This is a genomic window from Xanthobacter dioxanivorans (genome assembly GCF_016807805.1).
In the GTDB taxonomy this organism is placed as follows: domain Bacteria; phylum Pseudomonadota; class Alphaproteobacteria; order Rhizobiales; family Xanthobacteraceae; genus Xanthobacter; species Xanthobacter dioxanivorans.
Genome location: NZ_CP063363.1, coordinates 1 through 115,343, shown reverse-complemented (window position 1 = coordinate 115,343; position 115,343 = coordinate 1). Strand labels below are relative to the sequence as shown.

The 115,343-nt window shown below is 62.8% G+C and carries 95 protein-coding genes and 11 pseudogenes (1 of these 106 running past the window's edge); 62 read left to right on the top strand and 44 right to left on the bottom strand.

Annotated features, from left to right (window positions below):
- A protein-coding gene (locus EZH22_RS29970; protein ID WP_333473744.1) for a TniQ family protein crosses the window boundary here: on the top strand, positions 1 to 969 show its 3' portion. 261 nt of this gene lie to the left of the window's left edge; 969 of the gene's 1,230 nt are visible here — the last part of the coding sequence; its start codon lies beyond the left edge, outside the window; it ends in the stop codon at positions 967 to 969.
- A 124-nt stretch (positions 970 to 1,093) separates the two neighbouring features.
- Here the strand turns inward: EZH22_RS29970 and EZH22_RS29965 are convergent.
- Positions 1,094 to 1,351, bottom strand: a pseudogene (locus tag EZH22_RS29965) (recombinase family protein); the annotation flags it as partial.
- Positions 1,352 to 1,794: 443 nt separating this feature from the next.
- Between EZH22_RS29965 and EZH22_RS29960 the strand changes: the two are divergent.
- From EZH22_RS29960 to EZH22_RS29930, 7 genes are all read left to right on the top strand, one after another.
- Positions 1,795 to 3,504: a Mu transposase C-terminal domain-containing protein gene (locus EZH22_RS29960; RefSeq protein ID WP_231711618.1), complete on the top strand. Its 1,710-nt coding sequence runs from the start codon at positions 1,795 to 1,797 to the stop codon at positions 3,502 to 3,504.
- Positions 3,495 to 4,424: a TniB family NTP-binding protein gene (locus tag EZH22_RS29955; RefSeq protein ID WP_203196863.1), complete on the top strand. Its 930-nt coding sequence runs from the start codon at positions 3,495 to 3,497 to the stop codon at positions 4,422 to 4,424. Before EZH22_RS29960 ends, EZH22_RS29955 begins: the two co-directional genes overlap by 10 nt.
- A gap of 5 nt (positions 4,425 to 4,429) precedes the next feature.
- Positions 4,430 to 5,536, top strand: a complete 1,107-nt coding sequence (locus EZH22_RS29950; RefSeq protein ID WP_203196862.1) for a TniQ family protein — start codon at positions 4,430 to 4,432, stop codon at positions 5,534 to 5,536.
- Positions 5,537 to 5,800: 264 nt separating this feature from the next.
- A protein-coding gene (locus EZH22_RS29945) for an IS3 family transposase (protein ID WP_203196861.1) occupies positions 5,801 to 6,948 on the top strand; the annotation gives its coding sequence in 2 pieces (ribosomal slippage) (positions 5,801 to 6,050 and positions 6,050 to 6,948; 1,149 coding nt in all).
- A 566-nt stretch (positions 6,949 to 7,514) separates the two neighbouring features.
- Positions 7,515 to 8,387 carry a DUF1403 family protein gene (locus EZH22_RS29940; protein WP_333473743.1) on the top strand — a complete coding sequence of 291 codons (873 nt, stop codon included), beginning with the start codon at positions 7,515 to 7,517 and terminating at the stop codon, positions 8,385 to 8,387.
- 2 nt (positions 8,388 to 8,389) lie between these two features.
- Positions 8,390 to 9,073, top strand: coding sequence for an SMC-Scp complex subunit ScpB (scpB, locus tag EZH22_RS29935; protein ID WP_203196859.1), 684 nt, complete (start codon positions 8,390 to 8,392; stop codon positions 9,071 to 9,073).
- A gap of 7 nt (positions 9,074 to 9,080) precedes the next feature.
- Entirely contained in the window at positions 9,081 to 9,929 is an 849-nt protein-coding gene (locus EZH22_RS29930; protein WP_203196858.1) for a hypothetical protein, read from the top strand.
- Positions 9,930 to 9,931: 2 nt separating this feature from the next.
- On the opposite strand, the gene EZH22_RS29925 is transcribed toward EZH22_RS29930, so the two are convergent.
- The 5 genes from EZH22_RS29925 to EZH22_RS29905 all read right to left on the bottom strand — a co-directional run bounded on the left by EZH22_RS29925 (position 9,932) and on the right by EZH22_RS29905 (position 16,744).
- On the bottom strand, positions 9,932 to 10,825 hold the full coding sequence (locus EZH22_RS29925) for a hypothetical protein (protein ID WP_203196857.1): 894 nt from the start codon (positions 10,823 to 10,825) through the stop codon (positions 9,932 to 9,934).
- An 18-nt stretch (positions 10,826 to 10,843) separates the two neighbouring features.
- A complete protein-coding gene (locus EZH22_RS29920) occupies positions 10,844 to 11,686 on the bottom strand; it encodes a hypothetical protein (RefSeq protein WP_203196856.1) in 843 nt (280 codons plus the stop codon).
- The gene (locus EZH22_RS29915; protein ID WP_203196855.1) at positions 11,683 to 12,813 is read right to left on the bottom strand and encodes a nucleotidyl transferase AbiEii/AbiGii toxin family protein; all 1,131 of its coding nucleotides are present in this window, start codon (positions 12,811 to 12,813) and stop codon (positions 11,683 to 11,685) included. Before EZH22_RS29915 ends, EZH22_RS29920 begins: the two co-directional genes overlap by 4 nt.
- Complete coding sequence (locus EZH22_RS29910) at positions 12,794 to 13,537, bottom strand: DUF6088 family protein (protein WP_203196854.1); 744 nt, start codon at positions 13,535 to 13,537, stop codon at positions 12,794 to 12,796. Before EZH22_RS29910 ends, EZH22_RS29915 begins: the two co-directional genes overlap by 20 nt.
- Positions 13,538 to 13,768: 231 nt before the next feature.
- On the bottom strand, positions 13,769 to 16,744 hold the full coding sequence (locus tag EZH22_RS29905; RefSeq protein WP_203196853.1) for a Tn3 family transposase: 2,976 nt from the start codon (positions 16,742 to 16,744) through the stop codon (positions 13,769 to 13,771).
- Between the two features lie 131 nt (positions 16,745 to 16,875).
- Between EZH22_RS29905 and EZH22_RS29900 the strand changes: the two genes are divergently transcribed.
- From EZH22_RS29900 to EZH22_RS29880, 5 genes are all read left to right on the top strand, one after another.
- A complete protein-coding gene (locus EZH22_RS29900; RefSeq protein WP_231711629.1) occupies positions 16,876 to 17,592 on the top strand; it encodes a helix-turn-helix domain-containing protein in 717 nt (238 codons plus the stop codon).
- A 243-nt stretch (positions 17,593 to 17,835) separates the two neighbouring features.
- Complete coding sequence (locus EZH22_RS29895; protein WP_030092365.1) at positions 17,836 to 18,459, top strand: nucleotide-binding protein; 624 nt, start codon at positions 17,836 to 17,838, stop codon at positions 18,457 to 18,459.
- A gap of 72 nt (positions 18,460 to 18,531) precedes the next feature.
- Entirely contained in the window at positions 18,532 to 18,813 is a 282-nt protein-coding gene (locus tag EZH22_RS29890; RefSeq protein ID WP_037506114.1) for a ribbon-helix-helix domain-containing protein, read from the top strand.
- Positions 18,814 to 18,891: 78 nt separating this feature from the next.
- Positions 18,892 to 19,281: a type II toxin-antitoxin system RelE/ParE family toxin gene (locus EZH22_RS29885; RefSeq protein WP_019200205.1), complete on the top strand. Its 390-nt coding sequence runs from the start codon at positions 18,892 to 18,894 to the stop codon at positions 19,279 to 19,281.
- Positions 19,259 to 19,576: a helix-turn-helix domain-containing protein gene (locus tag EZH22_RS29880; protein ID WP_024899700.1), complete on the top strand. Its 318-nt coding sequence runs from the start codon at positions 19,259 to 19,261 to the stop codon at positions 19,574 to 19,576. The genes EZH22_RS29885 and EZH22_RS29880 overlap by 23 nt, the downstream gene beginning before the upstream one ends.
- 226 nt (positions 19,577 to 19,802) lie before the next feature.
- Here EZH22_RS29880 and EZH22_RS29875 read toward each other — a convergent pair whose 3' ends face one another.
- The 4 genes and pseudogenes from EZH22_RS29875 to EZH22_RS29860 form a co-directional block, all read right to left on the bottom strand.
- A complete protein-coding gene (locus tag EZH22_RS29875) occupies positions 19,803 to 20,192 on the bottom strand; it encodes a hypothetical protein (protein ID WP_030092366.1) in 390 nt (129 codons plus the stop codon).
- A gap of 11 nt (positions 20,193 to 20,203) precedes the next feature.
- Positions 20,204 to 21,868 (bottom strand): type IV secretory system conjugative DNA transfer family protein, encoded by a 1,665-nt coding sequence (locus tag EZH22_RS29870; RefSeq protein ID WP_030092367.1) that lies wholly within the window; start codon positions 21,866 to 21,868, stop codon positions 20,204 to 20,206.
- Positions 21,865 to 22,175 (bottom strand): annotated as a pseudogene (locus EZH22_RS29865) (mobilization protein). The gene EZH22_RS29870 and the pseudogene EZH22_RS29865 overlap by 4 nt, the downstream one beginning before the upstream one ends.
- Positions 22,176 to 22,188: 13 nt before the next feature.
- Positions 22,189 to 22,965, bottom strand: coding sequence for an NYN domain-containing protein (locus tag EZH22_RS29860; RefSeq protein WP_030092369.1), 777 nt, complete (start codon positions 22,963 to 22,965; stop codon positions 22,189 to 22,191).
- A 267-nt stretch (positions 22,966 to 23,232) separates the two neighbouring features.
- Between EZH22_RS29860 and traA the strand changes: the two genes are divergently transcribed.
- Positions 23,233 to 26,838, top strand: a complete 3,606-nt coding sequence (gene traA, locus EZH22_RS29855; protein ID WP_061979513.1) for a Ti-type conjugative transfer relaxase TraA — start codon at positions 23,233 to 23,235, stop codon at positions 26,836 to 26,838.
- Positions 26,839 to 26,849: 11 nt separating this feature from the next.
- On the top strand, positions 26,850 to 27,599 hold the full coding sequence (locus tag EZH22_RS29850; RefSeq protein WP_030093147.1) for a DUF6118 family protein: 750 nt from the start codon (positions 26,850 to 26,852) through the stop codon (positions 27,597 to 27,599).
- Here the strand turns inward: EZH22_RS29850 and EZH22_RS29845 are convergent.
- On the bottom strand, positions 27,560 to 29,944 hold the full coding sequence (locus EZH22_RS29845) for a DEAD/DEAH box helicase (RefSeq protein WP_231711617.1): 2,385 nt from the start codon (positions 29,942 to 29,944) through the stop codon (positions 27,560 to 27,562). The two genes, EZH22_RS29850 and EZH22_RS29845, sit on opposite strands and share 40 nt — an antisense overlap.
- A gap of 521 nt (positions 29,945 to 30,465) precedes the next feature.
- Between EZH22_RS29845 and EZH22_RS29840 the strand changes: the two are divergent.
- A pseudogene (locus EZH22_RS29840) lies at positions 30,466 to 30,612 on the top strand (IS481 family transposase); the annotation flags it as partial.
- 213 nt (positions 30,613 to 30,825) lie between these two features.
- Here the strand turns inward: EZH22_RS29840 and EZH22_RS29835 are convergent.
- The 7 genes from EZH22_RS29835 to EZH22_RS29805 form a co-directional block, all read right to left on the bottom strand.
- Positions 30,826 to 31,719 (bottom strand): SMP-30/gluconolactonase/LRE family protein, encoded by an 894-nt coding sequence (locus EZH22_RS29835; RefSeq protein ID WP_203196852.1) that lies wholly within the window; start codon positions 31,717 to 31,719, stop codon positions 30,826 to 30,828.
- A gap of 125 nt (positions 31,720 to 31,844) precedes the next feature.
- Positions 31,845 to 32,888 carry a zinc-dependent alcohol dehydrogenase family protein gene (locus EZH22_RS29830; RefSeq protein WP_203196851.1) on the bottom strand — a complete coding sequence of 348 codons (1,044 nt, stop codon included), beginning with the start codon at positions 32,886 to 32,888 and terminating at the stop codon, positions 31,845 to 31,847.
- 241 nt (positions 32,889 to 33,129) lie between these two features.
- On the bottom strand, positions 33,130 to 34,485 hold the full coding sequence (locus tag EZH22_RS29825) for an IS1380-like element ISPme1 family transposase (RefSeq protein WP_012112698.1): 1,356 nt from the start codon (positions 34,483 to 34,485) through the stop codon (positions 33,130 to 33,132).
- Between the two features lie 54 nt (positions 34,486 to 34,539).
- On the bottom strand, positions 34,540 to 35,160 hold the full coding sequence (locus EZH22_RS29820; protein ID WP_231711616.1) for a DEAD/DEAH box helicase family protein: 621 nt from the start codon (positions 35,158 to 35,160) through the stop codon (positions 34,540 to 34,542).
- On the bottom strand, positions 35,157 to 37,061 hold the full coding sequence (locus EZH22_RS29815; protein ID WP_203196850.1) for a site-specific DNA-methyltransferase: 1,905 nt from the start codon (positions 37,059 to 37,061) through the stop codon (positions 35,157 to 35,159). The genes EZH22_RS29820 and EZH22_RS29815 overlap by 4 nt, the downstream gene beginning before the upstream one ends.
- 54 nt (positions 37,062 to 37,115) lie before the next feature.
- Complete coding sequence (locus tag EZH22_RS29810; RefSeq protein WP_030092363.1) at positions 37,116 to 37,448, bottom strand: HigA family addiction module antitoxin; 333 nt, start codon at positions 37,446 to 37,448, stop codon at positions 37,116 to 37,118.
- Between the two features lie 9 nt (positions 37,449 to 37,457).
- On the bottom strand, positions 37,458 to 37,748 hold the full coding sequence (locus EZH22_RS29805; RefSeq protein WP_025091540.1) for a type II toxin-antitoxin system RelE/ParE family toxin: 291 nt from the start codon (positions 37,746 to 37,748) through the stop codon (positions 37,458 to 37,460).
- Positions 37,749 to 37,922: 174 nt separating this feature from the next.
- On the opposite strand from EZH22_RS29805, the gene EZH22_RS29800 reads away from it, so the two are divergent.
- The gene (locus EZH22_RS29800; RefSeq protein ID WP_304945439.1) at positions 37,923 to 38,534 is read left to right on the top strand and encodes a recombinase family protein; all 612 of its coding nucleotides are present in this window, start codon (positions 37,923 to 37,925) and stop codon (positions 38,532 to 38,534) included.
- 109 nt (positions 38,535 to 38,643) lie between these two features.
- Positions 38,644 to 38,853: a ribbon-helix-helix protein, CopG family gene (locus EZH22_RS29795; protein ID WP_024899703.1), complete on the top strand. Its 210-nt coding sequence runs from the start codon at positions 38,644 to 38,646 to the stop codon at positions 38,851 to 38,853.
- 474 nt (positions 38,854 to 39,327) lie between these two features.
- Here EZH22_RS29795 and EZH22_RS29790 read toward each other — a convergent pair whose 3' ends face one another.
- Positions 39,328 to 42,303, bottom strand: coding sequence for a Tn3 family transposase (locus EZH22_RS29790; protein WP_203196853.1), 2,976 nt, complete (start codon positions 42,301 to 42,303; stop codon positions 39,328 to 39,330).
- A 341-nt stretch (positions 42,304 to 42,644) separates the two neighbouring features.
- On the opposite strand from EZH22_RS29790, the gene EZH22_RS29785 reads away from it, so the two are divergent.
- The gene (locus EZH22_RS29785; RefSeq protein WP_203196928.1) at positions 42,645 to 44,783 is read left to right on the top strand and encodes a ParB/RepB/Spo0J family partition protein; all 2,139 of its coding nucleotides are present in this window, start codon (positions 42,645 to 42,647) and stop codon (positions 44,781 to 44,783) included.
- Between the two features lie 77 nt (positions 44,784 to 44,860).
- On the opposite strand, the gene EZH22_RS33095 is transcribed toward EZH22_RS29785, so the two are convergent.
- Positions 44,861 to 45,067, bottom strand: coding sequence for a hypothetical protein (locus EZH22_RS33095; protein ID WP_170971377.1), 207 nt, complete (start codon positions 45,065 to 45,067; stop codon positions 44,861 to 44,863).
- 114 nt (positions 45,068 to 45,181) lie between these two features.
- On the opposite strand from EZH22_RS33095, the gene EZH22_RS33090 reads away from it, so the two are divergent.
- Positions 45,182 to 45,685 (top strand): creatininase family protein, encoded by a 504-nt coding sequence (locus tag EZH22_RS33090; RefSeq protein ID WP_203196927.1) that lies wholly within the window; start codon positions 45,182 to 45,184, stop codon positions 45,683 to 45,685.
- A gap of 134 nt (positions 45,686 to 45,819) precedes the next feature.
- On the opposite strand, the pseudogene EZH22_RS29770 reads toward EZH22_RS33090, so the two are convergent.
- Positions 45,820 to 46,496: pseudogene (locus tag EZH22_RS29770) on the bottom strand (IS6 family transposase).
- A gap of 246 nt (positions 46,497 to 46,742) precedes the next feature.
- On the opposite strand from EZH22_RS29770, the gene EZH22_RS29765 reads away from it, so the two are divergent.
- On the top strand, positions 46,743 to 47,534 hold the full coding sequence (locus EZH22_RS29765; protein WP_408647764.1) for a FadR/GntR family transcriptional regulator: 792 nt from the start codon (positions 46,743 to 46,745) through the stop codon (positions 47,532 to 47,534).
- A gap of 250 nt (positions 47,535 to 47,784) precedes the next feature.
- On the opposite strand, the pseudogene EZH22_RS29760 reads toward EZH22_RS29765, so the two are convergent.
- The 3 genes and pseudogenes from EZH22_RS29760 to EZH22_RS29750 form a co-directional block, all read right to left on the bottom strand.
- A pseudogene (locus tag EZH22_RS29760) lies at positions 47,785 to 47,944 on the bottom strand (IS5/IS1182 family transposase); the annotation flags it as partial.
- A 68-nt stretch (positions 47,945 to 48,012) separates the two neighbouring features.
- Positions 48,013 to 48,773, bottom strand: a protein-coding gene (locus EZH22_RS29755; protein WP_203196925.1) for an IS5 family transposase whose coding sequence is annotated in 2 segments (ribosomal slippage) — positions 48,013 to 48,446 and positions 48,446 to 48,773 — 762 coding nt in all. Because the reading frame shifts where the segments join, the coding sequence is not laid out codon by codon here.
- A 186-nt stretch (positions 48,774 to 48,959) separates the two neighbouring features.
- The gene (locus EZH22_RS29750; RefSeq protein ID WP_203196924.1) at positions 48,960 to 50,222 is read right to left on the bottom strand and encodes a CaiB/BaiF CoA transferase family protein; all 1,263 of its coding nucleotides are present in this window, start codon (positions 50,220 to 50,222) and stop codon (positions 48,960 to 48,962) included.
- Positions 50,223 to 50,458: 236 nt separating this feature from the next.
- Between EZH22_RS29750 and EZH22_RS29745 the strand changes: the two genes are divergently transcribed.
- The 14 genes from EZH22_RS29745 to glcF all read left to right on the top strand — a co-directional run bounded on the left by EZH22_RS29745 (position 50,459) and on the right by glcF (position 69,410).
- On the top strand, positions 50,459 to 51,541 hold the full coding sequence (locus EZH22_RS29745) for an ABC transporter ATP-binding protein (RefSeq protein WP_203196923.1): 1,083 nt from the start codon (positions 50,459 to 50,461) through the stop codon (positions 51,539 to 51,541).
- Positions 51,542 to 51,573: 32 nt separating this feature from the next.
- Entirely contained in the window at positions 51,574 to 52,920 is a 1,347-nt protein-coding gene (locus EZH22_RS29740; protein ID WP_203196922.1) for an ABC transporter substrate-binding protein, read from the top strand.
- 65 nt (positions 52,921 to 52,985) lie between these two features.
- Positions 52,986 to 53,858 carry a carbohydrate ABC transporter permease gene (locus EZH22_RS29735; protein ID WP_137113693.1) on the top strand — a complete coding sequence of 291 codons (873 nt, stop codon included), beginning with the start codon at positions 52,986 to 52,988 and terminating at the stop codon, positions 53,856 to 53,858.
- 2 nt (positions 53,859 to 53,860) lie between these two features.
- Entirely contained in the window at positions 53,861 to 54,781 is a 921-nt protein-coding gene (locus EZH22_RS29730) for a carbohydrate ABC transporter permease (RefSeq protein ID WP_137113694.1), read from the top strand.
- An 83-nt stretch (positions 54,782 to 54,864) separates the two neighbouring features.
- Complete coding sequence (locus EZH22_RS29725) at positions 54,865 to 56,451, top strand: GMC family oxidoreductase (RefSeq protein ID WP_231711627.1); 1,587 nt, start codon at positions 54,865 to 54,867, stop codon at positions 56,449 to 56,451.
- A gap of 147 nt (positions 56,452 to 56,598) precedes the next feature.
- Positions 56,599 to 58,029 (top strand): aldehyde dehydrogenase family protein, encoded by a 1,431-nt coding sequence (locus EZH22_RS29720; RefSeq protein ID WP_137113779.1) that lies wholly within the window; start codon positions 56,599 to 56,601, stop codon positions 58,027 to 58,029.
- Between the two features lie 41 nt (positions 58,030 to 58,070).
- Positions 58,071 to 59,465 carry a glutathione-disulfide reductase gene (gene gor / locus EZH22_RS29715; RefSeq protein ID WP_137113695.1) on the top strand — a complete coding sequence of 465 codons (1,395 nt, stop codon included), beginning with the start codon at positions 58,071 to 58,073 and terminating at the stop codon, positions 59,463 to 59,465.
- 137 nt (positions 59,466 to 59,602) lie between these two features.
- Complete coding sequence (locus tag EZH22_RS29710; RefSeq protein ID WP_203196921.1) at positions 59,603 to 61,144, top strand: class I adenylate-forming enzyme family protein; 1,542 nt, start codon at positions 59,603 to 59,605, stop codon at positions 61,142 to 61,144.
- A gap of 99 nt (positions 61,145 to 61,243) precedes the next feature.
- Positions 61,244 to 62,683, top strand: coding sequence for an aldehyde dehydrogenase family protein (locus EZH22_RS29705; protein ID WP_137113697.1), 1,440 nt, complete (start codon positions 61,244 to 61,246; stop codon positions 62,681 to 62,683).
- Between the two features lie 255 nt (positions 62,684 to 62,938).
- Entirely contained in the window at positions 62,939 to 64,606 is a 1,668-nt protein-coding gene (locus tag EZH22_RS29700; protein ID WP_137113698.1) for an FAD-binding oxidoreductase, read from the top strand.
- A 7-nt stretch (positions 64,607 to 64,613) separates the two neighbouring features.
- A complete protein-coding gene (locus EZH22_RS29695) occupies positions 64,614 to 65,294 on the top strand; it encodes a glutathione S-transferase N-terminal domain-containing protein (protein WP_137113699.1) in 681 nt (226 codons plus the stop codon).
- 95 nt (positions 65,295 to 65,389) lie between these two features.
- Positions 65,390 to 66,871 carry an FAD-linked oxidase C-terminal domain-containing protein gene (locus tag EZH22_RS29690; protein ID WP_203196932.1) on the top strand — a complete coding sequence of 494 codons (1,482 nt, stop codon included), beginning with the start codon at positions 65,390 to 65,392 and terminating at the stop codon, positions 66,869 to 66,871.
- The gene (locus tag EZH22_RS29685) at positions 66,871 to 68,076 is read left to right on the top strand and encodes an FAD-binding protein (protein WP_203196920.1); all 1,206 of its coding nucleotides are present in this window, start codon (positions 66,871 to 66,873) and stop codon (positions 68,074 to 68,076) included. Before EZH22_RS29690 ends, EZH22_RS29685 begins: the two co-directional genes overlap by 1 nt.
- Positions 68,077 to 68,078: 2 nt before the next feature.
- Positions 68,079 to 69,410: a glycolate oxidase subunit GlcF gene (gene glcF, locus EZH22_RS29680; protein WP_137113780.1), complete on the top strand. Its 1,332-nt coding sequence runs from the start codon at positions 68,079 to 68,081 to the stop codon at positions 69,408 to 69,410.
- Between the two features lie 145 nt (positions 69,411 to 69,555).
- Here the strand turns inward: glcF and EZH22_RS29675 are convergent, their stop codons facing one another.
- Entirely contained in the window at positions 69,556 to 72,441 is a 2,886-nt protein-coding gene (locus EZH22_RS29675) for a Tn3 family transposase (protein WP_113946498.1), read from the bottom strand.
- Between the two features lie 126 nt (positions 72,442 to 72,567).
- Between EZH22_RS29675 and EZH22_RS29670 the strand changes: the two genes are divergently transcribed.
- The gene (locus EZH22_RS29670; RefSeq protein WP_113946499.1) at positions 72,568 to 73,182 is read left to right on the top strand and encodes a recombinase family protein; all 615 of its coding nucleotides are present in this window, start codon (positions 72,568 to 72,570) and stop codon (positions 73,180 to 73,182) included.
- Positions 73,183 to 73,468: 286 nt separating this feature from the next.
- On the opposite strand, the gene EZH22_RS29665 is transcribed toward EZH22_RS29670, so the two are convergent.
- The 3 genes from EZH22_RS29665 to EZH22_RS29655 all read right to left on the bottom strand — a co-directional run bounded on the left by EZH22_RS29665 (position 73,469) and on the right by EZH22_RS29655 (position 75,555).
- Positions 73,469 to 74,029, bottom strand: coding sequence for an RES family NAD+ phosphorylase (locus EZH22_RS29665; RefSeq protein ID WP_229644194.1), 561 nt, complete (start codon positions 74,027 to 74,029; stop codon positions 73,469 to 73,471).
- 26 nt (positions 74,030 to 74,055) lie between these two features.
- Entirely contained in the window at positions 74,056 to 74,772 is a 717-nt protein-coding gene (locus EZH22_RS29660) for an antitoxin Xre/MbcA/ParS-like domain-containing protein (RefSeq protein WP_203196918.1), read from the bottom strand.
- Positions 74,773 to 74,952: 180 nt separating this feature from the next.
- Positions 74,953 to 75,555 carry a hypothetical protein gene (locus EZH22_RS29655; protein ID WP_210352043.1) on the bottom strand — a complete coding sequence of 201 codons (603 nt, stop codon included), beginning with the start codon at positions 75,553 to 75,555 and terminating at the stop codon, positions 74,953 to 74,955.
- Positions 75,556 to 75,863: 308 nt separating this feature from the next.
- Between EZH22_RS29655 and EZH22_RS32265 the strand changes: the two genes are divergently transcribed.
- Entirely contained in the window at positions 75,864 to 76,688 is an 825-nt protein-coding gene (locus EZH22_RS32265; protein ID WP_229644195.1) for a cation transporter dimerization domain-containing protein, read from the top strand.
- Here the strand turns inward: EZH22_RS32265 and merBA are convergent.
- The 4 genes from merBA to EZH22_RS29630 are packed head-to-tail and all read right to left on the bottom strand — an operon-like array spanning position 76,609 to position 79,830.
- Complete coding sequence (gene merBA / locus EZH22_RS29645) at positions 76,609 to 78,849, bottom strand: mercury(II) reductase (protein ID WP_203196916.1); 2,241 nt, start codon at positions 78,847 to 78,849, stop codon at positions 76,609 to 76,611. The genes EZH22_RS32265 and merBA overlap by 80 nt on opposite strands.
- Positions 78,846 to 79,094, bottom strand: a complete 249-nt coding sequence (locus EZH22_RS29640; protein WP_203196915.1) for a mercury transport protein — start codon at positions 79,092 to 79,094, stop codon at positions 78,846 to 78,848. The genes merBA and EZH22_RS29640 overlap by 4 nt, the downstream gene beginning before the upstream one ends.
- Before the next feature lies 1 nt (position 79,095).
- Entirely contained in the window at positions 79,096 to 79,383 is a 288-nt protein-coding gene (locus EZH22_RS29635) for a heavy-metal-associated domain-containing protein (RefSeq protein ID WP_203196914.1), read from the bottom strand.
- Between the two features lie 21 nt (positions 79,384 to 79,404).
- Positions 79,405 to 79,830, bottom strand: coding sequence for a mercuric transporter MerT family protein (locus tag EZH22_RS29630; RefSeq protein WP_203196913.1), 426 nt, complete (start codon positions 79,828 to 79,830; stop codon positions 79,405 to 79,407).
- An 85-nt stretch (positions 79,831 to 79,915) separates the two neighbouring features.
- On the opposite strand from EZH22_RS29630, the gene EZH22_RS29625 reads away from it, so the two are divergent.
- The 8 genes and pseudogenes from EZH22_RS29625 to traR all read left to right on the top strand — a co-directional run bounded on the left by EZH22_RS29625 (position 79,916) and on the right by traR (position 86,467).
- Positions 79,916 to 80,338 (top strand): MerR family transcriptional regulator, encoded by a 423-nt coding sequence (locus tag EZH22_RS29625; protein WP_203196931.1) that lies wholly within the window; start codon positions 79,916 to 79,918, stop codon positions 80,336 to 80,338.
- A 68-nt stretch (positions 80,339 to 80,406) separates the two neighbouring features.
- Positions 80,407 to 80,640, top strand: a pseudogene (locus EZH22_RS29620) (efflux RND transporter permease subunit); the annotation flags it as partial.
- Between the two features lie 747 nt (positions 80,641 to 81,387).
- Entirely contained in the window at positions 81,388 to 82,809 is a 1,422-nt protein-coding gene (locus EZH22_RS29615; protein ID WP_203196930.1) for a multicopper oxidase family protein, read from the top strand.
- A gap of 27 nt (positions 82,810 to 82,836) precedes the next feature.
- Positions 82,837 to 83,280: a DUF411 domain-containing protein gene (locus tag EZH22_RS29610; RefSeq protein WP_203196912.1), complete on the top strand. Its 444-nt coding sequence runs from the start codon at positions 82,837 to 82,839 to the stop codon at positions 83,278 to 83,280.
- A gap of 22 nt (positions 83,281 to 83,302) precedes the next feature.
- Complete coding sequence (locus EZH22_RS29605) at positions 83,303 to 83,920, top strand: DsbE family thiol:disulfide interchange protein (RefSeq protein WP_203196911.1); 618 nt, start codon at positions 83,303 to 83,305, stop codon at positions 83,918 to 83,920.
- Positions 83,917 to 84,207: pseudogene (locus tag EZH22_RS29600) on the top strand (TlpA family protein disulfide reductase); the annotation flags it as partial. The gene EZH22_RS29605 and the pseudogene EZH22_RS29600, both read left to right, overlap by 4 nt.
- A 111-nt stretch (positions 84,208 to 84,318) precedes the next feature.
- Positions 84,319 to 85,670, top strand: a protein-coding gene (locus EZH22_RS29595) for an IS3 family transposase (protein ID WP_203196929.1) whose coding sequence is annotated in 2 segments (ribosomal slippage) — positions 84,319 to 84,655 and positions 84,655 to 85,670 — 1,353 coding nt in all. Because the reading frame shifts where the segments join, the coding sequence is not laid out codon by codon here.
- Positions 85,671 to 85,765: 95 nt separating this feature from the next.
- On the top strand, positions 85,766 to 86,467 hold the full coding sequence (traR, locus tag EZH22_RS29590) for an autoinducer-binding transcriptional regulator TraR (RefSeq protein WP_126280947.1): 702 nt from the start codon (positions 85,766 to 85,768) through the stop codon (positions 86,465 to 86,467).
- 575 nt (positions 86,468 to 87,042) lie between these two features.
- Here traR and EZH22_RS29585 read toward each other — a convergent pair.
- The 3 genes and pseudogenes from EZH22_RS29585 to EZH22_RS32735 all read right to left on the bottom strand — a co-directional run bounded on the left by EZH22_RS29585 (position 87,043) and on the right by EZH22_RS32735 (position 89,731).
- A complete protein-coding gene (locus EZH22_RS29585; protein WP_126280948.1) occupies positions 87,043 to 88,155 on the bottom strand; it encodes a nucleotidyl transferase AbiEii/AbiGii toxin family protein in 1,113 nt (370 codons plus the stop codon).
- Positions 88,136 to 88,876 carry a DUF6088 family protein gene (locus EZH22_RS29580; RefSeq protein ID WP_126280949.1) on the bottom strand — a complete coding sequence of 247 codons (741 nt, stop codon included), beginning with the start codon at positions 88,874 to 88,876 and terminating at the stop codon, positions 88,136 to 88,138. The genes EZH22_RS29585 and EZH22_RS29580 overlap by 20 nt, the downstream gene beginning before the upstream one ends.
- 285 nt (positions 88,877 to 89,161) lie before the next feature.
- Positions 89,162 to 89,731: pseudogene (locus EZH22_RS32735) on the bottom strand (DinB/UmuC family translesion DNA polymerase).
- Between the two features lie 16 nt (positions 89,732 to 89,747).
- Here EZH22_RS32735 and EZH22_RS29570 point away from each other — a divergent pair.
- From EZH22_RS29570 to EZH22_RS29555, 4 genes are all read left to right on the top strand, one after another.
- Positions 89,748 to 90,917 carry a DUF3991 and toprim domain-containing protein gene (locus EZH22_RS29570; RefSeq protein ID WP_408647763.1) on the top strand — a complete coding sequence of 390 codons (1,170 nt, stop codon included), beginning with the start codon at positions 89,748 to 89,750 and terminating at the stop codon, positions 90,915 to 90,917.
- Between the two features lie 144 nt (positions 90,918 to 91,061).
- Positions 91,062 to 91,664 (top strand): DUF1419 domain-containing protein, encoded by a 603-nt coding sequence (locus EZH22_RS29565; RefSeq protein WP_126280951.1) that lies wholly within the window; start codon positions 91,062 to 91,064, stop codon positions 91,662 to 91,664.
- Positions 91,665 to 91,672: 8 nt separating this feature from the next.
- Positions 91,673 to 92,071, top strand: a complete 399-nt coding sequence (locus EZH22_RS29560) for a DUF3085 domain-containing protein (protein ID WP_126280952.1) — start codon at positions 91,673 to 91,675, stop codon at positions 92,069 to 92,071.
- 110 nt (positions 92,072 to 92,181) lie between these two features.
- Positions 92,182 to 97,281 carry a DEAD/DEAH box helicase family protein gene (locus EZH22_RS29555; protein WP_203196909.1) on the top strand — a complete coding sequence of 1,700 codons (5,100 nt, stop codon included), beginning with the start codon at positions 92,182 to 92,184 and terminating at the stop codon, positions 97,279 to 97,281.
- 5 nt (positions 97,282 to 97,286) lie between these two features.
- Here the strand turns inward: EZH22_RS29555 and EZH22_RS29550 are convergent, their stop codons facing one another.
- On the bottom strand, positions 97,287 to 97,784 hold the full coding sequence (locus EZH22_RS29550; RefSeq protein WP_203196908.1) for an RES family NAD+ phosphorylase: 498 nt from the start codon (positions 97,782 to 97,784) through the stop codon (positions 97,287 to 97,289).
- 6 nt (positions 97,785 to 97,790) lie between these two features.
- Entirely contained in the window at positions 97,791 to 98,141 is a 351-nt protein-coding gene (locus EZH22_RS29545; protein WP_203196907.1) for an MbcA/ParS/Xre antitoxin family protein, read from the bottom strand.
- A 335-nt stretch (positions 98,142 to 98,476) separates the two neighbouring features.
- Here EZH22_RS29545 and EZH22_RS29540 point away from each other — a divergent pair.
- The 6 genes and pseudogenes from EZH22_RS29540 (at position 98,477) to EZH22_RS29515 (ending at position 103,271) form a co-directional block, all read left to right on the top strand.
- Positions 98,477 to 100,149, top strand: a pseudogene (locus EZH22_RS29540) (ParB/RepB/Spo0J family partition protein).
- Between the two features lie 89 nt (positions 100,150 to 100,238).
- A complete protein-coding gene (locus tag EZH22_RS29535) occupies positions 100,239 to 100,715 on the top strand; it encodes a hypothetical protein (protein WP_203196906.1) in 477 nt (158 codons plus the stop codon).
- Positions 100,712 to 101,599 (top strand): DUF7007 domain-containing protein, encoded by an 888-nt coding sequence (locus EZH22_RS29530; protein ID WP_203196905.1) that lies wholly within the window; start codon positions 100,712 to 100,714, stop codon positions 101,597 to 101,599. The genes EZH22_RS29535 and EZH22_RS29530 overlap by 4 nt, the downstream gene beginning before the upstream one ends.
- Positions 101,596 to 102,000: a hypothetical protein gene (locus EZH22_RS29525; protein WP_231711626.1), complete on the top strand. Its 405-nt coding sequence runs from the start codon at positions 101,596 to 101,598 to the stop codon at positions 101,998 to 102,000. Before EZH22_RS29530 ends, EZH22_RS29525 begins: the two co-directional genes overlap by 4 nt.
- Positions 101,993 to 102,295 (top strand): DUF7673 family protein, encoded by a 303-nt coding sequence (locus tag EZH22_RS29520; protein ID WP_203196904.1) that lies wholly within the window; start codon positions 101,993 to 101,995, stop codon positions 102,293 to 102,295. Before EZH22_RS29525 ends, EZH22_RS29520 begins: the two co-directional genes overlap by 8 nt.
- Positions 102,296 to 102,686: 391 nt before the next feature.
- Positions 102,687 to 103,271, top strand: a complete 585-nt coding sequence (locus tag EZH22_RS29515; RefSeq protein ID WP_203196903.1) for a hypothetical protein — start codon at positions 102,687 to 102,689, stop codon at positions 103,269 to 103,271.
- A gap of 84 nt (positions 103,272 to 103,355) precedes the next feature.
- Here the strand turns inward: EZH22_RS29515 and EZH22_RS29510 are convergent, their stop codons facing one another.
- Both EZH22_RS29510 and EZH22_RS29505 read right to left on the bottom strand, forming a co-directional pair.
- Positions 103,356 to 103,829 (bottom strand): type II toxin-antitoxin system VapC family toxin, encoded by a 474-nt coding sequence (locus EZH22_RS29510; protein WP_203196902.1) that lies wholly within the window; start codon positions 103,827 to 103,829, stop codon positions 103,356 to 103,358.
- Complete coding sequence (locus EZH22_RS29505) at positions 103,826 to 104,131, bottom strand: type II toxin-antitoxin system Phd/YefM family antitoxin (protein ID WP_203196901.1); 306 nt, start codon at positions 104,129 to 104,131, stop codon at positions 103,826 to 103,828. Before EZH22_RS29505 ends, EZH22_RS29510 begins: the two co-directional genes overlap by 4 nt.
- A gap of 303 nt (positions 104,132 to 104,434) precedes the next feature.
- Here EZH22_RS29505 and EZH22_RS29500 point away from each other — a divergent pair, with 303 nt between their 5' ends.
- From EZH22_RS29500 to EZH22_RS29475, 6 genes are all read left to right on the top strand, one after another.
- Entirely contained in the window at positions 104,435 to 105,364 is a 930-nt protein-coding gene (locus EZH22_RS29500) for an ArdC family protein (protein WP_203196900.1), read from the top strand.
- A 102-nt stretch (positions 105,365 to 105,466) separates the two neighbouring features.
- Positions 105,467 to 106,579: an arginase family protein gene (locus EZH22_RS29495; protein ID WP_203196899.1), complete on the top strand. Its 1,113-nt coding sequence runs from the start codon at positions 105,467 to 105,469 to the stop codon at positions 106,577 to 106,579.
- Between the two features lie 551 nt (positions 106,580 to 107,130).
- A complete protein-coding gene (locus tag EZH22_RS29490; protein WP_203196898.1) occupies positions 107,131 to 107,895 on the top strand; it encodes a DUF4037 domain-containing protein in 765 nt (254 codons plus the stop codon).
- Positions 107,896 to 108,144: 249 nt separating this feature from the next.
- Positions 108,145 to 108,303, top strand: a complete 159-nt coding sequence (locus EZH22_RS29485; RefSeq protein ID WP_203196897.1) for a hypothetical protein — start codon at positions 108,145 to 108,147, stop codon at positions 108,301 to 108,303.
- 719 nt (positions 108,304 to 109,022) lie between these two features.
- The gene (locus tag EZH22_RS29480; protein WP_203196896.1) at positions 109,023 to 109,337 is read left to right on the top strand and encodes a DUF736 domain-containing protein; all 315 of its coding nucleotides are present in this window, start codon (positions 109,023 to 109,025) and stop codon (positions 109,335 to 109,337) included.
- A 120-nt stretch (positions 109,338 to 109,457) separates the two neighbouring features.
- Positions 109,458 to 109,601: a hypothetical protein gene (locus tag EZH22_RS29475; RefSeq protein ID WP_203196895.1), complete on the top strand. Its 144-nt coding sequence runs from the start codon at positions 109,458 to 109,460 to the stop codon at positions 109,599 to 109,601.
- 38 nt (positions 109,602 to 109,639) lie between these two features.
- On the opposite strand, the gene EZH22_RS29470 is transcribed toward EZH22_RS29475, so the two are convergent.
- Positions 109,640 to 109,900, bottom strand: coding sequence for a WGR domain-containing protein (locus EZH22_RS29470; RefSeq protein WP_231711625.1), 261 nt, complete (start codon positions 109,898 to 109,900; stop codon positions 109,640 to 109,642).
- Positions 109,901 to 109,984: 84 nt separating this feature from the next.
- Positions 109,985 to 110,446, bottom strand: coding sequence for a thermonuclease family protein (locus EZH22_RS29465; RefSeq protein ID WP_203196893.1), 462 nt, complete (start codon positions 110,444 to 110,446; stop codon positions 109,985 to 109,987).
- A 420-nt stretch (positions 110,447 to 110,866) separates the two neighbouring features.
- On the opposite strand from EZH22_RS29465, the gene EZH22_RS29460 reads away from it, so the two are divergent.
- Positions 110,867 to 111,553 (top strand): hypothetical protein, encoded by a 687-nt coding sequence (locus tag EZH22_RS29460; protein ID WP_203196892.1) that lies wholly within the window; start codon positions 110,867 to 110,869, stop codon positions 111,551 to 111,553.
- Positions 111,554 to 111,615: 62 nt separating this feature from the next.
- Here the strand turns inward: EZH22_RS29460 and EZH22_RS33085 are convergent.
- The 3 genes and pseudogenes from EZH22_RS33085 to traD all read right to left on the bottom strand — a co-directional run bounded on the left by EZH22_RS33085 (position 111,616) and on the right by traD (position 115,240).
- Positions 111,616 to 112,905: pseudogene (locus tag EZH22_RS33085) on the bottom strand (DUF1173 domain-containing protein).
- A pseudogene (traG, locus tag EZH22_RS29450) lies at positions 112,806 to 114,729 on the bottom strand (Ti-type conjugative transfer system protein TraG). Before traG ends, EZH22_RS33085 begins: the two co-directional pseudogenes overlap by 100 nt.
- Positions 114,722 to 115,240, bottom strand: a complete 519-nt coding sequence (traD, locus tag EZH22_RS32730) for a conjugal transfer protein TraD (RefSeq protein WP_333473745.1) — start codon at positions 115,238 to 115,240, stop codon at positions 114,722 to 114,724. The pseudogene traG and the gene traD overlap by 8 nt, the downstream one beginning before the upstream one ends.
- Positions 115,241 to 115,343: the final 103 nt, after the last annotated feature.

The following is a 115,343-nucleotide window of genomic DNA, read 5'->3' as shown; positions in this document are numbered from 1 at the left end:
CGGGACTTCGCGCCCTCGGCCGAGATGGGGCAGGCTTGGGCGGCGGCATGCCGGCTTCCGGAAGAGCGCGTGCAGGCCTTCGCGCTCTCCTCACGGCTACGGTCGCGCAGCTGGTATGTCTGGGGGGAGGGGAGAGTGGCCGGTGCTTTCCGGCGGCCGGTCTGTTTGGCCTGTCTTGATGACGATGCCGCCGCCGGCCGTGACCATCATATCCGCCGGACATGGGCCTTGGTCGAGACCATGGTCTGCGAGTACCATTGTCGCGTTCTCGACGAAGCCTGTCCGCACTGTCTCGACAGCTCCGGTTTTCGCTTCGTTGTCCACGAGATGGCGGCCCGGCTCGCCTGTATCCGATGCGGCAGGATCGCCCGAACGGTGCCGCAGAAGCAGCGCGCCGGCTCCGCGGAGTTCTTTGCCACCGTGTCGGCGCTCGTGGCGGCGGCGCTCGACGATCAGTCTGCGGTCCGGGATCGGGTGATCTATGTCGCCCGGGTGCTGTGGAAGTCACCGCGGCCGCGTACCGGGCGTCGCACACCGTTCGTGGCAGATGTCGTGCCGGATCTTCGTCTGACGCCGACGGCACAAGCGCGGGTCGATCCCACCGAGCCGCTGGCAACGGCGCCGATCGGCTGGCGGATGGTGACGCTGCTCGGCGTCGCGGCATTGCTGGACCTCGGGCGATCCTCAGTGAGAGGTCGCTTGGCCTTCACACTGGACCAGATGGTGGCTTGGACCGGGGAGCCGCGCCCGCGGGTGAAGGAGCGATCCGCGCCGGTGGCGGTTTCCTCGTGCGCGAAAACCCCGGGCCAATCGGATGCGGACTATCTGGCGCTCGCCCAGGCCATCCTGACCAGCAAGGAATGGTTCGCTGTTCATGATCAACATCTGCAAGTGCAGCGCCGTACGCTGCGCGCGCTGATGGATAGAGCGTTGGCGAGGAAGTGGAACCCAGAGGGGATCTCATCCTAGCGTCAGGCCAGTCACTCCGACGCGGCCAATCTTTCTATCGGCGTTCGTCCCATTTTCCGAACGAATGCATCAAATCCTCGATGGGCTCCTCCGCAACGCCTCCAAGCGCAGGCGCTCCAAAATGGAGCAGACTGACCGAGCGGGCGAGACGGTCGAGCCGCACCACCACCAGTACGTCGCCGGCGCCGATCTCGCGCATCAGCCTGGCCAGCACCGGCCGGGCCCGCGAGGCACCGGAACCGTGCTCCTGGTGGATGATCTGGCAGCCGGCCGCGCGCAGCTCGTCGACCTGGGCATCGGTCGCCTGCTCGTCGGTCGAGACCCGCGCATAGCCGATCAGGCGACGAGCCGGCCGGGGAGGGGAGAAGGCGGGGCGGGCCATGGCGTTTCCAGGGGCGATTCCAGGCCCTTTGTACAATCAATGCAGATTTGAGCAAACGAACCTTTGCAGACGTGTTTTATCGACCTCGCCAGACGGCCATAGAGACCGATTGGGCATCGTAGATGGGTCCGAGTGCCAAGAGGGGCCGGAACGACCGCCTGTGGAGCTCTGAGCGGAAAACAGGTGATTTCAGGGGTTTTGGGACGCCGGCGCGGTGCCCCTTTGGCACGAGGAGGCTGATTTTGCGTCCGGCGCGCGCCTTCACGGCTTCGGCAGCGGCAATGATCCGTCGATCCAGGCGGAGCGGTCCACTCAATTAGGGCGAGGAATCCGCCGATCCGGGAAGAGGGGAGGCGAAAAACGACGGGTGACCGGGCCTTTCCAGCCATCTCGGCCGAGCGACAGCGCGTGTCGTTCGCATTTCATTGGCGGCCGGCAAATCATTGATCTGGCACGAATCGCGTTCTCGGGCGGACGAACTTCGCAGCGAGGTCGCTGTGGTTCCTACGCCGGACAAGAACACGGTCGACGACGCTGCCTGGAGCGAGGCGGTTGCTCGGGAGGCCGTGATCCGGCGATTGGTATCGCTCGACCGTCCCGGCCGGTCCGACTTCCTCCGCGCCTGCCATGAGCTCGGCGTCAGAAGAACCCGCCTCTATGAGTTGATCAGGGCCTATCGCGAGCTTCCCGTCGCGAGCTCGCTGCTGCCGCGCCCCGCGGGCACGCGACAAGGCAGCCGCCGACTGCCGGATGAGACCGAAACGGTGGTCGCCGAGGCGCTGCAGGACTTCTACAAGACGCGCCAGAAGCCGAGCATCAATCAGCTGCACAAGGAAATCTGCAGGCTCTGCCGTGTACGCGGCCTGCGGGCGCCGTCCTGGCATACCGTCAACGCACGGATCACTGTGCTCGATCCTGCCGAACTCACCATCGCGCGGGAGGGCCCGAAGGCGGCGCGGGACCGCTTTCGGCCGGTTCCTGGGCAATACGAAGCCGGGCAAGCATTTGCGGTGGTCCAGATCGATCATACGCTGGTCGACGTCATCGTCGTTGATCGTGAGCACCGACGGCCCTTGCAAAGGCCGTGGTTGACGCTCGCCAAAGACGTTGCGAGCCGCATGGTCGCGGGCTTCTATCTGACGCTCGAAGCGCCGTCAGCGGTCTCGGTCGCGCTCGCAATTCAGCACCTCGTGCAGCCGAAAGAGCCATGGCTTGCTGGACTGGGCATCGATGCGGATTGGCCGACCTGCGGTTTCCCGGATGCGATCCATGTCGATAACGCCAAGGAGTTTCGGTCGCTCGCCCTGCGGCGCGGCGCTGAGGAATATGGCATCGACCTCATCCACCGACCGGTCGCGACGCCCCATTACGGCGGCCATATCGAACGGCTCATCGGCACGATGATGGGTGCCGTCCACCTTCTGCCGGGCACGACCTTCAGCGATATCGACGAGCGCGGCGACTATGACTCAGCCGCCAATGCGATGATGACGCTGGATGAGCTCGAGCAGTGGATGGCGCTTGAGATCACGCGCTACCATGCTGATCGGCATGGAGGCTTGGGAATTCCGCCGCTGGCGGCCTGGTGTGAAACCTTGGGCCGCCGTGTCAGGCCCGTGCGTCAGCCCCATGACCTCGCCGGTTTCATGATCGATTTCCTGCCTTCCGTTGACCGGCAGGTCCGACGCGACGGCATCCATCTGTTCGGCCTCCGCTACTGGGATGACATCCTGAGCATCTGGGCCGGGCGGCTCGATCGGCCCTTGCGCGTGGCTTACGATCCACGCGATCTCTCGCAAATCTTCGCAAGAGCTCCGGATGGCACGCGCTGGCCGATCCGCTTTGCCGATTTGCGACGACCGCCGATTACGCTGGGCGAGCACCGCCGCGCCCGGACCGCCCTGCGGGAGCGCGGTCTTGCGCTTGTCGACGAGCAATTGATCTTCGAGACCATCGAGGCTCAACGAGCATTGGTTGATGAGGCCGCCAGGCGCACCAAAGCGGCACGTCAGCTGGCCGAAAAGCGCGACCGCGCGCTCGGCGCCGCTGCAACGCGCACCTCCCCGGCGCCGGCCGAGCCAGGGCAAGCCGAGGACGATCGACCGATCGACTGGAGCAAGGTGCCCATCTTTCCCGTTGAGGAATGGTCGTGAGAGGGGAGGGGGCCTACGAGCACCTCGACGCTCGCTACCGCCGCTATGCCGCGCTCCCCGATGAAGAGCGTATCGCCTGGATTAAGGCCGATCGCTGGATTGGCTTCGACCAAGCGGCCGCAGTGCTGGCCCGTCTGGAGGCCTTGCTGGCCTATCCGCCGCGCGACCGCATGCCGTGCCTGCTGATCTACGGCGACACCGGCATGGGCAAAACCAAGATCGTTCGCAAGTTCGAACGCGCAAATCCGGCGACCTTGTGTCAGTCGACCGGCGTCACCAACCGGCCGGTCGTCGTGGCGCAGGTGCCCTCGGAACCGGTCGAGCGGGATCTCTACCGCGAATTGCTGGCCAGCCTGCAGGCTCCTGCGCTCGTGGGCGGGGCGCTTGCCCGGGAAAAGGACATCTGCCGCTCGCTGCTGCGCACGGTCGGCGCCAAGTTGATCGTGCTCGATGAGGTGAACGGCATGCTGGCGGGGACCTATCGGCAACAACGGATTTTTCTGAATGCGTTGCGGTTTCTCGCAAACGACCTGAGAGTGCCGCTTGTCTGCGCCGGTACGGATCTGGCGCGTCAGGCCTTGCTCACCGACGCCCAGCTCGCCGAGCGCTTCGAAGCGTTCCATCTCAAGCCCTGGAAGAATGATCACGCCTTTGCACGGCTCTTGAAGAGCCTGGCCGGCATCCTGCCGCTGCGAGCTCCGTCGGATCTCGAAAGCGACGCGGTCCGAGCACGGATCCACATGCTTACCAGCGGTGTTACGGCTCGGATTTTCAGGCTGATCGAGACGGCGGCCGAGGAGGCCGTCCGATCGGGACGGGAACGGCTCGATCTGCTGAGCTTCGGTGATGATTTGGTGCTGCCGCTGGTGTCGATGACGCAATCGGCGCGCCGGCGGGCGCCGCAGGCGGCGACACGGTGAGGGTGGTGAGCCGTTTGCCGGTCGCACCACGGCCTTTTCGCGACGAATTGCTGTCATCATGGCTCGCGCGGGTGGCGTGCCGTTATGGTCTTTCGGCCGAGGAACTGGCAGGCCATTTCAATGCAGGGCAAACTCCGTCACTGCCTTTGCCGATCGATGACTGTGCGCCAGCGGCAGATCGAACAGGGGAGTGGGCAGCGGCCTGCGGTGTCGATCCGGACCGCCTGCGGCGCCTGTCCTTGAACCAACGCTATCCGCGGCGCCCTCGACCCTGGTACGCGAGCCAGGGGCCAGAGTGGGCGCCGTCGCTCGGATCGCCGCCGGTTTGTGCCGCGTGCTTCGATGACGATCATGCCGCCGGGCGGGACGCCTATCTGCGAGCCCACTGGCAGCTTGCTGAACTCTGCGTTTGCCCTCGGCATGGCCGGCTGTTTCACGATCGCTGCACGTGCTGCCATCAGCCTCTGTCCCTGGGCTTCCGCATGCGCGCGGGTTACGCCCGGCCCGTCTGCAATCATTGCGAAGGGGCCCTCACCGAGCGGGGAGGCGAGGGCGGGCGGTCTCCGGATTCTGCGCTTGTCGGTGTCGCGCTCGTCCTCCAGGAGCGGATCACGGTAGGTGTCGACCGGGACGATCATGATCGGGAGCGGTACGAAAGGGCGTTCGCGACGCTCTGGGCGCCTCTCGACGATCCGGCTGCTGCGCGCCCCGCGCTGGCGCTCTGGCTCGGAGCCGCCGGCTGGCGGTGTCCCTATGACGCCAGTCATGCCGTCGGTGCGGAAGCTCCGCTTGGCCGGTTGCCGATACGGTGGCGGTTCATCACCTTGCTGGCTCTGGACGATGTTTTCGGCATCGAGCCGCGCAAGGATGGCACGCTGTCGGAATTGGCTGCCCGCCTGAGCCGGCGTGCTGCGCCGCGACATAGGCAGATTCCAAGCCGATCGCCGCCTATTCAGGCGCAGCAGCGTTCCTCGGCCGAGTACGAGCGCCTGGCCCGTCAAATTCTGGCTCATCCAGCTTGGATCGCAGCAGAAGTGTTGCCCCGCCGAAAGCAGGAGCGCCTGCGTGCGCGTCTGATCGATGCTGCGCTGTCCGTGGAGGCAGCCCTCTAAGCGAGCGTGCCGTCGGCGCCATCGAAAGCCAGCCTGGGGGTTCAGATATCGTGAGACAGCGTGCTCTTGGCGGCCCGTCTCATCAAATCAGATTCATCGCGCTGCACGGAAGACGCTGGAATTCAATCATGATCGCGCCGGGACGGGAGGGAAGGGCGGGAGAAGGGCGATGGAGGCTTGATTTGCCGCTAGAGCCCTTAAAATGGCCTGCTGCCGGTTTCGTGGACACCGAGATAAGGTGTTTGACGGAACTGGAGAGTTGGAATGCAGAGACGGAAGTTCAGCCGCGAGTTCAAGCTTGAGGCGGTGAGGCTGATAAAGGATCGGGGTGTTTCGGTGGCTCAAGCCGCTCGCGATCTGGACCTCCATGAGAACGTGTTGCGCAAGTGGGTTCGGGAGGCTAGCGGCGATCCGCAGCATGCGTTTCCTGGCCACGGACAGATGAAGCCTGAGCAGCAGGAGATCGACCGGCTGCGCAAGGAAGTGGCGAAGCTGAAGGCGGAGCGCGACATCCTAAAAAAGGCCGCAGCCTTCTTCGCGAGAGAAGCGATATGAGGTTCGCTTTCATCGCGAGGCACCGGAGCATCTGGCCGGTGGCATGGCTGTGCGACGCGCTGGATGTTTCTCGCTCGGGCTTCCATGCCTGGCTCAACCGCAGCCCCGGCGCTCGCTCCCGGCACGACGAGGTGCTCGTTGCCCGGATCGACCGAAGCTTCAAGAGCAGCGACCGCACCTATGGCGCCCGCCGCGTCTGGCACGACGTATTGGCGGAGGGGCTCTCCTGTGGCTTGCATCGCGTCGAGAGGCTCATGCGGGAGAACGGTCTGCGAGCCCGGCCGCGACGTCGTGGACTGCCGAAGGACACCGGCGAGCGAGCGGCAGTGTCGGACAACCTTCTCGATCGCGCCTTCGAGGCATCGGCCCCGAACCAGAAGTGGATCGCCGACTTCACCTACATCTGGACCGCCGAAGGTTGGCTCTACGTTGCCGCCGTCGTCGACCTGTTCTCCAGGCGCGTCGTTGGCTGGGCGATGAAGGCGGAGATGACGGCACAGCTCGTCACCGACGCCCTCATCATGGCGATCTGGCGTAGAGGCAAGCCTGACAGCCTGCTGCATCACTCGGACCAAGGCAGCCAATATACGAGCGAACAGTTCCAGCGCCTGATGGCGGATCACGGCATCACCTGCTCGATGAGCCGGTCGGGCAACGTCTGGGACAATGCTGCGATGGAGAGCTTCTTCTCGTCGCTGAAAACCGAGCGGACAGCCCGCAAGGTCTACAGGACGAGGGATGACGCCAGGGCCGATGTGTTCGATTACATCGAGCGCTTCTACAATCCCCGGCGACGGCACTCGACACTGGGCTATATGAGCCCCGCCGAGTTCGAGGAGAAAGCTATGCTAGCTTAACCTGGTGTCCGAAAAACCGGCAGCAGGCCAAAAACGCCGGAATCCTCTCAAAGCCACTCAGGAGCCCGTAGGCGGCAATTTGCCGTTTTCCGATCTTTGCCCTGTCGGCGACGTCCGATCGGCCTCTACGGTCTTCTGGCGAGGTCGATAAAACGCGAACGCGACGAGCTATCGGCCTTGTTGGAGCGGGGTGAGTTAATAGGGCGCGTCCTGGCTCTGTCAGGGTGCGCGCTAGAGCTGGCAATCCCCGCCATGGTCCGGAAATCAAGCGCGAACCCAGTCCGCTCAATGAACGCGAAAAACGACGCCTGCGGCGCCTTTTGCGGGCTGTCCGGCGGTGAAATGCGAGCGACAGCGCGCATTCTCTATATAATGTCAAAAACGACCGATAATGCAAGATTATCGGATGTTCTTATTTGGCGACAGGTGGTGCGGTTTCAATCGGAAAATATGGAATAAAGCGCACCGCTCGGTTATCCTTCCGGCCGATGTCCGCGACCGATTCAACGTCCTTGCCCGCATATGCGCCTCCGACCGTGCCGGGGTGGGCGATCCCGCGCGCGCCCGTGGAGGACCCGGTCGAGGCCGCCTACATGGCCGGCGCAGCATTGAATTCATTGGATAATCTGGTCCGCGCCGATCCGCCCTGGGCGGGTGCCTGGCGCCAGCGCGTGGCCCTGAACGCGGCGGCGAGCGTCGCCCGCCTGCTCGGCCATCGCGAGGACGCGGGGGCGCTGCGCGACGCCTGGCATCTGCGCCCGCCTGGCGCCGATCCTGGGCCCGCGGGCAACTTGCTGGCGGCGTGGCGACGGCTCGCCTCCCGCTCCCCGATGCTCGACGTGGACGGGCTGCGCTCGCTCGCCACTCTGCTCGGTCTGGCCTGGGCGCCGGCGCTTGAGGCCCTGCCGGAGGCGGTCGAGACGGCCGCCACCTCCAGTCGGCTGGCGCCGCTCGCCACCGCGTCGGCCGTCGGCACAGTCAGTGCGGCCGCACCCGGAACCGAAGCACTCGCCTGGTGGATTGCGGACCTGACGCTGGCGCGACGGATGCGCTGGCCGATCCCGGTGCCGGTGCTCGCCACCCAGATCCACGCGCGCGTGCTGCGATCCGCTCCGGGTGGTCGCCGCTATCGGCCGGGAGGGGAGGGGGGCGAGGCGGCGCTTTGTCTTGCCGCGGCCGCCGGCGCCGCGGAGGCCTGCCGGCTCGCCGGCGAGATCGCCCGCCGCGCCGAGCGGCTCGGGGCCGTGGCGCCAAAGCTGCGCGCCAAGGGGGCAGGGGAGGCTATCGCCTTGCTGCTGGACGATGACGCGGTGTCGGGCGCGCTGACGACGGCGGCGCTGTCGCGCTGGGCGTCGCGCCGACTGTTCGAGCGGCTCGCAGCGCTCGACGCCGTGCGCGAGCTCTCGGGCCGTTCCACTTTCCGGCTCTACGGGCTCTAGCCATGGCCCGCCGGCGCCGCGCGGACGCAACCCTCGACACCGAGCTCGCCGAGCTGCCGCCGGAGCTGCGCTGGCGGGAATGGGTCGCGCGGGTCGAGGCGGTGATCTTCGCCGCGCCAGGTCCTGTCGATCGGGAGCTGCTCGGCCGCGTCGTCGGATGGGGCTGCAGCATCGAGCTCGTCATCGAGGACATCCGGGACGCGTTGCGTGAGCGTCCCTACGAGCTGGTGTCTGTCGCCGGCGGCTGGCAGCTGCGCACCCGTGCGCGCCACGCCGAGGCGATCCACGCGGCGTTCGGCTCGGCGCCAGCGCCGGTTCCGCTCTCCGAGGCCGGCATGCTCGTGCTCGCCTGCATCGCCTACCATCAGCCGGTGACCCGGGGCGCCCTGAGCGAGATGATCGGCAAGGCGGTCAGCCGCGACACCATCGCCGAGCTGCGTGCGCGCGACTTCATCGTTGCCGGGCCCAGGAGCCCGCAGGCGGGCGCGCCCTACACTTATGTGACCACCCGGGCATTCCTCGTCCATTTTGGCCTCGACACGCTGCGCGACCTGCCCGACATCGAGGCGCTCGAGGACGCCGGGCTGCTCGAGGCCGCGCAATTGCATGCCGGCGGGTTTCCGTCGCCAGCGGCCGACGACGATGATCTCGGGCCCGAGGATGGGGAAGACGAGGAGGGGGGTTGAAGCCGCTATGAGAGCCCAGCCGTTTACCCGGCCGACGATTGTCGCCGCCAATGAGCTTCTGGCCGAGGCCATCAGGTCGCACACTCAGATCAACAAGATGGTGCTTCGCCTGGGCCTGGAAGCGGAGATCCCGGACGACACTTCGCTCGGCATCGAAAAGAAGTGCGATCGGCTTGGTCGAACCATCCTCGACCGCGCCTTGGTGCCGGTGGAAACCCTCGATGGGAGATTTTCGCTGGCCGAAGCCTTTGTCCGCGAGGCGGTGAGCCTCGCCGAGCAATCATCGTCGAGCATCCGCCAGAGGGACCTGCTCCGGGGCCTGGCGCGCGACGGGTACGTCGTGGTCTGGGGCGAATGGCGCGCGCCGCCCAAGCTGCGGGCCGCCTTGCCCGAGGAAGTTGATCTGCCGGCGGCCGACGACGAGGTCCGGGAATTGCTGAAGCGATTCGGGTTCACGGTGCCGCTGCGACACCTGGATCAGGCGATCGAGGCGCACACGCGGGGCGACTGGGAGGCGGCGAACGCGCAACTGCGGACGTTCCTCGAAGGGCTGTTCAACGACATCGCCCGCTCTATCGACCCGTCGAGAGCGGCCCGGCTGCAGGAGGGCATCAACATGCGGCAGATGCTGGCGGACAACTCCATCGAGTTCCTGGCGATCGACCGGAAGGAATGGACCGCCGATGGCAGGAGCTATATCGAAGGCCTCTTCAAGATGCTCCACACCGATGGATCGCACCCCGGCCTGTCCGACGAGGATCACTGCACGTTCCGGCTCCACGTCGTGCTGGTGACCGCGCGGACGTTCCTTCGACGCCTACAGCAGGGGCGGCTGTCCTCGCTCCCGCCTGGCTAAGCTTACGGCTGAGGCGCGCAGGTGACCGGCACGGTCGTCTCAAACGGCGTGCCCGCAATGGCGGACAGCACGTCTCTCCTCTGTGCAGCGGGACCGCACTGGATCTCGAGAAGCCGGATGCCGCAGAAATCGTTGTGTTGGCCAATCGGCAGCGGCCAGTATCGATTCTGGCCGTCAAATTCGGTCTCGTCTCGGCCTCCCGGGTATCGCTTTATGAGTAGCCGGACCTCATCTTCCCGATGAAGCGTCGACGGCAGATAGAAGGCGCCGATCTTCGACACCGTCCACGGTACAAAGGGTGGCTCACCCTCGGCTGCAAGCGTGCTGTTCAGTTCCATCAGAAGCGTGCCCGCGGGTGGTTCATACTGAATCTTCCGCAGTTCGGCGCGCGAGGGGTTCACCAAGAGCCTCAACCGCACTCTGGTGCCGCCCAGCGCAAAGGCGCGCCATAGTTCGAATTCGTCACCGCAACCCGGACATGTCAGCGAAATGTAGAAGAGGTCCTTGGACAAGGTCTTGAAATAGGGCTCACTCTCCGATGAATCGAGGTAACCTTTCAGCCGATGCTTGATGGCGAAGGGTTCGAGCTCACCCTGATCAATGCGCTTGTGGACCCAATGGAGGCGCAGGAGCCCGGTTTTTGCAATACCCTTCAGTGAATCGATGCTGGTGTAGTGAAAAAGTTCCGCTGGCTGTGGTGCGTGCGGAAACATGTGGTTGAGGATCGCGTCAGAAAGCACCTTGCTATGCGTAGGCTCTACGATCACTTCCGGTCGGAGGGTGAATTCGACGTCTTTGACCTGATCCCAAACACCGCAGGGCTCCAATACGGATTGGAAGATCCGCCGGACCTTTGCTTGTCGCTCTATCTCAAGGAAGATGGGTGGTTGGTTCATTGCGAGGGGAATCTCGTCTCAAGGGAGAAGGCTGGCCGCCCATGCGGATTGCAATTCGGCTTCCGAGCACTGCAGGCGTTCGAAGCCGGTCCGGCTCGGTTCCATGCGGGTCAAGACGCGCTGCTCCATCTCGTAGGCCTCGATGGAGGTCTTCCAGGGTTGGGTCAGGAAAATCGCCCATTGCTCGTTGAGCACCTCGACGGGGATGTGCTGGTTCACGGCGGCGAGACGTACCTTCACATCCTCGGCGTGGCCGATCTTGAAGATGTTCCTCTTGCCGAACCGCAAAGCGTAGGTCGCGGCGGCGTTCTGAGCGGAGCGTTGCACGCCGTACGTTGTGTCGTGGGGTCTCGGGCCGGTGGTCGGCCGAAGAAGCTCGTTCAGTTGTCGCATCCGCTGGAGCGAGGCAAGCTCGGGCAGCACGAGCGGCTCGGCAGCGAGGGCCAGGACGCGCCTTACATCATCCTCCTCAAGCTCCTCCACGCCCGGCGTCGCGAGCATGGTCAGCTGGGCGGACAGCGTGTCCGTCACCACCGGCTGCGGCACAAAGCGCCATGCCCGGGTCAGTGCGACCGCATGAGGAAATTTGTAGTTGCCGCGCTCGTCGAAGTCGCGGGGATCGAGGTCGGCGTGGGTGGCGATCTCGAGCGTGCGTAGCGGTTCGAAACCAATCTCCGCCATTCCCAGCAATCGCCCTTGGAGGGAGTCTGGTGTGCGCTCCGTCTTCGTGCCCACGAACAGCAGGCGGTCACCGCGTTCGGCAAGCCTGAGGAGACGGTTGAGGTGGCCTGCCGATCCGAAGGTCGCGATCGGCAGACGTTCAAATCCCAGGCCCCAGACGCGGGTTGCGAACATCCTCATGGCGCTGTCGAGCCCAGCTGATCGGGATGCGACACCGAGGGCGAGTTGAGGTGTCGTTCGAGCGTTTCGATGCTCGCCATCACCTCCTCGAAGGAGGGCGGTGTCCCGAAGATCATTGCGGACATGCGCGCATAGTCGGCTGCCAGCTTTGCGCGCATTTCCGGGGTGGGGACAAGACGATAGGTCCCCGGCACCGCCCGGTCGTACCGATGATCCGGCGCGCGAAACATCAGCATCTTGTGTTGGCGGGAGGCTTCGGCGAGGTCGAGCATCGAGGCGGTCGCGACGCCATAGTCTGGATGGGTCCAGATCTGATGGACGTCGTAATAGTGGCGCGAGTAGCGATCGAGATTGGGTTCCGGGCGGTCCGGCCTGGCGTCGAGACGGCGCTTCACGGTCATCTCGGTCATGGCGTGCAGGATCAGCACCTTTTCCCAAAAGGTCCGCTCGGGTTTGACCGTCATGATGCTTCCGACGGTGAGATCGCGGTCCTCGGGCATTTCCGAGGCGACATAGGGAACGATCGTTCGCGGCTCCGCGGGCACGGGATCGGGCCGCGCGCCGCCCTCGATGCGGACCGCCGCCTGGACGTAGTCGTCGCCGGCGTCGAAGGCGCTCCTGTAGCCGACCACCAGGATGTCGAGGGCCTCCCTGTTCCGGTAGGGATCGAAGCCGAAGCTGAGGGAAAAATGTCCCTTCTGCCCGGCCTCCCTTTCGACGACGGTGATCTCCTCGCTCAGCAGGGTTCTGAGCGGGCCGGAAATATACTGCCGCGCCGCTTCGTCGACCCGGTCGGTCAGTGCCTTCTGCTGCTGGGTCGGCGAGGGCAGGGCGGCGATGTCGGCTTCCAGCGGCACCTTCAGGTCGGCCTTGTAGATGCCGATGTCGATGTCTTCGGAGAAGCGGCGGATCAGTCCATAGGCCTTGCTGAGGCTGGTGCCACCCTTGAAATAGAGTCCGATGGGATCGTGTGGCCGGCGGTTGAACAGGAAGTCGAGCACCCAGCAGACATAGAGGTCCTTCTCGACGTTCTCCGCGCGGGTCTCGAGCCCGGCGGCGACGGTCGAAAAGAGGGCGCGGCGATCGTCGACGCTCGCGCGGAGGATTTCAATGAACGTCTCTTGCATGCTCCCCCTTCGGCCGCTCGGGATCGGGTTCATCAGCCCCGCCTTCCTGGCCAAGTAGCTTGCGCGCGATCGTCTCCGCCAGGGGGTACATCCATGCTGGCACCGCCTGGATGTTGTCGCGCAGGTCCTGCGCGACCTGCCCTCGGTTGGGGGCCTGCGACAGATGCCGCACGATGCCGTTGACGGCCGCATCGAGGCTCGATTTTTCGTCCCGATACCACGTCAGGGCCTGGACCACGCGCATGGCCGGCCGGCCGGCCCAGAATGCGGTCTTGGCCGAAATGCGCTTGAAGTCCAGCCTGTAAATGACCGGCTGCGCGGCCTTGGGATCGCCGGCGTTGGCCTCGATCTCGATCGTCCGCGGATAGGTGTCCGCATGGATCGTCGACCGGGCCGGAACGGCGGTGGTCAGGCCGAGATCGTTCGCCGCCGTCATGCCGTCGACCAGCACACGCAGCTTGTCGCGCCGGGCGATGGCGTCGATGAACGCGGCGCGCGGCGGAAACACCATCTTGCCGGTCAGCTTGCTGGTTGTGGGCTTGTCGTAGAGGCCACGGTGAGGGCGGCGGATGTCGCCCCGCCGGGTCAGCCTCTGCAGCGCTTTCTCCACGGCATTGGGCGTCCCGATATCGAGGAAGTCGGCGCGGGACCACACCCCGGCCGGTGCCGCCTTGGCGATCCGGTCATGGATGCGGTCGAGGGTATCGGACGTAGGATCCGGCATCAGGCATCCGTTTGTGTCCGAAAATTATATCCAGAAATTGGTCAGTGGCAATGACGGCGCGACCAAAAATTATATCCAAAAATTGGTCACTGCAGCGAAGAAGGGCGGGGTGCGACCTGGGCTCCGCCACCTGCTGCTGGCTGGCGCCTGGAGCGATTGGCCGATGCGCATGTGGGGGTCAGAACAAGAGCTGCTCAAAATCGTACGCTAAGGCCGAACGAATCATGAACATCATGCTACTCGCCGGACTGGGGCTTGCAAGCGAAGCGATCGGAAGCCTTCGGGCATCTGGTGCTCAGTATCCCAGGTGTAGATGCCGGTCAGGTTGATGTGTTCCCAACTGAGCGGCGAGACGTGCTTGAGCAGCGTGTCGGGAATGTTTCTGCCGTCTCGCTTCAGATGAGTGACAGCGCGGTCGAGATAGACGGTGTTCCAGTGCACGATGGCGCTGACGACAAGATTGAGGCCAGACGCGCGGAATGCTTGGCTCTCGAATGAACGGTCACGGATTTCGCCGCGCTCGTGGAAGAACACCGCGCGTTTGAGCTTATGCGCTGCCTCACCCTTGTTGAGGCCGGCTTGGCACCGTCGGCGCAAGGCTGGGCTCGAATACCATTCGATCATGAACAGCGAGCGCTCAATCCGGCCGAGTTCCCGCAGCGCCTTTGCCAGCTGGCTTTCCATCGGAGACGCCGAGAGCTTTTTGAGGATGGTCGAGGGGACGACGGAGCGCGTCGTGATCGAGGCTGCCAGATGGAGCAGATCGTCCCAACGATCGAGAATCAACGCGGTGTTAATCGGAGCCCCGATGTGGTTCGTCAGCGCCGGGTAGGCATCGCCCTTCTCGAATGTGTGGAACTTTCGATCTTTGAGATTGCGCAATCGAGGCGCGAAGCGTTTGCCGATCAGGGCGAACAGCCCGAAGACGTGATCGCTCGCGCCACCAGTGTCAGTAAAATGCTCCTGGATATCCAGGATCGTATCTTGGTCAAACAGGCCATCGAGCACATAGGCCGCTTCGCTTTCCGTGGGGCTGATCGGCAAAATGCTGAAATAGCCGTACTGGTCCGACAGGTGGCTGTAGAATTTCGATCCCGGCTCGCTGCCATAGTGCAGGTTGACGTCGCCGCGTTTTGCCGCTCGGTCGCTCACACGGAAGAACTGTCCGTCGGACGACGCGGTCGTTCCGTTGCCCCACAGACGGGAATGCGGGTGACCGGTATGGGCGTCGGTGATGCAGGCCTGAGCGGCGCGATAGGTTTCTGATCGGGCATGGAAGGTGCGCATCCAGCCAATCTGATGGGCGCTGATGCCCTTGGAGGCGCCGGCCATCCGCTTCGGACCAAGATTGGTTGCATCGGCCAAGATGCCGGCCAGCATGGCGGAGACATTCCGTGGGGCGTCACCCGTGCGGACATGTGTGAAGTGATCGGCAAAGCCCGTCCAATCATGCACTTCCCTAAGGAGATCAGGAACTTCGACAAGCGGATACATCTCGCTGATCTCTGCGTTCAGTTCTTCGGCTGCCGCAGGAACGTCGCCGACGGTCGGCGTCACGATCAGCGTTCCCGCTTCGAGACGAACACCCTTGAGCTTACCAGCGCGAGCGCGATAGGCCAGGCGCTTCAGATTGAAGTCCAGCACCTGCATTACTTCGTTCAGCCAAGCGGCGCCGTCACTGCCCACACCAAGGCCAAGCCGATCCTCTTCCTTCATCGCGGTGAACGTAGATCGCGGCATGAGGTGGTCGTCGATCGGGCGGAACGAGCGGCTGCCCTCCACCCAGATATCCGCCGAGCGAAGGCGCTCGCGCAATGCGGCGAGCGTGGCTATCTCATAGAGCCGACGATCGGGCTTCTGCTGCCCAAAGATCAGTTTCCGATCGGTTGGACTGAGATGGCTGGTCGGAACACGCTCGGGCAGTGTGCGCCGTCCCTCCGAATGAAGCCTTCGGAGCATCGCAATAGCTGTGAGCAGAGAATCGTGGCGGCGCGCTGAACGGAACGTAAAGGTTGCCAGGAACGCCGTCGCGTATTTGAGGACGCCACCATACTGCTCGGCCGCCAGGACCAGCGGGGATGCCTCGTTGTCCTCGACCATTGCTGCAAGCTCAGGCTTCATTCGAAGCAGCCGGTGCCAACCGACCTTTTGGTCAAGAACCTCAAGCGCGTCCTGACCCCGATCGTTGGCCGATTGCAGCGCTGTTATCGTATCGAGGAACATACGCAGGGCCTTGGAGGTGTCTGTCCGTTGGTCCATGTGCCGCCGTTTCTTGCGACTGTGCGCCTGGGAGAACAGCCGCCCGATCAGCTTGATGAACATCGTAACGGCATCATCGGTTAGCTTCTCGCCGAGCTTGATCACCTGCGCGACAATCAGGGCGTGGCGACGGCTGGCATTGAAGTCGTTGGCCAGCCACGCCGGTGTGGCATTGCCCTCACGGACCATTTGGTCCCACCGCCCGGATGCCACGCGCGCCCGCAAACCGGGATCGATCCCGAGCGTGCGCAGGAAGGCAATTCGTTCAGTCAGTCCTACCAGATTTGAAGCTGCGGGCGCTTCCGGCGCGGACCGCAACCAATGGAAGCGAGTCTGGCCGACCGCCGCATCAACCTCGAGCAGCTTGTCGAGAGCCAGCAGCTTCTCAGGTGTGAGACCGTCGATAAGCGCTGTCTCCGCGCGACGGCGAGCTATGGCGCGGGCCGCAAGCGCCATTCGCTCGATGATCTCCACCGCGGGCAACAGGGCTCCGCGTTCTCGCATCGTGGCGACAATGGCATTCACAATCGAAGCGCCGCTGTCGGACATCGTGGCCGCCTCAATTGCCGACAACAGCCCCGCGCGACGATCCTGAGCTGTCGCGCTTCTGACGCCGAGATAGATCATCAGGCGCGCAATGTGATCGCGGCGCGTCTCTTCCCGGCGGGCATAGATTGTAAACGCAGTGGGATCGGCGCCGATCTGGTCGGCCACATATTTCAGCATCGCACGCGGCGGAATTTCGCCTGCGGCCAGCACCCGGCCCGGATGTCGCATCACGCAAAGCTGAACAGCGAAGCCGAGCTTATTGTGCTCGCGCCTGCGAAGGTCAATTTCGAGGCGATCCGACGCGGACAATGAATAGTGTCGGATTAGACTGTCCTCATCAGCCGGAATATCGAAAAGCTCCCGACGATCCTGAGCTTTGAGAATCTTGCGCCTGGCCACTGCTCAACTCCGCACACACCAACTCCCGCTCAATGTTGCCGAGCTGACTGGATGTGGAAACAGCAGCTATCCTACTGCCACGGTTTTCCACTGGGATCAGACGGCGCGCCTGGAAATCGCGAGACACAAGAATCTCGGTTCACGCTTCGTTCGACCTTAGCGTACGATTCTGCACAGCTCTTGTTCTGATCCCAGTTCGCCGGCATAGTCATATCCGGGGCCGATCGGAGGGCCGGATATGGCGGCCGACGACGCGCAAGGACGTTCAGGCAATCTTGAAGGCGGCCGAAATCTACAATGAGGCCGGCTTGCACGAGAAGGGCGAGCGAAGCGGCCCGCTAGGATCGGTGGCGCTCGACGTGCTGCGGCTGTTCGTCAATCTCATAGACTTCCGCACCGGCCGGTTAGAGCCGTCAATCACCACGATCATGGATCGGCTAGGCCGGTCGCGCGATACGATCGTGCGGGCGCTGAAGAACCTGCGGGCGCATGGTTTCATCGACTGGCTGCGGCGCTACGAGCCGACCGGCAACGAGGGGCGCGGCCCACAGGTCCAGCAGACGAGCAACGCCTATCGCCTGTCCTTGCCGGAAAAGGCCCGTCAGTTTCTCGGCAGGTTCGGCAAGGCCCCGCCCCCGCCTGCTGATCATGGACAGGATCAGCAGGCATGGAGCGAGGCAATCGACGCCTACAAGACCACCCTGCCCCTCGATGAGCGGACGCAGCTCGACACCGGCGATAGCCCGCTCGGTAAGGCCCTCGTGATGCTGGCAAAGAGTGTGATGAAACGTGAGTCCGATAACCAGACTGAATCCCCATCTGATCTTTATCTAAGAGGGCAAACATAAGCGGTCGCCGCTGTTCGGGCTGCTTGCGCAGCCCTGCGGCGGTTCCGATCCGCGTATAAGGCGGATCGGGAGGCGGCACCCTCACAGCAAAACCGCCACGTTCGCGCCGGCGGCAACCGTCCTACGGGCTTTCGAGAGGGAGCGAGGGGCAAGGGCGGGGCTTAATATTTGCTGTATTGCCAGCAATAAGGCATTTAAGCAAAAATTCTTGCCGTCAATGCGGTTTGCTGCTATGCCAGCAATATGAAAACAATCGCCATAGTCAGCCAAAAAGGCGGGGCTGGAAAAACCACCCTCGCCTTGCACCTTGCTACGGCCGCCGAGGCGGCCGGGCTTCCCGCCGCTATCATCGACCTTGACCCCCAGGCAAGCGCCGCCGGATGGGGCGATAGCCGACAAGGTGAGGCCCCGGTTGTCGTCGCGCTTCCTCACACTCGTTTGCCGCAAGGCTTGCAGGCCGCGACCGATGGCGGGGCCGAGCTGGTCGTGATCGACACCGCGCCGCACTCGGAAGCGGCCGCAATGGCGGCAACGCGATCGTCCGACATGGTGTTGATCCCGTGCCGAGCCGGAATCCTCGATCTTCGCGCGATCGGAAGCACGGCCGAGCTGGTGAAACTCGCCCAAAAGCCGGCCTTTGTCGTTTTGAACGCCGTGCCGCCGCGTGCCACGCAGCTTCTGGCCGATGCGCGGGAAGCCGTTCAGGTTCACGGCTTGGAGGTTGCCCCCGTCGCCTTCCAGCAGCGGGCGGCTTTCGGACATGCGCTCACGGCCGGCAAAACCGCTCCGGAGTATGAGCCGGCCGGCAAAGCCAGCGAGGAAGTGTCCGAATTGCTGACCTGGCTTAGAGGCCAATTGCTGATTTGACGGCAAGCTGTATTGCCAGCAATAAGGCATAATGGTATTGCTGGCAAACTGGCAGTTTGATGGGATAAAACCATGTCGAAAAGACCGAGTTTAGCCGCGAGCATGAAGGCCGTGGGCGCGCAGACCACGCCGCCTGTTGCGCCTATCGCGGAATCCGCCCCCGCGCCGACCCCGGATCGTGCCGAGGGTAAGCGTTACCATGCCGCCACGCGGGCCGGAATGAAGCGGGTGACAGTCGTGGTCGAGCCGGAGGAACATCGCCGTGTTAAGCGGCTGTCAGCCGACACCGACCGCTCCATTGAAGACCTCATGCGCGAGGCGCTTGCTGACTTGCTGGCAAAACATAGTGCTTGATTGCCAGCAAAGCGGCGATGCGGTAAGGGCCTTGAAGTGTAACGCTATGTGTCATACATTCAGGGGCGAGGAAGTCGCGTGAGGGTTTTCAAAAACAGCCGGTTTCACAAGTTTGCCCGAAAGGAGAAAATCTCTGACGCGATGCTTTGTGAGGCTGTAGAGCGGGCTGAGCGCGGCCAGATCGACGCCGATCTAGGGGCCGGCCTTATCAAGCAACGAGTAGCGCGGCCCGGCGCTGGAAAGTCTGGCGGCTTCCGAACGCTGGTTTTCTTCCGCGCGGAGACGAGGGCGGTTTTCGCGTTCGGGTTTGCCAAGAGCGATATGGCGAACCTTGATGATGCGGAAGAAGCCTACTTGAAGAAGGCCGCAAAGCTGGTCTTGGGGTTTGCAGATGCGCAGATGGACGCGGAAGTTGCTGCGGGTCGAATGTTCGAGGTGAATTGCGATGAGCAAGACTTACAAGAGTGAAGCTCTGGCGGCCGTCCATGAGATGATGGAAGGCTTCTATGAGTCCGGCGCGATCGACAAGCAGACGATGCGCGAATTTGACGAGGGGTGTCTGACAACCGTTGAGCCGCTGACCCCCGAGGAAATCCGTTCTATTCGTGAGCGTGAGCGTATCTCGCAGCCTGTCTTTGCCCGCTATCTCAACGTGAGTAAGGGGCTGGTGTCAGATTGGGAACGTGGGGTGAAGAAGCCCGGCGGCCCGGCGCTGCGGCTGCTGACCGTTATTCAGAAAAGGGGCCTTGAGGCGATTGCCTGATTGCTGGCAAGTTGGCAAACAAGCAATTTGGCAAGTTGTCTGCCTGCATCCCGCCCCCGGCCGTCCCTACGGCCCTAGATGATGAGAGCGGGACGGCCGGGGGCTAGCGTCGCGGGTGTGGCCTGGTTGAGCGATGCCGGCGAGCAGCCGGCCCCGGCCCGGAGGGAACGCGCTCCCACATAGCGCCGAAGTGACCGGAGGGCCGCAAGAGAGAAGCCCCGGTGCGTCAGCGCCGGGACCGCTTTTCCCATCTGGCCGGCTCGGGCAGGGGGGCTTCGCGCTTTTCGCGCAGTAGGGCTTTCATTTCTTCCATCGAAATACCCGGTCGGGAATCATCGGCCGCCACCTGTATGCGGCGCTTGAGTAGTTCCCGGCGCAGATCGGCATGGGGTGCCAGCTCCTTATGCTCGCCCAGGATCACGAACACGGCTTCGGACGGATCAAGGAACGTGTCCTGTTCGATCAGATCGAGCAGCCACAGGGCCAGCGACGGCGGCAGATAGGCTTCAAACCGCAAGCCGCCCTTGGCGGCCTGGTCACGGAGCTGCTTGGCCTGTTCAACGGCATGGGCCTTGTCGGCGGGATCGGGCCATTCGGGCGCATCGGTGTCGGTCATGGTTTCATCCTTTATGCTTGGTCGAACAGCCCCCGGAATTCTGCATCGGCGTAATAGGCGAGCTTGCCGGCGACGATCGGCCGTTGCCCGGCGAGGAACAGCAATTCGACATGCTGCGGCAGGTTGCGGACCTCATCGGGGGTCAGCAGCGGCCGGGCCGTGTGTTGCTCGCCATAGGAGAGGCCGGATTTTTCGGAATCGAGCGCCCGGCTCATGGTCTGGAACACCACGGTTTCCTGCCCGAGCAGATCGGAGACGAGGCGGGCGCTGTCGTGATCGTTGACACCGAACACCTGTAGGACGCCGGCGTTTGACAGGAAGGTTCCGGCGCGTTGCCCGTAGGTGGCGCGGAGCTGGTGAACGTCTTGCAGGATCGGCCAGAGCTGGACGCCATAGCCGGCCATGAGGCCCATTGCGCGCTCGACGGGGGCGAGGTGGCCGAGGGCGGCGAACTCATCCAGCAGGTAGAGGACCGGCACGGCCGGCTTGGCGGGGTCGCGCGCCATGTCGGTCAGGCTTTGCGCGACGAGCAGACGCAGCCAGCGGGAATAGGTGGCGAGGCGATCGGGCGGCAGGACGAGGAACACCGAGGCGTTGCGGCGCTTGAGATTGGCAAAGCGGAAATCGGATCGGCCGAGGACCGCGACCATGCGGGGGCTGTCGAGGAAATGGGTATGGCGCTGCGCGGCCGAGAGGACGCCGGCCGCTTCCCGGTCGGATTTGCCGAGGTGGCGGTTTGCGGCGCGGGCGATCAGGCCGCCGGCGGCCGTTGACGCCTGCATGTCCTTCAGGAGCGCCGCGAAGGCTTCAGGGGCGAGGGTGAGAGCTTCGCGCAGGGTAGCGAGGTTTCGCCTGTCGCGCGGCTCGCTGGCGGCAATATGGAGGATCAGGCCGGCAATGAGCGCCTTGGCTTCCTCGTTCCAATGCGCCTCGCCGGCCATGCCCGGTTCATCGAACACGAGGGCGTCGGCCAAGGTGCTTGCATCTTCCGCGACATCGAGGCCGGCCGGGTCGAGCTGGTCGAGAGGATTGAAGGCGGCCGAGGGCTGGCCGGTGACGCCGAAGGGGTCGAGGACGTGGACCGGGCCGAAGGTCTGGCGGGCGTGGCCGGCGATCTTGGCATTTTCGCCCTTGGGGTCGATGCAGATCACGGAGCGGTCGGCCGTGAGCAGGTTAGGGATGATGGTTCCCACCCCTTTGCCGGTGCGCGTCGGGGCCATCGTCAGCAGGTGGGCCGGGCCGTCATAGCGCAGGAGCTTTCCCGTTTTGCCGTCGCGGCCGATCAGCAGGCCGGAATCGGCGCGGGCAAGGGCGGCGGTTTCCTTGTCGGTGGCGAAGCGGGCCGAGCCGTGGGTTTCGCCGTCCATATCCCCGAAATGGATAATCAGCGGATTGGTGACGAGCCGGAAGGTGATCGCGGCCAGCACCAGCAGCGTGACGAGATCGAGCGCGATGAAGGGAACCGAGCCGGGGCCGAAGCCCATTTGTTCGAGGAAGAACCGGCCGCCGAAGCCGACCACGAACAGGGTTATGATGAGGATGAACAGAAGCCCGAGAAGCGGTTTCCAGATGCGGAAGGGCAGGGCGAGCAGGGATAGGAACGCCCATAGCGGATCACGCGCAGCCTGCCGCATCATGTTCTTGAACGCGGCCCAGGCTAACGTCGCCTGATTCATGAGGCGGCCCCCCCGGCGCTGTCTGTTGTCTCCCTGGCCGGCGCGTTGGCGATCAGATCGGCAAAGAGTTCCTTATCGCCAGGGCGCGTCAGGAAGTCGGGCAGCTCGCGCTTGAGCCATTCGCGGAGGCGTCGGGAAAATTCCTCATCCTTGCCGCTTTCGAGGCGATGCAGAACGAGCGCGCCGAGCAGCACCTTGCGGCGGGTATCGTTGGCGCGCTCCTGTTTGCCGAGCCGAGCCGGGCCTTGAGCGTGGCGCGCTGCGCATCCAGCTCGGCCAACCGCTGTTCGATCGTCTTGCGCGCCATGTGTCGTTTCCTTCTATCTAGCGGGGCGAGGGGTTGGCCCGCCCTTGAGGCGAACCATGATAATTTTCGGATTTTCGCCAATGCGCTCGACCTCGACAATGCCCGACGCCTCGACCAGATCGGAGAGGCGGGGAAAGCCATAGTTACGGGCGTCGAAATCCGGCGATTGTTTCGCCAGGTGCGCGCCGACGCGGGCCAGATTAGCGCGGCCGTCTTCGTCGGCCGAGGCGGTGACAGCTTTCGCCAGCATGTCGAGGGCAGCGCGATCGAGTGCCGCTTTCGCCGGTGCAGGCTTGGCGGCGGCCGCTTTAGGCGCGGTGACGGCTTCCGCTTCCTTCTGTTCCCCGGCCGTGTTGAGCACGTCGAAATAGACGAACTTGTCGCAAGCGGTGATGAAGGGGCGGGGCGTCTTGCGCTCCCCGAACCCATAGACGATGACGCCTTGCTCACGGATGCGCGCGGCCAGGCGGGCAAAGTCGCTATCACTTGAGACGATGCAGAAACCGGAGAAGCGGCCGGTATAGAGCAAGTCCATCGCGTCGATAATCATCGCGCCGTCCGTTGCGTTCTTCCCGGTCGTATAGGCGAATTGCTGGACCGGCTGAATCGAGTGTTCCAGCAGGCACTCTTTCCAGCCGTTGAGGTTCGGCTTGGTCCAATCGCCATAGATGCGCTTGACGCTGGCGGTGCCATAGTTGGCGATCTCAGCCAGCAGCCCGGTTATGATTTTCGGGGTGGCATTATCGCCGTCGATCAGCAACGCAAGTGTTCCGGCGCTGTCTATTGCCATCGGTCTGCACTCCCATTTGAGCCGAAGTCTATCCGATGCAAGCAGCGTCACCAAACACGATTATGCGCTACCTTGAATTTTTGGCGGCTTTGCAGCACAATCAGGGCCTCAGTTCATCGCATCGACCTTGCCGCAAGCGCCACACCGAGCGACGAAATAGCGTAGCGATTGAGTTGAGAAGGGCGCACTTACGAGTTGCTATGCAACTCAGCGCGCCGCCAGCTTGGAGGCTGGCGGGAAAGGCGGAAACTAGATCGAGGCAACGGGTTGGCGATCTACCATTTGAGCATGAAGCCAGTTTCGCGGGCGGGCGGCCGTAGCGCCGTCGCCTCAATGGCTTATCGTGCCGGGGAGAAGCTGACCAACGAACGCGACGGGATCACGCATGATTTCAGCCGCAAGCAGGGCGTTGAACATGCCGAGATCGTCTTGCCCGAAGGCGTTTCAGCCGATTGGGCGCGGGATCGGTCGGACTTGTGGAACGCCGCCGAGTTTGCCGAGAAGCGCAAGGATGCCCGCGTTGCGCGGGAGTTCGAGATTGCCTTGCCGCATGAGCTATCGGCCGAGCAGCGGCTAGAGGCGGCGCGGGAGATGGCGCAGGAGCTGGCCGACCGCTACGGCGCGGCCGTGGACTTCGCCATTCATGCGCCGCACGAGGCGAGCGACGTTCGCAATCACCATGCCCACATTCTTATGACCACGCGGCAGGTGACGGAGGACGGGCTAGGCGACAAGACCTATCTTGAGCGCGAAAACAAATGGCTGTTGGCGCACGACCTGCCGACGACAGATATGCAGCTCCGCGACCTTCGCCAGCGATGGGAGGGGATCGCCAACGAGCGGCTTGCGATGGCCGGGCTAGATATTCGCATCGACCATCGTTCGCATATGGAGCGCGGGCTAGAGATCGCGCCAACCGAACATATGGGCGTCCATGCCACGCAGATGGAGCGGCGCGGCCTCGACGTATCGCGGGCGCGGCTGGACGAGGAAGCGGCCCGGCGCAATGCCGAGTTGATCCGGGAGAAGCCCGAGCAGGTTCTAACCCTCATCACCGGGGAAAAGAGCGTGTTCGACCGGCACGACGTTGCGCGGGCGCTGCATCGCTACATCAACGACGATCCGCAGGAGTTTCAGAGCGCGTTCGCCAAGGTGATGGCCTCGCCGGCGCTGGTCGAGCTTCAGCCCGAGCGGGCCGACCCGGCAACGGGCGAGATCGAGCTTGCCCGCTATTCGACCCGCGAAATGGTCGAGATCGAATCCGGCATGATCGAGAGCGCGCAGCGGATGCACGGCGCGCATGGTCATGGCGTCGATCGCCGGCATGTCGAGCGCGCCATAGAGCGGCAGGACGCCGCCATTCAGCGCAGCGCCGGCGATGCTTCCGCCCGGTTGTCCGACGAGCAGCGCCGGGCGATCGAGCATATCACCGGGCCGGAGCGGATCGCGGCCGTTGTCGGCTATGCCGGCGCTGGCAAGTCCACCATGCTCGCGGCGGCGCGCGAGGCATGGGAGGCCGAGGGCTATCAGGTCCACGGTGCGGCCTTGTCGGGGAAGGCGGCCGAGGGCTTGGAGGAAAGTTCCGGCATCCAGAGCCGCACCCTCGCGTCATGGTCCCGCGGTTGGGAGAACGACCGCGGCACGATCGGCCGCGGCGACGTGTTCGTGATCGACGAGGCCGGCATGGTCGGGAGCCGCCAGCTCGCCCGCTTCGTTGGCGAGGCCGAGGCGCGCGGGGCGAAGATCGTCCTTGTAGGCGACCATGAGCAGCTACAGGCGATCGGGGCCGGCGCACCGTTCCGGGCGATCACGGAGGAAATCGGCCATGCCGAGCTGTCCGAGATACGCCGGCAGCGCGTGGACTGGCAGCGGGAGGCGTCGGTTGACTTCGCCACGCACCGGACGGCCGAGGGGCTGGCAGCCTATCGGGATCATGGCAATATCAGCTTTGCCGAGACGGGCGAGGACGCGCGCGGCCAGATCGTGCGGGATTATCTTGCCGACCGCGACGAGCGCCCGGACGGCACCCGCGTAGCGATGGCGCATCGCCGGGCCGATGTTCGGGCGATCAATGACGCGATCAGGACCGAGCTACAGGACCGGGGCGAGCTGGCGCAGGGCGAGGACGCCGGCGCGCTGACCTTCCAGACCAATGACGGAAAGCGGGAGTTCGCGCCCGGCGACCGCATCGTGTTCTTGGAGAACAACCGCGACCTTGGCGTGAAAAACGGGATGCTTGGCACGGTCGAGCATGTCGAGGAAGGCCGGATCATCGCCACGCTGGACGGCGGCCGGGAGCGTAGCGTTTCCGTGCCGATGGGCGACTATCAGGCGATCGACCACGGCTATGCGACGACGATTCACAAAAATCAGGGTGCGACGGTCGATCGGTCCTATGTGATGGCGTCGGGGACGATGGACCGGCACCTAACCTATGTCGCCATGACCCGGCATCGTGATGGTATGCAGCTCTACGCCGCACAGGACGAGTTCACCAATGCCGGCCGGCTGGTCGAGCATGGGGCCGCCCCGTTCGAGCATGACCCGCAGAAATCCGGCAGCTATTTCGTGACGCTGGAAAACGACAAGGGCGAGCAGCGCACCCTATGGGGCGTCGATCTTGAGCGCGCCATGAAGGAGGCCGCGCCGGAGATCGGGGAGAAGATCGGCCTACAGCATGAGGGTTCCACCCCCGTCACCTTGCCGGATGGGACGCAGACGCACCGGAACGCATGGAAGGTTCAGGACGCCGGCGAGCTGGCCTATAGCCAGCTAGAGCGCCGCCTTTCCCGGTCGGGCGTCAAGGAAACGACGCTCGATTATACCCGCGACTTTGCCGAGCGGCGCGGGATCGCGGAGCAAATGGGCATCCGCAGCGAGATCGAGATTCCGGCCGAGCGCGCGGCCGGGCTACGTGCGGAGCGGGAGTCGACGGCCGGGGATCATGCGCTTGATCGCAGATCCTCGCAAAAAGTTGGCGCGGATCTCGCGCAGGATCTCCGTGCAGATCCGCGCGAGGATCTCGCCGGCGATCGACAGCAGCGCCGCAATCCGTTCGAGGGCCTGAAACTCGGGCGCGGCGCGGCGGCCGAGAGCCGCGAGCCAGACCGCGCCGGCGAGGACGGCCCACAGATCGACCAGAACAGGCCGCAGCAGGCCGAGAAGCAGCGGCGCGGTATGTTCGCCGGCCTCAAGCTCAATGCGCGTCCTGCCGCCTCTCAGGAGCGCAGCGAGCGGCCGGAAAGGGAAGGGAGCTTGCGGCCGGCGCCGGCGCCCGACCGGCTGGCCGAGCGGGCGCGGGGGCCGTCGCCGCTTGAGACGGCCGTTGACCGATATTCGCGGGCCTATCAGTCGATCGACCAGCACCGGCGCGAGGGCCTGCCCGTTCTCGACATGCAGCGGCAGGAAATGCGCGATGCCGGCCAGCAGCTCGACCAGGTGCGCGGCGGCATGAAAGATTTGATGCGCTCGACGCTGGAAAACGACCCGGCGACGGCGCGCGCCATGACCGAGCTTTCCGGCCGGGAGCGTGTCGCCCATGTTATCGACGGGATGAAGCGCGAAAACGCCGCGCTGCAAGACCCGAATATCAGGGCCGAGCGGTTCGTTGAACGCTGGCAGGAGCTACAGGGGCAGCGCCGGGAGCTTCGCGGCTGGCAGCACGACGACGCCCGCGCCAAGGTCGAAAGCCACATGAACGGCATGACCAAGAGCCTTGAGCGTGACCCGCAGGTAGATTCCATCCTGCGCAATCGCCGGCAGGAACTTGGAATCGGTCAGGAGCTTCGCCGCGAGCAGACCATTGCCCGCGCGCTGCAAGACGAAATGACACGCGGCCACCGGCTTAGCCGGGGCATCGGCATGGAAAGGTAGGCACGGAGAACATGGCGGAGCTGGACGACGACAGGGAAGGAATCGAGCCGGAAGCACTGGACGAGGACGCCGGCGACCCGGCCGCCGCGTTCGACGCGCTACGGCGCACGATCGAGACGCAGGGCGCGCAGATCGGCGCGGAAATGACCGTGATGCGGCGCGGGCTGGAAGCGGCTTTCGACCAGCTCGAAAAGATCGAGCCGGCGCAGGACTACAAGCCCCAGCTCGCCCAGCTCGTGCAGGCGCTCGACAATGTTGCGGAGCGGATGCACGGCGTAGAGCAGTCACCCATTCTCCGGCAGGGCGCGCAGCACTATGCGGCGGTCCTCGAGCGCAGCGGCGAGGCCCTTATACGCACCGCCGCGCAGCAGCTCGAGCGGCAGGCGTCCGACCTCGAGCGCGCCGGCCGCAATCTTTCGGCGCACGTCGCCAGCGCGCGGGAGCGCGATCGGCAAAATTGGTGGCTTGTCGTCGCCTTCGCTGTCGGCCTGCTCGCCGGCGCGCTGGTGATGCTGTTCCTTCCGCGCCTGTTGCCGTTCTCGGCCGCGCCGCGTGTCGCCAGCGTCGTCATGGGCGAAAGGCCGTGGCAGGCCGGCATGAGCCTCATGGCGTTCGGCAGCCCGGAAGCATGGCAGCGGGTGGCGTCGGCCGATCAGCTTGTTGAGGCGAACAGGGAGGCGGTAGCGGCTTGTTGGGAGGCCGCGCGCACGGCCGGCGAGGATCAGCGTTGCACCATCACCGTGAAAGCGCCGGGGCAATAGATTGCTGCCCCGGCGTGAAGTTCAGAAGGCGAACTTGGCCTGGCCTTTGTCTTCGACAGGGCGCAGCCGGGCATAGGCAAGAAGATCAGCGATCGAGCCGCCCTTGTCCCGCCAGCCATAGAAGGTGTCTTCCCGAGAAGGACATAGTGCCATTCGGAATCGCTACGCTGTTCCGGAGGAAGGGCGTTGATCCGGTCGCACCATGAAACGGCGGCCTTGCGCTTGCGCAGCACGTTCGGGCTGGTGAGCTGGCCTTGTGCCTTTGTTTCCACCAGATAAATCGCTCCGCCTGCTCTCACGAAGAAATCCGGCGAATAGAACGCCGGAAGCCCATCTTCCTTGATGTATCGCAGGCGCGCGAAGGTGTGTTTCTGCTCGTTGATCTTGCAGAAGGCTTCAACGCTGGCGTCACGCTCGCAGGTTTCCATAAATGCCAGTTCAAGGCCGCCGTTCCGCGAGGGATAGGGAAGGCGCAGATAGATAGCTTTCTCGACGGCCAGCGATGATCCTTCCCGCATGGCGAGCTTGGGCACTTCCGAAAGACGCCGATGCGCGACCTCGGCATTGGCGACAATCACGCTGTCTTCCGCTTCGAGAATGGCGCGCGCCCACACCTTGATAATGTGCTCCGTCACCGGGTCGATCAGCAGGACGCGCCAGTTCTCATCCGTGAGAGGGTCCAGCTCCTGGCCGAACAGGTGCCGACGAATGAAGGTGTCGATGCCCTCGGCCATCTCGGCCCGGTTTATCTGGATGTAGGGGAACTTGCTGGCGTTGGCGAAAGCCTTCGAGCTGTTTGTGGTATCCGTCAGGGTGACGGCTTCCGTGATCCGGCGCGTGATCCGGGCCAGGTAGTCATTATATCCCGTCGCGGTCATCACGCCGCCATGCACGCGATAGTCGCCAAAGCGCGTTTTCGCCTGCACGTCTTCGGAATGGAACTTCTCGCCCTGGCCGATCTGCCCCTTGAGTTGTTGGAGCGAAAACGATCCGAACGGCGCGAGGCTCGAAGGGTCGATATGGGTATCTTCCAGCGCCTCGACCTGTTCCCGCAGGATGAAGGGTATGGCGAAATCGTATTCCTCGAAGCCCGGCCGGAGGCCAACCGAGATCAGGTCGCCGGTCGAGCTGCCATTCGCCTCGTCGTCGTTGTCATCTGCTTCAGCCGCCAAGCCTTCCTGAATCAGCTCGTCATAGAAGCCCTGGAACGCCGGATGCTCCACGATCGAAAGAATGTCGATCATGTTGGAGGGTGTCTTTCCGCCGCGAATGAGCTGGCGGTTCTCCCGCTTTATGTCGTCGTATTCATTGCCGCGCCACATCAGACGCAAGCCGCGCCCGATCGTCTGTTCCAGCAAGATGCCGGCGCTCGATGCGCGCAGCGGGACAATGACGCAGATGTTATTCACGTCGAAGCCTTCGCGCAGCATGAGCACGCTCACTATGACGCGCGGGGATTTGTGACGGTCCACGTCGAACAGGCGTTCGCGCAGCACCTTCCATTCGTCGGGCTTCAGCTCGCCCTTGCGGTTGGAATCGACGCGCAAAACCTCGTCATCGGCCAGCCCTTCGAGCTGCATGAAATCAGCGACGAGCGGCGTAACCGTGGTGTCTTCGCAGACCACCAGCATTTTCGGATGCTTGTCCGGATCGAGGGCGGCAAAATCGGCTTCCAGCTTCCGGAGCTTGGTCAGGCCGGCGCGCAACATAATGCGCTGCCCCTCTGACAGCATCGGGTTGCCGTTCTCATCCCGATCGGCCTTGAAATCCAATTCCTCATGGCTCAGCGCCCCGATTTCGGAGCGTTTGTCGAGAACAAGGGATTTGACCAGGCCGGTGCGCATGGCCGTCTTCAGGTCGAAATCAACGGCGATGTGCGGGAAGTAGGATTTCCGGCTGTTCCGGCCAGTCCCGACCTCGTTATAGGGCGTGGCCGAAAAGTCCACTTGGACGAAGCGGCGGCCCTTGGGTTCTGCGATCAGGTTGAGGCTCTTTTGCCATTCAACTTCCGTCACCTCGCCTTCCCGCTTGAACTCGTGAATATGGTGGGCTTCGTCATTGAAGACCATGAGCGCGGGCAGGTCTTTCAGGTAGGAGAGGATGCCGCCGCGCTCATAGCGACGGTTCAGCACGTTCAAATCGTTGCCTTGGCTGGTGCCGGGCGTCAGGGGAAGGACGCTCTGCACAACGATTTTCGGATCGGCGGATTCCCCCGGCGCGGTGATTTCCTCATCCTCAAGCGGCTCGCCTTCTTCCGACAGCACATGCCAGTTGGAAATGGCGATGATGCCGCCGGCCGTGACCTTGCGGCCAATGTCTTCTTTCGGGCAGACCGCCCCTTGCACGAACCGGAAAACCTCGTCCCGGTAGGAATCGGGAATGAACTTGGATTCGGAGCTGAAACGCTTTGCCCAAGGCGGTAATGATTTTCTGTCATACTCATAAGCGTTCCTCCAAGGATGCGGATTATTTACGAGTTGGAAACAATAGAAGGGTTATCAGATGAAACACGAGCAGGGCGATACCAATGCCACCGAAGATAAAAGTCATTCTACCGAGAAATATACTTAGTTGGGTTTCTTTTTCAGTATCGATAAAATGCCATACAACAGAACCTCCGCATAATGCGATCAAGATGAACCAGGTCAGTATATCGAGAAACTTCTTCATTTTCAGCAGCGCCACGTTAAATGGGATGCAGCAGAAAGCGAGTTCAATATTCTTACGGCGAACATAGAGGCCGAGAAGTTCATTGCTATACTGGACGCCAAGTCCTCAGAAGCGGCAAAGCTGAACAAACCTGCTCTGGATATTTGTGAAGAATATTGGGGGCGGAAATAATGCGTATCGTTGACTATATAACGGGGATTTCATCGCAGCCTACAACTTTGCGCGCAGGCTGAAGACCCTAGGCGGCCTCACACCCTACGAATACATCTGCAAGATCTGGACAGCAGAGCCCAACAGATTCATCCTGAACCCGATCCAACAGATGCCGGGACTGAACAACTAAGCATTTCCGGCGCTGACTTGCGCTTGGTCGTTCACCGTTTGACGACGTCTTCCAATGGTCTACTCATCGCTACGTTTTACTTCTTGTAGCATGAGCAGATTTCCACTGGGTCGATACGGTGGACTTGCCCCACGTAGCAAGGGGCAAGTCCAAGGATATATTATCGCGCAGCTGCAAAATAGAATGGCACGCATTCCTTCACGCAACAAACCGTTACGTGGCAGCGGGCACGTCCACTTTCGTGGCCATCAAAACGGCTTCGCGGGCCGCAGAACGCTTGTCCTCGAAGAAATCCGGTGCTGTGCAGAGGTAAAGCGTCTTGCCGTCGGCGCCGCCGAGACCGCAGGCAAAGACGCCTGTTCCCGGGTCGATTTCTTCGGTGACCTCACCGCCCTCCAACACGCGCAAGACGCGACCGTTCATCGCATCCGCGATCCACAAGCCGCCTTCTGCGTCCAAACAACTGCCATCCGGGCCACAAGGGTATTGCCCGGCGTCGATACCATCCGCGACGTACGTCTCGGTCGGAAGTTCGGCGAATTTGAACCATTCCCTCCGGTTGGTCAGGCTACCATCCTCGGCAATGTCAAAAGCGGTGGCGCGGTTGCCCATCGTTTCGTTCACGATCAGCACACCCTCAGGCGTGATGACCGAGCCGTTCGGGAACCACAGGTCATCGGCCACTTCATGCACCGAACCATCCAGATCGACACGCAACAGCACGGTCGGCGATACCGGGGCACCACCCATAAGATCGAAGCCGAAATTGCCGACATAGATGCGGCCCTTGTTGTCCACGACCATATCATTCGGATGCCCCGTGACATGATCCGACAAGTCGGCATGGACGACGACTTCGCCATTAGGTGTGCGGCGCAGAATCTTTCGGTCGCGCATCGAGACGGCCACCAGACTGCCATCAGGCAGCCAGCCGATACCTGATGGCTGATTTGGCACCTCCAGTTCAACGCGCTGGTCGCTGCCATCCTCATTCACCGAATAGACGCGGTGGGTGTAGAAGTCCGAAAACCACATACGCCCGTCGTGCCAGCGCGGACCTTCCATATACGACATGCCGGTAACGACCGGCTTCAACTCTCTCGGCATTAGGCTCCTCCCTCAGAACCAACCAACTGTTCCCGCATCCCAAAAGGCAACGCGATCTATGCGCCCACAGTCCAGCTAACGTGGTTTTGCCCGCCCAAGACCAGAGCGAAGGGCGGGCATCCGGCTCAGGCCGACAGGATCAGCTTTAGCGCCTTGTTCTTGGCGGCTGCGCCAAAGACGCGGTAGGCCTCCTCAATATCGTCCAGAGCAAAATGATGGGTCACGAACTCCTCGGGACGGATCTTGCCCGAGGCGACGGTCTTCATCAGCATCTGCGTCGAATTGGTGGTGACATAGCCCGTGGAGATCACGATGTTCGCGTTCCACAGGTCCTGCAGATGTAGATCGACCGCTGTGCCATGCACGCCGATATTGGCGATGTTGCCGCCCTTCGCGACCAGTTTCTGGCACATGTCAAAGGTTTCAGGGATACCGACGCATTCAATCACCGTATCGGCGCCATATCCGTCCGTCAGTTCTTTGACCACGGCGGCATAGTCTTCTTTCGAGGGGTTGATCGTGCGGGTCGCCCCAAGGCGTTCGGCCGCCTCAAGTCGTGGATCGTCCGTGTCGATCACGATGATCGAAGCGGGCGAATAGAACTGCGCCGTGACCAGCGCCGCCAGACCCACAGGTCCGGCACCGACAATCACCACATTGCTGCCTGGCTGCACATTTCCAGCCAATACGCCGACCTCGAAGCCTGTGGGCAGAATGTCGGACAGCATTACCGCGGCCTCTTCATCGACACCGTCGGGAATGACGTGCAAGCCGTTATCGGCATGTGGGACGCGGGTATAGTGCGCCTGCGTGCCGTTCAACAGATTGCCCAGCACCCAACCGCCATCCTTCGCCTCGCAATGGCACCCCAGGCCCTTCTTGCATTGATAGCAACTGCCGCAGGACGAGATGGCCGAGATCACAACCCGGTCGCCCGGCTTTATGCGGGTGACCGAACTGCCGACTTCTTCGACGACGCCGACGCCTTCATGGCCCAGCACCCGGCCTTCGGTTACGCTGGGCACGTCTCCCCTGAGGATATGCAGGTCGGTTCCGCACACTGTCGTCTTGGTGATGCGCACTATGGCATCTGTGGGATCTTCAATCTTGGGTTTTGGCACTTCTTTCCATTCAATGCCTCCCTTGGCATCATAGACGGCACCTTTCATAGCGGGCTCCTCTCCCTTAACCGACATTCCCCAAGTGGCCTGCCGCTTGACTTCAAGATCGCCTGATTTTGCTCGCTGGGCAAGCGTTTTTCGCCCCGAGCGGTGTCTGTCGTCGCGCAAACGGCCGAAGTCGGGTGGATCAAGCCTCGAACCCGCAGCATTCTGGCCCGGCAGAGCCGCTTTTCCGCGCGGCAGACGGACCTGTCCTGCCGCTTTCGTTCAGCTTGGGCATGGATCGTGGTCATGCGCATGACGGAGGCGTTCGAAGACGGCGGATGGCGGCAAGGACGGCCCGCACCATCGGGCCGGTGACGGCGACCTCGGCCAACTGGAAGGTAATGGCGCGGGCGTGGCGGACGACGCGGGCGCCGATCTTGATCAGCTTGAGTTGCAGGCTGGTCAACGACCAGTCCGCCATGGCCTCGGGCAGTTCGATGCAGCGCAGGAAGGTTGCCAGGTTGTAGGCCAGCGCGTGCAGTTGCAGCCGCACCTCGTTGTGCCGGAACTTCCGGCATGACAGCCGCGTCCAGCGAAAGGCATATTTGCCTTCCTTGATGTGCTGCTCTGCGGTGCCGCGCTGGTTGTAGAACCTCACCACCCAGTCTGGCTCCATCGGCAGGTTGGTGACGATGAAGCCGACTTTGGGGAACAGCTCGCCCGGATGCCATTCGATCTTGGCGATGACGCGGCGCGGCTTGTCCCAGGACGCCGCCTGATACTCGAAGTCCTCGAAGAACCGTTTGACCTTGGTCAGCGAAGGCCGTCCCACGGGCCGTGTCAGCCGATGCGCGATCTTCTCGCGCAAGACGGCGTTGGCGGGCAGACGGATGGCGTAGAAGAACCTGGCTTCTTCCAGCCGCATATAGATCGCGGGGATCGCGTAGGCAGCGTCGGCCCGGAAGAAGCGTCCACCAAGGTCGCGGCCAGCATATCGGGCAATGACGGGATCAAGGACATCCCGCCAGCCATCGGCGCTGTGGACATTGCCGTTACGCAGGGCGCAGCGCTCCAGCATGCCAAACTGGTTGAACAAGAAGATGGGGTGATAGCAGGTGCAGTCGAAATGCCCGTTCCAGGCAGCACCTTCCTGATCGCCGTGGGTGGGGCTGACCGAGCTGTCCATGTCCAGCACGATGTATTTCAACCCGTTGCGGTCATGAAACCGGTCGATCCATTGGCCGTTCAGATCGGCCAGCGCCGCCCGGTTCGCGGCCAGAGCCAGCGTCTCGGTCTCGAACCGTCCCATCTGCGATGCCGAAGCAGCTTGCGCCTCGACGGCCCTGCCGCCAACGACCTGACGCATCACGGGATCGAGGGCCAAGCGGTCGGCATCGTTCACATCCTCGTATCCGGCCAGTCGTCCGAACACCGATTGCCGGAACAATCCGTCAAGCCGATGGAGCGTGTTCTTCCCGGTGCGGCTGTCTCGCAGCGCCTCCGACGCCAGATTGGACAGGCCGAGCACGTCATCAAGCTCGCGCATCACCAGCAGGCCACCGTCTGAACTGATCTGCGCACCACGGAACTCCAGACGCACACGGCGGTCGAAATCAACCCGATCTCCCCGCGCCAAGCCCGCACCCTCCAGGTGATCCATGAAACGCGCCCCTCGCAGCCGTCAACGCCATGATTTATATGCGAAATATCACGATTACGACAGCGAAATCAGCGACTTACTTGGAGAATGTGGGATGAACAGTTCCTGGAATATCGACAGGTCAGAAATCGTGAAATCGCGCTTGCCGTCTCGTTCCTTCCCCATGAAGGCGTCAAGCAGCCGATCGTAAACGATGAGGCCGGGGGCAACGACGAGGAAGTTTTTGGTGTAGCGGTCGCTATCCGGCGCGCGGTTCGCGTTGAGAATCTGCCAGACCATGAGGGCTTGCAGAACCCAGGTCTTTCCCGTTCCGGTCGCCATTTTCAGGCAGTATTTCGGATAGGCATTTTTCGGCGCGCGGATGATCTCGGAATCCCGCGTGCTTGTCAGCATCACGTCAGGGGCGGCGATTTGGTAGAGGTCTTGCAGGGACGCAATGCCCAAAACCTCATGGGCATAGATCACGTTCAGCAGGGCTTGCCGCTGGCCGGGATGGAAATTGAAGGTGCGGGCGTCCTGAAATTCAGTCTGGAACCACCATTTCAACAGTTCGGCCGTGATCTCCGAGACATGATCTAGGATCGGTGCTTCGCCGCTTTCCAAGCCGGCGCAGGCGTCTTCGACCTGGGTCGTCAAACCCTTGGCAAGCGAAAGATCGTTGATGCTCGCCATCATACCACCTCGACAGTTGCTTCGGCCTCGAAGCCGAACACATCAACCACGCGCACGCAGACGCGGCGGGGGCCATCTTTCTTAGAAAGGCCGGTGAGCCGTGCCGTAGTGATGACACGATAAGCGTCGGCATCGTTCTCGGTGTTTCCGCGATAGTCCTGCCAGACGGAGCGGAACACCTCGCCGTCATAGTCAGGATCGACGCTCCAATATTCGATCAGCGCCAAAGGATCGGAATTGATGACCTTTTGCAGTTTTTCGCGGTTAGCTTCGTCGAGATTCAACGCCTCCGGAGACAGCAACACATAATTGGCGATCTCTACGGACAAGGCTTCCCCCTCCCCGTCCTGTTTGCGGGAAACCGCGCCCAGCTTGAGATATTGCAGCGACGAAAAGCGCACCTCGTCGGCCTTGAGCTTGTGGCCTTTCTTCTTCAGCCGGTCGAGCAGATCGGGCGGGATCACGAGCACTTCCAGCCGGTCCCCCTGCCCCAGTGCCTCAATGTCATGGCCGATCGTAGGTGAGAAATTCCATCCCAGGATAACGACCTTATCCCACCCGCCCATGAGGTTGTCGCGGATTTCGATTGCACGGCGCAGCGTGGCGAGGCCGGTCATCTTGTTGGGGCTGTCCGCGAGGACGAGCGTTTTGCTCCCCTGAAGCCTGCCCATGTTCTTGTTCGGGTTTTCCTCTACGGGCAGCGGCAGCGCGCCATAGAGGCCGAGCACGATTTCGGCCAGATCGCCGATGCGGAACCGACTTCCCATCGTGGAGCGCATTTGTTCAACCTGGTAGTCGCCAATGTGCTGGTAGAGGAACGGCTTGGCGTCCTGGTCGATCAGACGCTTGCGTGTAATCATGCACGCGGGCTTCCCGAGATCGGACACGATCCAGCGACGGCCGAGCCGTTCGGCCACAGCAGCCGTTGTGCCAGAACCTGCAAAAAAGTCAGCAATCGAACCGCCAGGAGGACATGACGATTCAATGATCCGCTCTACCAATTTCTCCGGTTTCTGCGTGGCATAATCCACCCGCTCTTTCGCAACCGGATTAACTGGCGGAATGTCATCCCAAACCGAGTCAATAATATCGCCCTCAACTTCATCGAGGTATATTCTTCTGGTGCCGCCGCCCGTCGGGTTAACGTCAGATCGGCAGAGCCGTCCCGTTTCGTCCGGTTTGAATCTTTTCAAGTATTCTGCGCTATGCGGCTTGTATTGTGTTTTCCAATAATAATCCTCATTCTTAAAATAGGAATATATTGTGTCGTGTTTTTGCGGGAACTTTCTTGTAGTTGATCGCTTAAATCCAAAATATGTCCATATAATTTCATTTCTAAAATTTTGCTTCCCAAAAACCTCGTCCAGAATTGCTCGAACATAACCATTTACGTGCCAGTCTAGGTGGACGTATATTGATCCTCTTTCAGATAAAAGTTCGCGCATCAAAACAAGGCGGGGAACAAGCATAGATAAATATGATGCTGTTCCCTCTACCCATGTGTCAGAGTATGCAAACTGCTCAATAGTTGTTGGGCGCTGTTCAATTTGAGATTCGGACAGGCTGATTTTAGTCCGATAGTCCGCCTTGCTGTCATAAGGCGGGTCTATATAGATCAGATCAACCTTGCTGCGCAGGGATTGTGCACTATCACTGCCGGCTAGCAAAGCTGCCATTGCCAGTAGGTTATCACCATAAATCAGTGTATTTGGATCGGAGGCGGGAGCTGCCGATTGCGGCTTTTGTCGAAACATATCTTGCCAATTGCTGTCCCTCGACGGAACCACCAGCTCCCGCGTCTGTAACCCGAGGCGATAATTGCTCTCGGCCCGTTCCATCACACGTTCAGCCTCTTTTTTGCCCTCTGCGACGATAGACGGAAGTTGTTCCAGCAAGCTTTTCATTCAAATCCCCCTGCCCCGTGTCCCGCACGCGGCACCATTCCAGTTGTCTTTGTTTCAGATCAGCGCCGCTTGCGGATCGAGCGGCTTTCCCTTGAAGGGTGCGACGTTGATCTCCCCTTCCCGCTTGCGGGCCTGGGCAATGTCGTAGCTGTTCTGCATCCGCATGAGCGTATCCATTGACACGCCGAAAGCCTTTTCGACCCGGAGCGCCATTTCCGGCGAAAGATGTGCGCGCTCGTTCAGCACGGCCGACAATGCCGCCCTCGTAACACCTAGAACTTGCGCCGCGCTCGTGACCGAAAGGCCAAGAGGCTCGATGATCTCGCTTTTGACGAAGCCGCCGGGGTGGGCGGGGTTTTTCATACGGATGCCCTGCATCGCACTCATAGCCACCTCCTAGTGGTAATCTTCATAGTCGAGGTCGATGATCTCGATTTCGGTTTGGTCGATCCGGAACGTGATCCGCCAGTTCTTGGTGACGAACAGGCTCCAGGTGCCTTTTCGATCGCCGGTGAGCTGATGAGCCTTCCAGCTCGGGACCGTGCGCAGCTCGTCTTCCCGCTCCATATCTTGCAGGAAGGTGACGATGCGACGGACTTTCGGCACTACGGCCGCCTGCAAGCCGGTGGCGTCATCATCTTCGATGAAGCGGCGCAACCCCTTATGGACCACGTTTCGGATTCTCATGTGCCGTCACTATCAAGCTAAACGTATAGTGTCAAGCTACGCTATACAATCCCGGCGCTTCATAGCCTTGTCGCGCAAGTTGTAAAACCTGCAACAGATCGGCCGCCCCCGGAAAATCAGGGCTTTTCGTGTCGCATGTCTTTGTCGCAAGTGGTAGAAAACTTGCGACATGATTTGCGACAGGGGGAAGCCGTGAGCAGCCGACCAGATTCCGACGCCGGCCGCGTGTTCATCGGCTATGCCCGCGTTTCGACTCGCGGCCAGGACCTCGATGCGCAGCGGGCCGCCCTGGGTGCGGCCGGCTGCGTCCGCATCTTCGAGGAAAAGGCTTCCGGGGCGAAGCGGGATCGGCCCGAGCTGGCGCGGATGCTCGACCATCTGCGTGCCGGCGACGTGGTGACGATCACCAGGCTAGACCGCCTCGCCCGATCGACCGGCGACCTTCTGGCGATCGCGGAGCGGATCAAGGAGGCCGGCGCTGGCCTGCGTTCGCTGGCCGAGCCGTGGGCCGATACCACGACGCCGGCGGGGCGCATGGTGTTGACCGTGTTCGCCGGCATCGCGGATTTCGAGCGCAGCTTGATCGTGGAGCGCACGAGCGCCGGCCGGATCGCGGCGAAAGCCCGAGGCGTGAAGTTCGGCCCCTCCCCTGCCCTGTCGGCCGAGCAGATCGCCCATGCCCGCCAGCTTATCCATGACGACAAGAAGCCGGTGGCGGAAGTCGCCCGGCTCTTGGGCGTGCATCGTGCCACGCTCTACCGGGCGCTTGAGAACGCATTGACGTGAATACGCATTGACGTAACCACGTTTAGTTGCCGGCCCTAGAAGTAGTGCCTTTCGCGGTTCCTTCCGCAAGGGATTGCAGAATCGGGCGAGTTCGTCCTTACTGCTAAGAATGAAGCGCGACTCGGAAAGGATTCGGAAGGACGTTGCCGCCCATCGGGCGCGGCAGCTTGCGGCCGGCCGTATCGCGCTGACCACGTATGTTCCGACTGATCTTCTCGCCCAAATCGACAAGATCAAGGAGCAGCGGGGCGTGCTTGGCCGCGCGCCGATCATCGAGGAAGCATTGAGGCTCTATATCGAAGCGAAGCAAGGGACATAACGGCAAAACGCCCGACCGCGCCAACGGTCGAGCGTTTTTGTAGGCCGTCAGACACACCGTAGAGACGGGGCCAAAGCTCTCCCCTTATCTACGCTACAGCACTCCAATCCGCAAGATTGATTCTTGCGGAAACAGGAAAGCCGTGCCTGCCGTCCGCGCCGTCATGTCCTTCAAATGGAAGGACGACAGGCATGTTGAGGATGCAGATCGCGGCCGCGATCGGCTGCGCGCGCGCAAGCGCGCTTGATGAGATCATGCGGGAGGTATGGACGCGCTACAGCGCCGGCCAGCTCACCGAGGAAGACGCCGGGCAGCTCTCCACGCTCGCCCATGAGCGCCGCGAGGCGTGGCGGGGATCGGGACAGGCCGGGCTTGGCCTGGTCATGCCCCCGGCCGAGCGATGCCCGACGCCAGTTCGGGGTCAGAACAAGAGCTGCTCAAAATCGTACGCTAAGGCCGAACGAATCATGAACATCATGCTACTCGCCGGACTGGGGCTTGCAAGCGAAGCGATCGGAAGCCTTCGGGCATCTGGTGCTCAGTATCCCAGGTGTAGATGCCGGTCAGGTTGATGTGTTCCCAACTGAGCGGCGAGACGTGCTTGAGCAGCGTGTCGGGAATGTTTCTGCCGTCTCGCTTCAGATGAGTGACAGCGCGGTCGAGATAGACGGTGTTCCAGTGCACGATGGCGCTGACGACAAGATTGAGGCCAGACGCGCGGAATGCTTGGCTCTCGAATGAACGGTCACGGATTTCGCCGCGCTCGTGGAAGAACACCGCGCGTTTGAGCTTATGCGCTGCCTCACCCTTGTTGAGGCCGGCTTGGCACCGTCGGCGCAAGGCTGGGCTCGAATACCATTCGATCATGAACAGCGAGCGCTCAATCCGGCCGAGTTCCCGCAGCGCCTTTGCCAGCTGGCTTTCCATCGGAGACGCCGAGAGCTTTTTGAGGATGGTCGAGGGGACGACGGAGCGCGTCGTGATCGAGGCTGCCAGATGGAGCAGATCGTCCCAACGATCGAGAATCAACGCGGTGTTAATCGGAGCCCCGATGTGGTTCGTCAGCGCCGGGTAGGCATCGCCCTTCTCGAATGTGTGGAACTTTCGATCTTTGAGATTGCGCAATCGAGGCGCGAAGCGTTTGCCGATCAGGGCGAACAGCCCGAAGACGTGATCGCTCGCGCCACCAGTGTCAGTAAAATGCTCCTGGATATCCAGGATCGTATCTTGGTCAAACAGGCCATCGAGCACATAGGCCGCTTCGCTTTCCGTGGGGCTGATCGGCAAAATGCTGAAATAGCCGTACTGGTCCGACAGGTGGCTGTAGAATTTCGATCCCGGCTCGCTGCCATAGTGCAGGTTGACGTCGCCGCGTTTTGCCGCTCGGTCGCTCACACGGAAGAACTGTCCGTCGGACGACGCGGTCGTTCCGTTGCCCCACAGACGGGAATGCGGGTGACCGGTATGGGCGTCGGTGATGCAGGCCTGAGCGGCGCGATAGGTTTCTGATCGGGCATGGAAGGTGCGCATCCAGCCAATCTGATGGGCGCTGATGCCCTTGGAGGCGCCGGCCATCCGCTTCGGACCAAGATTGGTTGCATCGGCCAAGATGCCGGCCAGCATGGCGGAGACATTCCGTGGGGCGTCACCCGTGCGGACATGTGTGAAGTGATCGGCAAAGCCCGTCCAATCATGCACTTCCCTAAGGAGATCAGGAACTTCGACAAGCGGATACATCTCGCTGATCTCTGCGTTCAGTTCTTCGGCTGCCGCAGGAACGTCGCCGACGGTCGGCGTCACGATCAGCGTTCCCGCTTCGAGACGAACACCCTTGAGCTTACCAGCGCGAGCGCGATAGGCCAGGCGCTTCAGATTGAAGTCCAGCACCTGCATTACTTCGTTCAGCCAAGCGGCGCCGTCACTGCCCACACCAAGGCCAAGCCGATCCTCTTCCTTCATCGCGGTGAACGTAGATCGCGGCATGAGGTGGTCGTCGATCGGGCGGAACGAGCGGCTGCCCTCCACCCAGATATCCGCCGAGCGAAGGCGCTCGCGCAATGCGGCGAGCGTGGCTATCTCATAGAGCCGACGATCGGGCTTCTGCTGCCCAAAGATCAGTTTCCGATCGGTTGGACTGAGATGGCTGGTCGGAACACGCTCGGGCAGTGTGCGCCGTCCCTCCGAATGAAGCCTTCGGAGCATCGCAATAGCTGTGAGCAGAGAATCGTGGCGGCGCGCTGAACGGAACGTAAAGGTTGCCAGGAACGCCGTCGCGTATTTGAGGACGCCACCATACTGCTCGGCCGCCAGGACCAGCGGGGATGCCTCGTTGTCCTCGACCATTGCTGCAAGCTCAGGCTTCATTCGAAGCAGCCGGTGCCAACCGACCTTTTGGTCAAGAACCTCAAGCGCGTCCTGACCCCGATCGTTGGCCGATTGCAGCGCTGTTATCGTATCGAGGAACATACGCAGGGCCTTGGAGGTGTCTGTCCGTTGGTCCATGTGCCGCCGTTTCTTGCGACTGTGCGCCTGGGAGAACAGCCGCCCGATCAGCTTGATGAACATCGTAACGGCATCATCGGTTAGCTTCTCGCCGAGCTTGATCACCTGCGCGACAATCAGGGCGTGGCGACGGCTGGCATTGAAGTCGTTGGCCAGCCACGCCGGTGTGGCATTGCCCTCACGGACCATTTGGTCCCACCGCCCGGATGCCACGCGCGCCCGCAAACCGGGATCGATCCCGAGCGTGCGCAGGAAGGCAATTCGTTCAGTCAGTCCTACCAGATTTGAAGCTGCGGGCGCTTCCGGCGCGGACCGCAACCAATGGAAGCGAGTCTGGCCGACCGCCGCATCAACCTCGAGCAGCTTGTCGAGAGCCAGCAGCTTCTCAGGTGTGAGACCGTCGATAAGCGCTGTCTCCGCGCGACGGCGAGCTATGGCGCGGGCCGCAAGCGCCATTCGCTCGATGATCTCCACCGCGGGCAACAGGGCTCCGCGTTCTCGCATCGTGGCGACAATGGCATTCACAATCGAAGCGCCGCTGTCGGACATCGTGGCCGCCTCAATTGCCGACAACAGCCCCGCGCGACGATCCTGAGCTGTCGCGCTTCTGACGCCGAGATAGATCATCAGGCGCGCAATGTGATCGCGGCGCGTCTCTTCCCGGCGGGCATAGATTGTAAACGCAGTGGGATCGGCGCCGATCTGGTCGGCCACATATTTCAGCATCGCACGCGGCGGAATTTCGCCTGCGGCCAGCACCCGGCCCGGATGTCGCATCACGCAAAGCTGAACAGCGAAGCCGAGCTTATTGTGCTCGCGCCTGCGAAGGTCAATTTCGAGGCGATCCGACGCGGACAATGAATAGTGTCGGATTAGACTGTCCTCATCAGCCGGAATATCGAAAAGCTCCCGACGATCCTGAGCTTTGAGAATCTTGCGCCTGGCCACTGCTCAACTCCGCACACACCAACTCCCGCTCAATGTTGCCGAGCTGACTGGATGTGGAAACAGCAGCTATCCTACTGCCACGGTTTTCCACTGGGATCAGACGGCGCGCCTGGAAATCGCGAGACACAAGAATCTCGGTTCACGCTTCGTTCGACCTTAGCGTACGATTCTGCACAGCTCTTGTTCTGATCCCTATACAGAAAACCGGAGTGCCTGATTTCCGGGTTTCAGGTTCTGCGGCTGGCGTCGCTCTCTTCAGAGGAAGAGGGCGGCGCTTCGCTTCGTGACGGGCTGATAGCCGGAGAGAGAGGCTCACCGGCGTCCGTCATGGAGTAACTGACATGGCCACTGCCGTTCAGAAGATCACCCTGTCGTCCTCGCGCGACATTCCCTTCAACAAGCTGGTGCTCAGCCAGTCCAACGTCCGGCGTGTCAAGGCCGGGATCTCAGTCGAGGAACTGGCCGAGTCCGTCGCTCGGCGTGGGCTGATTCAGTCCCTGCATGTCCGCCCGGTCGTGGATGCCGATGGCAAGGAAACCGGCATGTTCGAGGTGCCCGCCGGCGGCCGCCGGTTCCGCGCGCTGGAACTGCTGGTCAAGCAGAAGCGCCTCGCAAAAATCGCGCCGGTTCCGTGCGTCGTGTCGGAGGCCAGCGACGATGTGCTGATCGACGAGGTTTCGCTCGCCGAGAACATCGAGCGCGCACCGCTGCATCCGCTCGACCAGTTCCGCGCCTTCCAGGCCATGCGCGAAAAGGGCATGACTGAAGAAGCCATCGCCGCCGCCTTCTTCGTGGATACCAAGGTGGTGAAGCAGCGCCTGCGTCTGGTTTCCGTCTCACCGGCATTGCTCGACGTCTATGCCGAGGACGGCATGACGCTGGAGCAGCTCATGGCCTTCAGCGTCAGTTCTGACCATGCCCGGCAGGAGCAGGTCTGGGAAGCGATCAAGGATGGCTGGCAGAAAGAACCCTACCACATCCGGCGCCTGCTGACCGAAACCACGGTTCGCGCCGCCGACAAGCGGGCGGTCTTCGTCGGCATCGACACCTATGAGGAGGCTGGCGGCTGCGTGCTGCGCGATCTCTTCCAGCAGGACGATGGTGGCTGGCTGCAAGATCCGGTGCTGCTCGACCGGCTGGTCGGCGAAAAACTCAAGTCCGAGGCCGAAGCCATCGCCGCCGAGGGCTGGAAGTGGATCGAGGTCGCCATCACCTTTCCCTATGGTCACGATCATGGCCTTCGCCAGATTGTCGGCGCCACGATCGATCTGAGCGAAGAGGAGCGCGCCGCCCGCGAGGCATTGCGCGACGAATATGACAGGCTCGAAGCCGAATATGGCGAGGCTGACGAACTCCCCGACGAGATCGACGCCCGCCTCGGTGAGATCGAACAGGCGCTGGAAACCTTCGAGCGCCGCCCGATGACCTTCGAGCCGGACCATATCAGCAAGGCGGGTGTCTTCATCAGCATCGATGCCGATGGCGAATTGCTGATCGAACGCGGCTATGTTCGCGCCGAGGATGAAACGCCTGCGGAACCGGAGGCGGAGATCGTTGACCCGGAAACCGGCGAGGTTATCCAGCGCGCAGAATCGGAGGTGAGCCACATGCGTGCAGTCATCACGCTGGGCGCCCAGTCGGTCGAAACGGAGGAGGAAGACGAGGCCGACACCATCAAGCCGCTGCCCGATCGTCTGGTCAGCGAGCTGACCGCGCATCGCACGCTGGCACTGCGGGATGCGGTGGCCGTGAACCCGCATGTCGCCATGACGGCACTGCTGCACCGGCTGGTCATGGATTGCTTCATGCCGCATTCCAGTCGCGGTTGCTTGGAAGCACAGGTCCGGGAGGTTCATTTGCCCGCACAGGCCGAAGATCTGCGCGATAGCACGTCCGCCAAGGCCATTGCAGACCGGCACGAACGCTGGGGCGATCATGTCCCGGCAGACGATGCCGCTCTCTGGGATTGGCTGACCGATCTGGACTATGGGTCGCGCATGGATCTGCTCGCCCATTGCGTCAGCTTCGGTGTCAACGCGCTCTATGAGAAGCCGAATCCCTACAGCGGCACGGGCGTCAGTCAGCACGGGCTGCACATCCGCCTGTCGCAGGCTGACCGGCTCGCGCGTTCGACCGGCCTCGACATGGTGGCAGTGGGCTGGCGGCCGACAGTTGGCAATTATCTCGGCCGCGTGACCAAGTCGCGTATCCTTGAAGCCGTGCGCGAAGGAGCTGGAGACCGGGCAGCCGATCTGATCGGACACCTCAAGAAGGGCGACATGGCGAAGGAAGCCGAACGCCTGTTGGCCGAGTCCGGCTGGCTGCCTGAGCCGCTGCGCATGGTGGACGAAGGTATCGACGTTGATCCGGCATCGGCCGCTGCGGCGGAAGCCGACGATCTTCCCGATTTCCTCTCAGGCGATGGCGAGGACGACCCGGCTGACGAGGAGGAAGAACAGCATATGGTCGCTGCTGAATAGCACTGATGTGTTTCGGCGCGCAATTTTGACTCTGTTTCAGGGGTAATAGGCATTCAATTTTGGATGCCGATAGAGGATCAAGGTTCAACGCCGATTGACATCTGGACGGTGCTGCGGTGAGGCGGGGACATGCCTTCGGTGAGGCAGACTGCCCGGATACGCCGCAGCAGCGCAGCAAGGCTTGTCTTCTCCTTCTTGAGCCAGAACCTATCCACCTGCTCTGCAATGATGCGCTCGGTCCTCAGGGCGAGCGTCAACGCGCCTTCGTGCGTGCCACGTTTCATGGGGCGCAAACCTGATGCGAGTTGTGTCTTTCTGAGCCGCGCAGCCAGCCGAAACAGTGTTGATCGCGGGATGCCGAACCTTTCACGCACGGTCGAAACAACACTCTGTCGCTTGTGATCCGTGACATCATCGCGGGCTTGGGTCGCCATGGCATCAAGCGCGTCGTCGTGGTCGTCGGACACTTCGAGAATATGTGGGCAGCGATCGAAGGCATTGACTTGGCTCTTCGGGAACTTCGCCGCGATGGCGTGCACGACATGACCGTTGTCCGGCTTGAGTACTGGGACTTGGTGCATCAGGAAACGTCGGACAAGATTTTTCCAGGAGGGTTTCCCCGGACCGAACTCGAGCATGCAGCCCTGCTTGAGACCTCGATGATGTTGGTCGCTCGACCAGATATGGTGGACCTGACTAAGGTGCCGTCTGACGGGCCGGCGAAAGTGCCTTCCTGTGATCGCTACCCGGTTGGTGCGGGCAAAATCCCAACGTCTGGCGTTCTGGCTCGCGCCGAGCGATCAAGTGCCCAGATTAGACATTGGCTGTTTCAAGATCATGTCGCTTTAGTCGAAGCGGCGGTTCGCGAAGCATTGGTTCTTGACGCTGACGGGCGAGATTGAGGGTTTCGGTAGCCGGATGTGGTGGAGGGACGATGTCATGCCTGGATGGCGCTCGTTTGCCAATTTGCTTTTTGATGACGTTTGTGCCTAGCGGGGGTAGGTGCAGTCATGCCTCCGGCCTTTGACGCGGTGCTTCATGATCGTTGGCCCTGATGTTTTACGCTGAACCTAGTCCGCCTCACTTTATCGCGCTTGGCTGACGCAAGACAACACCACCGGTTTACAAGTTCGGCGGTCCACATCCGCTTTGAGTGTTGCAGCGCCCCTTGCGATCGGAAGCACTGCATCATCCGCTGCCGTTTTCGCAGCGACACATGCGAATTCTCCGCCCGGTTATTAAATCCCTTGTGCGAACGGTGTTCTACATTCGGCATGAGCTGCCGCTGAGCGGTCCCTTAGGAACATAACTTGTCGGTGATCATCCGCTTTGGTATGATGCCTTGCTTGGTCAGCAATCGCTTGGCCGCCTTGGTATTGCGCGCTCTGGACGATCTCGTCGAGCACATAGCCGTCTTGATCGACGGCCTGCCACAGCCCGTGCTTCTTGCCGGCGATGGTGATAGCCACCTCGTCCAGATGCCACACGTCGCCCCGGCTGGGCTGCTCGCGTTGGAGGTGACGGGCGTAGTCCGGGCCGAACTTCTTTGCCCAACGGCGGATCGTTTCGCAGGAAACGACAATGCCGCGTTCCATCAGCACTTCATTCGACAAGACACAGGTTCAGCGGAAACCGAAAGTAGAGCCAAACAGCATGGGCGATGATCTGCGGTGGGAAACGATGGCGCTTGTAGCTAATCGGCGAGGTGCTCATCCACCTGCCTCTATCGCAATGTCTCTGACAACCCGTTACCGTGACGTCGCCCTCGGCGGAAATCAACAACCTCTCGCCCGCAGCGGCACTGAATGATCCAACCCTCGCGAAAGCCAGCGCATTTTCAGCAGTCTCCTAACGGGTATTGCTGCGTTAAGCATTGAGCTTTTCTGACCCAAGCTGCACAATATCGTGATTTGGGGGCTTATAGAGCGCCTCTCGGGGTAGAGACAGAAGGCCTGAACGATGGACAAAGCGGCAATGAAAAGTCGAACCGAAGATCTGGCCACGTCTCCGAACACTGTTCAGAAGATTCTGTCGTTCATCTATCAGCGTCGCTATGAACCCAACGAGAGGCTCCCCTCCGAGCGGGATTTTGCGGAGCGATTCGGGACCAGCCGAGCTGCCGTGCGCGAAGCCCTTGCCTCCCTTGAAACGATGCGGGTGATTGAAAGACGACCCAATTCCGGGATCTTTCTGCGGAATTCCGACGAGAGCAGCATCGAAGCGTTGGTGCTTCATGCTGCGTCCGGGTTGCCGTTTTCCCCGGAGGAAGCGACCAACGTTTTCGAAGTGCGGCGAATTCTTGAAGTTCAGGCTGTCAAGCTTGCCTGTGATAACAGAACCGCTGAAGACATTGAGAATATGCGTAACATTCTCAAAGAGACGAAAAAGCTCCTCGAAAAGCAGAAATCCATACAGAAAGAGGATGAGGAATTTCATATGGCCATCGTTTCGGCCACGAAGAACAGGATACTTGTCCGAATTGTAAAGTCGTTCTACGAGCTCTCCAGGGCCCGCCGTGAGATATATTTCTCAGATCATGAGAGAAGCAAGCGCGCCTATGAAGACCATACTGGCATACTCGAGTCGATCGAGGCACGCCGCGCGTCCGATGCCGGGAAAAGAATGACACAACATCTGTCACAGGCCCTGGCGACCTGGCAGATCCTGCTTAGCGAGACTAGTCCCCGAAAGGATGATCGAGGGCCGCTCGCGCTTGTTGTAACTCAGCTGCCAACTGGACAACCGCGTTAACCTCGCGAGATTGCGGATTTAATGATTCTCACGTCCGTCACAATTTGGAGACGGGACAATGGATCGGCGGACGCTATTCGGACTTTCGGAACAACTGGACGGTTTCGAAGAACGGCGTTTGGCGAGCGGGATAGTTTAGTTTCGCGGTTTGCGCGGTTCTGAAGCTGTTTTCGGGTTTTGCGCCGAGGCTGTGATGACGCCTGCGGCGGCTGATGCTACGGTCATGCGGCGTTGATACGCCACAGGTAATAATGCGGCGGAATTTGTAGACGAGGTTGGCCATGCCGATCTTCATCTGCGCACGTTTGATGCCGACGGTGCGAATGAAGAGCGGCGAAGACATGCTCGACGCGGGAGCGGATGACCGACTTTCCGGCATTGGCGCGACGGGTCGGCGCAGGCATGTCGGGCGCGGCGGCTTCTTGCGGTGTGTGGCATGAATCTGCCCGAAACAGCCTAGGCTGTAGTGACGATTTAACTATCTGAGCCAGATTGCTATTGCGGCGATGAGCACGAAGCCTCGGAAGTTTGCGAGGAGCTTGTCGTATCTGGTGGCGACGCGTCGGAACTGCTTGAGCTTGGCAAAGAAGCGCTCGATGAGGTTGCGCTCCTTGTAGAGGCGCCAGTCGCAGGCATGAGGGCGCCGCCGTTCGGGCCGTGGCGGAATGACGGGAGTAGCTCCGGCGTCGAGAATGGTGTCGTGGAAGTGCTCGGCGTCGTAGGCCCTGTCGGCGATGACGTGGCGGGGTTTGAGGCCATCCAGCAGGTCCTTGCCGTAGATCACGTCGCCGCGATGGCCCGGTGCGAGCACAAAGCGCACCGGCAGGCCCAGCGCATCGACGGCGGCATGTATCTTGGTTCCTAACCCGCCGCGTGAGCGGCCAAGGCCTTGGGCGTCCGCTCCCCCCTTTTTCGCCGCGCTCCAGCGGCTTGCGACTGAGCGCGGATGGAGGTGGAATCGATCGCCACCCAATCGAGGTCTGCTTCCTTGGCCAGCGCCTCGAACAGTCTTTCGAGCACGCCCATCTCGATCCAGCGGTAGTAGCGCCGCTTGGCGGTCTGATAGTTGCCATAGCGCTCGGGCAGATCGCGCCAGCGCCCGCCCGAGCGCGCCATCCAGATCAAGGCATCGACAAAGCGCCGGTTGTTGGTGCGCGGACCGCGACGTCCTTTGCGACCGCCCGGCACAAAAGGCTCAATCCGGGTCCACTGCTCATCGTTCAGCGCATCCATGTCCATGACTGACCTCCAAAAGCCAGTCTTGAATCACGAAGCTCCCAAAAACGGAATCCCTAAATCGTCACTACAGCTTAGACCGGCCTTCAAAGGCCGGAACCAAGGCGACCCAATCCCCGCCAGCTGCCAAAATCCCACATTCTCAGCGAATACCGGCCAAAATCGAATCGCTTAATCCGGGTTGTCCAGCTATCCGCCGACAGCTTCATTCTGCGTCGCTCCGACCGCCTCAGCGTTCCACGAATATATGACGCCTCGCTGACGCAATCGGTGGATCTCCTCAATGCTGAGGTTCAGAGCATCCGTGAGCACTTGATCAGTGTGCTCGCCAAGCATGGGAGGCGCGGAGGAATACTCGATCTTGGTGCGCGAGAATTTGATAGGATTGGCGACCAGCGGCGCTGAATTGCCGCTCGCATGCTGCAAATCGATTCGAAGCCCACGATGAACCACCTGAGGATGGGCGAAAGCCTGGTCAAGCTTGTTAATAGGCGCGCAGGGCACGCCGATCGGCTCAAGCAGAGAAATCCAGTGTTCTGACGTGGCGTGCTTGAGGTGGTCAGACACCAATGGAATGAGCGCCTCGCGATGCCGGAGCCTGTCTGTATTGGTCTTGAAGCGCTCGTCCGCGGCCAAATCCGACAGACCGGCGGCCATGCAGAACTTCCTGAACTGCTGGTCATTTCCCACAGCGAGAACAAAAGCCCCGTCCGAAGTCTCGAAAACCTGGTAGGGAACAATATTGGGGTGGGCGTTGCCGTAGCGCCTGGGCGGATTGCCCGTGGTGAGGAAATTCAAGTTCTGGTTGGCCAGCGAGGCGACTTGGACGTCGAGCAACGCCATATCAATGTTCTGGCCTTCGCCTGTTCGTTCACGGTGGAGCAATGCGGAGATCACCGCAGTTGCGCTATAGATGCCTGTCAACAGGTCGGAGATTGGCACTCCCACTTTCTGCGGGCCGCCACCCGGCCGGCCATCGGCCTCTCCGGTAATGCTCATCAAGCCGGAGATGGCCTGGATCGCCATGTCGTAACCGGCCACATTTTTCATCGGGCCGGTCTGACCATAGCCGGTGATCGAGCAGTAGATGATGTCCGGCTTGATTAATCGCAGGGTCTCGTAATCGAGGCCGTAGCGCTTCATGTCGCCAAACTTGTAGTTCTCGATCACGATATCGGCTTGCTGCGCCAGCGAGCGTACGAGGTCAGCCCCCTCTTCAGTGGCGAGGTCGATACAGATCGACTGCTTGCCGCGATTGGCGCTGAGGAAATATGCGCTTTCTTGCGTGCCTTTGAGGTAAGGAGGCCCCCAATGGCGGGTGTCGTCTCCGGTATGGGGCTTTTCAATTTTCCAGACGTCGGCGCCGAGATCTGAAAGTATCTGCCCGAGCCATGGGCCGGCAAGGATTCGGGAAAGGTCCAGAACGCGATATCCAACCAAGGGGCCAGCCATAGTTCCTCCAATAGCACTCGCGCCTTGTCCGCCCCGGCGCGGTTAAGAATCACTTATATGGTTATACCAAATTGGTCAATCCAAATGTGTGTACCAGAACTACTTGTTGAGCCAAATCCAATTGACTCGGCTTCCAAGCTGGTCTACCCAATTTGGCCTACAATAAGGCCATCTGGAGGAGATGGCGCGCGCTACGACCCGCTGGTCGATAGCGCAATCAGGGAGGCGGTAACTTTATGGCGCGAATAACGCTCCAGAACGTATCGAAGTCATTCGGCGGTGACGCCGGACCATGGGCCGTACGGGACTTCTCGTTGGATATTGACGATGGTGAACTGGTCGTATTCGTTGGCCCTTCGGGTTGCGGAAAGTCCACCACTTTACGTATGCTCGCCGGGTTAGATGAGGCGACATCGGGAACGATTTCGATTGGCGGCAGGGATGTGACCCAACTGCCTCCGAAGGACCGGAACATTGCGATGGTGTTCCAGAACTACGCGCTCTACCCACAAAAGACAGTCTACCATAATATGGCTTTCGGCCTTCGCGTTCGCGGCGAGGGTAAGGCCGAAATTGATCGGCGTGTGCGCGCTGCCGCCGCAAGTCTCGATCTAGGCCACCTGCTTGAACGAAAGCCGCGGCAACTTTCCGGCGGTCAGATGCAGCGCGTTGCGCTGGGGCGAGCCCTGGTGCGCAACCTGGATGCATTTCTGCTCGATGAGCCGCTCTCAAATCTCGATGCAAAATTGCGCGTCAAGATGCGCGAGGAAATCGCGACCCTTCACGCGCGCCTGAACGCGACGATGATTTTCGTCACCCATGATCAGGTCGAGGCGATGACGCTGGGGGACCGGATCGTTATCATGCGCGACGGGTTGATCCAGCAGGCCGGCAAGCCGCTTGAGCTCTACGACCGGCCTGCCAATACGTTTGTCGCCGCCTTTATCGGTTCGCCCGAAATGAACCTCGTGGAAGGGCAGCTTGTTCGCGAGAGCGGCAAACTCTCCGTCCGTGCGGGCGGGTTAAATCTTCAGCTACCCGAAAAGGCATTTTCCGAATCCGAGCAGGATGTCGTGCTCGGTATCAGGCCGGAGCACATCTCCATTGCGGACAGTTCTCCTGTGCTCATGAACGTCAACCTGGTCGAACAGATTGGTGCGCAGACCTACGTGCTCGGAACCATTTCCGGCCACAAGTTCCGCGCAGTGCTGAGCCGCAAGGACGACGTAGTGCCCGGGCAGACCATTCCCGTCATGCTGCCAAAAGAACGAATTCATCTCTTTACACGGTCAACGGGGCGGACTTTGCGACTGGCGTAATCGATTGGATACAACCAAGGGAGGAGTTATCCGTGAGTGAGAATAAGCCAAGTCACTGGAATGCAGGTATTCTGAATTTCGGGGTCAACCGAAGAAGTTTCCTGAAGGGATCGGCGGCCTTCGCCGGAGCGACGATCGCGGCGCCTGCCGTATTCGCTCAATCCGGCGTGACGTTGCGGTTCCTGAGTTTCGAGACGTCCGCAGGCAGCATGGCCGTTCTCAAAAAGGCGTGCAAACTCTACGAAAGCAAAACCGGCGTCAAGACCATCATAGACTCTTCGCCAATCAGCGGGTCGAGCCAGAAGATCCTGGCTGCGGTCAATGCGGGGACGCCCTACGACCTGGCGACACAGTGCTACATCGCCGACATCCTTCAGTATGTCCAGGCGGATGTCCTGGTTCCGCTGACCGATCTGGTGGGCAAATATGAATGGGGCAACAGGGCGGCCTGGCAGTACAACGGCGAGAATTGGTACTACCCCTATGACTACAATCTCGTCGCAACCTATTATCGCAAGGATCTCTACGAACAAAAGGGTCTGAAGGTCCCTGAGACGAGAGATCAGTATCTGGAGAACTGCCGCGCGCTTGCGGTGACCAACCGCGGATCAGTGGATGTTGGCGGTTGCGTCCTGCCTCTTGCCAGCGACAGTGCGACCAACTGGGCAAGTTTTGGCAGCCTGTTTGCAGACGTACCACGATTCTACGACGATTCCTGGAACGTCATTCTCGACCAGGGCGAGACCGCGCAGCAGGTTGCAAGCTTCCTTGATTTCTATGCGGAAGCCTACAAGACGATGCCACCCGGCATGGCGACGGTCAGCTATGCCGAGTTGATGAGCCTCTTCGTCACTGGCAAGGCTGCGCACACCAACTATTCAGGCCGTCTCGTCGAAACGATTGAGGCGACGAATCCCGAACTGGCCGACAAGTACGACATCTTCCCGTCTCCCGGAAACTCCGGGAAGAAGGCGCTGTCCTATGCGTTCGACGGGTTCGTCGTCTTCAAGTCTCCACAGAGCGAAGAGGCGCTGAAGTTCCTCAAGTGGTTCATCGATGACTTTTACATCGAATGGCTCCACTCGGCCTGGATGAATTTCCAGCCGGCCCGGCTGGACATCTACGAGGACCCGCGTTGGAACAGCCATCCGATGATCAAGAAGCATTGGAACACGATGATGAAGATGAAGTCCTACATTGAAGACAAGGACATGCAGCTAATCGCCGTCGATACGACGGGGCCGTCTATCGACATAAGGCCGTGTAAGATTTTCAACGCCAACATCATGCCTGAGATGCTTCAGAATCGGGTGCTCAATGGCGCTTCTTCTGCTGACTGCGTCAAGGCGGCAGCGGAACGAATTCGCTCTTTGGGTTGATTGCCAAATCTCATTCTCGCTGAGGCGTTGGCAGCAACGCCTCAGCTCAATCTAAGGCAGGCGGTATGAAACAAGACAAACGGATCATTGCCCTATTTGTCGGCAGCGTGCTGATCCTAGGCATCATCATAGGTGGGCCGCTCCTCTATTCGATCAATCTCTCCTTCTATTCGGCAGACTCGTTCATCGCGAAGCCGCATTGGGTGGGACTGAACAACTATCTCATAACCCTGAAGTCGCCGCTTTTCTGGAAATCGCTCACCAACGGCCTTGTCATTGCCCTTTCGGCAATTTCACTCCAGGTGATCCTCGGCATTGCGATCGCAATGGTGCTGCACCAGAAGTTCGCCGGCCAAACGATTGCCCGGGCGCTGGCTATTCTGCCCTATTTCCTGCCGACGGTCGTCGCATGCCTGGTGGCTCAGTGGATGCTCGACCCCAACTATGGCCTGATAAAGAGCTGGCTGAACTCTATCGGCGTCGGCATGATCGACTGGAGTTCCCATGCCTATGCAGCTAAAGGGCTGATTGTCCTGGTCAGCGTGTGGTTGTGGACGCCTTTCGTCGTGACCTGTGTCCTTGCTGGTCTTCAGAACATTCCATCGCAGCTTTATGAAGCGGCGCGCGTTGATGGTGCGCGTCCCTGGACCCAATTCTGGCACATCACCGTCCCCGGCCTTCGTTCGGTTCTGGTCGTGGTCGTGCTGCTTCGCGGCATCTGGATGTTCAACAAGTTTGACGTGATCTGGCTGCTGACCAAGGGCGGTCCATTGAACCAGACCGATACGCTTCCAACTTTGGCCTACCGGAAGGCGTTTCTGGAATTCAATCTCGGCGCCGGTGCGGCCGTTGCGACGATCTCGTTTCTGCTGCTGGCGACGGTCATTCTCATCTATCTCAGGCTCTTTCCTCTCGAAGACGCAAAGCAGGGGCGGTAACCATGTCGAAGCAAGAAGCCCATTCGCTCGCTGGTCGGCCGGACGTTGGTAATGCAGAGCTGACGGTCGCCGGCGCCGTCCGCCACTCGCAGGGACGCTATCTGAAGGCGCTCAAGCGTATCGCCCTGTACGCGGCGGTCGTCGTCGTGTGCGTCTATTCGTTCTTCCCGATCTACTGGATGATCGTCTCAAGCCTGCGTGCGCCGGACCGGCTGTTCTTTGACACATCGCTTCTGGCGTGGCCGCCCGACTTCAGTTCGTATGTCTCGCTCCTGCAACTCACGAGCTATCTAAGTAGCCTCCTGAACTCGACGCTCATGGCGACGGGGACCATCATCGTCTCCATGATACTGTCCGCCTTCATCGCCTATGGCGCAACACGGCTGCGCTTCCGCGGCAAGACGATCCTGATCGCTTCCATGCTGTTTGCGTATATGTTTCCGCCGCTCATGCTGGCGATCCCGATGGCGGCTGTATTTCGCTCGATCGGCCTAGCTGACAGTCTATGGGGGTTGCTGATTGCGCACCTCGCCATTTCGCTGCCGCTTGGTGTCTGGCTTTTGTGGGGCTTCTTCAAATCGATGCCGTTCGATCTGGAAGAGGCCGCAATGGTCGATGGCTGCTCGCAGTTTGGCGCATTCTTCCGAGTGGTTTTGCCGCTGTCCGCACCCGGCCTCATTACGGTTGGAATTTTCTCGTTCCTCCTGTCTTGGGCCGACTATGTGTTCGCACTCATCCTGATCATGAGCGACCAGAAGAAGACGCTGCCCGTCGCCCTAGCATCGATGCTCGGCGCGCAGGACCTCAGATGGGGAGAGATACTGGCAGGCTCGTCACTGATCGCGCTGCCTTTGTTCGTCGTGTTCGCGTTCTGCTATCGATACTTCGTGGCCGGCCTTTCAGCCGGTGCCGTGAAGGGTTGAGCATTCGCAGCATTGATTAAGTTCGGCCAGGTCCAACAGCGTACGGCCAGGCTGGCGAAGACCCGTGATGTTTGGAGATAGCTGTGTCGAACTACGACTACGTCATTATCGGAGCGGGCTCCGCCGGATGCGTTCTGGCTTCGCGGCTGAGTGAGGATCCCGACGTCAGGGTCCTGCTGGTAGAGGCTGGCGCCCCGAAGTCGCTTTTCGTACGCATGCCTGCCGGCATCCGAGTGCTCTACAACAGCAAGAAGTACAACTGGCGCTTTTGGACGGAGCCACAGACGCATCTCAACAACCGCAAAATATACATCCCGCGCGGTCGCGTCGTTGGCGGATCCTCCGCGATCAATTCGATGATCGCGATCCGGGGCAACCCGTGGGACTACGACAATTGGGCGAAGGAAGGCATGCCGCAGTGGGGCTTCGACGAGATGCTTCCGTACTTCCGTAAACTGGAAGACGCCACGCTCGTTTCAGGCAACAAAGACCCACAGCGCGGATACCAAGGACCAATCCGCCTATCCTACGGTCCCGAGCGAGAAACAGCGCAGGCGCTGATCGATAGCGCCGGCGCGGCGGGTTTGCCGTTCAATCGCGGATTCAACGGAGCCTCGCAGATCGGCGCAGGCTTCTATGAACTCTCGATCGCCGACGGAACACGCTCGGGCGCTTTCAAATATCTCGAGCGGGCGAAGGGTCGCGACAATCTCACAGTCATGGCCGATTGCAGGGTCCACCGGCTGCATATGGAGGGGAATCGCGCGCGGGGCGTCGTCATTGCGTCGAACGGGCGCGAAGCCACGGTTTATGCGGACCGGGAAGTGCTGGTCGCCGCCGGAGCCATCAACTCGCCGCAACTTCTGATGCTCTCAGGTATCGGCCCTGCCGATCACCTTGCCTCCGTCGGTATCAAGACGCTTATCGACCGGGCCGGCGTCGGCGAAAACCTTCAGGACCATCTCGACTGCACGATACGCTTCGAGGCTTCGAAGCCAAATACGCTGACGCCATATCTCGGCTTGCTCAAGGGCGGCATGGCGGGGGCGGAATATATCCTTCGAGGCACCGGACCAGCCGCTGCTACCGGCATCGAAGCCGGCGCGTTCTGGGGGCCGGATCGTACATCAAAACTCCCCGAATGGCAGGCGCATTTCATCCTGGCTCTGCGCAATCCGCCGCCGGGCGAGCGCATCGCACATGGTTTTGCGCTCCGTGTCTGCCAGCTCCGCCCCGAAAGCCGCGGCACGCTGCGTTTGCGCAGCGCCAATCCTGCTGATCATCCGCTGATCGATCCGCGCTTCGCGTCCGTACATGCGGACTTCGAAAGCCTTCGCGATGGCATGGCGGAGATGGTCGATATTGCCACCCGCCGACCATTCGCTGATCACGTGAAGCGGCCGATCGATGCAGCGGCTTTCAGAGGGCGGGGCTCGCTAGAGGCCTTCCTCCGCGAAAAGTCCGAGACAGTCTATCATCCCGTCGGCACCTGCCGCATGGGTGCGGATGACGATTCAGTGGTCGATCCTGATATGAAGGTTCGTGGCGTCGATGGTCTGCGCGTCGTCGATGGCTCGGTCATGCCCACGCTGATCAGCGGCAATACCAATCTGCCGATCATGGCCATGGCGGAGAAGATCGCTGACCAGATCGCTCATGGAGCGATCTAACGTCGCGTTTTCGAGCAATCCAGGGCTTGATCAGAGCGGCTGACAACCAGCAGGCCACAACGCAATTCGTTGGATGCCAACCAGACTTGTTTCGATTTTCCATCGCAAGAGCAGTTCAACCTTGCGCTGTCCAATCTGGGAGTGACGATCTTGAGATCAAAGCAGTTCTACATCGGAGGGCAGTGGGTTGACCCGATTGCGCCGAACGATCTTGATGTGATTGATCCTTCCACCGAACGGCCTTTCGCGACTATCAGCCTGGGTTCCGCTGCCGATTGTGACCGTGCCGTTGCCTCTGCCTCCGCCGCACTTGCGGACTGGGCATCGACTGACGCCGCAGACCGACGCGCGCTCGTGGTCCGGATTCTCGCGCAGTATGAGAAGCGCAAGGAAGATCTGGCGCAGGCGATGAGCCAAGAGATGGGCGCGCCCATCGATTTTGCGCGGAACTCTCAGGCACCCAGCCTGCCGTGGCACCTGAAGAATTTCCTGACCGCCTTCGACGAGATCAAATGGATCAGGCCGCTCGGCGTCCACGCACCAAACGACATGATCGCGATGGAAGCGATCGGGGTTGTCGGGCTCATCACGCCGTGGAACTGGCCGACGAACCAGATAACCCTGAAAGTCATCCCGGCATTGCTGGCGGGCTGCACCTGCGTGCTGAAACCCTCCGAAGAAGCGCCGATATCGGCTCTGATCTTCGCCGAAATGATGCATGACGCGGGCGCGCCGGCCGGTGTCTTCAATCTTGTCAACGGTGATGGAGCGGGCGTCGGCGCGCGCCTGTCCGAACACCCGGATATCGACATGATCTCTTTCACGGGTTCTACGCGCGCCGGTCGCGCCATCTCAAAGGCTGCCGCCGAAACGATGAAGCGGGTGACGCTTGAACTTGGAGGCAAGGGCGCGAACCTGATCTTCGCTGACGCAGACGAACAGGCGGTGGTGCGCGGCGTGAAACATTGCTTCAACAATGCCGGCCAATCGTGCAATGCGCCGACACGCATGCTGGTCGAGCGTCCGGTGTATAGCGCGGCGGTCAACATCGCGCGGCAGGTTGCAGCTAGCACGAATGTAGGTCCTGCAAGCGAGCCGGGCAGCCATATCGGGCCGGTCGTCAACGCTCGGCAATGGAATCAGATTCAACGGTACATTCAGACAGGAATAGATGAAGGCGCAACGCTGGTCGCGGGTGGGGTCGGCCGGCCCGACGGTCGCAATTCCGGCTATTTCGTCAAGCCGACGGTGTTCGCCGATGTTGAGCCCGGCATGACCATCGAACGGGAGGAAATCTTTGGCCCTGTGCTGTCTATTATTCCGTTCGATACCGAAGATGACGCCGTTCGCATCGCCAATGACACGCCCTATGGCCTGACGGACTACGTTCAGACCACGGACGATGCGCGGCGACGTAGGCTTGCGCAGCGGCTGCGCGCCGGCATGGTCGAAATGAATGGCAAGCCGCGCTCCGCAGGGGCGCCGTTTGGAGGGGTCAAGGCCTCCGGACGTGCGCGGGAAGGCGGGATTTGGGGCATCGAGGAATTTCTCGAGGTGAAGGCGATCTCTGGCTGGTAATCCCGTCAATCGAACACCGCAGGCTTTGAGAAGGATCACGGATGGCGCAGTACGACTATGATTTGTTTGTCATCGGTGGGGGATCTGGCGGTGTGCGGGCGGCCCGCGTTTCGGCTGCTTTGGGCAAGCGCGTAGGACTGGCCGAAGAGTACCGGTTTGGCGGCACCTGCGTGATCCGCGGCTGCGTTCCCAAGAAGCTTTTTGTCTATGCCGCCCAGTTTGCCGAGCAGTTCGAGGACGCCGCCGGCTTTGGCTGGGCCTTGCCGTCGCCCACGTTCGACTGGAAGATGCTTGTCTCTAACAAGGACAGGGAAATAGAGCGACTTGAGGGCCTGTACCAGAACGGCGTCAGGAATGCAGGCGGCGATACGATCCGGTCGAGAGCTGTGCTGGTTAACAGGAACACGCTCCTTCTTGAGGACGAGCAGCGGACCGTTACCGCTGACCAGATACTGGTTGCCACGGGCGGCAAGCCAACGCTGCCGGTCAACCTGCCTGGCATCGAACATTGCATCACATCCAATGAGGTTTTCGATCTTCCAGCGCTGCCGAACGCGATCGTCATCGCCGGAGGTGGTTACATCGCGGTTGAGTTCGCAAACATTTTTCATGGGCTCGGGGCAAAGGTCACCCTTGTCTACCGCGGTAAGGAAATTCTCCGACGCTTCGATCACGATCTGCGCCAGTCGTTGCATGCGTCAATGGAGACCAAGGGCATAAGGATCATCACCGAGGCGACGATCGAGCGCGTCGCCCGACCATCCGGCGCGGAGATCAAAGTCGATCTGAGCACGGGCGAAGAGCTGACGTCGGATCAAGTCATGATGTGCATCGGCCGGGAACCGAATACGCAAGGCCTCGGCCTGGAGAAGGCCGGGGTTGAAGTCGGACCTTTCGGCGAGGTGCTGGTCGATGAATTCTCACGCACAAGCGCGCCGAATATCTGGGCCGTGGGCGATGTGACCGACAGGGTGCAACTCACGCCTGCAGCGATTCACGAGGCGATGTGTCTCGTCGAGACGCTCTGGAAGAATAATCCGACACGCCCCGATCTGGACCTCGTTCCGACTGCTGTCTTCTCGCAACCGGAGATCGGCACCGTTGGCTTGTCCGAGGAGGCGGCTGGGGCGCAGTTTCAGGACATTGATATCTACCGTGCGCAATTCCGGCCGATGCGCAACACGCTTGGCAGCCGAAGCGAACGCATGCTCATGAAGCTGGTCGTTGACGCCAAGACGGATGTCGTTCTCGGCGCGCATATTTTGGGCGCCGACGCTGGCGAGCTTGTCCAACTGCTCGGGATCACCTTGAAAGCCGGGATGCGCAAGCTGGAGTTCGACCGCACGATGGCAGTGCATCCGACTGCGGCTGAGGAACTGGTTACAATGTATTCCCCGACTTACCGGATCCGGAATGGAGTTCGGGTGGAAAACTGACAGCGTCAGGCATGCGCAGGCTGCGCTCAGCAGCTTGACATTACTCAGAATGGTATACCACAATGGTATACCATTCTGTCGGGAAAACTTGAGACGTCTCGGCATTCTCGGGGCGTTAGGGATGGAGCCTAGTCATCATGGATCTGCTTTCGAACTTGCCGGATCGCATCCATGAGATTCTCAAGGAGGGCGCGAAGAAGGGTGATACGCGCGTCGCCATTACCGACGAACTGGGAAACGACTGGTCCTATGCCCGGATGATTTCCACTGTCGATCGGGTGGCGACCGAGATGAGCGAGCTTGGCATTCGCGCCGGCGACCGGGTAATGATTGTTTGCGAGAACTCGGTAGCCGCAATCATCCTGATGTATGCGGCCAGCCAACTCGATGCATGGGCGGTGACCACGAACGCGCGCCTGAGCGAGCGCGAGATCGCATTGATCGAGCACGACAGCCAGCCAAGACGGGTCTTCTACACCAGCCTAGTGTCACCAGACGCCGATGTTCACGCGACCAATGCCGCGGCCGAAACCTTGCATATGAGCGGGATCGGAGAGGTCAAAGTCGGCAAGATGAATGAAAGTGCAGCGCCGGAAAAGGTGTATGAGGACGCGGCGAAACAGGTCGCGGTTCTGATCTACACCACGGGAACGACAGGGCGCCCAAAGGGCGTAATGCTCAGTCACCGGAACCTCTTGTACGTAGCCTGCCGCGGCCAGCGAATGAAGACGCTGTTTGCCGAAGATGTCGCCTGGTGTGTCATGCCGATTTCGCATTCGTATGGGCTGGTGCTGTTGCAGGGGTTGCTGTTCGCCGGCGGCCGCCTCAAGATCATGCCGAGGTTTGATTTCGAAAAGACGCTGGATGCGGTTGCGAGCGGCGAGGTGACGATCCTGAATGCGGTTCCGGCGCTGTTGAACCGGGTGATCGCGCATGTCGAGAAGAACAATCTCACGATGACGCCAAACAGTCTTCGCTACGTCTATTCGGGAACGGCCCCGCTGGACCTTTCGCTGCGCCAGAAGGTCGAGAATATCTTCGACGTCGTGCTGCACAACGGTTACGGCCTGACAGAAACGTCGCCGACGATCAGCCGCACGATCTATGAGAAGGGCACTGGCGAGATCAACATCGGGACCCCGATTCCGGGCGTCACGGTTAAGGTCGTGGGCGCGAACGGCAATGAAGTTGGCCAGGGAGAAAGCGGCGAGCTTCTGGTCAAGGGGCCAAATGTGATGCTCGGCTACTATGGGCAGCCGGAATTGACCAGGGACGTCATTGATGCCGATGGCTACCTGCGCACTGGTGATCTCGTGAGCCTCAATGAAATGGGCGAAATCACCATTCAGGGAAGGTCAAAGGAACTGATTATTCGCTCCGGCTTCAATGTCTATCCGCAGGAGGTCGAGGCGGCGCTCAACGCGCACGATGCGGTCCTGAACGCGGCCGTCATCGGCGTTCCGGTGGAGGGCAACGAAGAAATTATTGCGTTCGTTGAATTGGTCCCCGGCGGGGCAGTCGAACCAGCCGAGTTGTCGGCGTTCATCGAGAACACGCTCGCCCAATACAAGCGACCGCAACGCATTGTCGTCCTGCCGCAGCTGCCGATGGCTCCGAACGGCAAAATCAGAAAGCATGAACTGAAGAAGTTTGCGCAACAGTCCCCGATTGAAGACTGACCCGGCATTCTAGCAAGCGTCGCCCCGCAAAGCGATTTCCCTTCGATCGAGGTCGGCTCTGGAAGCCGGTGATCGAGCATCCTCCCAAGGAGCAACCCCGTGGCTGAACTGCACAAGAATCTGATCAATGGCGAATGGATCGGCGGCGAACCGGTTCCCAACATCAACCCATCGAACACCGATGACGTTGTTGGGGACTATGCGCGGGCGACCAAGGCTGATGCCCTTACCGCAATCGCTGCCGCAAAGTCCGCCTTCCCGAAATGGTCGCATTCGGGACTGCTTGAGCGAAATGCCATCCTGAAGAACGCAGCTATCGAGATAATGGCGCGGAAGGACGAACTTGGCAGGCTGCTTGCGCGCGAAGAAGGCAAGACGCTGGCCGAAGGCATTGGCGAAACCGTGCGCGCGGCCCAGATCTTCGACTTCTTCGCCGGCGAGGCCTTGCGGCTCGCCGGCGAAGTCCTACCGTCGATTCGGTCCGGCTATTCTGTGGAGATCACACGCGAGCCGGTCGGTGTGGTCGGCATCATCACGCCGTGGAACTTCCCGATCGCCATTCCGGCCTGGAAGATCGCGCCGGCGCTCTGCTATGGCAACACGGTTGTGTTCAAACCGGCGGACCTCGTTCCCGGCTCGGCATGGGCGATCGCCGATATCCTGCACCGGGCGGGCCTTCCCGCTGGCGTCCTAAATCTCGTGATGGGCCGTGGCTCGGTGATCGGACAGGCGATTCTCGACGGCGCCGACGTCGCGGCGATTAGTTTTACCGGCTCGACATCGACGGGCAAGAACGTAGCGCTGGCGTCCGTCGAACATCACAGAAAGTTCCAGCTCGAGATGGGCGGCAAGAATCCGCTCGTCGTGCTTGACGATGCGGACTTAGCTACCGCCGTCGAATGCGCCGTCAACGGCGCGTTCTTCTCTACAGGACAGCGCTGCACTGCGTCCTCGCGTCTGATTGTCACCAAGGGCATCCACGACGCGTTCGTCGAAGCCGTGGTCAAAAGGCTGGAAAAGACAGTGGTCAACGACGCGCAGAAACCCGGCACGCATATTGGTCCGGTCGTCGATCAAAGCCAACTGGACCAGGATGAGAAGTATATCGCAATCGGCAAGGGGGAGGGTGCCCAGATTGCGTTTGGCGGAGAGCGGCTTGAGCGGGAAACTCCCGGGTTCTACCTGCAGCCCACGCTTTTCGTCGAAGCTCATAACGGCATGCGTGTTTCGCGTGAGGAGATTTTCGGACCGGTTGCCGCCGTGATCAAAGCGCAGGACTACGGCGAGGCTCTTGCATTGGCGAACGACACGCCGTTCGGACTATCATCGGGAATTGTTACTCAGAGCCTCAAATACGCCACCCATTTCAAGCGGAACAGCGAGGCAGGCATGGTCATGGTCAATGCACCGACGGCCGGCGTCGATTTCCACGTTCCGTTCGGTGGGCGCAAGGGTTCAAGCTACGGACCGCGCGAGCAGGGCCGCTATGCTGCGGAATTCTACACGAGTGTGAAGACCGCCTACACCAATCCGGGATGACGGCACAGCGCCGGCCGTCATCGGGCGTGAGCGCGACAAACCTGGCCTCAGAGCCGGGCGATGATCGCCGCTTGCGTGCGCTTCCCATTCGCAAGAAACGCTAAAACCACGCCACGATTTACCCGCCTTACGCGTTGACTATCCAATTTGGATATGCCAAATTGGTTTACCAAAATGGAATACCTTGGCACGCAAGGTAGTTACTTGCGTCCAGGCGGAAACATTGGCTTGGCGTAAACTGAAGGAGGAAAACCGGTGGCGAGACAGAAGAGCGGCTACTACGGCAAGCGCCGGAAGTTCTGGACATGGGGCTACGAAGGCGAAGATAATTCGAACGAAGAAATCAATGTCATGCGCGAGCGCGTTGAACAGCGCCTCGGCATCAAGGACATCAAGATCCTCACTGACCCGACGCTGGATGAGATCGAGCTTCACCCAAGCCGTATCAAGATACCGCAGTCGCTTGAGGCCTTCTGTACGACGGACAAATGGGATCGCGTCGCACATACCTATGGCAAGGGCTTCAAAGACCTGACGCTTGTCTATCGGCGTGAGTTCAGCCGAGCTCCTGATGTCGTCGCATATCCGCAAGACGAGGCCGACGTTGCAGCCGTCTTCGACTGGTGTGGAGAGAACGGCTACGCCTGTATTCCCTTCGGCGGCGGATCGAGTGTGACAGGCGGTTTCTGGGGCCCCGATCGCGACGCATTTCCAGGTGTCGTGGTTGTCGATCTGGGTAACCTCAACAAAATCCTTGAGATTGATCCGGTATCGCGCGCCGCCCGCATTCAGGGCGGCATTCTCGGGCCGGCTCTTGAGGAGCAGTTGAAGCCGCACGGCCTGACACTGCGCCACATTCCACAGTCTTGGGAATTCTCGTCGCTCGGCGGCTGGATTGCCACCCGATCTGCCGGTCACTATGCGACCCATCTCACGCATATCGACGAAATGGTGGAGAGCCTGCGGGTCGTAACTCCGACCGGCACGCTTGAGAACCGTCGCTTGCCTGGCTCCGGCGCCGGTCCCGATCCGAACCGCATCTTTATCGGCTCCGAGGGTACGCTCGGGATCATCACCGAGGCCTGGATGCGCTTGCAGGGACGGGTCAAGTTCCGCGCCAACGCGGCGATCTCGTTCAAGTCCTTCTATGAAGGCGCCAAGGCTGTGCGCCAGATTACCCAGGCGGCGCTATTTCCCGCAAACTGCCGTTACCTCGATGAACTTGACGCCAAGTTCTACGGCGCGGGCGATGGAACGGAGTCGGTCTTGTTGCTCGGCTTTGAATCCGCCGATCACCCAGTCGACGCATGGCTCGATCGCGGCATCGAGATCTGTCAGGACTTCGGCGGCACGGTAAAGCAGCGTGCTGGAACCAGCGACAACGCTCTGGAAACCAGCAGAAGCGGCGCACAAGGCAACTGGCGTCACCAGTTCCGCTACCTGCCCCGTCTTATGCACACCCGCGCAGCTATGGGCATCGTCAGCTTCACCTTTGAAACGGCTTACACCTGGGACAAGTTCGAAGCGCTCGATACCGAGATCATGCGCCGGATTCGCGAAGTCCAGAAAAAGGAGCTTGGGGGCGGAATTATTTGCCGGCGGTTCTCGTTCCTCTATCCGGATGGACCGGCACCGTACTATTCGATCATGGCGCCTTCAACGCACGCCAACAGCCTCGAAGCCTATACGTTGCTGCACGACGTCGCCTCAAATGCTCTGATGGAGCTCGGCGGGACGTGTACTCACCATCACGCGGTAGGCAAGACGTTCCGGGAGTTCTACGACATGGAAGCCGATCCGACGTTCAAGCGGGTTCTAGGCGCTGTGAAGACGGAACTCGATCCGAACTGGATGTTGAATCCGGGCTTGCTGCTCGACCGTCCGAAGGGCGCAAAGGCCCCTCCCCTGAAGATTGTCGGCTAGCTTGGCCATGATTGATCTCTACTTCTGGCCGACGCCGAACGGTTATAAGGCGGCGATTATGCTCGCCGAATTGGGCCTGCCTTACAATGTCATTCCCGTGGACATCACGGCAGGTGAACAATTCCGCCCGGAATATCTGGAGGTCAATCCCAACAACAAAGTGCCGGCCATCGTTGATCACGATGGCCCGCACAACCGGCCGATCAAGATATTCGAATCGGCGGCAGTACTGCTCTATCTCGCCGAGAAGACCGGGCGCTTTCTGCCGGAAGATCCGGTGAGGCGATATGAGGCGATCCAGTGGCTCATCTTTCAGAATGCCAGCATGGGGCCGATGCTCGGCCAGGCGCATCACTTCATGGTTTATGCCTCAGAGAAGATTGACTACGCTATCGAACGCTATGATCGCGAGGCCGGACGAATCTACAACGTCCTAGAGAAGCGCCTCGGCGCAGAAGAATATCTCGCCGGCGAATATTCGATCGCTGACATCAGCACATTCCCGTGGGTGCGTACGCGCAAGTTGCATCGTCGCGACTTGGCTGACTACCCCAATATCGATCGTTGGTACCATGCCATCAAGAACAGGCCAGGCGTTCATACGGGATTGAACACGCTGGCCGAGAAGAAGACTTGGGAAGCAAAGCCGGGCACGGACGAGTGGACGAACATGTTCGGCAAGAATTGACCGAACCGCCGCAGCGTCAAACTGTGAGAAGTCGATGATCGCTCTCAATGCGTAACCGAGGCGTTTGATATCGGAGTTGATCCTTGTCGATTGTCATGCCCGAGCCACTGACGAGCGTCCTTTCCCGCCGTGCGGAGATCGTTGCCGAGATGCGTGCGATCGTCCCAGGCGAAGGCGTGGTCGACGCCGTCAATGAGATGCGCGTCTTCGAGTCGGATGCGTTGACTGCCTATCGGCAGTTGCCCCTGGTTGTGGTGTTGCCGGAAACCGTCGAACAAGTTTCGGCCGTCCTGCGCTTCTGCAATGACAACGGCGTTCGCGTCGTGCCGCGCGGATCGGGCACGTCGCTGTCGGGCGGTTCGTTGCCGCTGGCCGATGCGGTTCTGCTTGTGATGAGCCGTTTCAACAGAGTCCTCGAAATCGACTACGCGAACCGAGCAGTGGTAGCGCAACCGGGCGTGACTAATCTCGGCATCACCAACGCCATCGAAAACGAAGGGTTCTACTACGCGCCAGATCCATCCTCGCAGATTGCCTGCTCCATCGGTGGCAACGTGGCGGAGAATTCAGGCGGCGTGCACTGTCTGAAATACGGACTGACCGCCAACAACGTGCTTGGGATCGAAATGGTGCTGGTGAATGGCGACATTGTGCGTCTTGGCGGAAAGCATCTGGACTCTGAAGGCTATGATCTCCTGGGCCTGATGATCGGCTCGGAGGGGCTGCTCGGCGTCGTCACGGAGGTGACGGTGCGCATCCTCAAGAAGCCAGAAACCGCACGCGCCGTGTTGATCGGATTCCCGACCAGCGAGCAGGGCGGCCAATGTGTCGCTGACGTGATCGCGGCAGGCATAATCCCCGGCGGCATGGAAATGATGGACCGCCCAGCCATCGAGGCGGCCGAAGATTTTGTCCGGGTCGGTTATCCGCTCGATGTCGAAGCGCTCCTGATCATAGAGCTTGATGGCCCGCCCGCCGAAGTCAATCACCTGATTGCGGAAGTGGAGCGGATTGCCGGGCAAAATGGCTCCACGACCTGCCGCGTCTCGATGTCCGATGCGGAACGGCTTTCCTTCTGGGCGGGGCGCAAGGCTGCATTCCCCGCGGTTGGCCGCATTTCGCCTGACTATCTGTGCATGGACGGCACGATCCCGCGTAAGGAGTTGCCGCGCGTGCTGGCCGGCATGCGGGAGCTTTCCGTGAAGCACGGGCTGCGGGTGGCGAATGTGTTTCACGCCGGCGACGGCAACCTCCACCCGCTCATCCTGTATGATGCGAATATTCCCGGCGAGCTTTCTGCAGCAGAAGAGTTTGGAGCAGACATCCTGCGGCTGTGCGTGAGGGTCGGCGGCGTGCTGACCGGCGAGCATGGTGTCGGCGTCGAAAAACGCGATCTTATGCCGGAGATGTTTTCGGAGGCCGATCTCGACCAGCAGATGCGGATCAAATGCGCATTCGATCCCAATCACTTGCTCAATCCCGGCAAGGTGTTTCCGCAACTGCGGCGCTGCGCGGAACTTGGCCGCATGCACGTGCATCGCGGACAGCTTCCATTTCCGGACATCCCAAGGTTCTGATGGCGGCGTTTTCACCAGCAACACCGGAGGAAGTCCTGTCTGTCGTCAAATGGGCGGCGGGCGAAAGGGCTACGCTGGAGATTACGGGCAATGGGTCAAAACGCGGCATTGGATGGCTCGCGCAGACTGAACACACGCTGGAACTCTCGAAGCTTGTTGGTGTGACGCTCTATGAGCCCGACGAACTAGTGCTGTCGGCCCGAGCCGGAACGCCAATCGCGGAGATCGAAAAGCTGCTGGCCGATCGGAACCAGCGTCTGGATTTCGAGCCTATGGACTACGGTCCACTGCATGGAGCTCAACGTGGAAGAGGTACGATTGGCGGCGCGTTGGCGGCCAACCTGTCGGGCCCACGCAGACTGAAAGCTGGCGCTGCGCGCGACCACATCCTTGGCGTCAGCGCAGTATCCGGGCGCGGCGAGGCCTTTAAGGCGGGCGGGCGCGTCGTCAAGAACGTCACCGGCTACGATGTATCAAAGGCAATGGCCGGATCATGGGGCACACTGGCCGTCTGCACGGACGTTACCTTCAAGGTCCTGCCCGCCGCTCAGACGGAAACGACCCTCGCCATTCGTGGCCTGCAAGACCGCGAAGCAGCGGCGGCCATGGCGCAGGCGATGGGTTCCAGCGCCGAGGTCTCCAGTGCAGCGCATCTGCCGGAGCGTCTGGCGGGAGCTGTCGGCGATGGCGCGTTGGGACCGGAGCCGGCCACCTTGCTGAGATTGGAAGGCCTGCCGCCGTCAATTGAGTATCGCCTCGAACTGCTCCGCAAACTCCTGGCAACGGCCGATCTGCAGGTATTCGATGAGGATAGATCCTCGACGATCTGGCGCGATGTACGCGATTGCATCCCATTCGCTGACGGCACGCAAACACCTGTCTGGCGTGTGTCGATGCGACCCTCGGCGGCGCCTGCGATGACGATGGAGTTGCGGCGCACCACGCCCGCGTCCTTCTTCTACGATTGGCAGGGTGGCCTGATCTGGCTCCGCATGGAAGGCGGAGAGCCGGAAGCAGAGTGCCTACGCACTTTGGTGAAAAGGCACGGCGGCGGGCACGCGACGCTGGTGCGGGCGAGCGCTGAAGCGCGCGCGACCGTTTTGGCCTTCGAGCCACAGGCGTCAGCCCTGCGCAATCTCAGCGACCGCGTGAAGGCATCTTTCGATCCCCACAACATTCTCAATCCCGGACGGATGGCTGGTTGACTATGCAGACCAATTTTCTGCCCGAACAACTCGCCGATCCGGGTGTTGCAGAGTCGGAAAAGATCCTGCGCAAATGCGTGCATTGCGGTTTCTGCACTGCGACCTGCCCGACCTATGTCACGCTGGGCAATGAACTCGACAGCCCCCGTGGGCGGATCTATCTCATCAAGGACATGCTGGAAAACGGGCGTCCGGCGGATAACGAGATCGTCACGCATATCGACCGCTGCCTGTCCTGCCTCGCTTGCATGACGACGTGTCCGTCAGGTGTGAACTACATGCATCTGGTTGATCACGCCCGGGCGCATATCGAAAAGACCTACCGTCGTACTGTGATGGACAGGCTGATCCGGGCAGTACTAGCGAAGGTGTTACCCTATCCTGGGCGATTCCGCGCGGCACTGAAGCTGGCTGCCCTGAGCCGCCCGTTTGCTGGCCTGTTCAGGAAGTCCGCGGCGCTGAAACCGATCGCCGCCATGCTCGATCTGGTGCCGGCTTCCCTTCCGCAAGCGCAGAACGGCCCGCGCGGATTGAACGGACCGATGCGCGGGCGGGTGGCTATGCTCACGGGTTGCGCTCAGCCTGTACTCAATCCGGGCATCAACGAGGCGGCGGCGGCGCTCTTGGAACGGCTCGGTATCGAGATCATGGCTGTGCCTGGAGAGGGGTGTTGCGGCGCGCTGGTGCATCATCTCGGCCGCGAAGAGGAATCGCTTGCGCAGGCAAGACGCAATGTCGATGCTTGGTCGCGGCTGATCGACAGCGCAGGGCTCGACGCCATCGTCATCACCGCGTCGGGCTGCGGCACGACGATCAAGGACTACGGTTACATGCTGAGGCTGGACCCGGCCTATGCCGACAAGGCGGCGCGGGTTTCAGCGCTGGCTAAGGATGTGACAGAATACCTGACTACCCTCGACATGCCCGAACCAACGACAGTACCGGGCCTTGCCGTGGCCTACCACTCTGCCTGCTCGATGCAGCACGGCCAGAAGATCATGCGCCAGCCCAGGGATCTCCTCAAGCGCGCTGGCTTTGACGTGCGCGAGCCTCGAGAGGCACACCTCTGTTGTGGTTCGGCCGGCACTTACAACATCATGCAATCCGAGATTTCCGCCAAACTGCGCGACAGGAAGGTGAAGAATATCGCCGCAACCGGCGCCGACCTCGTCGCGACCGGCAATATCGGCTGCATGACGCAAATCGCCGATCGGGCAGGTATGCCCATCGTACATACCGTCGAACTGCTTAACTGGGCGTACGGCGGCGAGAGACCGGTCAGTATACGGCGCAGCGACGATGGGGCAAACCAAGGAGTGGCGCGCACGCGGTGACGCGATGTGCAGTCGGGGGCGAAATCACGGCGCCGTCGGGGTTGGAAATTCTGTGTTCGGATTGAAAATTGGGAGAATGAAAAATGGCGATGACGCTGGAACAGGCCAACATGGGGTCGTTTGCGGGAGGGGGCGGAATCCTACGCTAAGGCTTTGGCCACCGATATTCGCCGGTGAGGTTGATATGCTCCCATCCCAGCGGCGAGACATGGGCCAAGAGATCGGGCGACAGCGGCTTTCCATCGCGTTTCTGGTTGGCGACGACTTCGCCGAGCTTCATGGTGTTCCAGAAGATGATGATGGCGGCGAGCAGGTTCATGCCGGCGATCCGGTAATGCTGGCCTTCGGCGGAACGGTCGCGGATTTCACCCCGGCGATGGAAGCTGATGGCTCGTTTCAGCGCGTGATGGGCCTCGCCCTTGTTGAGCCCGATCTGGGCGCGGCGTTGGAGATCGGCGTCCAGAATCCAGTCGATCATGAACAGCGTCCGCTCGACGCGGCCTACTTCCCGCAGAGCTGTGGCCAGTTCATTCTGCCGCGGATAGGAGGCGAGCTTGCGCAAAATCTGGCTAGGCGCGATGCCTCCGGCTGCAATGGTGGCGGCGATGCGCAGGATATCGGGCCAGTTGCGCTCGATCATGGCCTGATTGATTTTGCCGCCGATCATGGCCCGCAAGTGGGCCGGCGCGGCCGATGGATTGAACGCATAGAGTCGCTTGGACGGCAGATCCCGGATGCGAGGGGCAAACCGGTAGCCGAGAATGGCGCATGCGGCAAAGACGTGATCGGTGAAGCCGCCTGTATCGGCGAACTGCTCGCGAATATGGCGGCCGGCATCGTTCATGAGCAGGCCGTCGAGGATGTAGGGAGCTTCGCTCGCCGTCGCAGGAATCACCTGGGTCGCGAACGGCGCATATTGGTCCGAGACGTGGCTATAGGCTTTCAGACCCGGGGTATTGCCGTATTTCGCGTTGACCAGGTTCATGGCCTCGCCTTGTTCCGTAGCGGCGAAGAATTGCCCATCGCTCGAAGCGGAGGCGCCCATGCCCCAGAACCGGGCCATTGGTAGCGCCGCTTGCGCCTCGACCACCATGGCCAGCGCCCGGTCGTAAGCTTCGCCCTCGACATGCCACCGTCCAATGCGGATCAACTCCCAGAAGGTGTGCGTGTTCGTCGCGTCGGCCATCTTGCGCAGGCCGAGGTTGATCCCTTCCGCAAGGATGACGTTCATCAGCCCGATCCGGTCGGCGCAGGGCGCTCCGGTGCGCAGATGCGTGAACGCTTCGGTGAAGCCGGTCGCTGCATCCACCTCCAGCAGGAGATCGGTGATCCGCGTGGGCGGGATCTGCTTGTAGAGATCGAGCACCAGATCTTCGGCGCCGGTCGGTACGGCAGCTTCGAGCTTCTCGATATGCAGAACGCCGTTTTCGATCGACCCGCCGGGAATCGTGCCGGTGCGCGCGGCGCGGCCCAGTTCGCGTAACCGGATATCGAGGCGAGCTTGCCGATCCGCCAGCCATTCTTGCGGCCGCAATGGCACGGCGAGACGACCGCCTTCCGCGACAGCCTGCGCCGGAACGAGCGCATGCTTCAGGTCGCCATAGCGCCGGGATCGGGCCAACCAAATATCTCCGGATCGGAAGGCATCGCGCAGATGGAACAGCACCGCTATCTCCCAGAGGCGAGTGTCGCCGACCGCCTGGGCACGAAGATGGCGATGCCATTTCGAGCTGGGCCGAAGGAAGCCGGTATGTGCGGCATCGTTCAAGCCAGTACGCAAAGCCATCACCGCTTCGAGAAGCGGGAGCGCGATCGGCGCAGCCCGCAGATCGAGCAGGCGCAACATGCGCGGAGCGTACCGCCGGAACCGATGATAACCGTCGAGTACATGATTGAGAGGATCGTCCGCCATGGTGGCGGTCAGCCGGGTTGCCATTGCAACAAGGGTCTTGAAGCCGTCCCACCCTGATCCGCTCGCGATGACGTCGCCCAGCGGCTGGCCATCATCCTGTGCGTCGACCAGAGCGCCGCCGATTTCGGCGAAGGATTTTAAGGTGTCGCGCACCGCGTTCGCTTCGTCGGCGACTTTCGCTTGGCAAATGCGCTCCGATGCCCGGTAGAGCCTGCCGACGATCCGGTCATGGGTTTCGACCACGGCGTCAGCGAGCATCGCTTGCCATTCCGACGCGCAAACGGCCAGAATCGCAAGCCGCCTGTCTTCCGGAAGATCGCGCATGCCGTCGGCATAGTACCGTTCGCCTTGCCTGCGCAGGCGTGTCATCCGATGAGCAGGAACACCGGCCAGCAGTTCCTCGGGGAGATCGATACGTTGCAGGTATTCGAGCCGGTCGAGCAGCCGGTTGGCTGACGAAGAGTTCGAGCCCGGCTCGAACTGACGCAGCCACACGAAGCGGGTCACCCGATCGTCGGCCGTCTCCTCGAGCAATGCCAGCAACTGTTCCCGGATGGGCACGGACAGCCGACTGGCGATCCTCGTCTCGATCCGCCGCTCGGCATCGACCAGGGCCGTGGCGCAAAGCCGCTCGATCGTCGATGTTGCAGGAAGAACCGTGCGGGTGCGTCGGCACTCCGCCACGAAGCGACGGGCGATATCTTCGTTTGACACCGCCATCTCGGCTTCCCGAAACAGCCAATCCTTCAGCTCGCGCGCACCACGTCCGGAGAAGGTGCGGAATCCGTAGAGCGCCCGCAGTTCGGAAAGATGCTCGTGCCGCGTTTCCTCGCGGGCGGCGTAGTCAACGAGATCGTCGGCAAGCAGGCCGAGCTGTGCTCCGATGAATTCGACGATCTCTGCTGGGATCAGTTCGCCCGGAGCCAGCACCCGGCCGGGATAGCGCAGGACGCACAATTGCAGGGCGAAGCCGAACCTGTTGTGAGCGCGTCGGCGCAGCCTGATGTGTCCAAGGTCTTCATCACTCAGCGTATAGTGCTTGAGCAAATCCGCCTGCGAGGTCGGCAGGCGCAACAGCGCGTCCTTCTGCCGATCGGTTAGAGTGACGCGACGCGGCATCCATGTTCCTTTTTCAAAATCCGATGATGTTCAAGACGCTTTGTTTATGAAGCTGGTTGAGATACATTTCCAGCGAACAAATCATTCGTGGCCAGCGCCCCCCCCTCAAACCACCGTTTAAGAAACATGCTGATCGGATACGCTCGCATCTCCAAAGCCGATGGCTCCCAGTCCCTCGATCTGCAGCACGACGACCTGCGCGCCGCCGGCGTCGAACAGGACAATATCTATGAGGATCGAGCTTCCGGCGGCCGCGACGATCGGCCCGGACTGGCCGCCTGCCTGAAATCCCTGCGCGACGGCGATGTGCTGGTGGTCTGGAAGCTCGACCGCCTCGGGCGATCGCTCGCTCACCTGGTCAACACGGTGAAGGATCTGTCGGATCGCAATATCGGCCTGCGGGTGCTGACCGGAAAGGGCGCCCAGATCGACACCACCACCGCATCCGGCCGCATGGTGTTCGGTATCTTCGCCACTCTGGCCGAGTTCGAGCGTGACCTGATCCGCGAACGGACCATGGCTGGCCTCGCCGCCGCAAGAGCGCGCGGTCGCAAAGGCGGCCGAAAATTCGCCCTGACCAAGGCACAGGTGCGTCTCGCCCAGGCGGCCATGGCACAGCGCGATACTTCCGTTTCCGATCTGTGCAAGGAACTCGGGATCGAGCGCGTCACTCTCTATCGCTACGTCGGCCCAAAAGGCGAACTCAGGGACTATGGGAAGCGCGTTCTTGGCTTAGCGTAGGATTTCGCCCCCTCCCGCAAACGACCCCTCACACATCTCCTGGCGACGAGGGACGCCGGCGAGCGACGGGATCACGATCATCCTGCCTCGAAACCCAACACAGGCCGTGAATATCAGGGCGAGTGGCGTAGAACGCCTCGGCCCAAAGGCGGGTTGCGGGTAGTTTGGCGATACGTCAGGTGGATGCGATCGAGAATGTCGGATGTAGGATCGGTCATCACTGCCCACTTTCTGGCTGCAATTTATATACAAAATTTGGTCAGCAACCCATTCCATTCGATCCGTATCATGGTGCCGTCCGGATCGAAACGCCGATTGCTTTCAGCGCTCCAATCAGATCCGGGTGCTGCACGAGATTCATGGCGGGCTCAGCGACCAGTTTGGCCGCGACGGAGCGGTCATAGACTGCGAGACACTCGGCCGAGGTCAATCGGGAAGAATAGAGTAGCCCATCAGCCGCAAAGGCGCCGTGGACGGCCTTGCTGAGCTGCTGTCCTTCGTGATGTGCCTTGGCGCGAGCCGCGTCGGTGCTGACGCCGAGGCGCAGCAGTCCCGTCGTTCTGAGATCGAGAACCACGAGTGGGGATGGCGCGGAAACTTCCGCAACGGCCCATTCCTCGATTTCGCTATGGTCGAGGATGCGCTCGGTGGCGCCCTCGAAGCGGTCTCGGACGATCGTCTCAGCGATTGCCGTAGGCAGATCACGAGCGATGTAAATCAGCCGAAACGACCGATCGGGACTTGAGAAGCGAGTGTGACCGAAGCCCATGCCAAGCGGGGTCGCGGCATGGGCGGCCGGCATAACGCGCAGATAGCCCTGTGGCCGGAACGCCAGGGCCAGGTCCACGACTGTCTGCGGATCAAGATTCACGGTCAGCCGAAGTCACGTTCGGCCGCGTCGATGACCTCGTCCAGATGGCCAGCCTTGAGCCGGTCGAGCGGCGATCCACCAATGCTCGGCTTGGGCTGAATAAGCCACTGCCAGGCGGCTCGCGGGTTGCGGATGATCCTGGTGAGCGCCGACATGCCCTCCACGGGCCGGCCATCGACAAACTGCGCCAGGGGAAACACATGCTTGCGCTCGCCCTTGAGCAGCCCGATGACGGCACCGCGCCTTTGCCAGTCATGCAGAGTTGAACGCTTGGTGCCGAATGCCTTCTCGATGTCACCGGGCCCGGCAACCGGCCCCGCCCAGTCCTCAAGGCGAACAGATGTCGCGTAGGCCGCAAGACGCCGGCGGCCTTCGTCGAGATCAACGAGATCGGCCAAGCCAGCTCCCTGGCTGACCTCGACGGGTTTGTCGACAGAGAGCTGGGTGAGCTTTTCGGTGTGGCGTCCGGCAAGACCGGAGACCACGGTCTGCATCGCTTCCGCGAGCTCGTTTTCGTGGGCTAGGATTTGCCGCTGCTGCTCGTCGGACAGCCGTACCGCGGCCGCCGTCAGCGCCGCGATGACTTTGCTCTTGCCCTTCAGCACGGATCTGGAAATTCCAGGATTGTGCCGGGCAAGTACATCGAGAATATCGGCGACTGCGGCACTGTTCACGTTGAACCGCGCCCCATCACCCGTCTTGCGAGCCGTTGCGACCATGCCAGCCTCCATGATTTTCGAATATCTATATAGTCCGGATTGTCCGGAATGTCCAGATCGACGGCTGGCCATCTCTATGAGATCAGGGTGAAGACGCGCGACTTTCGTTGATCGCCCGCCGCCTCCGATGCACTGCTAAGCCTGAGCGTCGGTCACGAACAGCAGCTGCGCCCCCTGGGACTAGGCTTCCAGCCCGACGATCGCAGCCATGCCGTTCGTCCGATTCCCGAAACGGGCGAATATCCGGTCCTGCCTCGAGCGGGCGAGGGCGCCGGGTCCGGCCGCCGTCCGGTCTCGCTCGTAGAGGCGTTCTATCCGTTCTTCGAGCGTCGCTTTCGACTGCCTGATCTTAGTTGCGATCTCGGTGGCGACCTCGCCGGGCCGGGATTCGCGAAGGGCCGTTGGCTCGGAGCAGACATATCGGTTCAAGTCGTCATAAACGATGCGATGCGTGCCGGCGGATCCACCCTGGGCCTGGACCCCTCGGGAAATCTCCGACGGCTTCAGCAGCAGCGATTTCTCCAGCACTTTTCCGTCCTGGAATGCGCTGTCATAAACCTTCCAGTCCGAGAATTTGGGCGCGACATAATATGTGTCAGCGTCGCTGGCCTCGAATTCCGTCAGGCGTTGAAACTGGTGCCCCGACGTGTCGACGATGAATCGCCAGAACGGGTGTTGCAGCCCCGGTACGGATTGCACCGGCGTTGCGCGATGAAAGCGCTTCAGCTCATGGCCGAGCTTGAACTGCAGAACGACAACCCGTCCCCGGTCCTCGAAACCCACATCGAACCCGAGCTCCTCTTCATGGAGCAAGTTCGGCACGAAGGGAGACGTCGGCGCGCTATCTCGAGACGCTCGCCAACCGTGTCGACCTGCAGCGTGCCCAAGAAGGCGGGGTCCAACGGCTTTCGCGATCTGAGGTCGAGGCGATCGCCGGAGCCAATGCCGACCGGCTGATCGCGCACGCCCAGGAGGTTCGCGAAAAGGAGGAAGGAGAGGCGGCGTCGGCGCAAAGGCTGGCAGATCGAGCGATCGAATCCGAGCGGCGCCAGGAAGGCCGGGGCGGGCTCGACCCGGAGTCGCAGCGCGAGTTGGCGGCCGAGAGGGCGATCGTCCGAGGCTCGCAGCAATCCGCCGCCCGCGAGGTGCGCGAGGCCGCGGCCGCGGTCGAAGCCGCCCGTGTGCTCGCTGAGCATCCGGCTCAGCCTTTGCCGCAAGCGCTGGTTCAGACGGACGCGCTGGCACAGCTGGCTGATCGGTCGCGATCCTTTGGGTCACAATCTTGCTCAGCTCGCGCGGCCACGGCACACCATGTCACGGTGCAGGACATTGGCGAGCGCCTGTCGATTGGACTCGACATCGAGGTAGACGGCCGGATGAGCCTGTTTGCGGTCCTCGGCCTTGCCTCGAAATTCGAAGTGGCGATCCGGGCCGAACTCGGCGCCGACACGGAAGTCGAAACGCACATCGAGCCGCTCGAGGTGCCGCATCTGGTTGGGGAAGACGCGCCACCGGCCGTCGCCTCGGAAATTTCTGCAACCATCACCTCATTGGCCGCGACAATCGGCACGATCCGGAACGTGCACGACGTTCGGGTCCGGCAGACGCCCGCCGGTCTCGTGGTCAACTATCATTGCCATGCCGATCCCGCGCTCGACATCCAAGCGTCCATGACGCGATCGATCTTCTTGAACGCAAGATGCGCAGCGCACACCCGGACATCATCCGTGTCGTTGCCATGCAGAGCCCGGCTAATACAGACCAGTTTCTGGAAGACGCGGGACTACCCATCTTTCTTAATCGTTTACCACAATAGCAAGCGTGGTCTGGCCGCGTTTATCCGGCGCAGCAGGAGAGCTTCGCGACATCCTTGCCGAACGACAGTGCCGCGAGCTTCAGGCCCTCGACAGTGGTGAGATACGGAAAGATCGTGTCCGCGAGGTCGTCGACGGTGAGGCCTTGCCGGATCGCCAGCGCCGCGGTCTGGATGCTGTCCGCGCCTTCCGGCGCGAGGATGTGCGCGCCGAGGAGCCGACCGCTACCGGCGTCGGCCACGAGCTTGATGAGCCCCCGGGTATCGCGGGCTGCAAGCGCACGCGGCACCTGGTCGAGACCGATCGTCGAGACACGAACCGCATGACCGGCGGCGCGCGCCGTAGCCTCGGTCAAACCGACGCTCGCCACCTGAGGATCGGTGAAGACGATGGCGGGCATGGCGCGGTTGTCGTAGCGCAGGTCATCTCCGTTGAGCGCGTTCTTGGCTGCGAGCTTAGCGCCATAGGCGGCCATGTAGACGAACTGGTCGCGGCCGGTGACGTCGCCGGCGGCATAGACGCCGGTCTTGGTCGTCCGCATGCGATCGTCGACGACGATGCCGCCCCTCGGTGACACGGCGATACCGTGCTCGGCAAGCCCAAGGCCCTCGATGTTGGGCGTGCGCCCGGTTGTGATCAGCACCTGATCGGCGTCTATAGCAACATCCTGGCCATCGCGCGTGACGGTCAAAGAAACACCGTACTCGGTCTTGCGGATCGCGCGATAGGCGATACCAGAAACGACGGTGATCCTTTCCTCCTCGAAATACCCAGTGAGCGCTGCGCTGATCTCGGGCTCGGCCTCGGGGAGCAGGCGGGAGCGGCAGACGAGAGTCACCTTGACGCCAGCACGGGCGAACATCTGGGCAAGCTCCGCACCGATATAGCCGCCGCCGATGACGAGCAGCGAGCGCGGCAGCTCCTCGAGGTCGAGCGCGGTCGTGCTGGTGAGATACGGCACGGTGTCGATACCGGGGATTGCGGGGATCGCTGGCCGTGCGCCCGTGACGATGATGATCCTGTCGGCGGGAATGCGTGCGCCGTCTACCTCGACACCCCCTTCGCTAAGACGAGCCGGCCCTTCGCGATAGGCAATGCCGTTGTAAGCCGGGAGCAGGTTGACATACTTGGCTCGGCGCAGCTCGGAGACGAGCGCATCCTTCTGGCGAATGGTTTCGCGCCAGTCGGTCAGTTCGGCCTCGGCCGTGATGCCGGCGAAACGGGCTGCTACGCGAGCGTTGTGCAGTGTCTCGGCGGCGCGGATCAGGGTCTTCGACGGCACGCAGCCGATATTGACGCAAGTGCCGCCGATGGTGCCGCTGCCGACAAGCGCGACTTGCGCACCCTGGTCGGCAGCCGTGATCGCGGCAGAGAAGCCGGCCGAGCCGGCGCCGATCACGACGAGATCGTAGGCGCCTCCGTTGCGACCGTTGGCGCGGAAGGGGCGCTTCTCGACTGCCGTGTTCTTCGATGCCACATCGAGACCAGCGAGGCTCGGCCCGAACAGAGCGCGGCCGGCCTGCAGCCCTTCCTCGATCGACAGCCGGAAGCCCGGCTCGTCGGCGGGGAGTTCGCGGCACCAGGCGGAAAGATGCTCATCTGAGCAGAAGAAGGCGGTCGTCGCGCACAGCGAGCTTGCGGCGCACGCGCCCTCATAGAGGACGCTCTGCCACATGACGGCCGTCCGCGGTTCGAGGTCGGCGATCGCCCGCCCTCGATCCCGCGTGTCGATTCGGATCGGCGCCCCGCACTGGCGGCACTGCGAGGTGATCGCGGTGTCGCGATCGGTCATCGCACCAATGCCAAGCGCGTCGACGGCGCACATGGCGTTGACAACGCGTCCGTCCAGCATGACCCGATGGCCCGTGTCCCGATCGGTGAAGGGATAGGCGCCGACGATCCGCTCGCCGTCGAGCACGACCAGATCGCGCTGGCGAAGTTCTTCGAGCAATGGTCGGATAGCCGCCAGCTCGCTCAACCCCGCGTGCTCGGCAAGCGCGTCGATCGCCGGGGCTCGTCCATGCTCGGCGTAGAGCTGTAGCAGCGCAACGCGAACGCGGTCCGTGGCGGAATCGTAGCCGCTCCACCGGTTGAGCACATGGTCGGAGCCGACCATGGCCTGCAGGGCGTCGCGAACCGTCGGCGACGTGACGACCGACCCATCCGGAAACGTCACGCCCGGCCGCACTGCAAAGCTCGGCGGTGTCGTGGGCTGAGAAACGGCAGGTCTGCCCCGGGAGGAGGACGCGCAGCAATTGTTCATGGCTTCATGCCTTCCGTACGAATCTTCGTGTTGCAGCCCGTGGCTCTTTCCCGCCGATGATGCAGACCCCATGCGACGAGACCGACGCCCGCGACCATCAGGGGAAGGACCACCAAACCCGCACCTGCCATCCACGCGCCGAGGCCGGCCAAGGGTAGGCTCACGGCAACGAGGGGCGCCACGCAGCAGATCGCAGCGAGGACGGCACCAATCGTGCCGACACGGAACAGAGCGGGGTCGGTCATGCTAGCTGCCTTGCCTCGGGTGAGCCGGATAACCGGCATTCATGCTGGCGGCCGCGATGGCATCGGTGCTCGTCTTGGCGTCGTCGAAGGTCACGGTCGCGGTCTTCGCCTCGAAGGAGACGGTCACGTTCGCCACGCCCGGGACCGCCGCCATCGAGGTCTTCACGATGTAGGGACATGAGGCGCAAGTCATGTTGTCGACGGCGAAGGTGACGGTGCGTTCGGCGGCGAAGGCGGCAGGCGCAGTCATCACCGATGCGATCAAAGTGAAAGCGCTCAAATTCTTCATGGGACAGATCTCCTCTTGGTCTCAGGCGCGAAGCAGCAGCGGAGCGACGTAATCGAAGGCGAAGGCGGCAATGACGAGCGCCGTCGCAAGCCAAAGCGCGATCTGGACGATGCGGCTGGGGACTGGGCGTGCGCAGGCGGTGCCATCGGCGCAGGCCTGCCGTGGCTTCCAGTAGACGAGGTAGAAGCCATATCCGAGAACGCCTGCAGTCCCTGCCACGAAGAGCGGCTTGTAAGGCGCAAGTGCGGTCAGATTACCAATCCAGGCGCCGCCGATGCCGAGGCTGAACAGAATGAGCGGAATGACACAGCAGGACGAGGCGGCCAACGCTCCGAGAATGCCGCCGACGGCGACCAGGCGCTGCCGTCCGACCTCGGTCCGCAAGGGCGAGGAGTGACCAGCCGCGGCGGGCGCCGACTCTGCAGCTCCGGATCGCGATACAACCATGTCCGACCTCTCTTTCCTTGCCGAAATTCTCATTGGGTCGTAGGATGCAGTCTGTAGTCACTACAGGGTCAAGAGGGTTTATATGATGCGCGATCACGCTGGCGTGAAGGGCCTGCAGCGAGCGGAGCTCGCCCGGCGGACGGGCAGCAATCTTGAGACGGTGCGCTACTACGAGAAGGTCGGACTTCTGCCCGAGCCGCCGCGCACGGCAGCCGGCTATCGCAGCTATGACACCACGCACGAGCGCCGCCTCCGCTTCGTGCTGCGAGCGCGCGAGCTCGGCTTCTCGCTGGATGAAATCCGCGCACTGCTGCGGCTCGTTGACGAACGCAACCAGCCCTGCGCCGAAGCGCGCGCCGTCGCCGCTGCCCATCTCGACGACGTGCGGGCGAAGATTGCCGATCTCACACGAATGGAGCGGGTGTTGAAGGACGTGGTCGCGCAATGCGCCGACGGCACCCTACCAGAATGCCCGTTGATCGAGACTTTATTTGGTGAAGCCGGGTGAAGATGGCAATTACGCTTTGCGTAGTGGGGAGTAGCTAAGGCTAGTCGTTAGGCTTTTCCGAATACCCATCTATCACGGCCGGGCTCGTGCCGATCCTGTGGGGCACCGGCGCCGGCTCCAAGGCGATGCAGCGCATCGCCGTGCCGATGATCGGCGGCATGATCTCGCCGACCATTCTGACCCTGGTGGTAATCTCGGTCATCTACGGGTCGATCAAGGGATGGCGACTGCCGGCAATGTCCTCTGCGGAGTTAGTCGAGGTAGTGTTCAAACCACCAGCCCTCGTGGAGGCTGCAGAATGAAAGGAGGCGGCCATGATGAACGAGATGATGGGCAACGGCATGATGTGGGGTATGGGCCTTGCGGGAGTCGTCGGGACCATCCTGATTGCTCTCGTGATCGCGGCTCTTATCAAATATCTGTTTTTCCGCTGACTGATGCGGGCAGGCCGAATAATTTCGTGTTACTTCGTGGGCGGCTCAAGATCGCAAGCATCGGTGATGGCTTGTTTTCGGCGCATTTTGGCGTCATCCTTCGAATTGTCATGGAACGTTGGTCGGCTCGAAAGCTTGCGGCTGTGTTCCTCGCGGTCTTCGTAACCGTGGGGATGAGTCTGGCTGCGGTTCAAGCGAGTGGCATGTCCGCGAAAATGGCGATGGCCTCCGACATGGCCGGGTCGACGCATGACGGATGCCAGGGGTGTCCGAACGGCGGCGGCGATGACGGCATGAAGGCGATGGCCTGCGGCGTTGTCTGCGCCACTTCCGTTCTCGCGGTGCTCCCCGAGGGGCACCCGTGGCGATCGTCCAGAAGGTTGCATCCTTCGCGTCGCCCGAGGTGCTTCTTCATGGAAGGCAGGCGCCGCCCGATCCCTATCCTCCGCGAACCACCGACATCGGCTGACGTTCCGGCCGTCGCCAGACGCGACTGAGCCGGGCGAATGAGCGTGTCCGAGCGCCTCTTGTCGTGCGCACCAGCATGATCAGCGCGATCACTGCGCAGCCGACGCGTTCCGTCATCAACGATGATCGGAAGGGTCTCGCGTGAGTATGGAATCCACTTGCCGTCTGTCGCGCCGGAGCTTGCTCCAGGCTGGCGCCGGCCTCTTATTGGCAAAGGCGTTCGAGCCGTTGCCCGCGCGAGCGTTGGAACGGAGCGGGCGTCGTATCCTGGCGACGCCGGCCCGCGCGGGCCTTGCTGGTCCGGGCCATGCGAAAACTGATGTCTGGGCGTATGATGGCATGGTGCCCGGTCCGCTCGTACGTCTACGCCAAGGTGTGCCGGCACGACTCATCATCGAGAACCGCCTTGATCAGGAGACCACTGTCCATTGGCACGGTATCAGATTGCCGAATCCCATGGATGGCGTCCCCGGCCTGACCCAGCCACCGATCAAGCCCGGCGAGAGCTTCGCCTACGAATTCACGCCGCCGGATGCGGGGACGTTCTGGTATCACCCGCACGCCAACAGCCTCGAGCAACTCGGCCGCGGGCTTGCTGGTGCCGTCATCGTCGAGGAAGGCGAACCGGTCGCCGTCGACCGCGACCTTCTCTGGCTCCTTGCCGACTGGCGGCTGAACGCACAGGGTGAGATTGCTGCCGGCTTCGGCAACCGCATGGAAGCGGCGATGTCCGGCCGGGTCGGCAACACCGTCACGCTCAACGGCAGCGTGTCGAAAGAGGAGCCGATGCGGGCCGGCGAGCGTGTGCGTTTGCGCCTCGTCAACGGCTCGCTCGCCCGCGTCATGGCGCTGCGCTTCGAGGGGCACCGGCCGGTGGTTGTGGCGGTCGACGGCCAGCCTTGCGAACCGCATGAGCCAGAGGGTGGCCGGATACTGCTCGGCCCCGCCATGCGGATCGACATAGCGATCGACATGCAGGGCCAGCCGGGGCGCCGCTACCGCGTCATCGACGATTTCTACGACGGCCTGTCCTACGGGGTGACTGAGCTCGCCTATAGCGAGAATCCACCCATCCGGGCGCATCCTCCCGACGCGCCGCTTAGCCTCCCGCGCAATCCCCTCCCGGAACCCGATCTCGCCGACGCAGAGCGCCACGAGTTGACGCTGCAGGGCGGCATGATGGGTGGCGGCGGCATGGCCGGGATGGGCGGGATGATGGGCACGGGCGGCGGGGCTGCCTGGGCCATCAACGGCATGTCGATGACCGGCGACGGTCACGTCGGCATGGAGCCCGCCCTGACGTTCCAGCGCGGACGCAGTGTCGTGCTGAGGCTGCGCAACGAGACCGCCTGGTGGCACCCCATGCATCTGCACGGCCACAGCACGCTGGTGCTGAGCCGCAACGGCGCCCCCGTGCCTTATCGGCAGTGGCAGGACACAGTCCTGATGGCGCCCAGGGACACCGTCGAAATTGCCTTCGTCGCCGACAATCCCGGCGACTGGATGCTGCATTGCCACATCATGGACCACCAGATGGCCGGCCTGATGACCGTGCTTCGTGTGGCCTGAACTCGAACCTGATGAAGGAGACCTCTCATGCAAAGACGTATTTTTCTGCTCGGAAGCGCCGCCATCCTGCTCTTGCCGGTTTCGGCAAACGCGGACACCGGCACGCACGCGACGCTTTACAAGAACCCGCAATGCAGTTGCTGCGAGGGCTATGCCGACTATCTGCGCCAGAACGGCTTTCAGGTCGACGTGAAGCCGACCAATGATCTGGCGGAGATTAGCCGCAAGGCCGGCGTGCCGGCCGAGCTGGAAGGCTGCCACACGACGTTCATCGACGGCTATGTGATCGACGGTCACGTGCCGGTCAACGTCGTCCGCAAGCTGCTCACTGAGAAGCCCGCGATCGTCGGCATCACGCTTCCGGGCATGCCGATGGGCTCGCCCGGCATGGCGGGCACCAAGACCGAGAAGTTCGTGATCTACGCCCTCACGAAGGACGGCAAGGCTCCAACCGTCTACGCGACCGAATGACCAGCCTTGGAGGTTTACCGCGATGACCGGGATCGCAACCACACACCATCCTTCGGAGACGGTCGAGCGGCCGGCCGGCGCCGTCACACGACGACGTTTGCTCCTGGCCGCTCCGGTCATCGGTTTCGGAGGGATCGCGGCCGCATTCGCCGCACGGCTTGGGTACGATCCCAGCCAGCTTCCCTCGGCCCTGATCGGCAAGCCGGTCCCGGCCTTCAGTCTGCCGCCGGTCGAGGGTCGCACGCTTGGTCTTTCGAGCAGTGACCTTCATGGCGAGGTGTCGCTCGTCAACGTCTTCGCTTCCTGGTGCGCCTCCTGTCGGGCGGAGCACCCGCTTTTTCTGCGGCTCGCCAGGAACAAGACCGTCTCGATCCACGGACTGAACTACAAGGACCGGCCGGAGGACGCGGCCCGCTGGCTTGACAGCCTCGGAGATCCGTACACCCGCACCGGGGCCGATCGTGACGGTCGGGTCGCGATCGATTGGGGTGTCTACGGTATACCCGAAACCTTCGTGATCGGCGCCGATGGACGCATCGCGTACAAACAGATTGGTCCAATCACCGAGCAGGCGCTGGACGAGACAATCCTGCCGCTCATTGAACGGTTGCGCCGGCAGGTGAAAGGAGGCCAGTCATGAGATGGCTCGCCCTCACTCTCGTTGCCGTTGTCGCCGCAGTCGGACCGGCGCTCGCCGATCCGCCACAGAATTTCGTGCGGCGCGAGACGCCTGCGCCTGTGCCGGAGCTCCAATTCGCGGATGGCGAAGGCAAACCCCGGACCCTTGGTGACTTCCGCGGCAAGGTGGTTCTCCTCAATGTCTGGGCGACCTGGTGTCTCTCGTGCCGGAAGGAGATGCCGACGCTCGACCGGCTGCAAGCAGCGCTCGGCGGACCAGACTTCGAGGTCGTCGCCTTGTCGGTCGACCGCGGCGGGGCCGAGATCGTAAGGAATGTCCGCCGTCAGCGCTCTTGAGACAGTTTGATGGTTTTCGGGAAGGGAGGATTTCTGGATCATCGCAGCCATTCAGGAGCGCAGATGAGACAGAAATCCGGGCCGGAGAAAGCACCGGCAGAGCAGGTCGTGAAGGACATCCGCCGAGCGACGCGGCGGCAGTTCTCGGCCGAAGAGAAGATCCGCATCGTGCTGGAAGGCGTGCGCGGCGAGGAGAGCATCGCCGAGCTGTGCCGGCGCGAGGGGATCGCCTCGTCGATGTATTACGGCTGGTCGAAGGAGTTCCTCGACGCCGGCAAGCGCCGTCTCGCCGGTGACACGGCGCGCGCGGCGACCTCGGACGAGGTGAAGGAGCTGCGCCGTGAGGCGCAGGCGCTGAAGGAGGCCGTGGCCGATCTGACCCTGGAAAACCGCCTGCTCAAAAAAAGCATGCTCGCGGATGGGGAGGACGACACATGAGGTATCCTGCCTCCGAGAAGGCCGAGATCATCCGGCTGGTCGAGGGATCGCATCTGCCGGCGCGGCGCACCTTGGACAAGCTCGGCATCCCGCGCGCCACGTTCTATCGTTGGTACGATCGCTATCTCACCGGCGGGGTCGAGGCGCTTGCCGATCATCGCTCACGGCCCGACCGTGTCTGGAACCGGATCCCCGAGCCGGTTCGGGACGAGATCGTCGAGCTGGCGCTGCGCGAAACGGAGCTGAGCCCACGCGAGCTGGCGGTGCGCTTCACCGACGAAAAGCGCTACTTCGTCTCGGAAGCATCGGTGTATCGGCTGCTGAAGGCGCATGATCTGATCACCAGCCCAGCCTACATCGTCATCAAGGCGGCGTCCGAGTTCAAGGACAAGACGACGGCGCCCAACCAGCTCTGGCAGACCGATTTCACCTACCTGAAGATCACGGGCTGGGGCTGGTATTATCTCTCGACCGTGCTCGACGACTTCTCCCGGTTCATCGTCGCCTGGAAGCTCTGCGCCACGATGCGCACTGACGACGTCACTGCCACGCTTGATCTGGCTCTGGCGGCATCGGGGCTCGACCGGATCACGGTCGCGCATCGGCCGAGGCTGTTGAGCGACAACGGCAGTTCCTACATCTCAGCCGACCTCGCCACCTGGCTCGACGGCAAGGGCATGCAGCATGTTCGCGGCGCGCCCTATCATCCCCAGACGCAGGGCAAGATCGAGCGCTGGCACCAGACCCTGAAGAACCGCATCCTGCTGGAAAAATACTATCTGCCCGGCGATCTCGAACGGCAGGTCGCCGCCTTCGTCGAGCATTACAACCATGCCCGCTACCACGAGAGCCTGGGCAACCTGACGCCCGCCGACGTCTACCTCGGTCGTGGGCAGGCCATCCTCACCGAACGCGAAAGGATCAAGCGCCAGACCATCCAACAGAGACGCTTGCAGCATCAGCTGCAGGCCGCATAACCTCAAACCCAGATGAGCCAGAACCTCCGTTCCTGAGACGCCGCAACAGTCTCAAATCATCTGACGACGGACAATGCGAGAGGAAGGTAGATGCGATGAGAACCTGGTTCCAACGGCTGACCGATGTCTCCTCCCTGGCGCGCACCGAGCAGACACTTAAGGAGGCACTCGCGGAGCTGGTGCAGGATCTTGGGTTTGATGGCTATGCCTATCTAAACGTCCAGCCGGTGCGCATCTTTGCGGTCTCCAACTACGCCCCCGAATGGCAGGCCCGATATCTCACACAGAACTACGCCATGATCGATCCGGTCGTCTCCATGGCAAAGGAGCAGATGAAGGCCTTTGCATGGGCCGCCGCGGCGCCGCGCTCCCTCTCCAAGCCGCTGCGCCGCTTCTATTCCGAGGCGGGTGATTTCGGAATCAGATCCGGAATCTCGATTCCTGTGAGGACGGCTTTCGGGCACATGTCGATGCTGACGCTGGCATCGCACAAGCCGTCGCTCAACCTTGAGACCGACATCGATCAGATCGCGGCGGTGACGGCGGTCGCCCAGCTCCACGCGAAGATGGAGCAGCAGGGTGCGGAACCGACGGCCAGCGTGGCGATCGATCTGAAGGCGAAGCAGGCTCTCTGCCTAAAATGGTCCGCCGAAGGGAAGACGATGAAGGATATCGCTTCCATCGAGGGCATGTCGTTCGCGACGGTGAACTTCCACCTGAACAATGCTCGGAAGGCGCTCGATGCAGGAAGCCTGGCACAGGCGACGGCTCTCGCCACGAAGCTCAAGCTGATCTGAGTGGCCCGCTCCCGCCAGCACTTCGGCACCGGCGGGGCTTGCCCAGCCCGGCGAGGAGCGTCGAAAGCAGGGCCTGCTAGGCGTCAATATCTGTCATCGGGAGGCATGGGCGATGCGGGTAGAGCCCATAATGTCGCAACCAGGGCCGGGCGGGCCCTTGCACGATGACGTTGATGGGGTGTGCACAACCTCATCAACGATCTGCATGCAATTGCTGCCTATTGCTGCTGCAGCGACCTCAGATACGCGACAATGTCGGCGCGGTCCTGTGGGTTCGTCATTGCGCCAGCCGTCATCTTTGTGCCGGGTACGACCTAGCTCGGCCTCGGCCGCGTCAGGAAAGCATTGAGCGTTGTCTCGTCCCACGTTGTGGCGTAGCCGGCCTTTCCCTTTGAATAGTTGTAGCCGCTCGCCGTGCCGGCGACACGTCCATAGCCTGGCAGGAGCGTTCTCCGAAATCTCAGCCATGTAACTACCCTGTCATTTCGCACCCGCCAGGTCTTTGCCCGGCCCTGCCGATCGGCTGCGGCGCTGCCCTTGGCGATCAGCCGCGAGTTCCGCTGTCCGCGCATTCGTCATGAATCACCGGCCTCGGCATCCGCCGCATTGAGATGATGTTCGAGCGCTTCGATGCTGGCGATCACGTCGGCGAAGGCCGGCGGCGTGCCGAAGATCATCGCTGTCATACGCGCATAGTCGGCCACGAGCTTTGCTCGCATGTCCGGCGTCGGGACGAGGCGATAGCTACCCGGTACGGCTCGGTCGTAGCGATGATCCAGCACGCGAAACATCAACTCCTTGTGCTGCCGGCAGGCTTCGGCGAGATCGCGCATCGACGCGGTCGCGACGCCATAGTCGGGATGCGTCCAGATCTGATGGACGTCGTAGTAGTGACGCGAGTACCGATTGAGATCGGGCGCGGGCCGTTCCGGATTAGCGTCCTCACGGCGCTTCTCCGTCATCTCCGTCATCGCGTGCAGGATCAGCACCTTTTCCCAGAAGGTCCGCTCCGGCTTGACGGTCGTCACGTTGCGAACCGTGAGATCCATCCCCTCCGGCATTTCGTCGGCGATGTAGGGGACGATCTTGCGCGGCTCCGCCGGCTCTGGATCGGGGCGCGCGCCGCCCTCGATGCGGACCGCAGCCTGCACATAGCTCTCCGAGGTATAAAAGACGCTTTTGTAGGCAACCACCAGAATGTCGAGCGCGTCCCTGTTGCGATAATTGTCGAATCCGAAGCCGAGCGTGAAATGTCCTGGCAGCTCGGCGGCCTCCTCGACTGCCGCGATCTCCTTTGCCAGCAGCTCCTTTAGCGGCCCGGAAATGTATTGACGCGCCGCCTCGTCGACCTTCTCCGCCAGCGTGCGCTGCTGCTGGTTCACCGAGGGGAGGGCGGCGATCTCAGCTTCAAGCGGGACATGCAGGTCGGCCTTGTAGATGCCGATGTCGATATCCTCGGAAAAGCGGCGGATCAGTCCATACGCCTTGCTCAGGCTCGTGCCGCCCTTGAAGTAAAGACCGATCGGATCGTCACCGCGACGATTGAACAGGAAGTCGAGCACCCAGCAGACATAGAGATCTTTCTCGATGTTCTCCGCTTGTGTCTCAAGATGCGCGGCGACCGTCTCGAACAGCGCGCGGCGTTCGTCGACGCTCGAGCGCAGGATCTCAACGAACGTCTTCTGCATAATCGCCCTTCGCGCGCTTGGTGGCCGGCGCGCTTCCGCTTTGATCCCCAGCTAGCCGGCGCGTGATCGTCTCGACCAGCGGATACATCCAGGCCGGCATCGCGTGGATATTGTCGCGCAGATCCTCCACGACCTTCTCCCGGTTCGGATCGCGCTCGAGATGCCGGACGATGCCGTTCACCGCGGCGTCGAGGCTCGCCTTCTCATCCCGAAACCATGCGAGCGCCTGGACGACACGCATGGCCGGCCGCCCGGCCCAGAACGCTGTCTTCGCCGCGATGCGCTTGAAGTCGAGCTTGTAGATGACGGGCTTCGTCACCTTGGGATCGCCGGCGCTCGCCTCGATCTCGATCGTCCGGGGATAGGTATCGGCATAGATCGTCGAGCGCGCCGGCACGGCTGTCGTCAGGCCGAGATCGTTCGCGGCGGTCATGCCGTCGACGAGGACCCTCAGCTTGTCACGCCGTGCGATCGCGTCGATGAACGAGGCGCGCGGCGGAAACACCATCTTGCCGGTCAGCTTGCTGACTCCCGGCTTGTCGTAGAGACCGCGATAGGGCCGGCGGATGTCGCCGCGCAGGGTCAGCCGCTGCAGTGCTTTCTCGACGGCGTTCGGCGTTCCGATGTCGAGGAAATCGGCGCGCGACCACACGCCGCCCGGCGCCGCCTGGGCGATCCGGGCATGGATGCGGTCGAGGGTGTCGGACGTCGGGTCGGGCATGGGACCGCTCATTTCTATCCGAAAATTATATACAAAAATTGGTCAGTAGCAACTTTCGAAATGCGCACTGACCAGAATTTATATCCAAACATTGGTCAGCCACAGCCCGCCTGCCCCCTTTCCCGCCAGACGATCCCCGATCTGTCGTGTCCGAGCATCGGACACGGATCGTCCGGCTTGAGGGCCGAACAGCGCAGCAGCGTGCAGTTCTGCCCTTCGGGCTGGTGGCGATCGACCGGATTCTTCCGGGACGAGAGTTGATGTGCGGCGCGCAGTGGCTACGTGTTACAATGCGCGACGCGCCCAACCCTGTTCGCGTCGGCGCTCGAGATCATCGCGGGCTCGGCGGGGCGTTCGAACGATGCTGCATTTTTCGGACGCCTTGGCATCCTCCCGCGGCAGGCCTTTATAGGAGCGGGAGCTGAACTTCTCTCTCTCGGCCTGACTAGGCAATCTGTCCAACGACGAGACCGTCACGCCGATCAATCGGATGCCCTTTGCGACCGGGAATAGCCGCGCAAGCAAGGAGACGGCGAGGGCTTCGATATCCGCTGATGCTGAAATCGCCACGCCGACCGTCCGGCTGCGCGTGATCTACTGGAAGTCGGCGTATTTCACCTTCATCGCCACGGTCCGGCCCCGAATCTCGTTCGCCTCGCAGTAGCGCCAGACCTTTGCAATGAGCGGTACGAGCTCAGCCCGCGCGGCAGCGAGCTCGAAGATATCGGCGCCGACCGACTTGCGCGGACGGTCGGGCTCGACGGGCCTTTCGTCGATTGCCCGCGCGATCCGATAGTACCAGGAGCCGGCTTTCCCGAAATTCTGCTGCAGAAAGGCAAGCGGCCTCGCCTTCAAATCGGCCCCCGTCTCGATGCCGAGCCTCCGGGGATGCCGCTTGCGAGCGGGCGGCGGCAAGGGGAGCTGCGCCGCGGCTGGCTTGCGAACCGCACTGCCGAAATCATCAGTTGCCAGCCGCGCCCTTGCCGCCTTCGCTCTTCGCGGCAGCTGGGGGTCGCCTCGCGACATGCGGGGAGGAGACCCCAAGCAGGAAAGGCCGGACACCGATGGGTGCCGGGAAGAGGCGATGGAAAGGAATGACGTCGAAGAGCTGAAGGAGCGTGTCATGTGCGCCGCCGTGCTGGAAAAGGCCGGCTTTGCGATCGACCTGAAGGAGAGCACGCGCCGAGCCGTCAAATATCGCCGGGGCGACGACATCGTCATCGTCATCCACGACGGCAGGGGCTGGTTCGATCCGCTGTCCGACGCGAAAGGCGACGTCTACGCGCTCGTCGCACATCTCGATCGGGTCGGATTTCCCGAGTGCCTCGAGCATGTGGCGGGCCTCGTGGGGTTTGCCCCCACGGAGCCCCACTGGACGCGGCCAGCGCGGAAGCGGGAGGCGGACGTCGCCGTCGGCGAGCGCTGGTGCCGCCGCCGCAAACCCTGGCCCGGATCCTTGACCTGGCGCTACCTCGGCGAGGAGCGGGCACTTTCCGATGCAACGATCCGCGCCGCGATCCGTCATGATCGTTTGAGGGAAGGTCCGCATGGCAGCATGTGGGCGGCGCACACCGATGACACGGGCCTCGTGACCGGTTGGGAGGAGCGGGGACCCGAGTGGCGCGGATTCGCCACCGGTGGCGCCAAGGTCCTGTTTCGCTTCGGCCCCGTCGACGCATTCCGGTTCTGCCTCACCGAGGCGGCGATCGACGCCATGAGCTTGGCGGTGATCGAGGACATGCGGCCCGACAGCCTGTTTCTCAGCACCGGCGGCGGCTGGTCGCCGTCGACGGATGCGGCCATCCGGGCCCTCGTCACCCGGGAGAACGCCTTCCTGGTGGCTGCCACGGACAACAACGGGCAGGGTGACGTCTACGCGGAGCGCCTTCGGGCGATTGCGCATGAGGCCTCCTGCCGCTTCGAGCGCCTGCGTCCAACCGCGGAGGACTGGAACGCGGATCTCCGGATGATGAGGAAGAAGGGAGGAGAGGAGGAAGGCGAGAACCTGCTGCCGCATGCCCGCCGGTCGCGTCAAGGGTGAAGCTTCGCCCGGCTGCGCCGGCCCTTGACCCGCCCGGACGGAGAGGCGGCCGCGAGAGAGGGGTCATGAAGGGCTGAAGAGAAGATGGTGATCCCCGGGAAGGGGAGCCGCGCTCCGGCCCGACGAGGCTGAAAGGAGCCCGCCATGAACCTCCCAACCATCCGCAAGGTCTTCGAGGGCGTCGCCGACCGGCGCGAGATGTTCCGCATGTTCGACCGCCACGTGCAGCGTCCGGACCGCTGGCAGGGCGACGACAGCGCGCTCTACCGCGGCGAATGGTTCGAGATCGGTCAGGTCGAGCACGACTACATGTTCGAGGTGCTGCCGCCGCTCTGGATGCGTGGCGACATGTTCGCCATGCGCGAATTCCTGACCGGAAGCATCACCAGCGTCTTTTTCTCGCTGACGATCGACGGCCGGGTTCGCTACTTCCACGGCTATTGCGATCTGTCGGATCCACGTTCTCCCGATTGCCTGAAGGCTGTGGTCACCGAGCGCGAATCCCGGCCGGCGAAGGCAATGACCCGGGACGAGCGCCTCGAGCACATCTGGAGCGCGACGAACGACGAGTATCGTGGCTATGCCGACTGGCGATTCCCGCTTGCCGCGCGCGGCAGGCGCATCGTCATCGTCTATGGCCGGGATCGGGGCCGCGACTTCAAGCTGCTCGACCATCTCACGGACGCGGAGATCGGCTCCAAGCTTCCGGTGCATCTGCGCTACCTGCCCGACGCGATGGCGGCGTAGGTGCTGCCATGTTCACCTTCTCCGTGACAGACGTCCATGCGGTCATCACGCGTGGGCGTATCGATGCCCTCGCCAATGGCGGCTTTCGCAATCCCTATTACGGACTCCGCCCCGGCAAGGACGAGAAGCCCGGTCTCTGGCTGGTCGGCGACGAGGGAGTCTATCTGCTCTCCAACGGCAAGCTCGCCGAGGGGCAGCGAGCCCTCGTCGTCTATGCCGAGGAATGCGATCCGAAGACCAATCCCGACTACTGGCACTACAAGCGCAAGCATTTCGGCGGCGATGACGGGATCGAGTTTCTCGATGCCGAGATGCTCGTGAAGCAAATCGCCGCGGTTCCTCGAGCCACACATGTACGGATCGAAATGACCGACACCAGCATGTCGATCACGCCGTTCCGCCGCTGACATCCTCGGGCCAGACCGCCCGTTCCCGACCATCACCGCGACCATCGCTCCTTCCGGCGCACGCTCCGGCGGGCCGATGCCGCGCGCCTTCATCACAGGAGACATTTCCCATGGCGCAGGACGATCCCTTCACGCTTGATCTCTTCGGCAATACCGCCCTGTCGTCGGGGCTTGGCCTCGGCGTGACGGCCTTTGCCGGCACCGCGGCCTCCGGCCCCGACGATGACGACGATCCCGATCCATCGACTCCGGCTCCCGCGGCTCCCGCTGCGGGGGCCGCGCCTTCGACACAGCGTGCGGCGCGTGAGCGCGGCGTGAACTTTCACCTCGCCGGCGACCGCGCCTTGGCGAAAGGCTGGAAGGACCGCGCGCATGACAACATCGCATCGATTCGCCTCGCGGCCGCGATCGAGGCGGCGGAGCGTCCCGCAACGCTCCAGGAGCAGGCGCAGCTGATCCGCTTCACCGGATTCGGCGCCTCCGATCTCGCCAATTTCGTGTTCCGGCGCCCCGGCGAAGCTGAGTTCCGCAAAGGCTGGGAGGCGATCGGCGAGGATCTGGAGGATGCTGTCGGCGATCTCGACCGAGCGTCGCTCGCGCGCTGCACCCAGTATGCGCACTTCACCCCGGAATTCGTTGTCCGCGCGGTGTGGACGGGGCTTCAGCAACTCGGCTGGCGCGGCGGGCGGATTCTCGAGCCAGGCGTCGGCACGGGCCTGTTTCCGGCGCTGATGCCTGAGTCTTTTCGCGACGTGTCGCATGTCACCGGCATCGAGCTCGATCCGGTCACGGCACGCATCGTCCGGCTGCTGCAGCCACGAGCGCGGATCATCGCCGGCGATTTCGCCCGCACCGAGCTGCCGGCGAATTTCGACCTCGCGATCGGCAACCCGCCCTTCTCCGATCGCACCGTGCGTGCGGATCGCGTCTATCGGTCGATGGGTCTCCGCCTACACGACTATTTCATTGCGCGGGCGATCGATCTGCTGAAGCCGGGGGCGCTTGCGGCCTTCGTGACCAGCGCGGGCACGATGGACAAGGCCGACGGCAGCGCGCGCGAGCACATCGCGAAATCGGCTGATCTCGTCGGCGCGATCCGGCTGCCCGAGGGCAGCTTTCGCGCCAGCGCAGGCACCGACGTGGTGGTCGACCTCCTCTTCTTCCGCAAGCGCAAGATCGGCGACGCCGAAGGCGATCCGTCATGGCTCGATCTCGACGAGGTGCGACCGGCGACGGAGGACGAAGGCGCCATCCGCGTGAACCGCTGGTTCGCGATGTATCCCACCTTCGTGCTCGGCACGCATGCGCTCGCCTCCGAACCCTTCGGCGAGACCTATACCTGCCTTCCGCGCGAGGGCGAGGATCTTGGCGCCGTGCTCCCGGCGGCGATCAAGCGTCTTCCGGAAGCCGTCTATGACGGCGAGCCCGGCATAATCGACCTTGACCTTGAGGATGGCGCCGACCAAGCCGCTCGCGACCTCCCGGGCGATCGGCATGTCCGCGAAGGCAGCTATGTCTTCGACAAGGCCCGCGGCCTGATGCAGGTCCTCGACGGCAGCCCCGTCGCGGTCAAGGTTCGCAAGGGGCGCAGCGCCGACGGCGTCCCCGAGAAGCACGTCCGCATCGTCCAGAAGCTCATCCCGATCCGTGACGCCGTACGCGAGGTGCTCAAATGCCAGGAGCTCGACCGGCCGTGGAAGGATGCGCAGGTCCGCTTGCGCATCGCCTGGTCGAGCTTCGTCCGCGACTTCGGCCCGATCAATTTCACCACGGTCTCCATGACCGAGGACGAGGAGACGGGCGAGGTGCGCGAGACGCATCGTCGGCCGAACCTCCAGCCCTTCCTCGACGATCCCGATTGCTGGCTGGTCGCCTCGATCGAGGACTACGACCTCGAGACCAACACGGCGAAGCCCGGGCCGATCTTCACGCAGCGTGTGATCTCGCCGCCGGCGGCGCCGGTGATCACCAACGCGGCCGACGCACTGGCCGTGGTGCTGAACGAGCGCGGTCGCGTCGATATCGACCACATCGCCGAGCTGCTACATCGCGACCGCGACGATTTCGTCGCCGAGCTCGGCAGCGCGATCTTCCGCGATCCCGCCAACGGCTCCTGGCAGACCGCCGATGCCTATCTCTCCGGCGCTGTCCGCGACAAGCTGAAGGCTGCGGAGGCGGCCGCCGCGCTCGACCCGGAATATAAGCGCAACGTCACGGCGCTGCAGGGCGTGCAGCCGGCCGATCTCAGTCCGTTCGACATCACCGCGCGGCTCGGCGCGCCGTGGATTCCGGCGGCGGATGTCGTCGCCTTCGTCAAGGAGACGATGGGCGCGGAGATCAGGATCCACCACATGCCGGAATTGGCCTCCTGGACCGTGGAGGCCCGGCAGCTCGGCTACATGGCGGCGGGGACGTCGGAATGGGGCACGGACCGCCGGCATGCCGGCGAGCTTCTCGCCGATGCGCTGAACAGCCGCGTGCCGCAGATCTTCGACACGGTGAAGGACGGCGATAGCGAGCGCCGCGTCCTGAACATCGTCGACACGGAGGCCGCGAAATCCAAGCTCTCGAGGATCAAGGATGAATTCCAGCGCTGGATCTGGTGCGATCCCGACCGCACCGACCGCCTGGCGCGGGTCTACAATGACCGCTTCAACAACATCGCGCCGAGAGCCTTCGACGGCTCCCATCTGAAGCTCCCGGGCGCCTCTGGCGCCTTTGTCCTTTATGGGCACCAGAAGCGTGGCATCTGGCGGATCATCTCGGCCGGATCGACCTATCTCGCCCACGCCGTCGGCGCCGGCAAGACCATGACGATGGCGGCGGCGATCATGGAGCAGCGCCGGCTCGGCCTGATTGCCAAGGCGATGCTCGTCGTGCCGGGGCACTGCCTGGCACAGGCCGCGCGCGAGTTCCTGGCGCTCTATCCCAGTGCGCGCATCCTCGTCGCCGACGAGACCAATCTCGCGAAGGAGAAGCGACATCGCTTCCTATCGCGCGCGGCGACGTCGACCTGGGACGCGATCATCATCACGCATTCGGCCTTCCGGTTCATCTCCGTGCCCTCGGCTTTCGAGCAGCAGATGATTCAGGACGAGCTCGAGCTCTACGAGACGCTGCTGACCAAGGTCGAGAGCGACGATCGCGTCTCGCGCAAGCGCCTCGAGCGATTGAAGGAAGGGCTGAAAGAGCGCCTGGAATCGCTGGCGACACGCAAGGACGATCTGCTCACCATCTCCGAGATCGGCGTCGACCAGATCATCGTCGACGAAGCGCAGGAGTTCAGGAAGCTCTCCTTCGCGACGAACATGTCGACGTTGAAGGGCGTCGATCCGAACGGCTCACAACGTGCCTGGGACCTCTATGTGAAGTCCCGCTTTGTCGAGACGAAAAACCCGGGCCGCGCGCTCGTGCTCGCCTCCGGCACGCCGATCACCAACACGCTCGGCGAGATGTTCTCCGTGCAGCGTTACCTCGGATACGCCGCGCTCCTCGAACGTGGGCTGCATGAGTTCGATGCCTGGGCCTCGACCTTCGGCGACGTCTCGACCGAGCTTGAGCTGCAGCCGTCGGGCAAATACAAGCCGGTCACCCGCTTCGCCACCTTCGTCAACGTGCCGGAGCTGATCGCCATGTTCCGCTCTTTCGCGGATGTGGTGATGCCGGCAGACCTCCGACGCTATGTGAGGGTCCCCACGATCTCGACCGGCCGGCGGCAGATCGTCACCGCGAAGCCCACGGCGGCGTTCAAGCGCTATCAGCTCCTGCTGGACGAGCGCATCAAGGCGATCGAAATGCGCGACCGGCCGCCGGAGCCGGGCGACGACATCCTGCTCTCGGTCATCACCGACGGACGCCACGCCGCGATCGACCTGCGTCTCGTCGATCCGGACAATGACAACGAGCCGGACAACAAGCTGAACCTGCTCGTCGCCAATGCCTTCCGCATCTGGAAGGAGACGGCGGAGAACACCTACCTGCGGGCCGACGGCAAGCCGTTCGAGCTCTCTGGTGCCGTGCAGATGATCTTTTCCGACCTGGGTACGATCAGCGTGGAGAAGACGCGCGGCTTCTCGGCTTATCGCTGGATCCGGGACGAGCTCGTCCGGATGGGCGTGCCGGCCACTGAGATCGCCTTCATGCAGGATTACAAGAAGTCGGAGGCGAAGCAGCGGCTCTTCGGTGACGTGCGTGCGGGCAGGGTCCGCTTCCTTCTCGGAAGCTCGGAGACGATGGGCACCGGCGTCAATGCGCAGCTCCGCTTGAAAGCCCTGCACCATCTCGACGTGCCCTGGCTCCCCTCGCACATTGAGCAGCGCGAGGGCAGGATCGAGAGGCAGGGCAATCAGCACGACGTCATCGACATTTTCGCCTATGCGACGGAAGGCTCGCTCGACGCGACCATGTGGCAGAACAACGAGCGCAAGGCTCGCTTCATCGCCGCCGCGCTGTCCGGCGACACCTCGGTCCGGCGTCTCGATGATCTCGGCGAAGGCCAGGCCAACCAGTTCGCCATGGCGAAGGCGATCGCCTCCGGCGACCAGCGGCTGATGCAGAAGGCCGGACTCGAAGCGGGCATCGCCCGTCTCGAACGGCTCCGTGCCGCCCACCAGGACGATCAGTTCGCCGTTCGCCGCCAGATCCGCGACGCCGAGCGCGAGATCGAGTTCGCGACCCGGCGCATCGGCGAGATCGAGCAGGATATCGCGCGCCTGGTCCCAACCACCGGCGACGCTTTCGCGATGACCGTGACCGGCAAGACCCATGGCGAGCGCAAGGAGGCCGGCCGGGCGCTGATGAAGGAGATCCTGACGCTCGTGCAGTTGCAGCGGGAGGATGAGAGCGTGATCGCCTCGGTCGGCGGCTTCGATCTCGAATATTCCGGCGAGCGATTCGGGCGCGATGACTATCGCTACAGCACCCTGCTCCTCCGGACGGGATCTGAATGTGAAATCGACCTGCCGGTGACCGTCACGCCCCTCGGCGCGATCTCACGTCTCGAGCATGCCCTCGACGATTTCGATGGCGAGCAGGAGCGATTTCGGCAGCGTCTCGCTGATGCTCGGCGACGTCTTGCCTCCTACCGGTCCCGCGACGGGGGCGCGTTCGCCTTTGCCGAGGAGCTGGCGGAAAAGCGGCGTCAACTCGCGGCGATCGAGGCCGATCTCGCTGCTGATACCGAAAAGCCGTCCGAGCGGGCCGCCGCCTGACCACTTCAGCGCGACAGGCGGTTCTCGTCGTCGATCAGCGCGAGCCGTGCCGGCGGCGCGTTGGACCATCGCCACAGGACGAGGTTCAAATCCTCCACCGTCGAGCCGGCGGCGAAGCTGCGGACCAGCAGGCCGTTATAGCCTGCGCCGATCAGGCGCCGGGCGAGAGCCTGTGTCTTCGCCTCGCCGTCGGTCCTCATCTGATCCCGCCAGGTCGTGTCGGCGATCGCCGCCGCATTCATTCCCTCTGCCGCCAGCGCGACATCATCGCGGCAGTCGAAGATGCCGTCGATCTCCGCCTCATAGGCGACGAGCGTCGTCGGCTGAAGATTGCCGACCTGATTGGCTTCGCGCAGCGCCGTCATGACCGACAGCGAGGTGTAGAGGGCTGGCACGCCTTTCGGATTGAAGCGTCCGCCATAGAGTTCGGCGCCGCGGCCCGACAGCGGTTCGTGGGCATAGATCGGGTTCAGTGCCCGGTAGAGCTTGCCGTCATGGCGCATGCGCGGTCAGGCGTGAACGCCGGCGTCGACAGCGTCGATATAGTCGAGCACATCGTCGGCCCGGCCGCCGCGGACGAGCTGCATCGCCGTCTGGCCGGAAAATCCCGGCAAGGGCTCCGATCGATACCAAGCATAGGCCATCAGCGCCGAGCCGAAGCGCGGCTCGACCTTGTTGATCACCTCGATCATCTCGCGAAGCCGGCGCTGGGTCTTGTCCGAGCGGATCCGGTCTCGACGCTGGATCGCGTCCTTGCCGAGACCTGCCGTGCGGGCGATTTCCTCGCTCGTCGTCCGGAAGGCTTCCGCGATGCGCCGCGGCGCGAAAAGGCCGTCGTCGGCATATTGGGCGAGGCCCATGGCTCAGACCTCCATGTCTTCGTGCCGGTCATATTGACGCAAGATAGCGTCAGAACGCGCGGAGTTCAAGAGAAGGAAGGAGGAGAGGGAGGGAGGTGAAATGCTCGCTCGCAGATCGGACGGACCGCTGACGCTGACGCTCAACCGCGCCCCACGCGATCCCGGCCCGTCGTCCTGCGCAGGGCTGGAAGCCCTGCTGGTCCAGCCGGGCAGGGATGCTCGGCCGCAGTTGCACCGGCCCGTCCGCTCCGCGGGCCGGGGGGTGTCTTCGGAAAGAAGACGAGAGAGGGCCGCCCGGCCGGGCTGGTCCGCAAACCCCTGGATGGAGCATCCCTATGCACCTCATGAAAGTCGATCCGCGTGCGCTGAAGGAAAACCCCGATCGCGCGCGCCATACCAAGGCCACGCCGCAGGCCGACGCTCTGCTGCTCGCCACCATCAAGGCTGTCGGCATCCTCCAGCCGCCTGTCATCACGCCGGAAACCTGCGGCGGCAACGGCTACATCATTGACCGCGGCCATCGTCGCGTGAAGCAGGCCATCGCCGCCGGCCTGGATGAGATCCAGGTCCTCGTCGACGAGCCTGCCAACGACAACGGCGCCATGCGTTCGATGATCGAGAACATCGCCCGCGAGCCGCTGAACCCGGTCGATCAGTGGCGCGCGATCGAGCGCCTGGTGGCACTCGACTGGACGGAGGAAGCCATCGCCATCGCGCTGGCGCTGAACGTCCGTCGCATCAAGCAGCTGCGGCTGCTCGCCAACGTGCTGCCGGCCATGCTCGATCACATGGCCAAGGGCGACATGCCCGACGAGCGCCAGCTGCGCACCATTGCCGCGGCCTCGCTCGACGAGCAGAAGGAGGTCTGGAAGAAGCACAAGCCGTCGAAGGGCGATCCGCAGGTCTCGTGGTGGAGCGTCGCCAGGGCCTGCAGAAGAAGCGCATGTATGCCCGGCACGCGAGCTTCGGCGACGACCTCGCCCAGGCCTACGGGATCGAATGGGTCGAGGACCTGTTCGCTCCGGCCGACGAGGACAGCCGCTACACCACCAACGTCGAGGCCTTCCTCGGGGCGCAGCAGGAGTGGATGGCGAACAACCTGCCGGAGAAGGGCATCATCGCCGAGTCTACGAACTGGGGCGAGGTGAAGCTGCCGCCGAAGGCCGAGCGCGTCCACGGCAAGCCGACGAAGTCGGATTGCACCGCGATGTATCTCGACCGCGACGGCCGCGTGCAGAGCGTACATTACCGCATGCCCGAGCCCAGGAAGGCCGGCAAGGCGGGGAGCGGTCCCGACAGCACGATGGACGACGTCGGCGTCGTGGCGAAGACCCGTCCCGACGTGACGCGCAAGGGCGTCGAGATGATCGGCGACTTCCGCACCGACGCGCTGCGCGAGGCGCTCGGCCGCGCCCCGATCGAGGACGACACGCTGACGGCGCTGCTCATCCTCGCCTTCGCCGGCCAGAACGTCTCCGTCACGACCGGCAGCGGCGGCGTCTATTACGGCCACAGCCGGCTCGCGAAGCACGCCGCCATCCTGTTCGACGGCGAGGGCAAGCTCGCCTTCGACATGGACACGCTGCGCGTCGCGGCCCGATCGATGCTCGCCGACGTCTTCTCGTGCCGGGAGAACGCCACCAATAGCGGCATCGTCGCACGCATCGCCGGCGCCACGGTCGGGGCGGATGGCTTCCTGCCCAATATGGGCACCGACGACTTCCTCTCCTGCCTGGCGCGACCGGCACTGGAGGCGTCCTGCAAGGACACGCCGGTCCTGCCACGTCAGCGGGTGAAGGACACGCGCGCGGCGCTCGTCGAGCATTTCAAGGAAGCTCGCTTCATCCACCCCTCCGCGCTCTTCGCTCCGGATGCGACGGCGCTCGGCCCGTGGCTGACGGCCAGCGCGCCGACCGAGGATGGCGACGAAGCCGATGAAGCTGCCGACGGCGCGACCGCCGAGCCGTCCGACGAGGACGGCGAGGCCTTCAGGGAAGCCGCCGAATAGGCCCGCTCCTCTTCCCCTCCGATCGAACCCCGCCGCCGGCATCGCCGGCGGCGGCTTCGTTTCCAACACCCTGCACAGGGAGACTTTCCATGTCCGCACAACTGATCTTCGACCGCGCGCCGCTCGGCGCGCTCATCCGCTATGCCGACGGATCGCCGCGTCCGCCCGAGCGTCATCGCAAGAAGCTCGCCGCCTGGGAGAACCGCAACAGCGGCGGCCGGCTGATCGCCAAGCGCGCGCAGGCCGTCGTCGGCAGCACCACGCTGCCCGCCTCGATCACCCTGCACAAGGGGGACTTCGGCAGCGGCGGCGTCATCGTGCTGCGCGTTCACCAGACCTTTTCGGTGAATAACGACCTCACCTTCACCGTCGTCGAGCGGCCCGCCATCGGCTCGGTCCTGGTCCTCGACCGGGCCGGCGAGGACGCCGAGCTCATCCATCTCGCCGAGAGCCGCGACGCCGCGCAGGCCTGGCTGAAGAGCCATGGCTACCCGCACGCCGTGCTGCGCGAGGTCACGGCCGACGATGCTGCGCCTGGCGACGACGAGGGGAGGGCCGCAGCATGAACGCGAGAGCTGCCGCCAACAACATCGAAGAGGCCCCCGGACTTCCGGGGGTTTCCTTCGGCCGCAGCTCCGACGGCCTGCTCGTCGCGCTTGTCGGCGAGACCGCCTTCGCCATGGCACCAGGCCGCGACGGCGGGCACTATCTCGTCACTGGCTGGCGCATCGGTCGGCCAATGGCGCAATGGTCCCGCTCCCACTTTTACGGCCATTGGGGCGAGCTTGCCGACGAGGCGGCGTTTCGTGCCCGCGTCCTCGAAAGCGCCGAGCATCAGCGCGAGAAGCGGGCGCTCGGCCGCAAGGAGATAGGCTCGCGCGCCAGCACGCCATGGGGCGCCTCGCAGGGCGCCACGCTCTATGCCGAGGACGTCGTCTTCCACTCCACGGCCGGCCATGGCGGTTTCCACATCTCGGCCGAACGCAATCGCAAGGTCCATCCGCTGCTTCGCACCGAGGGCGGCTGGTACGAAGAGGACGAGTGCTGGGCGGCGGTCGCGATCACGTTCCCGCATCTTTTCACTGCCTTCGAGCGGCGCTGCGCCGAGCGCACGATCAAGGATAGCTGGCCCGATGCCTGGGAGGTGATCTTCGGCACGGTGCTGCTCCCCGGGGAGTCCCGCGAAAAGGATCGCCGCGCCTTCGAGCGCGAACACGCCGCCGACTGGATCGTCATCTCGGCGATCACGTCGGACCAGCAGGCGGGATTCGTCGAGGTGGTCGCGACGCTCGGCGGCAAGCGCGGCCCAGGAACCGAGGAACGGCGTTTCCTCGTGCCATCGGCCGAGTACAGCATCGGGCGCTTCGGCTTCGTCATCGATCCGGCCCGGCATCGCATCTATGGCGGCCCGTCGAGCTTCATCGGATGGAACGGGAGGGCAGGGAGATGACCGGCCCTGCCGAACGTCTCGCCGAGCTGTCCCGCATGGAGGAGGCGCGCCGGCAGATCCAGCGCCAGCTCGACCTGATCGACCGCCAGATCACCCGGCGCATGACGGCGTTCATCCCGCAGCTCAAGCCGCGCCATGCCTGCCATCGGCGTGGCAAGGCTCCTGAACCGAGCGCGTTCCTCGAGCGCTATCGCGCGCATCTCGCGGCGTTCACCGCAGAGCGCCAGCCGGAGATCGACGCCTTGTCACGCAAGCTCGCCCGTCAGGATGCGGCCATCGAGGCTTTCCGCCGGCGCCATGGACTTGCCCTCGATCGCGAGGCTCGGCCCGACGGCGGATCGTGCCATCGCGGCGGCCTTCCGCCAGGCTCCAGCGACCATCGGGAGTGCGGCCATGGATGAAGCAGCACGCGCGGCGTTCGAACGGCTTCTGGCCATCGCCAGGAGCGATACCGGCCAGTCGCGCCGCGTCGCGAGCTTCATCCTCGCTTGGTGGAATGCCGACAGCCTAGGCGGCTTCGACCTCTCCGAGATCTTCGCGGTGGATCGCGCGATCCGCCGCGACATGGCCATCGTCGTCACCGGCCTCGCCGAATTCTCCGTGGCGTATTACCCGGAGGCCTATCGCGGCGAGATCGAAGAGTTCATCCGGCTCTGGCGACCGGACGTCTGGGCGCGTGCGGTCGAAACAGCCTGACGCTGCGGCGGTACTGCTGCCGCTGGAAATGGCGGACTGTTCACCGGCGCACGGCCTGTCATGGCGGTCCTTGCCGGTCGGTTTCTCATGTCGTGAGTCCGGTCCGCCGGACCACCCCTCGGGTTTGTCGCGGTCTTAAGCCGGCGGACGGGCGCTTCAAGGCCGCTGGCGCGCCGCGTTGCGGCCGGAGCAGCCACTCTCGCAAAGCGGGCCCGCGTCCCGCGCGAGGGCCTGAAGGCCCTGCTTGGCCGCAAACCCGCTCCGCTCGATCCGGCCGCCCCGGACCCTGAAGCGCCCGTTCTCCCGCCGGCTTGGTTCGCCCGCACCCGAAGGGAGGGCCGGCAGGAGCCGGTCCGGGCCTTGGGGAGAAACCGAACGAAAGGAAATCGCCATGACCAAGTCCGCCGCTCCGCGCCAGGCCGCCAAGGTCGTCCAGCTCCGCAAGGGCACCACTCTCGAAATGGTCCGGCTGTGCTGCCCCGACCCCGCCCAGGCCACGCTCATTTCCGAAAGCTTCGGCTTGCCCGTTCTCGACGGCGACGGCATCCGCGACCTCCATCGGCGCCTCATCGTCGAGACCGCCGACAGCCTCGGCGAAGGCCTCGGCGAGCGGGCGATGCAGATCCACCTCCAGCGCATCGTCGGCGCCTATGTGGGTTCGGCCCACGGGGCCGGGCAGTTCTACAGCCGGGCGGTGACGGAAGCCCGCGACGCGACGGCCAAGGCCGCCAACGATACCCGCGACGAGGACCTCGACGGTCCGGTCGGCTTCGACAGCGCCGCGCAGCGCAAGCGCGAGTTCGCCGCCGACATGGCCTTGCAGTCCCACGCGCTGATGATGGCCGCCGAGGGCGCCATCGCCGCCTACGAGCACGTCGTCGGCGAGGCGTGGAAGCCGTTCGAGCGGCCGGTCGAGAACCCGGGCCAGAGCGTCGACCGCAAGGCGGCCGAACTGCAGATGGCGGCCCTCGGCTGAGTCGCTCTCGGGCGAGGCTTCGGCCTCGCCCCTCATCTCTGCAACGAAAGGGCTGGCCCGACCGGGCCGGCCCTTTCGTTGTCGCTACCGCGCCCTTCCGGCGCGCGGACTCAGCGGAAAGTCCGCCTCATCGTCATTCCACGGGTCGAACACGCTTGCGCCGGAGGGCTTCGTATCCCTCACATTGCGCGTGACGAGATACAGATCATGCTCGATCGCGCATGCGGCGAGCAGCGTGTCGATCACCGGCGGCGCATGCCCGCCCGCCCGTTTCACCTCCCCGGATATTCGTCCCCAGCGCCGCACGACGGCGTCGCCAAGCGAAAGCACGCGCGGGCCGAACCGTTCGGCGAGCGCATCGCGCGCCGCGATGTAACGCGGCCGCTCGGAATGGTCGGCGGGCAGGTTGTGGATGCCCTTGTCGTACTCGGCGAGGGTCAGCACGCTGATATGGAAAGTGTCCTCATCCTGCCGCGCCGCCCAGGACTTCACCGATGGCGCGCCTCTCGGGTTGATCAGTGCGGCGACGACATTGGTATCGAGCAGCCAGCCCTTCAAAGCTCGACATCCCGGCCGCGATCCGCCTCGCGTTCCAGGTCGAGGCCGCCGAGATGCAGGCTCTCCATGAACGCAACGAAAGGTGGCCGCGGCTTCGCCGGCGCAAGGCGCTCGAACTCCTCGACGCTCATGACGACGACGGCGTCCTGGCCCCGCACGGTGACGCGCTGCGGGCCGTCCTCGCGGGCATGGCGCACGACCTCGCTGAAGCGGGCCTTCGCATCCTCGAGCTTCCAGCGTCCGGCCGCCGTTCGGCCGCCGGATGCTTTGCCTGCCCTTGCACGCTCTGCCTGTTTGGCCATCGATCCATACCTAGTCAGCTAGTCAGATAAATAGCACGCGGCTCTGTGAATTTCCAGATGGCGATAGGAGAGGGGCCGGGATTGGCGCGCTGGCGCGGCCCGTCCCGGACGGCGGTCCTGCCGGGTCCGGCGGTCCGCGCAACGGCTGCGCCGTCCTCCACTGCGTTTCGGCCCTGACCACCCCGTCGCGCAGGCGCGCCGGGGACCCCGGTCGGGTGCGCGGACCTCATGACCGTCCCCGCCTGACGGACCTCCGTGACGGGGCCGCGATCGGCGCGGCCTCCATGAAGGAGGTTGAGGACAATGAAGAGGAAGGAAAGCGGATCGCGCACCGACATCTATGCGCGGATCACGGAAAAGCTCGTTGCCGCGCTGGAGAAGGGAGTGCGTCCCTGGGTGCAGCCCTGGAGCGCAGGCCATGTGAATGGCCGCGTGACGCGGCCGCTACGCCACAATGGCGAACCCTATACCGGCATGAACGTGCTGCTGCTCTGGTCGGAGAGCATGGCGCGCGGCTTCGCCTCGCCGATGTGGATGACCTTCAAGCAGGCGTCCGAGCTCGGCGCACATGTCCGCAAGGGCGAAAGCGGCGCGAACGTCGTCTATGCCAGCCGTTTCAAGCGCACAGAGACCGATGCGCGCGGCGACGAGGTCGAGCGGGAGATTCCCTTCCTCAAGACCTACACCGTCTTCAATTGCGACCAGATCGAGGGCCTGCCGGAGCGCTATTATGCCCGGCCCGTCGAACCGATTGCGGACCCGATCGAGCGGGTGGCGCATGCCGACCGCTTCTTCGGCAATACCGGCGCAGTGATCCGCTATGGCGGGACGAAGGCGTACTTCGCGCCGTCCAGCGACCATGTGCAGATGCCCGCCTTCGAGAGCTTTCGCGACGCGGCGAGCTACTATGGCGTTCTCGGACATGAATGTGTCCACTGGGCAGGCGCGGCGCATCGGCTCAACCGCGATCTCAGCCGCTATCACCAGGATCGCAGCGAGCGGGCGCGCGAAGAGCTCATCGCCGACATCGGCGCGAGCTTCCTCTGCGCCGATCTCGGCCTGGTGCCGGAGCTCGAGCCGCGCGCGGACCACGCGAGCTACGTCGCATCCTGGCTCAAGGTGCTGCAGGACGACCGCAGGGCGATCTTTGCCGCAGCCGCCCATGCGCAGCGGGCGGTCGCCTATCTGCACGGCCTTCAGCCACGGGCGGAGAGCGAGCGGGAGGCAGCCTGACGAATGAACCGCATTCTCTCGCAGAGTTCTTGAAGGCCCGCTACGGTACAGGTTCCGGGAATCTCGCCCGAACGGTGGTTATGTTGAGATCGATTTTCTTTGATGTCGATGGCGTTCTTGTTCATGGCTATACTGGCCAGGCAGAACGCCGCCGGCTGTGGGGCGAGCATCTGTTCGCAGATCTTGGAATTGAGTCTGCTAATGCGTTCGGATGGGAAGGCATTCTTTATTGCGATCTCGATGATTGTATCACCCATCCTTGGGTTTCTGCGGCGTTATCGCACGGATCTTAAAAATCTCTACACTATTGCTCCTTGGCGCAGCCAAATTAGGGCTTCCGAATCTATGGCATACGCCGATTACACTCTTATCTGCATTCCCTATGACTCCGGATACCGGAACCTTCGTATGGGGGCAGGGCCCTCTCATCTAATAGCGGCAGGAGCCGCGAGCCGTCTGGAACCGTTCGGAACGGTTTCTTTGACGACACTCGAAGCTCATCTGCCGTTCAAAACGGAAATAGGAACGGCCTTCGAGCTTCACCGAGAAGGAGCCGCAGCGGTGTCGGCTTGTCTCATGAACGCGGGTCGGCCCATCGTTCTTGCGGGCAACTGCAACAGCTCGCTGGGGACCGTCGCTGGTATCCAATGTGCTGAACCGGACGTGCCACTAGGAGTCATCTTGTTCGATGGACATGGCGACTGCAACACGCCGGAGACCTTCGAGGGCGATTTTCTCGATGCTATGGGCATTAGCACCCTGACAGGGCGTTGCTGGCAAGCGCTGGCGTCAACAGTTCAAGGATTTCGACCTATCCCGGATGAGAACGTGATTCTGGTCGGGGGTCACGGTGCCGACGAGGGCGCCGAGCGCGTTCTATCAAAATCTGCGATCCGTCGCGTGCCGCCGCAAAGTGATATCTTTGGGGATCTTTCCCGCGCCCTCGACCAGTTCGAAAAGCACGGAGTGCAGCGGATTTACCTCCATCTCGATCTCGACGTTCTCGACCCGACCTTTGGTCGGGCCAACAATTTCGTCCCTGATGGCGGACTTTCGCCAAGCACTCTCAAGAAATGTGTCTGGATGATCGCTAACCGCTGCACGGTTACGGCCTTGGCCATAGCTTCCTATGACCCCGCAGAGGACACGACTGGCAGCGTAGCGAATACCGCCTTGGAGGTGTTGTCGATAGTCAGCCTGTCGCAGAATTCCTAAAGTCTGCGACCGATGCCGCAAGCTGCTTCTCGATTTGCTGGCCTCACATGCCCCGTAGGGGAAATTGATCCGGAAGGGCAGCGCCGCCGTGGGCAAGCTCCAAGCGCAAAGAGCGTTCGCAAAGCACAAACTTTCGCGATAGACATCTGCCACGCTTCACCATGCACGGCCATGAGGCGGCTGCATCCTGTTCAAAAATCCCCTAGGAATGTCTCGTGGCTAGCTCAACAACTCACCCGATAGGAATTGGTCTCGCACAACGGTTTCATGAAAATCTTGTCGCCCCCGTCCTCCAAGAACATTTCCCCGAACTGCCATACGCTGCTTGTCGAATCGGCTTAGGCTCGGAAGTTCTTGGTTATGATACGGAAGTATCCGCAGACCATGATTATGGTCCTAGCGTGCAGCTCTTCCTTCCCGAGGAGAGGTTTGCTGAGACAGCGCCCGTTATAATGCAGGCCCTAGATCGCAGTCTTCCCGCGGTCTTTGAGGGGTGGCCGGTTCGCTACGCTACCAATGTCCGCCCCCGCCGAGAGAGCTCTGTAGCGGGCGTGCTTGGCTCAGACCACGGTGTCGAACTCTATACACTGACGGCTTGGAGTGATGTTTTTTTGGGAAGACAGTTTGCGACGGACCTGACCGCACGCGACTGGCTATCTTACTCGGAACAACTATTCTTAACCGTGACGGCCGGCGCGGTGTTTCGCGATGATGTAGGTGCTCTTACCGCCCTCAGGAGCCGCCTCAACTACTTTCCTCGCGACGTATGGCTTTACAAGCTTGCCGCGCAATGGAGGCTCATTGCGGAAGAACGCGCCTATGTCGGCCGCACCGGCGACGTAGGGGATGAGCTCGGTTCACAGGTAATCGCCGCTCGGATGGTCGGAAATATCATGCGCCTCGCCATGCTCGTCGAGCGTCGCTACGCGCCCTATCCCAAGTGGTTCGGCACAGCCTTTGCCCAGTTGGAATGCGCGGGGGACCTCACGCCGCTCCTCGAGCGCGTTATGTCGGCGCAAAACTGGCTGGAGCGAGAGTCCGGTCTCGTGGACGCGTGTCGATTTGTGGCCGAGCTCCAAATAGCGAGGGGCGTCCCTGGCGCGCTCGGGCCGACCGTTGGCTCCCTTTATGCTCGACCATATCGATTCATTGACTCCATGAAAATTCTCAATGCCCTTCGGGCCGCGATTAAGGACGAAGACCTATGCCGGTTGCGGGATTGCGGAGCAGCTGACCAATTCCTTGCCAGCAATTTCGTTCTTGCTGCTCCAGCCTTTTCGAGGGCTGCAACGACTGCCGTGTTCGACATCGAGTGAACGTTGCGGCTCGGTTGCGAGCCGAAGACGGCAGAACCGTTGTGCCAGGCCGTCTTCCTCTCAATGACGACCCATCATACCGGCAGTCGGGCCGCGTCAAGGACGCGCGGTGCCCCCAATTTTCCCGCCGCTGCGCGACGACAAAATCGGCACCCCCGCGCGCCGGCGCTGCCGGTCGCTGCGCGATCCTTGACCCGTCCCTCCAACGCCCGGTGTGCCGCCTTCGTCATCGAGACGAAGGAGGTTCACATGACGAAGGTTCTCGACATCTACGCCGAAATCGCCGAGCTGCGCGCCGAGCTCGCGCACTGCATCCTCACCCGCAAGGAGCGCAGGGAGTCGCAGCAGCGCCTCGAAGAGCTACTCGCTGAGGCCGAGCGCCGCAGCCGCGAGGCGGAGGGGGCGTGAGCCCCCTTTTTTGTCGGCGCCGGCGCTCGCGTTTCCGCGTCTTCTGCTCGGCGATGCTTCTGGTCGGGAAGGCCCGCCCCGCGGGCGGGCGCTCTCGTCGCCGCCGTCCGCCAGCGCAAGGACCAGGCTGGGCGGTCTCGGCCTCTCCCGACCACGGCAGGTCGTCGGTCGCCGGGACGGATGGCGGAGCTTGAGCGGAGGGCGTCGCGCCACCCTGAGCTGCTCCGCTGCCGGCGCGGGAGCCGCGTTCGTCATGCCGGCGACGGGATGGCGCGCTGGGCCTGCCGGCGAGGATCCGTGAGGGCTGCGGATCCGCGATCTGGGCGGGGCGAGCGGATAGCGCGCGGCCACTGTGCCGTCGGGAGCCTGGCGATCTTCGCGCATGTCGCACTCCCCCGGTGTTGCGATGGCCTCCCCCATGGCGAACCCGATGTGGCAGGTCTGGCCGAAGGACGGGCGCTGCGCGCCCTCGATCTTGTCCCCGCAACGTCCGGCGCCGGCTTTTTTCCGCCGCCGGCCACCCCGAAGGGGGCCCGGCCGGCTTTGCATCGCGAAGCAAAAAAGCCGTCTCCGGGCGCCCTCCACTGCGTTCCGGCCCGAAGGACCACCCCATTGCGCAAGCGCAACGGGGACCCCGGTGGGTGCGGGTCGATCGCCTCCGGCCTCACGACCGCCATCGGGTCGCGATGGGCGCGGCCCGGAACCAAGGGAATGAGACAATGGCCAACATCGGCACCTTCACTTCGAACGGCAACGGCTTCACCGGCAACATCCGCACCCTCGGCCTCAAGGCCCGGACCCGCATCGTCCGCATCCCGAACCCCTCGGACCGGGGCCCCCAGTTCCGCATCTTCGACGCCGACAATGTCGAGCTCGGCGCAGCCTGGCAGCGGACCGCCGAGGAAACCGGCCGCGACTACCTCTCGGTCAAGCTCGACGATCCGTCCTTCCGCGAGCCCCTCTACGCCACCCTGGTCGAGGTCGACGGCGAGGAAGGCCTGCAGCTGATCTGGTCCCGGCCGCGGCGGGATTGATCGCAGCGACGCGAGGGCTCCGCCGCAAGGCGGGGCCTTCGTCCTTTTCCGGCACGTGAGGAGATCCCAATGACGCGATCCCACTCATCACAGCGCCGATAGCCGCACCCCGACGACATCGTGCTCTGGCCGGACGGCACTTGGGCCACACTCGAAGCGGTGCGCAACGGCGATTTCGGCTGGATGTCGGACGGCTTTGAGATCATCGATCACATGGACGACGTCCGGCCGAAGGCCGCCGGTGTCATCGACGAGACCATGTGACGACTCCTGGCCGGCAGCGCTTCGCTTGCCGGCCATTCTTATGGGGCCGGTTCAATCTGCGTCGCGATAACCCGCCGCCGCTTGCTGCGCTCGAGGCGGTTCAGCGCATCGTCGGCCTCGTCCGGCCGGTCGAAGGTCTGCATCATGGCCTGGCCATTCGAACCGATCCGGCCCCAGTTGCGGATGACCGAGGCGCCGCCGAACAGCGTCGGCTGGATCGCCAGCGCGTAGAAGCGCCGCATGTTCTGCGTCGGGTCGATGCGGCGAAGATGGATGGGTCGGCTGCCCCTCTGGTTCATGCCGGGAGTCTCGCCGCCGCCGCCTGCGGCGTCCAACGCGTTTTTCGAATCGGTCCGGCTCGACCGATTCATTGTGCTGATGCCTCAGTCGCACCAGCTTCGCCGGCCGCCGTCCCAGCGCCGGACAAGCCCTTCGGCGACCATGCGCTCGCCGATCGAGCGGCCCGCACGCACGACCGTGCGCAGCTTGCGGCCGAACGGGTCTTCGTCCCGCGAGCCCGCGACCAGCGAAAACGGCCCGGCGTTCAGCAGCGCCCGCAGCCTGTGCTTCGCAGCCTCGCCCAGCTCCCTCTCATGTGCGCAGCGCGGCGGCGTGAGTTCCGGAGCGTCGATGTCGGCGATCCGGATCTTTTGTCGTCCGAGCCAGAATGTGTCGCCGTCGACCACGCAGTCGAACCGCCGGGCGCTGCCACAGATGGAGAACGAGGCCGCCACGGTATCGGAAATCGCACCCCGCGTCGGCTCAGCATGTCCGCGACATGGCCAATGAAGCGCGGCGAGGGCGAGCGCGGCGACGAGAGCGCCTCTGATAGGGAGAACAATCATTCTGCGGGAGCGCTGCTCAGACCGCCCGGCCGAACCGAGCTGCGATGCTGTCGTTCCGAACGGGAGGATATGGCCAATGCGGTGTGTCTTTCTCCGATCGAAACCGGGGCAGGCCGGACGACCCGGGTGGCGTTTGGCATCAGAATAGCCAGCCCGGCAAGATATGCGGTCACCGACAAGGAGATCTGGGCGAGCCGCCCGCGGCGGACTGGCTCTACTCGCGCCGCTGCGCACCGCTCCCGGAGCCCGCGATGCGGTCTCCGCCCATGCGGGTGACGATCCATCTCGCGGGACGAGGTCGCCCGGATCGACCGGGCGCCTCGTCGCGAGGGACACCCTCGCGCACCCTGCCGGCTGGTCGCCGGATGCGGGCACGGCGCCCGGCGGTCGCCGTGGCTTTCCTCTCTCTCTGACGGCCTATTGTGCACCCGCCGCTCCGGTGTCAAGGACATCGCGGTTCCCCAATTTTCCGCCGACGCCCGGGAGGCGCCGCCGGAAAATCGGCACCCCCGCTCGCCGCCGCAGGCGGTCGCTTCGCGATCCCTGACTCCTCGCGCCTACGGTGCAGCCGCCTTTCGTCAGAACGAAAGGAGACACCCCAAGTCCGACATCGACTACCTCTCGCTGTTCACGCGCCTCAACGGCTTCAGGTTCATAGCCAGGATCAGTCGCGTCGGTTGCGACAATGATCTCGCGCGCAGCGCACACGACCGGCTCGTCGCCAAGCTCGGCGATCTGATCGAGCTGATGATACGCGCGGTGGAGGCGCAGCGGTGCGCGCGAGACGGCGCTGACCCGGCGCGCGCCGAGCAGGCCGCCGAAGACCTCTATTGGATCGAGGCGGAATTCGAACACCGCTGGATCGCGCAGCCGCAGCCGCTCCTCGATCATCTCGACATCGACCTCGCGACGCAGGAGATATTCGATCCCCGCACGAGGCGCTGGTACGCGCTCGCCGAATGCGGCCCGTCGCTGCGCGAGGTGAGTGACCGCAGCCTCTGCGGTCTGCGCCAGATCATCGACCAGATCGCCTGCGAGACCGGCGTGAGCTTCCATGCCCGCCGCATCGTCTACGGGCCCGCAGAGCTGGCGCCGAGCGGCCGCTGAGCCGCAGGCGAGAGGCGGTCCGGCCGCCTCTCGCTCTCGCATGGAAGCCACCTCCGACCACGTCATACCGGAAGCTCCGGCATGGCGCCGTCGCCGATGCTCCAGATCCACGACGCGATGCCGCTCTCGGCGATCAGCTCGTCGAGCTTCTCCCGATAATCCGTTCCCGCGTCGTCGGGCACGATATACATGCCGAGCGGCGCCGCGCCGTCCTGGCGTAGGACGGCGCAGGCCATCGGCTGCGCCGCGGCATGTTGTAGCGCAGGCTCTTGACGAAGCTCGCGCCGCGCTTCGCCAGCGCGTCGATCAATGCCGCCTCATAGCGGTTCTCGAACGGGATCCAGCGATCGGTCACGACCATGAGCGCGATCGACTCGATCGATGCGATGCCGGCGGCATCGATGCCGAAGGTGGCGATCGCGATCAGATGCGAATCCGCCGTCGCATTCCACAGCGCCAGCTCGGAGGCGAACACCGCGTTGATCCGCCGATGGGCGTCCTCGTTCAGCATGAACGGGAAGCGCGGGAGATGCTTGATCACGACGCGGTGGCCGAAGCGCGCCGGTGCGATCTCCTTGACCTCGCCGATCAGCATGGCGAGCAAGCGGCGCTTGCCCTCGGCCTTCAACGCGCGGCTCAGGAACATCTCGCGCCGCTGCGCGATCGCGGCGTCGCGCTCGGCATCGAACATTTCGGGAATGAACAGGACGTGCGCAAGCGCCTTGCCCTTCGCGGTCTCCCCTCGGCCGCCTCGAGCAGGAACTTGCGCAGCACCGCCCAGTTGCGCCGTCCGGTCATGGCCGGACGCCAGCGATTGAATTCGGCCTGCTCCCACAGGTAGTGCAGCAGCGCGCGCAGCGAGAGGCGCGAGCCATCCGTCTTCACCGCGCCGGCATCGATCGCCTCGCGCGCCGCCGGCGCCGCCCGACCGGCCTGCTTCGACAGGCTGAAATCGAGCTTGAGCAGGGTGACGCCGTCCTCGCGTTCTCGACGATCGCCTCGCCGGCGACGGCCCCGAGACCGGAAAGTGCATGCGGCGGCTCATAGGAATCGCAGTCGGGATCGTGCCGCGGTCCGCTGCCCGGCATCCGCTTCAGCACATGGCGGCCACCCGCGCGCACCACATACATCGGCACGCCATCCGGCTGGCACAGGCACAGCGGATGTTCGCGCCGGGCAAACGCCTCCGCCAGCCGCTCGCTGATGTCGCCGGAACTGTCCTCGACCTCGCTGTCGCCGACGCGCAGCCGTCTCAAGCCCCGCCTCCCTGCAACGCCTCTTTCCGGTGGAATCTGTTCTCGCCGACGCAGCTTCTCATGTCCTCGCGGCGGAACCAGATGGCCCGCCCGCATCGAAGCGGTGCATTGCCGGCCGTGAACACGATCTGCTCGTCGGCGCGCATGCGCAGCACCTCATGCGGCAGGATCAGCGGCCGGCGCGCCAACTGCTTCGAGCGCGTCCGCGACGCGCCCGACATCTGCGACGAGCGGCTGAGCTGGTCGACCTCCACCGTGGTGTCGCCGCAGCGCCGCGAGATGTAGTCGGCGGTCTCGGGATCGTTGATCGCCGCGAAGCTGATCCACGACGCCGACTCGAACCATTTCGAGGTGGCGTCGCGGCCGCCATAGGCCTCGCGCATCTGCCCGATCGACTGGAAGAGCAGGGTCATGGTGATCCCGTATTTCCGGCCGGCGTCGCGGGCGGTCTCCAGAATGCGCAGGAAGCCGAGCCTCGCGACCTCGTCGAGCAGGAACAGGGTGCGATCCTTCACCTCGCCATTGCGGTTGTAGATCGCATTCATCAGCGCGCGATGATGACGCGGGCGAGACCCGGATGCGCCTCCAGCACCTTCAGGTCGAGCGCGATGAAGATGTCGGTCCCGCCATCGGCGAGCTCGTCGGTGGTGAAGCTATGGCCGGAGATCAGCGCCGCATAGTTCGGATAGGACAGCCATGCGTTTCCTTCACCGCATTGGCGTAGACGCCGGAAAAGGTCTCCGGCGTCATGTTCACGAACACCGCGACATTCTCCTTCACGAAGTCCGATCCCGACTGCTCGTAGATCCGGGTCAGCCGCTCGCGCAGCTTCGGCTCCGGCTCCGAGAGATTGGCGCGGACCTGCCGGAGCGTCTGTCCTTCTTTTCCGTATGACCCGACAGGCAGACGTCCGCGATCAGCGCCGTCAGAAGCTGCATCGCGGAGGCGCGAAAGAAGTCGTCGCGCGCCGAGGCCTGCCGTGCGCTATCGGTCATCACCCAGGTTCGCGACCGCGACGATGTCCTCTTCCTTCGTCCCCCCGAAACGGCCGATCCAGTCGAGCGCGTTGAAGCCGGCGGCGACGTCGGCCGATCGAGCACCACCACCTTGCGGCCCGCCTGCGCCGATGGCCGATCACCATCGGCGCGACCTCCGATGAGGGGTCGAGCACCACGAGGCCGCCGCCCCCATTTCAAGGCGAGGGGATCGTCACCGACGTCGTCTTGAAGCCGCCGGAGCCGGCGAAGACGATGCCGTGCGACGAGCCGAACGACCCGTCGAAGCAGAGCAGCGGCGAGCGGCCACCGCTGCCCCAGCTGTCGCGGCTGTCGGCGCGGAACGCGATGCCGGCGACGGAGTCGCGGTCGACCCGATAGCGCTCGCCAATGACGATGCCGCCGGCGTCGCCGAACAGCTTGCGGCGGCCTCCATCTTCATCCAGTCGGTCTCGCCATGGATCGCGCGCCGGCCCGTGATCCGGCGCGGCGTCGCTGCCGCGAAGGCGGCATTTCCTTGATGGCGACGCGCAGCGCGAACATCGCGCAAATGAGCGCGATCGCCGCCCCGGACGCTCGTTCCCGGATCGGCATAGGCAAGCACGGATTGCCCCGCCGGCACGCGGCCGCGCGAGGGCCGCGAGGCGCACGCCCTCGCGGATGACGGCGATGCGATGACGGCGGCGCTCCCCGTCACGACGCCCCATCCGACCGCCCGGATCGCGATCGCGCCGGCGCGGCGAAGAGCAGGATCAATCCGGCCCCGCCGGCCAGCGCATAGGGCAGCGCGAGCCCGGTACGGCCGAGCATCATGCGCGCGGCCCGTCTTTGCCGAAGCCCCCAGCCAGTGCTCGGCGCCGGTCGTCGTGATCGCCACCGCGATCATGATCGCCGCCTGCAGCCCGGCGAGCAGCACCCTATTCATGATCGCGCCCGAAGGCTTGCGCGCCGATGGCGCTGAGCCGCGTTCGCTCGGCCTCGTCCTCGCTTGGCGCGCGCTGCCCGTCGATCAGCAGGCCCGAGCAGCAGCGCGCGCTTCTCGTAGCGCAGTCCCGCTTCACGATCAGGCCGCCGAGTTCGATCTTCTCGCGCGTGTCCCGCTTGCGGGCGTCCGATGAGCTCGACCGGCGCATGCGCTCAAGCCTCGCGATTGCCGCCCTGAGCCGCGCCAGCCGCGAGCGTCGTGGACGCCCCGCCATTCGGCTGTCGGCTGGGGCCACCCTTCCTTCCGGTCGATCCGTCGCTTGCCGTCGCGAAACCGTTTCGCCACACTCCTCGAAGGCCGAGAGCAGCGCCGCCTCCTCGATTGTCGATCTCGCCGATCCAGCCTTCAGCGCGATCCGGCGATGCGTTCGGCCTCGCGCGTCTCGGCCTGCCGCACTGGTCCTGCAGCCCTGGCGATTTCCTCCCTGATCCTGTCGCGACGGCTTCTTCATTCCGGTTGACCTTCCCCTGTCCGGTTTCTGCTGGATCGAGGCCCAGCTTTCCGGATGAGCGCCAGCGGCGACTAGTAAAAAAGCTAGTCGGCGAAGCCGACGC

Coding starts and splice junctions, on each gene's coding strand:
- EZH22_RS29920 (WP_203196856.1), bottom strand. CDS start 11,686: ATGAGGATGTTCGCAACCCGCGTCTGGGGCCTGGGATTTGAACGTCTG.
- EZH22_RS29895 (WP_030092365.1), top strand. CDS start 17,836: ATGAAAACAATCGCCATAGTCAGCCAAAAAGGCGGGGCTGGAAAAACC.
- EZH22_RS29550 (WP_203196908.1), bottom strand. CDS start 97,784: ATGCGCCATGACGGCAAGCTCTACCGGGCACTGAACCCGATCTATGCC.
- EZH22_RS29470 (WP_231711625.1), bottom strand. CDS start 109,900: ATGAACCAGAGGGGCAGCCGACCCATCCATCTTCGCCGCATCGACCCG.
- gor (WP_137113695.1), top strand. CDS start 58,071: ATGGCGCAGTACGACTATGATTTGTTTGTCATCGGTGGGGGATCTGGC.
- EZH22_RS29820 (WP_231711616.1), bottom strand. CDS start 35,160: ATGATGGCGAGCATCAACGATCTTTCGCTTGCCAAGGGTTTGACGACC.
- EZH22_RS29710 (WP_203196921.1), top strand. CDS start 59,603: ATGGATCTGCTTTCGAACTTGCCGGATCGCATCCATGAGATTCTCAAG.
- EZH22_RS29830 (WP_203196851.1), bottom strand. CDS start 32,888: ATGAAAGGTGCCGTCTATGATGCCAAGGGAGGCATTGAATGGAAAGAA.
- EZH22_RS29635 (WP_203196914.1), bottom strand. CDS start 79,383: ATGAAGAATTTGAGCGCTTTCACTTTGATCGCATCGGTGATGACTGCG.
- glcF (WP_137113780.1), top strand. CDS start 68,079: ATGCAGACCAATTTTCTGCCCGAACAACTCGCCGATCCGGGTGTTGCA.
- EZH22_RS29825 (WP_012112698.1), bottom strand. CDS start 34,485: ATGGATCACCTGGAGGGTGCGGGCTTGGCGCGGGGAGATCGGGTTGAT.
- EZH22_RS29555 (WP_203196909.1), top strand. CDS start 92,182: ATGGCGCAGGACGATCCCTTCACGCTTGATCTCTTCGGCAATACCGCC.
- merBA (WP_203196916.1), bottom strand. CDS start 78,849: ATGAACAATTGCTGCGCGTCCTCCTCCCGGGGCAGACCTGCCGTTTCT.
- EZH22_RS29835 (WP_203196852.1), bottom strand. CDS start 31,719: ATGCCGAGAGAGTTGAAGCCGGTCGTTACCGGCATGTCGTATATGGAA.
- EZH22_RS29735 (WP_137113693.1), top strand. CDS start 52,986: ATGAAACAAGACAAACGGATCATTGCCCTATTTGTCGGCAGCGTGCTG.
- EZH22_RS29640 (WP_203196915.1), bottom strand. CDS start 79,094: ATGACCGACCCCGCTCTGTTCCGTGTCGGCACGATTGGTGCCGTCCTC.
- EZH22_RS29495 (WP_203196899.1), top strand. CDS start 105,467: ATGTCGATGGCGTTCTTGTTCATGGCTATACTGGCCAGGCAGAACGCC.
- EZH22_RS29660 (WP_203196918.1), bottom strand. CDS start 74,772: ATGGTCGCAACGGCTCGCAAGACGGGTGATGGGGCGCGGTTCAACGTG.
- EZH22_RS29560 (WP_126280952.1), top strand. CDS start 91,673: ATGTTCACCTTCTCCGTGACAGACGTCCATGCGGTCATCACGCGTGGG.
- EZH22_RS29670 (WP_113946499.1), top strand. CDS start 72,568: ATGCTGATCGGATACGCTCGCATCTCCAAAGCCGATGGCTCCCAGTCC.
- EZH22_RS29580 (WP_126280949.1), bottom strand. CDS start 88,876: ATGCCCGACCCGACGTCCGACACCCTCGACCGCATCCATGCCCGGATC.
- EZH22_RS29480 (WP_203196896.1), top strand. CDS start 109,023: ATGGCCAACATCGGCACCTTCACTTCGAACGGCAACGGCTTCACCGGC.
- EZH22_RS29750 (WP_203196924.1), bottom strand. CDS start 50,222: ATGGCTGGCCCCTTGGTTGGATATCGCGTTCTGGACCTTTCCCGAATC.
- EZH22_RS29810 (WP_030092363.1), bottom strand. CDS start 37,448: ATGAGTGCGATGCAGGGCATCCGTATGAAAAACCCCGCCCACCCCGGC.
- EZH22_RS29915 (WP_203196855.1), bottom strand. CDS start 12,813: ATGCAAGAGACGTTCATTGAAATCCTCCGCGCGAGCGTCGACGATCGC.
- EZH22_RS29630 (WP_203196913.1), bottom strand. CDS start 79,830: ATGGTTGTATCGCGATCCGGAGCTGCAGAGTCGGCGCCCGCCGCGGCT.
- EZH22_RS29765 (WP_408647764.1), top strand. CDS start 46,743: ATGGACAAAGCGGCAATGAAAAGTCGAACCGAAGATCTGGCCACGTCT.
- scpB (WP_203196859.1), top strand. CDS start 8,390: ATGGCCCGCCGGCGCCGCGCGGACGCAACCCTCGACACCGAGCTCGCC.
- EZH22_RS29625 (WP_203196931.1), top strand. CDS start 79,916: ATGCGCGATCACGCTGGCGTGAAGGGCCTGCAGCGAGCGGAGCTCGCC.
- EZH22_RS29850 (WP_030093147.1), top strand. CDS start 26,850: ATGGCGGAGCTGGACGACGACAGGGAAGGAATCGAGCCGGAAGCACTG.
- EZH22_RS29565 (WP_126280951.1), top strand. CDS start 91,062: ATGAACCTCCCAACCATCCGCAAGGTCTTCGAGGGCGTCGCCGACCGG.
- EZH22_RS29685 (WP_203196920.1), top strand. CDS start 66,871: ATGGCGGCGTTTTCACCAGCAACACCGGAGGAAGTCCTGTCTGTCGTC.
- EZH22_RS29545 (WP_203196907.1), bottom strand. CDS start 98,141: ATGGGCCTCGCCCAATATGCCGACGACGGCCTTTTCGCGCCGCGGCGC.
- EZH22_RS29505 (WP_203196901.1), bottom strand. CDS start 104,131: ATGGCCAAACAGGCAGAGCGTGCAAGGGCAGGCAAAGCATCCGGCGGC.
- EZH22_RS29890 (WP_037506114.1), top strand. CDS start 18,532: ATGTCGAAAAGACCGAGTTTAGCCGCGAGCATGAAGGCCGTGGGCGCG.
- EZH22_RS29695 (WP_137113699.1), top strand. CDS start 64,614: ATGATTGATCTCTACTTCTGGCCGACGCCGAACGGTTATAAGGCGGCG.
- EZH22_RS29805 (WP_025091540.1), bottom strand. CDS start 37,748: ATGAGAATCCGAAACGTGGTCCATAAGGGGTTGCGCCGCTTCATCGAA.
- EZH22_RS29535 (WP_203196906.1), top strand. CDS start 100,239: ATGTCCGCACAACTGATCTTCGACCGCGCGCCGCTCGGCGCGCTCATC.
- EZH22_RS29815 (WP_203196850.1), bottom strand. CDS start 37,061: ATGAAAAGCTTGCTGGAACAACTTCCGTCTATCGTCGCAGAGGGCAAA.
- EZH22_RS29605 (WP_203196911.1), top strand. CDS start 83,303: ATGACCGGGATCGCAACCACACACCATCCTTCGGAGACGGTCGAGCGG.
- EZH22_RS29795 (WP_024899703.1), top strand. CDS start 38,644: ATGAAGCGCGACTCGGAAAGGATTCGGAAGGACGTTGCCGCCCATCGG.
- EZH22_RS29860 (WP_030092369.1), bottom strand. CDS start 22,965: ATGGCAATAGACAGCGCCGGAACACTTGCGTTGCTGATCGACGGCGAT.
- traD (WP_333473745.1), bottom strand. CDS start 115,240: ATGAAGAAGCCGTCGCGACAGGATCAGGGAGGAAATCGCCAGGGCTGC.
- traR (WP_126280947.1), top strand. CDS start 85,766: ATGAGAACCTGGTTCCAACGGCTGACCGATGTCTCCTCCCTGGCGCGC.
- EZH22_RS29610 (WP_203196912.1), top strand. CDS start 82,837: ATGCAAAGACGTATTTTTCTGCTCGGAAGCGCCGCCATCCTGCTCTTG.
- EZH22_RS29570 (WP_408647763.1), top strand. CDS start 89,748: ATGCCGAGCCTCCGGGGATGCCGCTTGCGAGCGGGCGGCGGCAAGGGG.
- EZH22_RS29930 (WP_203196858.1), top strand. CDS start 9,081: ATGAGAGCCCAGCCGTTTACCCGGCCGACGATTGTCGCCGCCAATGAG.
- EZH22_RS29515 (WP_203196903.1), top strand. CDS start 102,687: ATGACCAAGTCCGCCGCTCCGCGCCAGGCCGCCAAGGTCGTCCAGCTC.
- EZH22_RS29745 (WP_203196923.1), top strand. CDS start 50,459: ATGGCGCGAATAACGCTCCAGAACGTATCGAAGTCATTCGGCGGTGAC.
- EZH22_RS29465 (WP_203196893.1), bottom strand. CDS start 110,446: ATGATTGTTCTCCCTATCAGAGGCGCTCTCGTCGCCGCGCTCGCCCTC.
- EZH22_RS29870 (WP_030092367.1), bottom strand. CDS start 21,868: ATGAATCAGGCGACGTTAGCCTGGGCCGCGTTCAAGAACATGATGCGG.
- EZH22_RS29500 (WP_203196900.1), top strand. CDS start 104,435: ATGAAGAGGAAGGAAAGCGGATCGCGCACCGACATCTATGCGCGGATC.
- EZH22_RS29675 (WP_113946498.1), bottom strand. CDS start 72,441: ATGCCGCGTCGCGTCACTCTAACCGATCGGCAGAAGGACGCGCTGTTG.
- EZH22_RS29925 (WP_203196857.1), bottom strand. CDS start 10,825: ATGAACCAACCACCCATCTTCCTTGAGATAGAGCGACAAGCAAAGGTC.
- EZH22_RS29690 (WP_203196932.1), top strand. CDS start 65,390: ATGCCCGAGCCACTGACGAGCGTCCTTTCCCGCCGTGCGGAGATCGTT.
- EZH22_RS29530 (WP_203196905.1), top strand. CDS start 100,712: ATGAACGCGAGAGCTGCCGCCAACAACATCGAAGAGGCCCCCGGACTT.
- EZH22_RS33095 (WP_170971377.1), bottom strand. CDS start 45,067: ATGAAACGTGGCACGCACGAAGGCGCGTTGACGCTCGCCCTGAGGACC.
- EZH22_RS29910 (WP_203196854.1), bottom strand. CDS start 13,537: ATGCCGGATCCTACGTCCGATACCCTCGACCGCATCCATGACCGGATC.
- EZH22_RS29525 (WP_231711626.1), top strand. CDS start 101,596: ATGACCGGCCCTGCCGAACGTCTCGCCGAGCTGTCCCGCATGGAGGAG.
- EZH22_RS29955 (WP_203196863.1), top strand. CDS start 3,495: ATGGTCGTGAGAGGGGAGGGGGCCTACGAGCACCTCGACGCTCGCTAC.
- EZH22_RS29880 (WP_024899700.1), top strand. CDS start 19,259: ATGAGCAAGACTTACAAGAGTGAAGCTCTGGCGGCCGTCCATGAGATG.
- EZH22_RS29585 (WP_126280948.1), bottom strand. CDS start 88,155: ATGCAGAAGACGTTCGTTGAGATCCTGCGCTCGAGCGTCGACGAACGC.
- EZH22_RS29485 (WP_203196897.1), top strand. CDS start 108,145: ATGACGAAGGTTCTCGACATCTACGCCGAAATCGCCGAGCTGCGCGCC.
- EZH22_RS29615 (WP_203196930.1), top strand. CDS start 81,388: ATGGAATCCACTTGCCGTCTGTCGCGCCGGAGCTTGCTCCAGGCTGGC.
- EZH22_RS29520 (WP_203196904.1), top strand. CDS start 101,993: ATGGATGAAGCAGCACGCGCGGCGTTCGAACGGCTTCTGGCCATCGCC.
- EZH22_RS29785 (WP_203196928.1), top strand. CDS start 42,645: ATGGCCACTGCCGTTCAGAAGATCACCCTGTCGTCCTCGCGCGACATT.
- EZH22_RS29730 (WP_137113694.1), top strand. CDS start 53,861: ATGTCGAAGCAAGAAGCCCATTCGCTCGCTGGTCGGCCGGACGTTGGT.
- EZH22_RS29875 (WP_030092366.1), bottom strand. CDS start 20,192: ATGACCGACACCGATGCGCCCGAATGGCCCGATCCCGCCGACAAGGCC.